A 115,343-nucleotide genomic window follows, 5' to 3' on the forward strand; every position below is an offset into this window, starting at 1 on the left:
AAGCTTGACTGGAACATCTCCGACAAGCATCGCGCCTCGTTCCGTTATGGCGAGAGCGAGCAGAGCACTGCCAACCTCAACGGTTTCGGCAATCAGGCGCTGTCGCTGAATTCGTATCACTACGTGCGCGACTTCAGCCTCAAGACCTATACGGCCCAGTTGTTCAGCGATTGGACCGACACCTTCTCGACCGAAGCCAAGGTGTCTTACCGCGACTACTCGGCCGTGCGTACTGCTGCATCGCAGCTGCCGGCCGTTGCTGTGCGCATCGGTAACAACACCGTCAACCTGGGTACCGAGCAGAGCACCCAGGCCAACGAACTGCGAACCGAAACCTGGAATGCCTTCTTTGCCGGCACGTTGTTCTTGAACGACCACACCGTCAAGTTCGGCTTCGACTACGAAGACAACGATCTGTTCAACCTGTTCGGCCAGCGCGTCTTCGGTTCCTACACGTTCAACTCGATTGCCGACTACGCCGCCAATCGCCCGCTGAACTATCGTTATTCGCGGTCCAACAGCGGCAACATCGACGACATCGCCGCAGACTGGGGCATGCGCAATGTCGGCGTCTTCCTGCAGGACACCTGGGCCGTCAACAACAACCTGACGCTGACGTTCGGTGTGCGTTACGACGAACCGATGGTCAAGAACAGCCCGGCCTACAACGCAACCGCCTCGACGCTGTTCGGTTTCCGCAACGACCAGACCATCGACGGCAACGGCCTGTTTGAGCCGCGCTTCGGTTTCAACTACACCTTCGACAGCGACCGCCCGACCCAGCTGCGTGGCGGCGTGGGTCTGTTCCAGGGTGCCGCGGCAACCGTGTGGTTGTCCAACCCGTACTCCAACACCGGCCTGGCGTACACCGATTACAACTTCTCCAGCCAGACACTGGTGAACACCAATGGCATTCGTTTCACGCCTGACATCAATAACCAGCCGATCGGTAATGGTTCGTTGAATGGCGCTACGCAGTCCGTCGATTTCGTCGACAGCAAGCTGGGTCAGCCGTCGGTATGGAAGGCCAACCTGGCATTCGATACCGAGCTGCCCTGGTACGGCATCGTGGCATCTGCCGAGGCGGTGGTGACCAAGGTCAACGAGGCGATCTACTACCAGCAGCTCAATCTGGGCAATACCAGCCGCGTGGGTCAGGATGGTCGTAACCTGTACTGGAATACTGCAGGCTTGAATCCGGCCTGCTGGTTGGACGACGGCCGTAACCCGACCGGTGCCGGCGCTCCGGCGGCTTGTGTGCGCGGCACCGCCTCGGTGGTCGATGCGCGCGGCTCGCGTGATGGGCGCTTCAACGATGCGATCATCGCGCGCCCAACCGATAAGGGCGGCAGCGAGAGCTTCACCGTCGGCCTGAACAAACCCTTCAATGGCGGCGACTGGTCGTGGGGCTTGTACTACACCTACACCGACGCCGACGAAGTCAGCGGCCTGACCAGTTCGACCTCGGGTTCGCAGCTGGGCAACAATGCGGTCTTCCAGGCCAACGAAAATGTTGCCTCGACCGCTGCGTACGAAGTGAAGAACAGCATCCTCGGCACGTTGAACTGGAAGCATGCGTTCTTCGGCGACTACGAGACCAAGTTGGGCCTGATCTACCAAGGTCGCAATGGTCGCCCGTATAGCTATGCGTTCGACAACGACGCCAATGGCGACGGCCGCCTGAACGACCTGTTGTATATCCCGGCCGGCCGCGGCGATGTGCTGTTCGGTACCGCTCGAGAAGAACAGGCGTTCTGGAACTACATCGAAGGCAACGAGTATCTGGCTGCCCGCCGTGGTCAGGTGGCCGAGCGCAACGGCGCGCGCAACTCCTGGATCAACCAGTTCGACCTGCACATCGAGCAGGAGATCCCCGGCTTCTTCAAGGACAACAAGGCCTCTCTCTGGCTTGACGTCATGAACGTCGGCAACCTGCTGAACAAGAAGTGGGGCCGTGTCGAAGAGTACGGCTTCCCGGGCATGCGTGGTGTCGTGGAATACGGTGGTGTCGATGCGGCCAGCGGCAAGTACGTGTACCGCTTCAATACGCCGGACCAGTCCACGGTCTACGACGATCGCGGCATCTCCCGCTGGGCGCTGCAGCTGGGCTTCCGCTACCAGTTCTAAAGCTGGCTAGCGTGTCGAAGCTTGCAAAAACGGCCGGGTTCTCCCGGCCGTTTTCTTTTGTGCGGGTGAGTACGCTAAAGTTCTGAGATACGACAGGAGCAAGCTATGGAACTCAGCAGTACGGCAGCACGGGCGCTGCCGGTGGTGGATGCGCGGATCTATCCGCGTGGTGGCCTGGACGTGTTATCCAAGGCGGAAGTGGCGCGTCTGCGCGACGCCTCCAGCGGCGGCATGCACGAGCTGTTGCGCCGGTGTGCGCTGGCCGTGCTCACCAGTGGTAGCGCGTCGGACGACCCGCGCGCCGCGCGCGACCTGTATCCGGATTTCGATATCCAGGTGAACCAGCAGGACCGTGGCATCCGTATCGATCTGAGCAACGCACCGGCGATGGCCTTTGTCGATGGCGAGATCATCCGCGGCGTGGCCGAGCTGCTGTTCGCCGTGGTGCGCGACCTGGCCTACATGGCGATCGAGCTGGAAGCCCAGCGCGGGGATCTGGACACTAGCGAAGGCATCACCAACGCGGTCTTCGGCCAGCTGCGCAACGCGCGCATCCTGCAGCCGTCGGACCCGAACCTGGTCGTGTGCTGGGGCGGCCATTCCATTTCGCGCGACGAGTACCTCTACACCAAGCAGGTGGGCTACGAGCTGGGCTTGCGTGGCCTGGACATCTGCACCGGCTGCGGGCCGGGCGCGATGAAGGGCCCGATGAAGGGTGCCACCATCGCGCACGCCAAGCAGCGCAAGCATCACACGCGCTACATCGGCGTGACCGAGCCGGGCATCATCGCCGCCGAGTCGCCGAATCCGATCGTCAACCACCTGGTGATCATGCCGGACATCGAAAAGCGCCTTGAAGCCTTCGTCCGCATCGGACACGGCATCCTGGTGTTTCCGGGGGGCGTCGGCACGGCCGAGGAAATCCTCTACCTGCTCGGCATCCTGCTGCGCGAAGAGAACGCCGACCTGCCGTTCCCGCTGATCCTGACCGGCCCGACCATTGCCGCGCCGTATTTCGAGCAGATCGACCGCTTCATCCGGCTCACCCTGGGCGAAGCTGTCGCTTCCCGCTACGAGATCATCGTCGGCGACCCGGTCGCCGTGGCGCGTCGCATGGCCGAAGGCATCCACCAGGTGCGCGCGCACCGCAAGGAACAGAAGGATTCGTACTACTTCAACTGGTCGGTACACATCCCGCTCGAGTACCAGCAGCCGTTCGAACCCAGCCACGAGGCCATGGCCGCCCTGGATCTGCACCACGGCCGCCCAGCGCCCGCGCTGGCCGCCGACCTGCGCCGCGCCTTCTCCGGTATCGTCGCCGGCAACGTGAAGGAAGACGGCATGCGCCGCATCGAGGAATTCGGCCCCTTCGAGATCAATGGCGACCCGGACATCATGCAGGCCCTGGACGAACTGCTGCGCGGCTTCGTCGAGCAGCGCCGGATGAAGATTTCGGGAGACTACCGGCCGTGCTATCGGGTGGTGACCTAGACCGCCTAAAACTCAAGGTCGGCTAATGATTGGCAACTCAAGCGTACTGATGAAGACCTCATCTGTACGCTGCGTTGTCAGGCGTGCGTAGCCGCTATCTGGAGTTTCCAGTCTGGCTTTCACTGCGCGCAGACCAAGTTGATGGCCGCGATTTGAGTTTTCTTGATTGGGCGGGAGTGGGTTAGTGATTTCAATTCGCGCCCATTTCTGGTCCAGAATAAGTTTGATGGATACATAGCCGCCATCGATTCGAGGTTCAATGCCATGGCGAACTGCATTTTCTAGTAAAGGCTGAATAGATAAGGGTGGGATATGGATGTCTGGTAGTGATGAGGGGACTTGCCAGTCAATGGTTAGTCGTCGTCCCAAGCGCATTCCCTCAATTTCCAAGTAACGTCGTGTCAATGCGAGTTCTTCGTACAGGCTGATTTGATCCGATGTGCCTAGTGCTGCACGAAACAAGTCAGCTAGGTCTAGTAGCAGGCGCTCCGCTTTTTCGGGATGCCCGTGGATAAGAGCAGCTCCTGTGTTAAGTGTATTGAAAAGAAAATGCGGTCGTATTCGTGCACGCAGTGCATCCAATTGTGCCTGCTGGGCTTGTACCGCCAACTGCCTTGCCCTCCAGTGATTGTGGAATGCCAGCAAGCTTAGAATGCCGACCGTGAGCGCAATTCCTGTAGTACGGAGGAAAGTCAATATCCATTCGCGTGGAGTAGCACTCCACGCTTCATGTAATGTTGCCCACGTCGCAATGCACACCGCCCAGGTACATCCCAGCATAAGTCCCAGGGACAAGGTGGCGATGTGCAGTGGCTTCAGCGCCGCCAATCGATGACGTAATCCATACAGACATGTGAGTGTCAGTAGCGCTACCCATTGCACCGCCAGAGAAGCAAGGCCAAAGTAGACCCAGCGATTTTCGTCCAAGGTAGGGGCGAGAGCCAGCACTGCCGCGACTCCCTCGCCAGCCAGCAGGGTCCAGATGATGACAGGCGCCTGCCATAAGATGTCCAGAGGCTGTACTTGGGAAGAAGGAATGGGCATACGCTTGAAGTCTTTCTACGGTGCAATAGTGCGAACATGATGCACCGGTTCATCAAGCGAAAGTTGCTCCATTCATTCCCCAATCTGGGCCGCTCATCGGCCACTCGTTGCGTATGCTGACGACGACCACTAGCGTTACGCTGGGGAATGAAGCGAGGAAATACCATGCCGGCGTTGCGACGCAACCTGCGGGATGACGTGCAGTTAGGTCAGCATCTAGGGTTCAGTCTGGTTGAATTGATGGTGACCGTGGCTGTGCTTGCGATCGTGGCGGCAATTGCTATCCCAAGTTTTACAGGGCTGATAAATAGTAATCGGCTTACCGCATCTGCAAACGAGGTGTTGGCGTCGCTGCAGATGGCGCGGTCTGAGGCTGTGCGACGTAATCAGACGGTGCTTGTGTGCCCAAGCAGCAATGCGTCCAGTTGTACCAGCGGCTCTTGGAACCAATGGATCATTATGGTCAAAGCTACCAACGAGGTGCTGCGAGTCGGCACAGCGAAGATGCCGCTACTAATTCAGGCGAGTCCTGCAATTGTTAGTAACGGCAATGCAGTCGAATTTAGAGCTGATGGTTTGGCGCGTGATGCAACAGGTGCGTTGCTCGCTGCGGCTGTCAGTTCTTGCCTAACGACCAGCACTCCGCCTCAAAATGTCCGTGTTGTTGTAATCGTCAGCGGAAGCCGCGCTGCTGTGCGTAATGGTGCGAGCGATATCACCTGCGCATCTCCGGTCAATGCACCTACTACGCTGTGAGGCGGGCATGAAAAAATTTATTAAACGCAATTCGATGGCAGGCGTTGGTCTAGTTGAGGTCATGATTTCAGTGCTGGTGCTAGGGGTTGGTATGCTGGGTATTGCCGCAATGCAAGCTACAGCTCTCCGCAACAGTCAGAGTTCGCTGGAACGCAGCCAAGCCGTAATACAGGCTTACACCATTTTTGATGCGATGCGCGCAAATCTTGCAGTTGCCACGTCAGGGGGTTACAACCAAACCTCTTGCACCGCTCCCACTGGTTCCAGTCTGGTCTCCAACGATATCAGTAACTGGTTGCAAGGATTAAAAAGCTCCATAAATTCTACCGCTTGCGGCACTATTAGCTGCAGCGATACGGCATGCGAAGCGATAGTCAGGTGGGACGACAGTCGGGCAAAAAACGGTAGTTCTGTCCAGCAATTTTCAATTAAGACACGCCTATGAATAGCTTGAGGAAATATAGGCGTGCCAGCAGGTCGGGTATGCGTGGCGTAACGCTTATTGAGCTGATGATTGCTCTTATCTTAGGGCTGCTGGTAGTGGGTGCAGCTATTGGTATCTTCCTTTCCAATCGTCGTACTTATAGCGCCACTGAGGGCTTGGGGCGCGTTCAGGAAAATGTGCGGACAGCTTTCGAATTGATGGCACGCGATGTCCGTGAAGCTTCCGGGAATCCATGTGTAAATACAGTGCCAATCGCCAACGTGGTAAACAATAAGGCTGCGAATTGGTACACGAACATCGACACGTGGAGTTCCGGCATAACGGGTGTCGAGGGGGCTTTTTCTTCTGGTTCTCCAGCAAACGGCACAGCAACCGGTACCCGCATCGCAGGGACCGACGCACTACAAATTCTGGGTTCTGGCTATGAAGTCGCAACCATTGCGTTGGACAATACTGCTTCGGCCACGCTTACTCTTAATACCACGGCTGCCGCTGCGGGCATCTCGACAGGCGACGTCGTAGTGGCTTGCAATGCGCGACAGTCGGCCATCTTTCAGGTCAGCGCAGCGAGTGGGTCTAATGTTGTCCATGCGGTCAGTGGAGTTTCCCCAGGGAATTGTTCAACCGGTTTGGCGATGCCGATCTGTGGCGGCTCGCAGTTCGCGTTTGTTGCAGCTGGCTCCGTCCTCGCCAACCTGCATGCTTCCCGATGGTTCATTGGTACGAATGCGCGTGGAACCAGGTCTTTATATCAGTCGCAAATGGTTTATTCCGGGAGTGCTTTGTCGCAGCGTAACGACGAAGTGTTGGAAGGCGTCAATAACATGCAGTTGCAGTATCTTGTCAGAGGGCAGTCAACGTATGTAGACGCCAGTTCCGTAACCGACTGGTCATCCGTTACCGCTGTTAGCATTCGCCTGGAAATGCTGGATTCAACTCGTTCCGGCCCTGGCGGCGAGGCCATTACCCGCACCCTTAGTCATGTGATCGCACTTCGGAATCGCAATGCATGAACACTCTCCATTATCGATCTCAGGCCGGTGTGTCACTCATTGTCGTGCTTTTGCTTTTGTTAATCATGACTTTGCTGGGTTTGGCAGTCCTGCGCAGTACGCTGCTTGAAGAGCGAATGGCGTCGAATCTCGTCGATCGCGGCAGAAGTTTTCAAGCAGCAGAAGGTGCCATGCGAGAGGCAGAGGGACGTATCAAAGCTGCAACAACGATCAGTGTTCCAAATAGTGGATGCGTAGATGGGGTCTGCGCTACCCCATTGGCTACCGATACGGATCGTTGGCTCGCCACCAGCCGTTCCGGTTGGCGTACTGCAACCTTGACGGTAGATTTAACGACTGCGCCTCAATACATCATTGAATACATGGGCGATGCTCCTACATGGCCTGCATGTGATCGTATTTCACCGATACCGGCATTGTGCTTGTCACCCAGGTATCGCATTACCGCTGTCAGTGAGGGGGCCGGGCGTTCCCAGGTACTCCTGCAGACAAACTATATCAAGCAGTAGGGGCCCGACATGACCATCTCTAAAAGTCCATTCCGCCGGAGGTTGGATGGCTTGCGTAAGGCGCTCATGGTGCCTGTGTTATCTATGCTGGCTACCCTGCTGTCGCTTCCTGCCAATGCCGGTATCACATTGCCCACCGATCCGCTGACAACGGCCAGCCGTGTTCCGCCGAACATCATGTTCATTTTAGATGACTCAGGCTCGATGGCATTTGAGGATTTAGCAAACCCTCAGATTTCTCAGATTTGTCGCCGTGATACAAATGGTGGTAACTGTACAGTATCAAACAATCAGGTTGTGCTCGACATTACTGATAATGCTTATATCGGTAATACGATCTATTATAACCCCGCTGTTAACTATCAGCCTTGGATTACATCTGCCGGCGCATTGATGATGGGTGGTACCTCGTACGGTGCGGCGTATGGAGATTTTAATAGAGCTTCGGGTACAACTATAGATCTTGCAAATGGTGCTAGCTGTTCAAATTTTGATAGAAATGGTAACGCCGATGGTACAGGAGCTAATCAAAGGGTTTGTGGCGGAGTCCAGACGTTTTATGTGCCTAAGGATTTAAATAATGCTGCGACAAATTACCTTTCAAATGCAAATAACTATTTTCGATATCAGATCAGTGATGCAAACACGGTAACGCGGAGTGAATTTGGTCCTGTCGTTACTGCTGCTCCTTCCTCCGTAACTGGATATCCCGTCTCAAATTCCGTTAACAGAAACGAAACTGATTCTTATACTATTGTTGTACCTGCGAACAGGGTCTTTACTGCTACACTCACTACAACTGGGACCCGCTTAGCAACTTTGAGGGTAAGTAACGCGTTGAGTTCTGCTGCTGAATGCACCCAGACCGCAAGTGCAGGATCAACCGTTTCTTGTCAGGTGGTAGTTGCTACTGATAGTACATATCTTGTTGAGGTTTCACGGGGCGGTAATATCGGTTCAGCAACATATACACTCGCGGCCACAGTCGCGCGAACTAATCGCTGTTCTTCCGGGAGTGATAGTAGCGATTGGATAAATTGTACTGCTGCTACTCCAACGGGAAGAAATGCTTCCCAGGAAGCCATTAATTACGCCACCTGGTTTTCCTATCATCGTACCCGCATCAAAGCAGCCAAGGCTGGCGCTGGTCAAGCGTTCAGTGATCTTGGAGCCAATGTGCGGGTTGGTTTCAGGACCATTTGGTCGCGGAATAATCTCGATATTCCAGTCAATGACGGTAATCAGGGCCTTTTCATGGATAAGGCCGCTTCAGGCGGGGCTGCAGCAATCTCTGCGCGAACGAATTGGTATAACCGCTTGTATAATGCTAGCGGCTACAATGGAACTCCTTTGTTAAATGCTTTAGACGGAGTTGGGCAGTACTTTCAAGGTTCTAGTTCAACCGGACCTTATGGCCCGGAAGCAGGCGTAGATCAGTACGCTTGCCGCCAAAATTTCGCAATTATGACCACCGACGGTTACTGGAATGGCGCCACTGCTGTCAATCCGGGCAACCAAGATGGAACTAACGGAACTACATACAGCGGCCCTGGAGGCGTGCCGGCTCCCTATGGCTACACAGCAAGTACGCCGTATTCGGATTCTTATTCGAATACGTTGGCCGACGTCGCAATGTCGTACTGGAAGAGCGATTTACGATCGGATCTGGATAATATTGTGCCCACCAGCAATGCCGATCCGGCATTTTGGCAGCATATGGTCACTTTCGGGATTGCAATTGGTGCGCGGGGTGTTCTTGATCCTGCAACCGACTTGGCTCGTTTGGTGGCTGGTACTATCGGCTGGCCTGACCCACAGCCAACCTATACCGGTGGTAATGATATCCTGGCGCGCATTGATGACTTGTGGCATGCGGCAGTTAATGGGCGCGGAACCTTTCTAACTGCTGCGGATCCGAACGCATTCAAGCTTGGGCTGACCGCCGCTCTCTCGACAATCACTCAGCGTACAGGCTCTTTTTCCAATGTTTCAGCAACGTCAACCAGTTTGGACGGGGGGACGCTTGTTTTCACTGCCAGCTATCTTTCGGGCGTCTGGACAGGCGAGCTTAATGCCTATCCGGTTGTGAACTCTGCGGTTTCTGGTACCCCTACGTGGAGTGCTTCCCAAGGTATTCCCACCAATAATCGCAAGATCTTCACTTGGAATGGTGTCGCGGGTTCCACATTCCCGACAGCAGGGCAGACTGCGTCTCTTGCGCGTGCATCCGCGCCAGCTGTGACAGGTGATGATAATGCTTTGTACATAGCGGGGAACCGCAGTAAAGAATTGGTGAATGGCGGAACTCTGCGCAATCGGACCTCCCTCCTGGGTGATATCGTTAGTTCTTCGCCTGCATACTCGTCCGACACTGGAACGGTTTATGTGGGCGCCAATGACGGGATGTTGCATGCTTTTAATGCGACTAACGGTGTTGAACAATTTGCATACATTCCTTCTTCAATTAATTTCGCCGATCTAGGTAGTTTAAGTGCGCCTACGTACAGTCATCGCTACTTCGTCGATGGGCCAGTCATTCTTTCGACAAGAGCTCAGACACCTGATAGAACTATCCTAGTAGGAAGTCTAGGTAAAGGCGGGAAGGGTGTCTACGCGTTGGATGTGACGACGCCAAGTAATTTTTCTGCAAGTAACGTAAAGTGGGAGCGTTACGGTGCAAGTGGTGATGCGGAAGCTGCAAATATCGGATTTATTCAATCTCGTCCTTTCGTCGCCAGGCTCAATGACGGTACTACTGCGCTAGTAGTTGCGAATGGTATCAATAGCACTAACGATCAGGCTGTACTGCTGGTTTACAATCTGGAAACCGGTACGCTTCTCAAGCAGATTAATACTAATGTGGGATCTTCTAGTGCGCCGAATGGCCTATCCGGCGCAACGGGATGGGATGCGGATGCCAATGGGACGGTTGATTATGTGTATGCCGGTGATGTAAGGGGAAATGTTTGGAAGTTCGATCTTTCCGGGGTAGCATCCGGCGGTTGGCGTGTTGCAAACACCGGCAGTCCAATTTTTACTGCTTCTTATCCAGTTGGCACTGGCAGTACCTTGCAGCCAATCACTGCGGATATGACAGTGGCATTGAACCCAAGCACTTACGAGACATGGCTTTTCTTTGGTACCGGCCGTTTCATGACGACCGGTGATCTCACAGACAAGAGTGGACAATCTTTGTATGGGATCGTTGACACAGCAACTTCTGCCAGCAATACAACGCTTGCTCGAACAGCTTTGACTACCCGCTCAATCACGGTGACCGGCACTCAAAATGGATTTCCAGTACGAGCATTTCAGCCCAATTCGATCTTACCAGCTGGCTCTAGAGGTTGGTATATCGATTTACTGAAACCGGCGGCTGTCACTGGAGGTGCTGTTACCTTGGAGGGTGAGCGGATTGTGAGTGAAGCGCAATTGTTCAATAGAACGCTTTTGGTTAGCAGCATTATCCCGACAGCTAGTGCATGCCAGGCGGACGGTACAGGCTACATCAATGCACTGGATGCCTTTACTGGCACGAGCGGTACAGAGTCTTTCTTTGATCTCGACGGTGATGGTAGTTTTAGTGACGAGACTGTAGGTGGATTGCCAGTGGGTTCGGTCAATTTAGGGGTGGGCATGCCGACACTTGGGAATGTTCTGCGGGGGAAAATTGTCGTTGGTGGTTCCAAGGGAAGTTTGGGTAGCGTCAATATTGCGGATAATCGCAATACAGGGCGTGTATCCTGGCGCGAAATTATTAGGGACTAAATCATGAGCAATATGAATCGCAACTCATCTGGGGGTTACTTTCAGAAGAATTCTGGTTTCAGCTTGCTGGAGTTAATGATTGCAGTCGCGATCGTTGGCATTCTCGCTGCTATAGCAATCAATAGTTATCGATCATCAGTTATCAAATCTCGTCGTTCAGCCGCCGCCGCATGTCTTCAAGAGGGTGCTCAAACCATGGAGCGTTATTACACGATCAATACGACTTATGTTGGTGGAAGTATGGGGGCATGTAGTGCTGACATTGCAAATTTCTATACATTTTCCTCAGGCACGCCCACAGCTACAAGCTTTTCGTTGAGCGCTACGCCAACCTCTGGGCAGAACGACTCGACATGCGGCACGTTAACGATCAATCAGCTCGGTGTGCGTGCTGCTTCGGGTTCGGGTGGCGCCACCCAATGTTGGTAAAGTCTTTTGAGAATCACGTAAATTGATAAAGCTAAAAGGGCGGCCTGGAATTCCAGGCCGCCCTTTATCGTATTCCAGATGCTTGGCTACCATGACTTTTACTCTTTGACCATATGTCTGATAACCGAACCGTATTGCCGTCAAAATTCTAGCAAAAAAAAAGACCTCTATAGGAGGTCTTTTTTTGTTTTTGGCGCCCGAAGTTGGACTCGAACCAACGACCCCCTGATTAACAGTCAAGTGCTCTAACCGGCTGAGCTATTCGGGCGGGGAGGTGAATTATAGGGAGCGGTGGAGCGTTATGCAACCCCTTGTCTGATAAATTTTTCAGACGGGGCAAGCTTGCTGCGCTGCCGGCAGCAGCGACCTTGGGCGCCCAGCTGTGCTGACGATGACTTGGCCCCTGAGGATGCCGCGACTGCAGATATGAAAGGTCAGGTTGCTGCCAAGTGATCTGCCAAGCGGCCCATAGCGTACTTGTCCACGGCCATCGGTTGTGTAGATCTGGAGTTCCGAAGAAATCTTTGGGGAGCTTGTCGAGATGACATCGCTCCTAACGTCAGGGTGTCGATTGCCATCTGAGTCGGAATAGATCAGCCATCCGCCAGTCCAGTTGCTGTCGCCAAGGCAGACCAGCGTCGAAGATTTTGGGCAAACAGCGACGGGTCCTCCGCGCGTGACGGACGCTGAGCGGGCCATTGCCAGAGTGGCGCTAAGTTCGAACATGATCGCTCGCACGTGATGCGTTTGGCGAAGCTCAGCAAAGGATGGCCATGCAATGGAGGTAAGCACAGCCAGCAATGCGATGATTGCCAAGACTTCTATCAAGCTGATTCCTGAGTGAGGCTGTCTCCTCTCCATTCCGTTCGATGCTCCTTCCGTGGACATTGAGCATCCTGCAAGCGAGCAGGCTCAACTATCAGTCCGCTGCTCGGGTCGGAGTAGGGAAAGCACGAACACGACCATCATCCTGCGTCGCTATACTCAGTAGTCGATGTGAGGGCACCGCTCCATGACCGACCGTTTTCAGCTCGTATCCCCGTACTCCCCAGCCGGCGATCAGCCTGCCGCCATCGACAAGCTGGTCGCCAGCTTCGAGGCCGGCTTGGCCAAGCAGACCCTGTTGGGCGTGACCGGCTCCGGCAAGACCTACACCATTGCCAACGTGATCCAGCAGGTGCAGAAGCCCACCCTGGTGATGGCGCCGAACAAGACGCTGGCGGCGCAGCTGTACGGCGAGTTCAAGTCGTTCTTTCCGCACAACGCGGTGGAGTACTTCGTCAGCTACTACGACTACTACCAGCCCGAGGCCTATGTGCCGTCGTCGGACACCTTCATCGAGAAGGACAGTTCGATCAACGAGCACATCGAGCAGATGCGTCTGTCGGCGACCAAGACCCTGCTGTCGCGTCGCGATTCGCTGGTGGTGGCCACGGTGTCGGCGATCTATGGCCTGGGCGCGCCGGAAGACTATCTGTCGCTGCGCCTGATCCTGTCGGTGGGCGAGCACATCGACCAACGCCAGTTGATCCGCCATCTCACCGACCTGCAGTACACCCGCAATGAATTCGAACTGACCCGCGGCGCGTTCCGCGTGCGTGGCGAAGTGCTGGATGTGTTCCCGGCCGAATCCGACACCGAAGCGCTGCGGATCGAGTTGTTCGATGGCGACATCGAGCGGCTGACCCTGTTCGATCCGCTGACCGGCGAAACGCTGCGCAAGCTGCAGCGCTACACCGTGTACCCCAAGACGCACTACGCGACCACGCGCGAGCGCACGCTGAGTGCGGTGGATACGATCAAGGAGGAATTGAAGGAGCGCTTGGAGCAGCTGTACTCGCAGAACAAGCTGGTCGAAGCGCAGCGCCTGGCGCAGCGCACCCAGTTCGATCTGGAGATGATGGCCGAAGTCGGCTTCTGCAACGGCATCGAAAACTATTCGCGGCATCTCACCGGCAAGGCCCCCGGCGAGCCACCGCCGACCTTGTTCGACTACTTGCCGCCGGACGCGCTACTGGTCATCGACGAGTCGCATGTGACCATTCCGCAGATCGGCGCGATGTACAAGGGCGACCGCTCGCGCAAGGAAACGCTGGTGGAGTTCGGTTTCCGCTTGCCCTCGGCACTGGACAACCGGCCGCTGCGTTTCGAGGAATGGGAGGCGCGCTCGCCGCGCAGCATCTATGTGTCGGCCACGCCGGGGCCCTACGAGCTGCGCGAGTCCGCCGGCGAGATCACCGAGCTGGTGGTGCGCCCGACCGGGCTGATCGATCCGGTGGTCGAAATTCGCCCGGTCGGAACGCAGGTGGACGACCTGATGTCCGAAATCCACGAGCGCATCAAGCTCGGCGACCGTGTGCTGGTGACGACGCTGACCAAGCGCATGTCCGAGAACCTCACCGAGTACCTCGGCGAGCATGGCATCCGCGTACGCTATCTGCATTCGGATATCGACACCGTGGAGCGCGTGGAGATCATCCGCGACCTGCGCCTGGGCAAGTTCGACGTGCTGGTCGGCATCAATCTGTTGCGCGAAGGTCTGGATATGCCGGAAGTGTCGCTAGTGGCGATCCTGGACGCGGACAAGGAAGGCTTCCTGCGTTCGACCGGTTCGTTGATTCAGACCATTGGCCGCGCCGCGCGCAACCTGCGCGGCAAGGCCATTCTGTACGCCGACAAGATGACGCGCTCGATGCAGGCCGCGATCGACGAAACCGACCGTCGCCGCGAGAAGCAGGTCGAGTACAACCTGGAACATGGCATCACGCCCAAGTCGGTGGCGCGTCCGATCTCCGACATCATGGAAGGTGCGCGCGAGGATGCCGCCGAGAAGAAGGCAGGCAAAGGACGCTCGAAGTCGCGTCAGGTGGCGGAGGAAATGCCCGATTACCGCGCGATGGGGCCTGCCCAGATCGCCGGCAAGCTCAAGAGCCTGGAGCAGCAGATGTACCAGCACGCCAAGGACCTGGAGTTCGAGGCGGCCGCGCAGATTCGCGACCAGATCCAGAAACTGAAAGCTGCCAGTCTGGCGTAGGGCAGGGCGACAGCGTCGCAGTTCGGATGCAGGGAGGGCTTGTGGCGATCCAAACCCTGCGCTAGAATGCGCGCCCTGCACAGCGCAATGCTGATGCAGGAAACGGGCGGTTAGCTCAGCGGTAGAGCACTACCTTGACATGGTAGGGGTCACAGGTTCGAACCCTGTACCGCCCACCACTCCAAGTCCAGACGGCATGGCGACTTGAGTGGCTTCAACATCGGCAGCGACTGCTGCCGCGGATCCGAGGTTGGCTCATGCATTTGCGCTCGCAGCGTCCGTGCGTCCTTTGCCAAGTCTTGACGATCGCTTTCGCTTGCATCCTTTGCGTCGCCCAAGCGCATTGAATCGAACATCGTGCAGCGGCTAGGCGTCACGGGCTGCTGCACGCTGGTCCGGCAGGCCCGGCGCTTTTGCGTCCCATGCGTCGAGATTCCTGGGGCAGGCTCGGGTCGCTGTTCAACGTTGTTTCGTCGCGGCGCTGGGCACCGCACCCGTAGCTGGGCACCTCATCCACAAGGCGAGTTGTCACCGCCAGGCATGTGTGTGGCTTTGAAAGCACTTCAAGTGCCAACCGAATTCCGCCAGCACTGACGCATCCCTATCCTCGCCTTGCGTCGAATGCAGGCGCTGTTGAGCCGGCTTCGCCGAAACCGCTTTCTCCATCACACGTCTTGCTTTAGCATCGCCTCCGCGCTGACGAAAAGGAAGGCTGGCGATGGACGAGTATCAGCACACCGTGCTGACCAGGGGCGGGTACCGTGTCGTGGCAATCACCCGGGAGGATACTTACGCGCCTGACGCTGTGGTTGCCTATGCCGTCGTGACGGATGCCGGAACCCGGCTCACGCCGGACCTGTCGCTGGATCAAGCCAGAGTCTGGATCGACTCGCTCGTCGAGAGCGAGAGCGGCGGACGCAGGGCGGATCTGGTCGATCACAAGCCCGTCGTCCGTCGCTAATTGCCGTTGAGAAGTAAGCCAAGGAGTAGGGGCGCGTGTCCAAAGCCAAACTGATTGCAGTCGCCACCCTGGTGACATTGCTTGTTGGATATTTCCTGTCCGGGTATCTGACGCTTCTGTTGTTGCGGCTCGATACCGGGCTGTACGCCTGGGATACCTACTACCGCTACGTCAAGGCGCTGGGCTTGCCGGAAGTGGCGCCTTACGCAACCAAGATCAAGATGTCCGGCATTCTCGGCTTTGGTCTGCCCGGGATCATCTGGGCCATCACGGTCGTGCTCCTGGTCAAGCCGAAGGCACGGGCGCTGCATGGCGATGCGCGCTTTGCCGGAGCGGCAGACCTTTCCAAGCACGGTCTTTTCAAGCCTAGTGGTAACGGCATCGTCGTCGGCAAGTTCAACGGCAAGCTTGTACGGCTGAGCGGGCAACAGTTCGTGATCCTCGCTGCGCCAACGCGTTCCGGCAAGGGCGTCGGCGTGGTCATTCCCAACCTGCTGGAGTACCAGGAATCGGTCGTGGTCCTGGACATCAAGCAGGAGAACTTCGACCTCACCAGTGGCTGGCGCGCCAGTCAGGGGCATGAGGTGTTCCTCTTCAATCCTTTTGCCGAAGACCGTCGTACGCATCGGTGGAATCCGCTGACCTACGTGTCCAGCGACCCTGCCTTTCGTGTGTCGGATCTGATGAGCATCGCCGCGATGCTGTATCCGGACGGGTCGGATGACCAGAAATTCTGGGTCAGTCAGGCGCGTAATGCCTTTATGGCGTTCGCCCTGTATCTGTTCGAAAACCAGGACGATGAGTTGTCACTCGGCTTTCCGGGCGGGGCAGGGGCTCCCACGCTTGGCGGCATCTACCGCCTGTCGTCGGGAGATGGCACAGACCTCAAGAAGTACCTCAAGTCGCTGTCCGAGCGCAGGTTCCTCAGCAGCAATGCACGCTCGGCATTTGCCAACATGCTGTCACAGGCCGATGAGACATTCGCGTCCATCATGGGCACCCTGAAAGAGCCGCTCAACGCATGGATCAACCCGGTCCTGGATGCGGCAACCAGCGCGGACGACTTCCTGCTCACCGACCTGCGCAAGAAGAAGATGACGATCTACATTGGCATCCAGCCCAACAAGCTGGCCGAAAGCCGGCTCATCATCAACTTGCTCTTCAGTCAGATCATCAACCTCAACACGCGCGAGCTGCCGAAGTCCAATCCAGAGCTGAAATACCAATGCCTGCTGTTGATGGACGAGTTCACCTCGATCGGCAAGGTCGACATCATCGCCACGGCGGTTGCCTACATGGCGGGCTACAACCTTCGTTTGCTGCCCATCATCCAGAGCATGGCGCAGCTGGACGCGACCTACGGCAAGGATCTGTCGCGCACCATCATCACCAACCATGCGCTGCAGATCCTGTATGCACCGCGTGAGCAGCAGGATGCGAACGACTACTCCGAGATGTTGGGCTACACCACCATCAAGAAGAAGAACGTCACCCGCGGCAGGGAGACTACCCGTAGCGTTTCGGAGGAGCGGCGTGCCCTGATGCTTCCGCAGGAACTCAAGGCAATGGGCAACCAGAAAGAGGTCTTCCTGTACGAGGGCATCCCGCACCCGGTGAAGTGCGACAAGATCCGCTACTACGAAGATCGATATTTCACCGCACGCCTGTTGCCCAGGACGGATGTGAAAACGCTTTCCGTAAAATTGTGATTTTTGTCACGAAACGGATGGGGCGACGTGCCGGCGATTCTTGACTCATGCGTACGTTGAGGGCAAAGTTACCCAGAATTTGCGCAATGTTGATTTTTTGTTAAAGGGGGGCGGCGCCAGACGGGGCCGCACAGGAGTAAGGCTATGGACGGTTCTGCAGCGTATTCATTTTTTTCGTCGGCGCGCATGTGCAGTGCCGGCTGGCCTGTTTCGGCTGGCTCGGATGGATATGCGCGCCCGCAAGTTGCATCAAAGACAAATCCCCTCCGCCACCTGACGGTGAGCGGGGCCGTCGTGCTGTTCGCCGTAAGCACGAAATCTCATGAGTTGGAGAAGTCAGAGTGAATCCGATGTGTGTGCCCAAGCTGTCGCTGGTCTTGGTGGTCGCTGCGTTGGTCAGCGCGTGCGCGACCAAGCCTGCTCCCGATTTTGGTGGACGTTGGAAGCACGTCAATCACTTTGACGAAGCGCCCACTGAGATCCCGCTTTACACCTCCTATACGTATCAGGCCACGCCGATGGACGGCACGCTGAAGACGATGCTGGAACGGTGGGCTGCGGATTCCAACATGCAGCTGTCGTACAACCTGCCTTCGGATTACACCCTGATCGCTCCGGTTTCCAACATCAGTACCACCAGTGTGCAGCAAGCCGCAACCGAGCTGAGCGCGGTATACGCGGCGCAAGGGGTGTCGGTCTCGGTCTCCGCCAACAAGCTGTTGGTACAGCCGGTGCCGGTGTCGTCTGGAGCCAAACTCTAAGAGCTGACTGCTGATCCGATGCTCTCCAGCATTCGGTCGGCGAGTCGGCTCAAGCCTCCCATGCGTCCGTGCTCTTCGCGGCGATAGTTTCAGGCCTGACAAGGCCCTACGGTGACGGATTTCGACATGTTGCGTAAGAAAGTGAGTGAAAAGGACGGTTCCGCCCAGGTTGGTGCGGCCGTCCATAAAGCGGTGAACTACGAGGTCAGCATCGCCGATCTCGCACGCCGCAGCGAAAAGCGCGCATGGGTGGTGGCGACCGTCTCCATGCTCATTACCGTCATGACGGCCGGCGGTTATTACTACATGTTGCCGCTGAAGGAGAAGGTGCCTTACCTGGTAATGGCTGACGCGTATTCTGGCACCAGCACCATTGCCAAGCTCGAAGCGAATTACGGCGGACGCACCATCAGCACCAGCGAGGCATTGGCGCGTAGCAATATCGCGCGTTTCATCCTGGCCCGTGAGTCATTCGATGCGTCTACCATCGGTGATCGCGACTGGAATACGGTTGCTGCGATGGCGGCAACGAATGTGCTTGCCGAGTATCGCGCGCTGCATGCCGGTAATAATCCAACGAGGCCTTTCAATACCTATGGAAGGCTGCGTGCAATCCGCATCAATATTCTCAGCATCACCCTTATCGGTGGCAAAGGTAAGCCGTATACGGGTGCGACGGTGCGTTTTCAGCGGAATGTTTACGATAAGACATCTACTGTAACTACGCTTCTGGACAACAAGATTGCGACTATGGGGTTCGCTTACCAGGATAACCTGCAGATGAGTGATAGCCTTAGAGTGGAAAATCCCCTTGGTTTCCGGGTGACCGATTATCGTGTCGATAACGATTACTCGGCCTTGCCTGCCGCGCCGTCCGCGATCAGCACGCAGGCGCAAGCTGCACCACAGGCCGCAGCTTATCAGCAGCCGATGACTCCTGGCATGGTTGATCCGAATGCCGCTGGCGCTGCAACGCCAGCCAGTGTCCCGGCGCAGCAGGGCATGCAGGCGGCTCCTGGTAGCGTTCCAGTGCAACAGCAGCCCGGATATCCTGGCCAGGCACAGCCTCAGCCGTCCGGCCAAACTCAAGCCCAGCCCACGATCCAACCCCAAGGGATGCCGAACAATGTCAATGGAGCAAGCGGTCGATGAAACCCTATAACCCTTACAGGGCGGCATTGGCTGCAGTGTTGCCACTTGCATTGTGCGCATTCTCGGCTGCAGCTCAGGTCGTACAAGAATACGAATACGCACCCGACCGTATCTATCAGGTGCGTACCGGACTGGGCATCACCACCCAGATCGAACTCAGTCCCAATGAAAAGATTCTTGACTACAGCACCGGTTTCACCGGAGGCTGGGAGCTGACACGTCGTGAAAACGTCTTTTATCTGAAGCCCAAGAACGTCGACGTCGATACGAATATGATGATTCGTACGGCTACGCATTCTTATATCCTCGAGCTCAAGGTTGTTGCGACCGATTGGCAACGCCTGGAGCAGGCCAAACAAGCCGGCGTACAATACAAAGTGGTATTCAGTTACCCCAAGGATACGAGCTTCAACAATGTCGAGGATGCAGCTGCCGTTAAAGATGGTCCTCTGTTGAATGCGAAGATTCTCAAGGATCGTCGCTACTATTACGACTATGACTTTGCTACGCGAAGCAAAAAGTCCTGGTTGATTCCGAGCCGAGTCTATGATGACGGTAAGTTCACTTATATCAATATGGATTTAACACGATTTCCCACGGGTAATTTCCCGGCGGTATTTGCTCGTGAGAAAGAGCATAGCGAGGACTTTCTCGTGAATACGACTGTTGAGGGTAATACCTTGATCGTTCATGGAACCTACCCCTTTCTGGTAGTTCGTCATGGCGATAATGTCGTCGGTCTGCGAAGGAACAAGCAAAAGTGAACTCAAACATTCCAAACAGCCCTGATGAGCGCTCCCGGGACAACCGATCGGATGAGCCCGTAACGAACGAGTACGACGAGCGCAGTAATCCGTACTTCGCACGCCAGCAGGCGGCTGCGGAGCCGGATCTGGATTCGACTGAGCCTGTGTTGCGGTCCAGCGACATCAAACGGTTGAACCGGAAGGCGCTGGTTTTTCTCGCACTGGTTGCCGGCTTGTTACTTTTGGCTATTTTCTGGTTGGCAAAGCAGGGCTCTGACGATTCTGCACCGGTGAAGCCGCGTGCCGAGACGGTTGTCGCGCCTGCACTTCCGCAAAATATGACCTCACCCGTCGAGACGGCTCCGGTGCCTCTTGCGCAACAACCGAGTTTGCCGCCGCTGCCGCCGATGTCTATCGACGAAAACGACAGCATGCCCGCCGAAGCTCCAGAGCGTCCGCGCGCTCCGACCTTGCTGGAACGACGCATTCTGGCCGAGCAGTCCGCTGCAGCTGGCGGCGATGCTTCGGGCACTCCCGGGATGTCGGGTCAGACTGGCGCACAGCCTGGAGCTCAAGAGGATGAGCAGGTGACGCTGGCCAAGCCGATCAGCAATCCTGACGGTTTGCTCGTGCGCGGTACCTATATCCGTTGCATTCTGGAAACGCGGATCATTTCCGACTTTGGCGGCTATACGTCATGTATCGTTACCGAACCAGTTTATTCGATCAATGGGCACAATCTGCTGTTGCCGAAGGGTTCGAAGATGCTGGGTCAGTATGGTGCAGGCGAACCCACGACCCGGCGCCTGCAGGTCGTCTGGGATCGCGTGACTACTCCAACTGGGCTCGATGTCACTCTGGTCGGCCCGGGTATCGACACGCTCGGCAGTGCTGGTCATCCTGGCCAGTATGACGCTCACTGGGGCAACAAGATCGCTTCGGCGTTGTTCATCAGCCTTTTAAGCGATGCTTTCAAGTACGCGGCCGCGGAGTACGGTCCGGAGACGACCACCATCGGTGTGGGTTCCGGTGTCATCACGCAGCAGCCGTTCGAGAGCAACACCGCCCAAAGTGTGCAGCAACTTGCGCAACAGGCGGTAGAGAAATCCGGGCGTCGCCCTGCAACGCTGACGATCAATCAAGGAACGGTCCTGAACGTCTACGTTGCGAAGGATGTCGATTTCTCGGCGGTGCTGCCCAAGTGAGCGCGACGACCGCCATGACGATCGACGATTCTCCGACGGCGCGGATATCGAATGATTTCCTGGATTATCAGTACTCCGTACTGGGGATCCTGGACTATTTGAATTCGCCCGAAGTCACGGAAATCTGCATCAATCGTCCTGGTGAGCTATACCTGGAGACGATCAATGGCTGGCAACGCATGGATGTGCCGTCGCTGACCTTTGATCGGGCCCGGCAGTTCTGTACGGCGGTCGTCAACGAAAGCAACACCGGTCAGCGCATCACTGACGCCGATCCGGTGGTCTCTCTGACCTTTCCGACGGGCCAGCGTGCGCAGTTCGTCATTCCGCCTGCCTGCGATGCCGGCAAGGTCTCGATCACGATTCGCCTGCCCTCCAAACACACCAAGACCCTCGAGCAGTACACAAGCGATGGGTTTTTTGACCAGGTACTCGAGCAGGCTGCCGATGTCAGCGATCACGACCGTGAACTGCTCGAGTTGCGTCGCAACAAGGAGTACTCCGAGTTCTTCAAGAAAGCGGTGCTTTACAAGAAGAATGTGGTGGTCGCCGGTGCAACCGGTAGTGGCAAGACCACCTTCATGAAGGCGCTGGTCAATCACATTCCGAACGAGGAACGCCTGGTCACCATTGAAGACGCCCGCGAGCTATTCATCAGTCAGCCCAATTCGGTGCACCTTTTGTATTCTAAAGGTGGCCAAAGTGTGAGTAATGTGACTGCCAAGAGTTGTATGGAGGCCTGCCTGCGCATGAAGCCGGATCGAATCATCCTGGCCGAGTTGCGTGGCGATGAGTCGTTTTATTTCATCCGTAACTGTGCATCCGGCCATCCTGGTTCGATCACCAGTTGCCATGCCGGCAGCGTCGAGCAGACCTGGGACCAGCTGGCGCTCATGGTGAAAGCGTCCAACGAAGGCTCCGGGCTGGAATTCGAGGTGATCAAACGGCTGCTGCGTATGACCATCGATATCGTGGTGCACATCAAGGCGCACGCCGGGCGCCGCTTTATTACCGGAATCGATTTCGATCCGGCAAGAACTCTGCGTGGCGGCTGACGGCCGCCAATGATTGACTTCGATCCAGTTTCAAGGAGACCGCTATGCTGCCTGGCATGGAATTGATGGGTTGTACTGGACTTGCCGTCCCAGGCGAGGTCATGCAGCACGTCGTTCGCGTGGAGTCTTCGCGCAATCCGTACGCCATCGGCGTAGTCGGTGGCCGGCTGGCACGCGAACCGCGTGGGCTCGAAGAAGCGGTAGCCACGGCCAAGATGCTGGAACAGAAGGGCTACAATTTCTCCCTGGGGCTTGGTCAGGTCAATCGCTACAACCTGCAGAAGTACGGGCTGACCAGTTATGAGATGGCCTTTGCCAAGTGTCCCAACCTGGTCGCTGCATCCAGGATCCTGGCCGAGTGCCACTCGCGATCCGGTGCCAACTGGGGCAAGTCGTTCAGTTGCTACTACTCGGGCAACTTCGAAACCGGCTTCAAGCATGGTTATGTCCAGAAGATCTATGCCTCCATTCGTCAGTCGGTGGCATCTTCGGGGGCCGAGCCGATCACCGTGATTCCGAACCGCCCGATCAAGGTACGTGTCGAAAAACCCTTGCGTCAGGCAGCCGCCGAGCTGGCTGATGCGATCGTTGCACGTCGGATCCAGGATCTCGCAAATCCCGGGCGCACAGAAGCTTCACAGCAGGGCCCTATGATTGCATCGCCCACGCCGACACAACTGCCATCGCCCCACGTATCCCAGGCCAGTACAGCCGACGACGGACTATATGTGGTCAAGGCAACCGGACAGGGGCGGGGTGTTGCCCTACCTGCCGGCGTGCAACAAGCCCCAACCGTAATGAACCAAGCGCCAGCCAGCATGGCACCGGCGCAACCGATGCCTGCGACACAGCAAAAAGATGCCGCATTCGTTTTTTAACCAGGAAGGAAAACCTGCCAAGGATTGGCTATTAGCCCCCCCTGTTCCCCAAGGAGATTGATATGAAGTTTGAAATTAACAAGAAGACGGCCGCTGACGCCAAGATGATCGGCCAACAGGCATTGAAGGCTTTCGTGTTTACCTCGTTGCTGCTGCTTGCGTCCGGTGTCGGTGCAACGCCTAGTGCCGGCGGCCTAGCCGAAACTGACACGAAGGTATGCGGCTTTCTTAACAACGTCAATTCGCTGCTGAACATGGGTTCGGTCGCCGTGGTCACGATTGCGGTGATTATTGCCGGTTACCAGATTGCCTTTGCTCACAAGCGTATCGCTGAGGTCTCGCCGATCCTGATTGGTGGCGTCCTGATCGGTGCAGCTGGCCAAATCGCCAATATGGTGATTGGTAGCGAAGGTACTGAAGATTGCAAAAGCGTCTCCATGACATTGCTGCAGCTTGCTCAGTCCTATGCATAAAGACGTTCTCTTCCGTGGGTGCACTCGTCCAGCGATGTTTTTGGGAGTGCCTTACATCCCATTCTTCATCGGTGCGGGTGGCGGCCTGCTGTTGGGGATGTACACCAATCTTTGGTATCTGTTGACGATTCCCGTCATCATCTTCGCCATGCAACAGATGGCCAAGCGGGACGAGATGATCTTCAGGTTGTTGGGATTGCGCTGGTTGTTCCGTATGCGCGCCCGGAATGTTCAGCGTTATTCGGGGATGTGGGTGTTCAGTCCTAACGAGTACCGCAAGACTCCCCCGGGAAAACGCCAGTAAGCAAGTAAGTCGTTCGACCAACCCCATGCGCGCAAACCGCATGGGGTTGGCGTTTGGCACGATCGTTTTGGTGTGATGCTTCCTTCTTAAATTGGTAAGACCATGTTCAGCCCAGATAGTCCGATCAGTGAATTCGTCTCCATTTCGACCCATGTCGCGCCTTCTGTTCTGAAGACGACCGGTGGGGACTATCTATTGATCTGGCATCTGGCGGGTCTGCCGTTCGTTGGGCGCGATGAGTTCGAACTTGAGCAACGGCACAATACCTTCAACCGGTTGGTACAGACTTTGCGTGCTCCAGACTTTGCCAATGTGGCGTTCTGGGTTCACGACGTTCGTCGCCGACGCAAGATCGGTAATTCCAGCCGTTTCAATCAGTCGTTCAACCAGACGCTCTCCGATGAGTATTACGCGGCGCTGTCGTCGCAGAAGATCATGCAGAACGAGTTGTACTTCAGCATGATCTACCGTCCGGTGGTTACCGGGCGTCGTTTGATGGAAAAGTCCGGCGATCCGAACAAGATTCGGGGCGAGGAAGAACAGGCAATCGCCAAGGTGATCGAACTGGCCACTAATGTCGAGGCAGTTCTCAAAGACTACTCACCTTATCGACTGGGTATGTACGAAGCCAAGAACGGTGTCGTGTTTTCTGAGGCCTTAGAGTTTCTTGGTTACTTATTGAATCGCATCGACGAGCCGGTCCCTGTGCTGCAGGCGCCGGTTCCAGCGTATCTGCCTGTCAGCAAGCACATGTTCGCCAACAAGACCGGCGACTTCGTCATCCGCACGCCGGATGGCATCAATCATTTCGGCGCGATCCTCAATGTCAAGGAATACGCCGACGGGACTTATCCGGGCATCCTCAATGGGTTGAAGTATCTCGACTTCGAGTATGTTGTTACCCACTCCTTTAGCCCGGTGGGTCGTCATGACGCCTTGAAGGTGCTGGACCGTACCAAGGGCATGATGATTTCCTCTGGTGACAAATCCTCCAGCCAGATCCGCGATCTGGACCTGGCGATGGACGACGTGGCCTCGGGCAACTTCGTGCTGGGCGAATATCACTTCACCATTGCGGTGTACGCCGACAGCCAGGAAAAACTCGCCCGGCAAATCGCGACCACGCGTGCAGAGCTCTCTAATGCCGGCTTCGTGTCGTCCAAGGAAGACCTAGCGATCGCTTCGTCGTTCTACGCGCAGCTGCCGGGCAACTGGCGCTTCCGTACGCGCATTGCCAATCTGAGTTCTCTCAACTTCCTGGGCCTGTCGCCGCTGCACAACTTCGCCCAGGGCAAGCAACACAGCAATCCGTGGGGTGATTGCGTCACCACGCTGCAGACCACCAATGGTCAACCGTATTACTTCAACTTCCATGCTACGCATCCGGCCGAGAATTCTTTGGGCGAGAAGGCGATCGGCAACACCATGGTGATCGGCAAGTCCGGTACCGGTAAGACGGCGCTGATCAACTTCCTGTTGAGCCAGGTGCAGAAGTTCGACCCGGTTCCGACGATCTTCTTTTTCGACAAGGATCGCGGCGCGGAGATTTTCGTGCGCGCCTGCGGAGGCAACTATCTGGCGCTGGAAAATGGCGCGCCGACGGGCTTCAATCCGTTCCAGTGCGAACGCAACGAGGCCAACACGCAATTCCTGGCCGAGCTGATCAAGGTACTGGGCGGCAAGCCCGAATACAGCTCGCGTGAGGAAGAAGACATCTATCGCGCAGTGGAAGGCATGCTGGACACGCCGATGCATCTGCGCAGCATGAGCAATTTCCGCAAGAGCCTGCCCAACATGGGCGACGATGGGCTGTATGCACGCCTGCGCCGCTGGACCGCCGGCAATTCATTGGGCTGGGTATTCGACAATCCGGTGGACACCGTCGACCTGACGCGCGCATCGATCATTGGTTTCGACTACACCGATGTGATCGATAACGCCGAAGTGCGCGTGCCGGTGATCAACTATTTGCTGCATCGCTTGGAAGCGCTGATCGACGGGCGTCCATTGATCTATGTCATGGACGAGTTCTGGAAGATTCTGGACGGCAAGGGCGGGCTGAAGGAATTCGCCAAGAACAAGCAGAAGACGATCCGTAAGCAGAACGGTCTGGGCATCTTCGCCACGCAGAGCCCGGAAGACGCACTGGCGAGCGACATCGCAGCCGCGTTGATCGAACAGACGGCGACCATGGTCCTGCTGCCCAATCCCAGCGCCAGCCGCGACGACTATATGGAAGGGCTCAAGCTCACTGACGCCGAGTATCAGGTGGTGGTGTCGCTGGACGAACGCTCGCGCTGCTTCCTGGTCAAGCAAGGCCATGCCTCGGCGGTGTGCCAGCTCAACCTGCGTGGGATGGATGATGCCCTTTCAGTGATTTCATCCTCAACCGACAACATCGAAATCATGCATCAAATTTTGTCGCGGAAAGCCGACAAGCTGGGTGTAAGCGTAGACCAGCTGACGCCAGAGCAGTGGCTGGAAGACTTTTATGCGAACCGAAAGGGCTCAGGTAAACGCAAGCGTGTCAAAGACGACGACCTTGAGGATCACGCATAAGCTCGAGCCGGTATGCGCAATGTGTCTAAAACCCGTCGCAGATTAACGGACGGGTGATGCATCGGTTGCTGGCAGCCTCGAAACAGGTCGCTTTTGGTGTCAATCAGCCGCCAGTTTCAGTTGCAGAACAGAAATTTTTACATGCAACGCTTCGATGCGCTTGGGTCTGACGTCTTTTGCATGTCATGCCAGCATGGTGACTAGTGAGATGCTGCGAATCGTAATGTAGCTTTTTGAGCGATCGAGGCCTTGCTGCCTAGCGACATGAATACGTATGCACAAATGCGCCGTACGCTGCGGGCGCCGCTACCCTAACTGCCTTGGCTGGGCGCATGTTCTGGCGCCTGCAATGGCCCGGGAGGGGCGTACATGTCGCAGACATCATGGTGGCGCGGGGCCGTCATCTATCAGATTTATCCGCGCAGTTTTCTGGATTCCAATGGCGATGGGGTGGGCGATTTGCCCGGCATCATCGCCAAACTCGACTACATCGCCGGGTTGGGCGTGGATGCGATCTGGATTTCGCCGTTCTTCAAGTCGCCGATGGCCGATTTCGGCTACGACATCGCGGACTATCGTGCGGTGGATCCGCTGTTCGGGATGCTGGACGATTTCGATCGGCTGCTCGACAAGGCGCATGGCCTCGGCTTGAAGGTGATGATCGACCAGGTGTTGAGCCACACCTCGATCGCGCATGCGTGGTTCCAGGAGAGCCGGCAGGACAGGACCAACGCAAAGGCGGATTGGTACGTGTGGGCCGATCCGCGTGAGGACGGGACGCCGCCGAACAATTGGTTGTCGCTGTTCGGTGGGGTGGCGTGGCAGTGGGAGCCGCGGCGGGAACAGTATTACCTGCACAACTTCCTGGTGGATCAGCCAGACCTCAATTTCCACAACACCGAGGTGCAACAGGCGACGCTGGACAACGTACGCTTCTGGCTGGATCGCGGGGTGGATGGGTTCCGCCTGGATGCGATCAACTTCTGCTTCCACGATGCGCAGTTGCGTGACAATCCGGCCAAGCCGGCCGACAAGCGGGTGGGGCGCGGCTTCAGTGCCGACAATCCGTACGCGTATCAGTACCACTACTTCAACAACACGCAGCCAGAAAATCTGGCCTTCCTGGAGCGCCTACGCGGGCTGCTGGACCTCTATCCGCATGCCGTGAGTCTTGGCGAGATCTCGTCGGAAGACTCGTTGGCGACCACTGCCGAGTACACCGCTCATGGCCGCCTGCATATGGGCTACAGCTTCGAGCTGCTGGTGCAAGACTACAGCGCGGCCTATATCCGCGAGACGGTGAGCCGGCTCGAAGCCACGATGCTGGAGGGCTGGCCGTGCTGGGCAATTTCCAACCACGATGTGGTGCGCGCGGTGACGCGTTGGGGCGGGGTAGATGCGTCGCCGGCATTCGCGCGGATGGTGGTGGCGATGCTGTGTTCGCTGCGCGGGTCGATTTGCCTGTACCAGGGTGAGGAGCTGGGCCTGGGTGAGGCGGAGGTGGCGTACGAGGACCTGCGCGATCCGTACGGCATCACCTTCTGGCCAACCTTCAAGGGGCGCGATGGCTGCCGCACGCCGATGCCGTGGACGGACGCGCCGTCGGCAGGCTTCAGCAGCGGCAAACCGTGGCTGCCGCTGGTTGAGGAGCATCGTGCGAATGCGGTGAGTGTGCAGCAGGACGATCCGTTGTCCGTGCTCAGCGCGGTGCGCCAGTTCCTGGCGTGGCGCAAGGGCGAGCCTGCGTTGCGCGAGGGTGCGATCACGTTCTACGACACCGCCGAGCCTGTGTTGATGTTCCGGCGCGAGCATGCCGGCCGGGTGATGTTGCTGGCATTCAATCTGTCGGCGCACAGGGCCGAACTTGGGCTTCCGGCTGGCGCGTGGAGGCAAGTCGATGTGCCGGGCGTGGAGCGCGGAGCCATCGAACATGGCCACCTGCGCCTGGCCGGGCATGCGGTGGTGTGCGCGATCGAAGGTGGCTGATGTGGCATCGTGACCGGTAGCTGTGGTTGCGTGATCGCCTTCTACGTAGCGAGGCATTCCTGAAGGGGTGCCTCGCTTTTCTTTACCTCGGAGTTCTTTGGTTCGCTGGCTACCTGCAGTGCGACGCGGGCTGCGCGAGCCTTTCATAGATCCCCTTGCTGCTGCTGTTCGGACGCGGCACGCGGTGATGCCTTGCATACGTCCGGGATGTCCGACTGGTAGGTACAGATCGATGGTGATCGACTGCGAGGATGGATGTGTTGCGGGCAGCCTTGGTGCTATCGCGATGCCCCAGGCCGATGCCGTGCGAATAGCGCTGCTTTTATCCGGTAATGCCGTGATCGGCGGTTGATCTTGGGCATTTTTTAGAAGTGGATACAGAGTGGATACAGATTCGGGTAAAGAAACCTGGAAAAAGAAACCCGCCGACATCACGTCGGCGGGTTTCTTTTGATTGATGGCGCCAGGCCGGTCAAAAAGGTGATCGTTGTTTATTGCTCAGCAGCGCCGCCTCCTGAGTGACGGCCCATGGAGCAACGCTGGGCACTGCGTGGGTGCACGCTGCGCTTGCGCCGCCCAACCCCTCTCCCAGTGGGAGAGGGGCTTTGGTGCAGAGGGCTGGCGCCGTGGGCGGTCAGCTCACTGGCACGCAGGGAACGCTGCAGCCACAGGCAACGAGTCTGCTACAGGCAGTGAGTCAGCTACAGATAATGATGCAGCCTCAAGTAACGCTGTAGCTAGGGGGCCACGCTAGCCACAAGTGACGCTGCAGCCACAGGTGACGCTGTAGCTACAGGTAGCAATGCAGCCACAGGTGACGTTACGGCTACAGGCACGATGTAGCCACAACTAACGATGTAGCCAATCAGCGCATCGCTTGTCGCTCACATCCCGTCAAAACTTGTAGTTGACCCCCAGCACGAAGGTGCGGCCCCATTCTATGTATTCCAGTGGACGGTCCTTGGTTTCGGCATAGGTGCGGTAGGGCGAATTGCTGAGGTTGCTGGCCTGCAGCAGCAGGGTCAGGCCGGCGAGGTCGCTGCTGTCGCTGAAGCTGTAGCTGATCTGCGCGTCGGTGATGTTTTCGCCGACGACGTAGCGCAGCGTGCGGTTGCCGTTGAAGTTGCCGATCTCGCCGATGAAGTCCGAGCGCCGACGCTGGCTGACGCGTGCCTCGAAACCCTTGTGCTCGTAGTAGGCGGTGAGGTTGTAGACGCGTTCGGACAGGCCCGGCAGGCTGATCTCGCCATCGCCGACACTGGAGGCGCTTTCCGGGTCGCGAATCTTGACGTCGCTGTCGTTGAAGGTGGCGCTGGCCTGGATGCCGAAACCTTCCAGTGGCGCAAACAGCAGATCCAGCGGTAGCGAAGCAGTGAGTTCGACGCCGCGCAGCGTGCCGCCCTTGCCGTTGAACGGGGCGCTGAAGGTACCGGTGGTCAGCACCGGCGCCGAGCCCGGCGGCGGCACGTAACCGGCGACCAATGCGGAAAAATCGTAGTTGTCGCGGCTCTGGGTGTAGATGTAGCTCTTCAGGTCCTTGTAGAAGAACGCTGCGGCCACGTAGGCGCGCTCGGCAAAATATTTTTCGTAGGAAAGATCGATGGCGTTCGCACGCCAGGGATCGAGCATCGGGTTACCGCCGCTGGCACCGGGGCGGCCGGTGGAGGTGTCGACACCGAATTCCAGCGAGGCGCGCAGCTGATCCACGCGCGGACGTGCAACCTGCTTTGCCAGTGCAAAACGCAAGGTCTGCTCGTACTGGAACTGGAAGGCCAGATTCAGGCTGGGCAACCAGTCGCGGTAGGTCTTGCCGTCGTCGATCGGGCGCACTTCGCTGCCCACCGGCTGCGACGCGTCCCAATAGCTCGCGCGCGAGGACTGATCGGCGCTCTGCAATTGCACGCCGAGATTGCCGCGCACGCCCACATCGCCCCATTCGGTATCGAGATTGGCACGCACCCAGGCGGTGGTGATCTTCTCTTCGACCGTCCAGGCCTTGGATACCAGGAACGAGGCGTCGTCGCTGGGGTTGAACAGCATGTAGCGCGAGACTACCGCCGGCACGTTCCAGGCGGGCAGGGAGCCGATGCCGGCAAAGCCCAGATTGACAGGCGCGTACTGCAGGTCCGGCGCGATGGTGGATTCGCCCTGCGCGTCGAGGGTGATGTTGCCTTCGGGCTGGGTCTTCTGCTTTTCGCGGTTGGCGTAGTTGACGCCCACATCCAGATCCGAGAACCAGCTCAACGCGTCGGGCATCGGGAAGCTGGCCTGCAGGCGTGCGCCCTTGAGCACATCCTCCACGCGCGGCACCTTGCCGTAGCCGGAACCATAGATGGTGTTGGTCAGGAACAGCGCGTCGGGACTGGAATAATTCATGCCCGGCGCCAGCTGCGAGAAACCGTTGCCGACGACAGACACACCCACGGTGTCCAGCTGCGGCATGGGCGCACGTTGGAGATTGTTCTCCAGGTTCAATTCGTCGCGGGTGGCCCTGGAGTAGTTCAGGTCGGCGACGAGCTTGACGGCGCCGGCGGAGATCTCGTTGTTCCAGCCAAACGCGTCGATGGTGTCTTCGCGCTTGTTGTACATGCCGCGGACCAGTGGGTAGACGCCGCTGGCGGTGCCGCCGACGAAGCTGTTGCTGTCGTTGACGTGCACGTTGCTGATGTTCAAGCCCGGCGTATAGCCACCGTTGTAGTTGCTCAGGTTGAGCTCGAACTGGTTGGCGGTGTCGATCTGCTCGGCTTCGGTATGGAAGGCGTCGAGCGTGCTGGTCCAGGCGTTGGACGGGCGGTACTGCAACGTGGCCATGACGCCGTCGCGCTTCTGGTTGCCGGTGCGGCGCAATGCCTTGATGCCGTCGGAAAAGTACACGCCATCGGCCACGCCGGGGCGCGGGCGCTGTGCATTGACCGGTTGCCAGGGCTCGTACAGGCCCACCTGGTTTTCCTGGATCGGCATGTCGGTGTGGGCGTAGCCGACGGTCAGGCCGATGGTACGGTCGGCGAACTGGTCGATGTAACTGATATTGAAGCGGTTGCCGTACGGATCGACGTTGGCGGCTTTGCCCAGCGAGTTGCGCTGATAACGGCCACCGATGGCGATCACGCGCTCGTTGTAGCTGAGCGGGCGTGCGGTCTGCATGTCGACGGTGCCGGACAAGCCCTGGCCGACCAGGCCGGCATCGGGCGTCTTGTAGACGGTGACGCCGCTGACCAGTTCGGACGGGTATTGGTCGAATTCCACGCTGCGGTTGTCACCGGTGCTGACCACTTCGCGGCCGTTGAGCAGGGTGGTGGAAAAATCCGGCGACAGCCCGCGCACACTGATCACCTGCGCGCGACCGGCGACACGCTGTGCAGCCAGGCCAGGCAGGCGCGCCAGCGATTCGGCGATGCTCACGTCCGGCAGGCGGCCGATGTCTTCGGCGGAAATGGCTTCCACGATCGAGGTGGAATCCCGCTTGACCGAGATGGCGCCCTCGATCGCGCGGCGCAGGCCGGTGACCTGGACCTTGTCCAGCTCGGTCACCGCGCCGGCGGTGTTTTCGGAAGCAGTTTGTTCGGTGTCGGTTGCTTGCGCCGGCGCCGCCGATTGTGCGGCCGCCAACGTCGGTGCCATGGCAACGGCCAGGGCGATACTCAGCGCGGAGCGCTTGTGCTTCAACATTTTCCCCTCCCAGGTACATGTTGTTCTTTGATTTTTCGATCCGGCAGACGCCTGGATGCATTGCATCGCGCGCCACTACCGGCATCACGACTGCAACGTATGGTAGACACCGCACCTGCACGCAAACGGGCACTGCATACGTATTCAACCCGGCTGATTGCGCTGAAATCGATTCCACGCAAGCTCCGCTGCAACGCGGTACGAGGTGCGCCCGGCGTGAGGCAACGTCATTGCGCGATCCGCAGCGGCTGCGGTGCCGCTGCGTGAGGCAATCATCGGTCGCGTTGAAGGCCGCCTCGGCAAGCCGTTGTGACCAAGTCAGCGCTTCCCATCCATCGGCACGAAGCGAATCGCCTGCCCACCGCCTGGCGCAAGACGCAGTTCCAGCGTGTCAACGCTGCTGACCTGGCGTTGTTCGCGCACAAAGGCAAACGGGTTGCTGACATAGTCGGCGCCGTCGCCGTCGCGATAGATCTGCGCGGTGTAACGCACGCCGGGCTCAAGAAATCCGAGCGGCACCTGCAGCAGCCGGCCATGCTCGTCGGTAATGCTGCCCAGGAACCAGTCACGGCTATGCCGGTCCTTGCGGGCGATGGTGACGTAGTCGCCGACTTCGCCATTCAAGGCACGGGTCTGGTCCCAATCCACCGCCACGTCCTCGATGAAGCGGAAGGCGTCACGGTGCTGCAGATAATGCTCGGGAAGATCGGCGGCCATCTGGATCGGGCTGTAAAGCGTCACGTACAGCGCCAGCTGGCGCGCGAGCGTGCTGGGAATCGCCTGGCCGTCGCGGCCTTTCAGGCTGACGATGCCCGGCGTGTAATCCATCGGCCCAGCGAGCAGGCGGGTAAACACCAGGTTGACCTCGTGCTCGGGCGGGTTCGGTGGCTGGCCCCAGGCGTTGTACTCCATGCCACGCGCGCCTTCGCGCGAGATCCAGTTGGGATAGGTACGGCGCAGGCCGGTGTCCTTGATCGGCTCGTGCGCGTTGACGGCGATATGCCGCTCGGCGGCCTCGCGTACCACGCGCAGATGATGGCGCGCCATCCATTGGCCGTCGTGCCATTCGCGCAGCGGCGCACCGCCTGCCGGGTTGCGGCGCTCCACCTGGCCGTCGTCGCAGACATAGCCGGTCTTGACCGAGTCCACGCCGAACCGGGCGTACAGGTCCATCGCTTCGGCGATCTGGTCTTCGTAATGATCCACTGCGCACCCCGTTTCATGATGGCCGATCAGATGCACGCCCTTGCCGGCGGCGTAGTTGCTCAGTGCGGGCAGGTCGAAATCCGGCGTCGGCCGGGTAAAGTCGAAGCTGCCGCCGTTGCCGAACCATTCGCCGTTCCAGCCCGGATTCCAGCCTTCCACCAGCACGCCACGAAAGCCGTGCGCCGCGGCAAAATCGATGTAGCGCCTGGTGTTGGCGGTGGTGGCGCCGTGGGTCGGCCCGGTCGCCCAGGTCTGCTGGTTGAGATGCATGGCCCACCACACCCCGACATACTTGGACGGCTTGACCCAGCTCACGTCGCCCAGGGCGTTGGGCGCGTTGAGGTTGAGGATCAGGTTGGATTCCACCAGGCCGGTGGCCTGGTCGGCGATCTGCAGCGTGCGCCACGGCGTGTCGAAGGGCAGCGTGCGCCGCACCTTCCAGCCTTCGGCAGCGGGTGACAATTGCGCGCGCAGGCGCCGACCTTCGGTACGGCGCAGCCACATGCCGGCGTAATCGACCAGCGCCGCTTCATGCAGCGCGATGTGCAGCCCGCTCTCGGTACGCAAGGTGAGTGGCGTATGCGCCAGCGCGACCTGGTTCAACGGCGTGCGCTGATACAGGTATTCGTAGTGGATCGGCTCGCCTGCAGGAATCCACCACGCTTCGGACGGCTGCGCGATGGCGAATTCGGTGATTTCCTCGTCGATGATGGCTTCGCGTAATCCCGCTTGTTCGGGAAAGTGATAGCGCAGGCCGATGCCATCGTCGTACACGCGGAAGATCACGTCGATCCTGCGCTGCGCGCCACCGGGTTCGCCCAGACTGACGCGTAGTTCGTTGTAGTGGTTGCGCACCAGGCGCGTCTCGCCCCAGGGTTGTTCCCAGGTGTCGTCATGATGCTGGCGCGCCTGCGAGAGGACGACCAGGCCGCGGTCCAGCCGGCCGTCGCGTAACTGGAAGCCCAGGCGCGAGCGCTCCAGCACCGGCTGGCCCAGGCGTTGCACGTGGTAGTAGGGTGTGCCGCCATCCACTTCCAGCTTGACCTGCAGGATTTTGCCAGGCGAATCCGCGCTGATGGCGATGCGCTCGGCCTGTGCGATGCCGGCAAGGCTGCCGAGCAGCAGCAGGGCAAGCAGGCGCGCACTGCTTGCGGCGCTCGATGTCGAGCGCACGCGATGTGAAGACAGCGGCATATCCCCTCCCAAGGCGGCCATTGCGTCAGTGGCGACTATGCAATGACGCGGCGTGGATGGGCCATGCTGCACTGCGGCCAATGCCATGAATACGTATGCAGTGGTGCCGAACCCCGGAGTGCGCGTCTACCATGGCGCCACGGCACCTGGGAGGGTCCGCGCCCGTGGCACGCCAGTGCCGCGCATTACAACGCGTGCAACGAGGGAGGGAGGCCGACGGTGCAAGCCGTCTCGCCGCGTCGATGCTGAAGATGATCTGCATGGCTGCAACGCTCGGCGTTGCGGCAAGCTCGCCGCTATTGGCCGACGAGCTGGAATTCCAGGGCCGCCGCGCGCAGGCGCAGGCGCTCGAAGACGGTGGGTTCGTGCTGCGCTGGCCGCAGGGCGAGCGTCGTATCGGGCCGCAACCGATGCGTACGCACACTGCCAGTCCATTGTTCGATGCCTTGTTTGCCCTGGCCCAGCAGGAAATGGCCGACGACCGCGTCGATGCGATCCGCGATCCAGCCTTCAATGACGGCAAGCCGGTGGCATGCGCGTGTTTCGAAACCGGTGAGCGCTGGCCTTACGTATGGACGCGCGATGTCAGCTTCGCCGCCGATCTGGCGTTGGCGCGGCTGGAGCCGGAGCGTACGCGCAATGCGCTGCGCTTCAAGCTGTCGGCGGCGCGCGATGGGCAGACGCCGGGATTGTTCGTTGCGCAGGACACCGGCTCCGGTGGCAGCTGGCCGATCAGCAGCGACCGTGTGGTGTGGTTCCTCGCCGCGCGTGGCCTGCTGGACGATCAGTCATTCGCTGAAGAGGTCTGGCGTACATTACAGGACACCATCGCGCAAGACCGTGCCGCGGTGTTCGATGCGCAGATCGGGCTCTACCGTGGCGAAACCTCGTTCCTGGATTGGCGCGAGCAGACCTATCCGCGGTGGACGCGCGAGGACGTGCGTTTCATCGCCGAGTCCTTTGCCTTGTCCACCAACGTGCTGCACTACCAGGCCCTGCGTCTGGCCGAGCAACTGGCGCGCCAGCATGGCGATGCGCGCGCGGACCAGTACGCCCAGTGGGCAGATGCCTTGCGCCAGGCCATCGCTGCGCGCTTCTGGGATGCGCGCAGCAAGCAGTACGTGAGCTACCTTGGCAATGCAGCGCACCCGGTGCGCTACGCCAAGGTCGATCTGCTCGGCGTGTCGCTCGGCGTGCTGGCCGATGTATTTCCGAAAGACCGCGCGCGTATCGCACTGCGCAGGTATCCGATGGTTGCCGGCGGCAGCCCAGTGGTGTGGCCGCAGGAAGCCGAGCAGCCGATCTACCACAACCGTGCCGTCTGGCCCTTCGTCAGCGCGTATGCGTTGCGCGCCGCACGCCAGCTGGACGATGCGCCGCGTATTGCGCTGGAGCTGCAGTCGTTGATGCGCGGCAGCGCGTTGGCCGGCTCCAACATGGAAAACTACGAGATGCAGAGCCTGGCCGTGCATGTGGAGGAGGGCGCACGCAGCGGTCCGGTGGTGAACTCGCCGCGGCAGTTGTGGTCGGTTGCCGGTTATCTCTCCGCCGTGCTGGAAGGCGTGTTCGGCGTGGGCGCCGATGGCAGCGTCGCTCCGAAACTGCCGCGGGTGTTGCTGCCGTTGTTGTTTGGCGAACGCCAGCAGATCGTGCTTGAACAGGGTGCCCGCCGGTATGTGCTGCAGCGGCCGACGGCGGATGCAGGTGGGTTGCTGGTGGCGGGGGAGGTCGAGCAACTAGGCCAGACTACTCTGGTGCATCTGGTCGGCCGCAAGGCCGACACCACGGTTCCACCGCAGCCAGACCAGGTGTTCGCACCCGGCACGCCCGAAGCGCCTGTTGTGCAACGGCAGGGCGACGGCTACCGCATCGCGATTCCGGAAGGGGCGACGTTGTACATGGATGGGCAGGCACTGAACGCCACGCGGCACTGGGACCTGCGCGACGACGGCAGGCTGCATGTGCTCAGCCTGACCCGTCGCGCCGATGGCCTGGAGTCGCTGCACAGTCCATCGGTGACGCTCGGCCCGTTGCAGGAAGTCGCGGGTAGGCAGGTCTGGGCCTGGACTCCCACACATGCTGGCCGGCATCGCGTATCGCTGCGTTATCGCAACGCCAACGGCCCGATCAATACCGGCGTCACTGCGGCGGTCAAGCGGCTGGTGCTGGAATGCCCGGGGCAGGCGCCGCAATCGCAGGTCGTGGTGATGCCGCATAGCGTGGGCGAGCAGTTGTCCACGCAGGTCAGCTTCACTGCGGTGGCCGGGCAGCCATGCCGGTTCCGGCTGGAAGATGGCTTCAACATGAGTGCGCTGGCGCATTTTGCGCAGTACAATGGCGGCCGCGGCGGTCGCGATGGCGTGGTCAATACCGCGCAGGTGAGCGCGCTGCTGGTCGGACCTGCGGCGAGCACGGAGGCTGCGCAATGACCGCCAAGCCACGCCTGCGTTTCTGGCAGATCTGGAACATGTGCTTCGGCTTTCTCGGCATCCAGTTCGGCTTTGCGCTGCAGAACGCCAACGCCAGCCGCATCTTCCAGACCCTGGGTGCACAGGTCGACGACGTGCCCGGTTTGTGGATCGCCGCACCGCTGACCGGCCTGATCGTGCAGCCCATCATCGGCTACCTGTCGGACCGCACCTGGACCCGATGGGGCCGCCGGCGCCCGTATTTCATGGTCGGCGCGGTGTTCACCACACTGGCCTTGCTGGTGATGCCCAATGCGCCGATGCTATGGGTTGCCGCCGGCACGTTGTGGGTGCTGGATGCCTCGATCAACATCTCGATGGAGCCATTCCGCGCCCTGGTCGGCGACCAGCTGCCGCCCGCGCAGCGGCCCGCCGGCTATGCAATGCAAAGCTTCTTCATCGGCATCGGTGCAATCGTGGCGAGCTTCCTGCCATGGCTGCTCACCCACTGGGGCGTGGCCAATACCGCGCCGCCGGGACAGTTGCCCGACAGCGTGCGCTACGCTTTTTACCTCGGTGCAGCGGTGCTGTTTCTGTCGATCAGCTGGACGGTGTTGCGCACGCGCGAATACAGCCCGCAGCAGCTGGCAAGCTTCGATGATGCACATCCGCCTGTCGCCACTGCGGCAATCGCTGGCAGCTTGCCGTTGCCGCGTGCAGGTGTGCTCTGGTGCGGCATCGGTGTGCTGCTTGCTGCTGTGATCGCCTGGCAGCACGGCGACCGCATGCTCTACGTGCTGGCCGGGCTGTGCGTGGCGTACGGGGCGTTGCTTGCATTGGCGCGCGTGCTGCCGTCCACCAGCATGTTGGTGGCGATCGTGCAGGACGTGCGCAGCATGCCGCTGACGATGCGGCGCCTGGCCTGGGTGCAGTTCTTCTCCTGGTTTGCGCTGTTTGCGATGTGGATCTACACCACCGCCGCGGTCACCCAGGTGCACTTCGGTGCGAACGACACCGCATCGGCCGCCTATAACGACGGCGCGAACTGGGTGGGCGTGCTGTTTGGGGCCTACAACGGGTTTGCGGCGTTGGCGGCCTTGGTCATTCCAGTGTTGGTGCGTGCGATCGGCCTGCGCTGGAGCCATCTGTGCAATCTGTGGCTCGGCGCTGCCGGGCTGCTGTCGATGCTGGTGATCCGCGACCCGCAGTGGCTGTTGTTGTCGATGCTGGGCGTGGGCTTTGCCTGGGCCTCGATCCTGTCGCTGCCCTACGCCCTGCTGTCCGACAGCGTGCCCGCCGCCAAGATGGGCGTGTACATGGGCATCTTCAATTTCTTCATCGTGATTCCGCAGCTGGTCGCGGCCAGCGCGCTGGGCTTCGTGTTGCGCGTCTGGCTCGACGGTCAGCCGATCTATGCGCTGGCCATCGGCGGCGCCAGCTTGCTCATTGCCGGCGTGTGCGCGGTGCGGGTTCCAGTGGCCTCGGGAGGGCAGTGATGCGTCATGTGATGATGGCTGGAGTGATGATGTGTGCAGGCGCGGCGAATGCGGCGGCTGCACCTGGCGATTACTACGGCACGCTGGAGCCGTTTGCCGCCGACGCGGTGTATTTCGTGGTCACCGACCGTTTCGTCAATGGCGATCCCGGCAACGATCAACGTGAGCAGGGCGGTGCGCATCGCACCTTCGATGTGCCGACGCCGTGTGCCGATGGCGTCGGCGACAACATCGGTTATCTGGGTGGCGATTTCAAGGGCATCGTCGACCATGCCGACTACATCCGCGACTTGGGGTTTGGCGCGGTCTGGATCACGCCGATTGTCGACAATCCGGATCAGGCCTTCACCGGCGGCAAGCCGATCAGCTGCGGCAGTACGCTCAGCGACCACGGCAAGACCGGCTATCACGGCTACTGGGGCGTGAACTTCTACAAGCTCGATGAGCATCTGCCCAGCCCGGGCCTGGACTTTGCCGGCTTCACCCGCGCCATGCATGCCCGCCAGTTGAAAGTGGTACTGGATATCGTGGGCAATCATGGCTCCCCGGCCTATACCATGCCGGTGGCGCAGCCTGGCTTCGGCAAGCTGTACGACGCCGCTGGCCGCCTGGTCGCCGACCACCAGAATCTGCCGCCTGCGCAGCTGGATCCGCAGCACACTCCGCTGCATGCGTTCTACAACACCGGCGGCGGCCTGGCCGAGCTGTCCGATCTCAACGAAAGCAATCCTGCAGTACTCGATTACCTGGCCGGCGCGTATCTGCAGTGGATGGAGCAGGGCGCCGACGCGTTTCGTATCGACACCATCGGCTGGATGCCTGACCGCTTCTGGCATGCGTTCGTGGCACGCATCCGCGAAAAACGTCCCGGGTTCTTCATGTTCGGCGAGGCCTTCGATTACGACGCCAACAAGATTGCCGGGCATACCTGGGCGCGCAATGCCGGCGTCAGCGTGCTGGATTTCCCGTTGAAGCAGCAGCTTTCCGCTGTCTTCGGCCATGAGCAGGCCGGGTTCGAAAAGCTCGCCACGCCGTTGTTTCTGCGCCAGGGGCCGTATGCCAATCCGTACGAGCTGATGAGCTTCTACGACAACCACGACATGGCGCGCCTGGATGCCAGCGACACCGGTTTTATCGACGTGCACAACTGGCTGTTTACCGCGCGCGGCATCCCGGTGATCTACTACGGCTCGGAAACCGGCTTCATGCGCGGGCGTGCCGAACATGCAGGCAACCGCAACTATTTTGGCCAGGAGCGCATCCGCACCGCGCCGCAAAGCCCGATCTTCGGCCCGCTGCAGCAGATCGCGCGGCTGCGTCGCGATATGCCGGCATTGCAGCGCGGCGTACAGGTGGATGTGCTGCTACGCGGGGATCAGGCGGCGTTCTTGCGGGTCTATCAGCATGCGGGCGCCAACCAGACGGCGTTGGTGCTGCTCAATAAGGGCGACGCAGCGGCGACCATCGCAGTGACGCGTTTTCTGCAGCCCGGCACCTGGCGCGATGCGGTGAGCGGCGAGCAGGTGCGGGTGCAACGTCGGCTGCTGGCCGCGGTGCCCGCGCACGGCGTGCGCGTGCTGCTCTCGGATGCGCCGGTCACCGATCCGGCCTTGCGCAAGCAGCTTGATCTGCAGATGGCCGAGCAAGCCGCGCGCGACGCCCGCAACAGGTAGGAGCGCACCCGGGCGCGACAGGGCTTGCCGGGAATGCTCCGTCGCGCCCGGGTGCGCTCCTACGAAGCATTCGATGGCCGCGACCAGACTCGCAGCCCGCCACGCATGCATGGGCGTATCTTCTTTTGCATACGCCGATCACCGAGCAAGCTGCGCGCGACCTGCGCAATCGGTAGGAGCGCGCTTGCGCGCGATGGGGCGTTACCGGTAGTGCTCCATCGCGCGCCAGCGCGCTCCTACACAGGGTTCGGTTGGCCGCGATCCATCCTGCAGCCAGCCATGCATGCTCTACCGATTCCCGATTCCCGATTCCCGATTCCCGATTCCCAATTCCCAATTCCCAATTCCCAATTCCCAGCGCTCAGCGTCCGGCAACCCCGCTGGCCGCCTGAGCACACACCACATCGCCGGGCTCCGTTGCCGGCGACGGCGTCCAGCCCAACGGCGGTTGCAGGCCGTTGCTACGCGAGGAGTCGCGCACGGCCAGCTTCACCGGGATCGTGCGGCTTTGCGCCGCTTCGCCGCGGATCAGTGCCACCAGGCTTTCCACCAGCAGCGTGCCGGCCTGCTTGGTGTCCTGCTGCACCGTCGACAACGCCGGCGCCACCGACGCCGCCAGGGCGATATCGTCGAAGCCGCTCACCGCGACATCCTGCGGCACCCGCAAGCCGCGCTCTCGCAAGGCGCGCATGGCGCCGATCGCAATCAGGTCGCTGGCCGCGCACACCGCATCGAAGGCCAGGCCACTGTCGAGCAGCGCCAGGCACGCGGCATGGCCGGACGACTCGGTAGTGATCGCGTCGAACTGCAGCGCGCGATCGGCCACCAACGCCTGTTGCTTGAGCGCGGCCACGTAGCCGCGGTAGCGCTCTTCGAACTCGGGGTAATGATTGGACGCGTGGCCGAGAAAGGCGATGCGGCGGCAGCCCTGCGCGAGCAGATGCGCGGTGATGTCCAGCCCGCCCTGATAGTTGTCGCTGCCGATCGAAATGCCCGGCTGCCCCGGCAGCGCCGCGCCCCAGCGGACGAAATGGGTGCCTTGCTCGACCAGCAGCTGCAGCCGCTGGCGCGACTGCTGGTAGTCGCCGTAGCCCAGCAGGATGATGCCGTCGGCCTTGTTGCTGTCTTCGTAATCGGCCTGCCAGTCCTTGGACAGCTGCTGGAACGACACCAGCAGGTCGTAGCCCTGCAGCGCGCAGGCGCGGGTGATCGAGCCCAGCATCGAATGGAAGAACGGGTTGATCAGCGAATCGTCGGCGGTGGGGTCTTCGAAGAACAGCAGCGCCAGCGTGCCCGCATTGCGCAGCCGTAGCGACGAGGCGTTCTTGTCGACCTTGTAGTTCAACTCGTTGGCGATGCGCAGGATGCGCTTGCGGGTTTCTTCGTTGACCATCGGGCTGCCGCGCAGTGCGCGCGACACGGTCGGCTGCGACACGCCGGCCAGGTAGGCGATATCCAGCGAGGTGGCTTTACCCTTGATGGTCATGGTCGGTACTGGCAGCACAGGTGGCCGGCATCATGCCACGCGCCCGCCGGCCCGGTGCCGGCATGCGCAACGGCGGGCTGATTGGTTTACCATTCTCCTCAAGACCCCTTGCGAGAAGGTGGCCCGCGCCCCGCGCCGGCCCAGCGTGCGACATGAGCACTACCACCGCCCACCGCTGATCCCGGCCGCGCCAGTTGGCAAGGCGCCTGCACGGCGTTGTTTCTGCACCACCTCTCGCCACCCCTTTATCCGAGCCTGTCCCGCAACGGGCAGATCTCCCTTGCAGCCATCGCGCTGCAGCCAGCCCAGACCTCATTCTTGCCCATGATCAACATCACGCTCCCCGACGGCAGCCGCCGCGAATTCGAATCCCCCGTCTCGGTGATGCAGGTCGCCCAGTCGATCGGCGCCGGCCTGGCCAAGGCGACCATCGCCGGCCAGGTCGACGGCCAGCTGGTCGATGCCAGCGACGTCATCGACCACGATGCCAGCCTGCGCATCATCACCGCCAAGGACCCCGAAGGCGTGGAGATCATCCGCCACTCCTGCGCGCATCTGGTCGGGCATGCGGTCAAGCAGCTGTACCCGGAGGTCAAGATGGTGATCGGCCCGGTCATCGCCGAAGGCTTCTACTACGACATCTACAGCGAGCGCCCGTTCACGCCCGAAGACATGGCCGCGATCGAGCAGCGCATGCAGGAGCTGATCGCGCAGGACTACGAGGTGATCAAGAAGGTCACCCCGCGCGCCGAGGTGATCGAGGTGTTCACCCAGCGCGGCGAGGAGTACAAGCTGCGCCTGATCGAGGACATGTCCGCCGACATCACCGCGATGGGCCTGTACTACCACCAGGAATACGTGGACATGTGCCGCGGCCCGCACGTACCCAACACGCGCTTCCTCAAGGCCTTCAAGCTGACCCGCATTTCCGGCGCCTACTGGCGTGGCGATGCCAAGAACGAGCAGCTGCAGCGCATCTACGGCACCGCCTGGGCCGACAAGAAGCAGCTGGACGCCTACATCCTGCGCATGGAGGAAGCCGACAAGCGCGACCATCGCCGCATCGGCAAGCAGCAGGACCTGTTCCATCTGCAGGAAGAGGCGCCCGGCCTGGTGTTCTGGCATCCCAAGGGCTGGTCGCTGTGGCAGGTGGTCGAGCAGTACATGCGCAAGGTCTACCGCGACAGTGGCTACGGCGAGGTGCGCTGCCCGCAGATCCTGGACGTGTCGCTGTGGCAGAAGTCCGGCCACTGGGACAACTACCAGGATGCGATGTTCTTCACCGAGTCGGAGAAGCGCACCTACGCGGTCAAGCCGATGAACTGCCCCGGCCACGTGCAGGTGTTCAACCAGGGCCTGCACAGCTACCGCGACCTGCCGATCCGCTACGGCGAGTTCGGCGCCTGTCACCGCAACGAGCCGTCCGGCGCGCTGCACGGCATCCTGCGCGTGCGCGGTTTCACCCAGGACGACGGGCACGTGTTCTGCCTGGAATCGCAGATCGAAGCCGAAGTCACCGCCTTCCATCAGCAGGCGCTGGCGGTCTACACCGCGTTCGGCTTCGAGGACATCGAGATCAAGATCGCGCTGCGCCCGGAAAAGCGCCTGGGCGACGACGAGACCTGGGACAAGGCCGAAGCCGCGCTGCGCAGCGCGCTGGGCGTGTGCGGGGTGGAGTGGCAGGAGCTGCCGGGCGAGGGCGCCTTCTACGGTCCCAAGATCGAGTACCACCTCAAGGACGCCATCGGCCGCACCTGGCAGTTAGGCACCATGCAGGTCGATTTCATGATGCCGGGCCGCCTCGGCGCCGAGTACGTGGACGAGCACAGCCAGAAGAAGCATCCGGTCATGCTGCACCGGGCGATCGTCGGTTCGATGGAGCGTTTCATCGGCATTCTGATCGAACACCACGCCGGCGCCTTCCCCTCCTGGCTCGCTCCGGTCCAGGTCGTTGTCGCAAATATCACCGATGCACAGGCAGACTATGTCGACTCGGTTCGGAAAACCCTTGCAAATCAAGGCTTCCGTGTGAACGCCGATTTGCGTAACGAGAAGATCGGTTATAAGATTCGCGAGCATACGCTGCAACGCGTGCCTTATCTCCTCGTCGTCGGTGACCGCGAGAAGGAAAACGGTGCCGTCGCCGTGCGGACTCGTTCGGGAGAGGATCTCGGGACCATGACGGTCTCGGCCTTCATCGAGCGTCTGCAGGCAGAGCAGGCAGCGTGAGCCAACCCCGGCCGGTCTGGATGATCCGGATGCGCCGGTTCGATTCCCCTGGGAGATTGCAATATCAGTACCCCTGACAACAAACAGAACCGCAAGAACCAAGAAATCCGTGTGCCGCGCGTTCGCGTGATCGGCAGCGACGGTGAGATGGTCGGCGTGTTGTCGCGCGACGAAGCGCTCGCCAAGGCCGAGGAAGAAGGCCTGGATCTGGTTGAAATCCAGCCGCAGGCCGATCCGCCGGTCTGCAAGATCATGGATTTCGGCAAGTTCAAGTTCGAGCAGCAGAAGAAGGCCAACGAGGCCAAGAAGAAGACCAAGCAGGTCGAGATCAAGGAACTCAAGTTCCGTCCGGTCACGGACGAGGGCGACTACCAGATCAAGCTGCGCAACATGCGCCGCTTCCTGGAAGAGGGCGACAAGGTCAAGGTCAACATCCGCTTCCGTGGCCGTGAAATGAGCCACCAGGAGCTGGGGCGCGAGATGGCGTCGCGGATCGAGGCCGACCTGGGCGACGATATCGTCATCGAGTCGCGCCCGCGCCTGGAAGGGCGCCAGATGGTCATGATGATCGCGCCGAAGAAGAAGATCTGATCCCGCGCTGAGACGGGCCCGGTAGGGCCCGCCTGGCCGGAGACGGCATCCATTTGCAAGAATTCCCGGCAACGGGTAGACTGCGCGGCCCGGTTTTGCCGGGGCGCCGCGCAAGCGGTACAGGACCTGTCCGGATCGTGTTCGATCAAGGACTTACAAGCAGGCAAGGGCATGGATGGAAAGCGTGGTCGCAAGACTGCCGCCCGGGTCAGTGACAAAACACCATCAAGGACATTGCAATGCCCAAGATCAAGACCAACCGGGCGGCGGCCAAGCGTTTCCGCAAGACCGCCTCCGGCAAGTACAAGTGCGGCCACGCAAACCGTAGCCATATCCTCACGAAGAAAGCGACCAAGCGGAAGCGCAACCTGCGGCAGACGAATCACGTCCGTGCCGAGGACGCAGGCCGTCTTGACCGTATGCTTCCCTACCTCTGAGGACTGAACCATGGCACGAGTAAAGCGTGGTGTGCAGGCGCGCCGCCGCCACAAGAAAATTCTGACCCTGGCGAAGGGCTACTACAATGCCCGTCGCAAGGTTTTCCGCGTCGCCAAGCAGGCGGTCATCAAGGCGCAGCAGTACGCCTACATCGGCCGTAAGCAGAAGAAGCGCGTGTTCCGTTCGTTGTGGATCACCCGCATCAACGCGGCTGCCCGCATCAATGGCCTGAGCTACAGCCGTTTCATGAACGGCCTGCTGAAGGCTGGTATCACCCTGGACCGTAAGGTGCTGGCCGATATCGCCGTTCACGACGCCGCCGGCTTTGCCGCGCTGGCTGAGAAGGCCAAGGGCGCGCTGGCGGCGTAAATGCAGGTCCCTCTGCAAGAGCCCGCACATCCATGTGCGGACTTTTGAAAGGGTAGTTTCTTGTCGGGGTTTGCGCATTCGTGTGCAGGCCTCCGGCGAGGGCAAGCAGATATGCAGGGGGAAGGGCGCGAGTCCTTCCCCTTTTGCGTTTTAGATGGCCGGCATCGTTGAGTGGATGCCGGGCAGGACGCGATTTGAGTGGCAATGCATTCCGGTGCATCCGGAAACACCGTTCGGCTGAGCAGTTGAGGCGCGAGTGCAATGAGTGAGATTCAATCCCTGACCGAGCGTGCGCTGGCCGATGTCGCCGCCGCGCAGACGCCGGACCAACTGGAAGCCTTGCGCGTCGCATTGCTGGGCAAGAGCGGCAGCATCACCGCCCAGCTCAAGCAGCTCGGCACGCTGCCAGCCGATCATCGCAAAGCCGCTGGCGAAGCGATCAACCTGGCGCGCGATGCGCTGACCGCTGCACTGTCCGAGCGCAAGCACGCGCTGGAAAACGCCGCACTGGACGCGCGTCTGGCCGGAGAGCGGATCGACGTGACCTTGCCAGGGCGTCGCAGTGAACGGGGCGGACTGCACCCGGTCACGCGCACGCTCGAGCGCATCGTCGAGATCTTTGCGCGCCTGGGCTATGAGTTGTCCGATGGTCCGGAGATCGAGGACGACTGGCACAACTTCGAAGCCCTGAACTTTCCGCCGCACCATCCGGCGCGCGCGATGCACGACACGTTCTATTTCGGCGATGGCCGCCTGTTGCGCACCCACACCTCCGGTGTGCAGGTGCGCTACATGGATGCACACACACCGCCGCTGCGCATGATCGCGGCCGGCAAGGTGTACCGCTCCGACTCGGACCAGACCCACTCGCCGATGTTCCATCAGGTCGAAGGCCTGCTGGTGGACGAGCATTCCACCTTCGCCGATCTCAAGGGCACCTTGTCCGAGTTCGTGCGGGCGTTCTTCGAGCGCGACTTCGAAATGCGCTTCCGCCCCAGCTATTTCCCGTTCGTGGAACCGGGCGCGGAAGTGGATATCGCCTGGCAGCAGCCGGACGGCAGCACACGCTGGCTGGAAGTGCTCGGCTGCGGCATGGTGCACCCAAACGTGCTGCGCAGCGTCGGCATCGACCCGGAGCGCTACACCGGCTTCGCGTTCGGCCTGGGCGTGGAGCGCTTTGCGATGCTGCGCTACGGCGTCAACGACCTGCGCGCGTTCTTCGAGAACGATGTGCGTTTTCTCCGGCAGTTTGCTTGACGGCGGGGATTCGGGATTCGGGATTGGGGATTTGCAACAGCGCCCCGGTCCGCCCCGGACTCCGTCGACGCGTTTTTGCTAATCCCCAATCCCGAATCCCCAATCCCGGCTCCTCATGAAATTCTCTGAAAATTGGCTGCGCAGCCACGTTCCCATCCAGGCGAGCCGCGACGAGCTTGCCGCGACGCTGACGGCGATCGGTCTGGAGGTCGAAGAGGTCACGTCGTTGGGCCAGGCACTGGGGCAGGTGGTGGTGGCGCGTATCGTCGAGGCGGTACGTCATCCGGAAGCCGACCGTCTGCAGGTCTGTAGTGTCGATGCAGGGCAGGGCGAGCTGCTGCAGATCGTGTGTGGCGCGCCCAACGCGCGTGCCGGTCTGGTGGCGCCTTTGGCGCTGGTCGGTGCAAAGATCGGCGAACTGACCATCACCGCGGCCAAGCTGCGCGGGGTCGCGTCCAACGGCATGCTGTGCTCGGCCAAGGAACTGGGGCTGGACAGCGACGCGTCCGGCCTGTTCGAGCTGCCGGACGATGCGCCGGTGGGCCAAGCCCTGGCCGAGTATCTGGGGCTGCCCGATGCCAGCATCGAGATCAAGCTCACGCCCAATCGTGCCGATTGCTTCAGCGTGCGCGGTATCGCCTTCGACGTGGCGGCGGCATGCGCCAGCGAAGTGGTGGCCTTCGATGCCGGTGTCGTGGCGCCGGTGTCCACGCGCACGCTGGCGGTGGAGTTGCTTGCCGGTAGCGAGGCGCCGCGCTACTGCGGACGCGTGATCGAAGGCATCGACCCGGCCGCGAAAACGCCGGTGTGGCTGGCCGAGCGGCTGCGCCGCAGCGGCGTGCGTCCGGTCTCGCTGCTGGTGGATGTCACCCAATACGTGATGCTGGAGCTTGGCCAGCCGATGCATGCGTTCGATCTGGATACGCTGCAGGGCCCGATCGGTGTGCGCCGATCGCGCGGCGGCGAGCAGCTGGCGTTGCTGGATGGGCGGCAGGTCACGCTGGACGACAGTTTCCTGACCATCACCGATGCCGATCGCCCGGTGGCGCTGGCCGGCCTGATGGGTGGGCTGGACACGCGCGTCACCGAGACCACGCGCAACGTGTTCCTGGAGTCGGCGTATTTCGACCCGGCCGCGATCATGGGCCGTGGCCGCAAGCTCGGGCTGCATACCGATGCCGGTCATCGCTTCGAGCGTGGTGTGGATCCGGCGCTGCCGCCCCAGGCGATCGAAGTGGCGACGCGGCTGGTGCTGGAGCTGGCCGGTGGCACGCCGGGCCCGGTGGTGTATGCGCAACTGCCGCAGCATCTGCCGCAGCCGGCGCGGATCCTGCTGCGGCGTGCGCGGATCGCGCGCGTCCTCGGTATCCGGATCGACGATGCCGAGGTCGTGCGCATTCTGGGCGCGCTCGGCATGCAGCTGGAGGCGGTTGCCGAAGGCTGGCAGGTGATGGCGCCGAGCCGTCGCTTCGATATCGCCATCGAGGAGGATCTGATCGAAGAGCTGGCGCGTATCCACGGTTACGACCGCGTGCCGACCACGCTGCCGGGCGGGGCAAGCCGGATTGCGATGCCGAGCGAGACCCAGCTCGACGAGCTCAGCGTGCGCCGCCAGCTGGTGGCGCGCGAGCTGCAGGAAACCATCAATTACGCCTTCGTCGATGCCACCTTGCTGGAGCGCTGGCAGCTGACCGACGGCCTGGTGCCGCTGGCCAATCCGCTCAGTGCCGAGCTTGCGATCATGCGTCCGCGCCTGCTGCCGGGCCTGGTGGCGACGCTGGGCCGCAATGCCGCCCGCCAGGCCGGCCGCGTGCGCCTGTTCGAGCTGGGCAAGGTGTTCGCTGCTGCCTCCGAGGTTGGCGCTGCCCCGCAGGAGTCGCAGCATGTCGCCGCAGCCGTGTGTGGCGATGCCCTGGCGCTGCAGTGGGGCGAGCCGGCGCGCAAGGTGGACTTCCACGATCTGAAGGGCGACCTGATGGCGCTGGCGGCGGCCAGCGGCGCGGTGCTGGACTTCCAGCCCTCCGCCCAGCCCTTCGGGCATCCGGGGCGCTCGGCCGACATCCATCGCGACGGCGTTTGCATCGGCTGGATCGGGCAGGTGCATCCGCGCCTGGCCAAGGCCTTGGACATCGACGTGGATGTGATCGCGTTCGAGCTGCAACTGACCGCGTTGGTCCAACGCGCGCTGCCGCGTGCCGGTGAGCTGTCGCGGTTCCCTTCGGTCCGTCGCGACCTGGCCTTCCTGGTGCCGGAAGAGGTGAGCTGGGCGGCCCTGTCGGCCAGCGTGCGCACCACGGTCGGGCCGTTGTTGCGCGAGGTGCAGCTGTTCGACCGCTATGTCGGGCAGGGGGTCGAGCCAGGTTTCAAGAGTCTGGCTATGGGCTTGATTTTGCAGGATAACTCGCGCACTCTCACCGACCGGGACGTCGACGCAGTCGTTGCCGATGTGGTGGCCGTGATCGAGCGCGAGCACCGCGCCCGGATCCGGAGTTGAGGCGGTAACCAGGGGATTGGCATGGCATTGACGAAAGCGGAGATGGCCGAACGTCTGTTCGACGAGGTCGGTCTGAACAAGCGCGAGGCAAAGGAATTTGTCGACGCGTTCTTCGATGTGCTGCGCGATGCGCTGGAGCAGGGCCGTCAGGTGAAGCTGTCCGGTTTCGGCAACTTCGATCTGCGGCGCAAGAATCAACGGCCCGGTCGCAATCCCAAGACCGGTGAGGAAATTCCGATCTCGGCGCGCACGGTGGTGACTTTCCGTCCGGGCCAGAAGCTCAAGGAGCGGGTGGAGGCTTATGCTGGATCCGGGCAGTAATCGCGAACTACCGCCAATTCCGGCCAAGCGCTACTTCACCATCGGCGAAGTCAGCGAACTGTGCGACGTCAAGCCGCATGTGCTGCGCTATTGGGAAACCGAATTTCCGAGCCTGGAACCGGTCAAGCGGCGCGGCAACCGGCGCTACTACCAGCGCCACGATGTGCTGATGGTGCGCCAGATCCGCGGCCTGCTGTACGAGCAGGGCTACACCATCGGTGGCGCACGTCTGCGTCTGGAAGGCGATGGCGCCAAAAGCGAGTCGGCACTGAGCAACCAGATCATCAAGCAGGTGCGCATGGAACTGGAAGAGGTTCTGCAACTGCTGCGCCGCTAGGAAAACGTTTCACAAAGCCGCTATAATCGCAGGCCGCCCTCGTGGCGGAAGCAACATCTTCGGGGTATAGCGCAGCCTGGTAGCGCACTAGTCTGGGGGACTAGTGGTCGTCGGTTCGAATCCGGCTACCCCGACCAAACACAGAGCCCATGTCTTTACGGACATGGGCTTTTTTGTTGCGCCGCAACATGCGGTCGGCGGCGTGTCATGCGGGTGACACGATATGCATATCGGCATATTGCAGAGCAGCATGAAAGCACTGGTCGCGTCCGTTTCATCGCGGTCCCGTTCGCATGGACCTGGGTCACGGAATGTGGCTAAGTGTCCGAAAATGCTCTGAATCAGTCGCGCTGGATTAGTACGTGGATCACGTTTTGTTAACGGTGTAACGACGAACTTGAATCAATAGGCCAACGCCGTCAAAAAAATGGCGAGCAGCGTCTTGCGATGCCTTGGTTCTATGCCATAGTGCGCTGCAACACGTCACACCTGTCGTGATCCCGAGCGTCTTGGGATGAATTTCTCTGTCGTACGTTCTTGCTGGCGTGTTAGCCGGTCGAATGCTGCGCGAGGTCCTGTCCCACCCAACCGAGGCAGCCAGCCACACGCATGAAAAAACTGATCGGACGATTCTGCCAAGGCCTCAGCCTGGCGTTGATCTGCTCGATGGCACTGGGCGCATGCAGCACCGGTCCGAAGATGGCGGACTCCCTGCCGCTTCCGGATCCGCTCGCAATGTCGGCAGTGCAACCGGAGTATCGACTCGCCCCAGGCGACCTGTTGTTGTTCAAGGTGTTCCAGGTCGATGACCTGGAGCGGCAGGTCCGCATCGATCAGAACGGCCACATCTCGCTGCCGCTGATCGGCGACGTCAAGGCGGCCGGCCTGGGCGTCGGCGAGCTGGAAAAGCTGGTGGCAGACCGCTACGCCGCTGGATACCTGCAGCAGCCGCAGGTATCGGTGTTCGTACAGGAGTCCAATGGTCGCCGGGTGACGGTGACCGGTGCGGTCGACGAGCCGGGGATCTATCCGGTGATCGGCGCCAACCTGACCCTGCAGCAGGCCATTGCGCAGGCCAAGGGTGTCAGCACGGTGGCCAGCCGCGGCAACGTCATCGTGTTCCGCACCGTCAACGGGCAAAAGATGATCGCCAGATTCGATCTGACCCAGATCGAGAAGGGGGCCAACCCGGACCCTGAGATCTACGGCGGCGACATCGTTGTGGTGTATCGCTCGGACGCACGCGTCTGGCTGCGCACCATGCTGGAACTGACCCCCCTTGTGATGGTGTGGCGCGCTTACCGATGAGTATGAATTCAGACAATCGTTCCTCCCCGTCTCATCGTCATGGGCATCTTGAGCTGGCCGACGTTGGCTTGCTCGACTACTGGCGCGCGCTGGTGTCGCAGCGCTGGTTGATCATCCTGATCACCGTCGCGGCCGTGGCGCTGGCCTTTGGCGTCACCCTGCTGATGCCGGAAAAATACCGCGCCACCAGCACGCTGCAGATCGAGCGTGATTCGCTTAACGTGGTGAACGTCGACAACCTGATGCCGGTGGAGTCGCCGCAGGATCGCGATTTCTACCAGACCCAGTACCAGCTGCTGCAGAGCCGTTCGCTGGCCCGTGCGGTGATCCGCGAGGCCAGGCTCGACCAGGAGCCGGCGTTCAAGCAGCAGGTCGACGAGGCGCTGGAAAAGGCCGCTGCCAAGAATCCGGAAGCCGGCAAGTCGGTCGACTCGCGCCAGGCCATCATCGAGCGCAGCCTGACCGATACGCTGCTGGCCGGGCTGGTGGTCGAGCCGATCCTCAATTCGCGCCTGGTCTACGTCAACTACGATTCGCCGGACCCGGTATTGGCGGCCAAGATCGCCAACACCTACACCAAGGTCTTCATCGTCAGCACGCAGGAACGCCGCATCAAGGCGTCTTCGTTCGCGACCAAGTTCCTGGCCGAGCGTCTGGAGCAGTTGCGCGACAAGGTGGAGGACTCGGAGAAGAATCTGGTCACCTATTCCACCGACGAGCAGATCGTGTCGGTGGGTGATGACAAGCCATCGCTTCCCGCCCAGAACCTGAGCGACCTCAATGCGATGCTGGCATCGGCGCAGGATACCCGCATCAAGGCCGAGGCAGCCTGGCGTCAGGTCAGCAGCGGCGATGCGATGTCGCTGCCGCAGGTGCTGAGCAACCCGCTGATCCAGAGCCTGCGCGGCGAGCAGATCCGCCTGAACACCGAGTATCAGCAGAAGCTGTCGACCTTCAAGCCGGACTATCCGGAAATGCAGCGCCTGAAGGCGCAGATCGAAGAGTCGCGCCGCCAGATCAATGGCGAGGTCATCAATATCCGCCAGTCGCTCAAGGCGACCTACGACGCGTCGGTGCACCAGGAGCAATTGCTCAACCAGCGCATCGCCGGATTGCGGAACGATGAGCTGGACCTGCAGAGCCGCAGCATCCGCTACAACATGCTCAAGCGCGACGTCGATACCAACCGCCAGCTCTACGATGCGCTCCTGCAGCGCTACAAGGAGATCGGTGTGGCGAGCAACGTCGGCGCCAACAACGTGACCATCATCGACACCGCAGACGTGCCTACGTCTAAGACTTCGCCGAAACTCAAATTGAACCTCGCCTTGGGCTTCATCTTTGGCGTATTTCTGGGCGTGGCTGTGGCTCTGGTGCGCTACTTCCTGCGAGGCACGCCAGCGCAGGCGCGGTTGGACTGACATCGTGGTGTTGCACAACGATGGGTTAATTGAAGTGACAACTGATTCAGCGTGGAAAAGGTTGGATCCCGTATGTTTCGGGCTCCTTCGTTTGAAAGTTTGTCTCTGTTGAAACAAAGGGCTGTCGTGCGATCTGGGGTCGGTAGGTATTACCGCGGTGATCGCTCGACGGAGATGATTGAAAGCTCGCGTGCGATTCGTATGTTCCCCCGCATGCACCGTATCGAGTTTGGAGGACATCCCCATGCTTTTGGCAGACTTGAGTAGCGCGACTTACACGACATCCTCGCCGCGATTGTTGTCCAAGTATTCGGCTGCAGCCGACCTGGTCCTGCGTGTCTTCGACCTCACCATGGTCGTGGCTTCCGGGCTGATCGCCTATCGCATCGTCTTCGGTTCCTGGGTGCCTGCGGCACCGTACCGGGTCGCCATCGCCACCACGCTGCTGTATTCGGTGATCTGCTTTGCGCTGTTCCCGCTGTATCGCAGCTGGCGCGGTCGCGGGCTGTTGAGCGAGCTGATGGTGCTGGGCGGCGCGTTCGGCGGTGTGTTCGCGCTGTTTGCGGTGCACGCACTGATCGTGCAGGTCGGCGAGCAGGTGTCGCGCGGCTGGATCGGCCTGTGGTTCGTCGGTGGCCTGGCCTCGCTGGTGGCGGCCCGCACGGTGCTGCGCGGCTTCCTCAATCACCTGCGCACCCAGGGTGTGGACGTGCAGCGGGTGGTGGTGGTGGGTCTGCGCCATCCGGTGATGAAGATCAATCACTACCTCAGCCGCAATCCCTGGGTCGGCATGAACCTGGTCGGCTATTTCCGCACGCCGTACGACATCGCGGTGACCGAGCAACGTCAGTCGCTGCCGTGCCTGGGCGATCCGGATGCGCTGATCGAGTATCTGCAGGACAACCAGGTCGAGCAGGTGTGGATCTCGCTGCCACTGGGCGAGCGTGACCACATCAAGCAGCTGCTGCAGCGCCTGGATCGCTATCCGATCAACGTGAAGCTGGTGCCGGATCTGTTCGACTTCGGCCTGTTGAACCAGTCCGGCGAGCAGATCGGCAATGTGCCGGTGATCAACCTGCGCCAGGGTGGTGTGGACCGCGACAACTACTTCGTGGTCGCCAAGGCACTGCAGGACAAGATCCTGGCCGTGATCGCGCTGATGGGCCTGTGGCCGCTGATGGCAGCGATTGCGGTCGGTGTGAAGATGAGTTCGCCGGGTCCGGTGTTCTTCCGCCAGCGTCGTCATGGTCTGGGCGGTCGCGAGTTCTACATGTTCAAGTTCCGCTCGATGCGTGTGCATGACGATCATGGCACCACCATCCAGCAGGCGACCAAGAACGACAGCCGCATCACCCGTTTCGGTGCGTTCCTGCGCCGGAGCAGCCTGGACGAGTTGCCGCAGATCTTCAACGTGCTCGGTGGCAGCATGTCGATCGTGGGTCCGCGTCCGCACGCGGCGCAACACAACACCCATTACGAAAAGCTGATCAATCACTACATGCAGCGCCATTACGTCAAGCCGGGCATCACCGGTTGGGCGCAGGTCAATGGATTCCGTGGCGAAACCCCGGAGCTGCGCACGATGAAAAAGCGCATCCAGTACGATCTGGACTACATCCGTCGCTGGTCGCTGTGGCTGGATATCCGCATCATCGTGCTGACCGCAGTACGTGTGCTCGGACAGAAGACCGCGTACTGATGATGGCGGGGAGTGTGCGACCTGGCGCGCCGAGCGCCGTGGGCGGCTGCATTGCAGCCGCCCCTCTCAAGCAGGCGTCTGCATGCTGATCCGAATGAGCGACGAGGCCCGCGTTCGCTGGCACAACCTGCTGATTGAACTGACGCTGCTGGTCGGCGTCGGTTACAACCTGGTGCTGGCGCTGATCAATGCGAACGTGTTCACCGTGCGTCCGGTGATCACCTACGCGGTCGAGTTCATGGTCTATGCCGCGTGTTTCCTGCTCGGCCTGGGCTCGATGAGCCGCAAGCGCATCGCCTTGATCATCAGCGGCCTTGGGCTGATCGTCACCTTGATGTTCCTGCGCTTCCTGGTGAACTGGCAGGTCGATCCGAAGTTCTTCCGCGACGCGCTGGTGGTGTTTGCCTTCGTGGTGCTTGGTTCGGCCTATACCGGGTCGGTACCCAAGCTGTTCGTGCGCATGACCATCATCGTGTCGTTGGTTGCGGCGTTCGAGTTGGCGACGCCCAGTGTCTACGGCGATCTGGTCAACCCGAAGAGCTTCTTCGTCAACGCGCGCGGCATGAGCGCGGAGGGGTTCTGGAACGAAGACAGCAACCTGTTCGTCAGCGCCACGCGACCGGGCGAGCGCAACTTCCTGCCCGGTTCCAATCTTCCGCGCGCCTCCTCGATGTTCATCGAGCCGGTGACCATGGGCAATTACATCTGCTTCTTTACCGCGATCGTGCTGGTGTTCTGGCGCTGGATGCGGCCGGCGATGCTGCTCCTGTCGGTCGGCCTGATCGGCTTCATGATCGTGGCCTCCGATGGGCGGCTTGCGGCGGGCACCTGCGTGCTGATGGTGCTGCTGTCGCCGCTGTTGAAACGCCTGGATCAACGCCTGGCCTTCCTGATTTTCCTGGTCGTGATCATGACCGCATGGTTGCTGGTGTGGATCACCGGGATCACTGCCTATCAGGACAACACGATGGGCCGGGTCTTCTTCACCGTCAATTCGATGAATAACCTGTCCTTCAACTCATGGATGGGCCTGGATTTTGCGCAGGCGTACCGCTACTTCGACAGCGGCATCGCCTACTTCATCGCATCCCAGTCGATCGTCGGCGTGCTTGCGTTCCTGCTGTCGTATTCGTTCCTGTTGTTGATGCCGAGCAAGGAAGGGCAGCTGTTCAAGAACCTGGCAATCTTTGCGTTCGCGCTGAGCTTGCTGGTGTCCAATGGTTACTTCTCGATCAAGACCTCGGCATTGTGGTGGTTCGTGTGCGGCTGCCTGTGGCACATGCGGCCGACCTGGTCTGCTGCAAGCATTGCGCAGCAGACCAGCCAGGATCTGTCCGACGATGAGGCACGATTGCCACTGCCCGCGGGAGGCGCACGATGAGTGTGGCGGCAACGCACGCACCGCAGCCGGTTGCACCGGTGGCCGGCGTGCACGTTGCCAACGGCGGGCGCAGCCGCGACCCGCGCATTGATGCCACCAAGGCCCTGGCGATTCTGCTGGTGGTGTTCTGCCACGCCAAGGGCGTGCCGCATGCGATGACGCTGTTTGCCTACAGCTTTCATGTGCCGCTGTTCTTCATAGTGTCCGGCTGGCTGGCGTCCGGCTATGCGTCGCGGACCACCGGGTTGGCGCTGACGATCCGCAAGCAGGCGCGCGGCCTGCTGCTGCCGTATGTGACGTTCTATCTGCTCGGTTACGCCTACTGGTTACTGACGCGCAATATCGGCGAGAAGGCGGCGCGGTGGGGCAGCCATCCGTGGTGGGAGCCGATCGTGGCGATGTTCACCGGTATTGGCCCCGATCTGTACGTGCAGCCTCCGCTGTGGTTCCTGCCGGTGATGCTGGTGACGGTGCTCAGCTATTTCGTGCTGCGCCGCTGGATGCCGCCGGTGCTGATCGCGGTGGCGTCGCTGCCCCTGGCCTGGTGCTGGATGGGCTGGTTTCCGGGCCAGCAGCTGCGACTTTTCTTCGGCCTGGACGTACTACCGGTGTCGCTGTGCTTCTACGCGCTGGGTGCCTTGCTGGTCCACATCTCCGCACGTCTGCCGACCTCCTTGCCGGTGAGCGCGCTGGTGACGCTGCTGCTGGCCTTGCCGGTGGCCTGGCTGGCCGATCGCAATGGCCGGATCGACGTCAACATGCTGGAATTCGGCCGCAGCCACGCCGGGTTCATGCTCGGTGCGGTGCTCGGCTCATTGATGGTGATCTGCGCGGCGCGGCTGGTGCAGGGCTGGGCCTGGATACAGTGGATCGGCCGCAATACCTTGCTGATCCTGTGCACCCACATGCTGGTGTTCTTCGTGCTTTCCGGTGTTGCAGCGTTGGCCGGCGGATTCGGTGCCTCGCGCCCCGGGCTGGGCTGGGCAGTGTTCGTGACGGTGTTTGCGTTGCTTGCGAGCGTGCCGCTGCGTTGGGTGCTGATGCGTTTTGCGCCGTGGACCCTGGGTGCCCGCCCGGTGGCGGCATGACTGGCGCTGCGGCATGACCACCGCACCGTATTCCAGCCCGGCCGGGCACGGCGACCTGGCGGTCAAGGCTGCGCCAGCGCCTGCATTGACCCGCGATTGGCAGATCGATGCAGCAAAGGCACTGGCCATCGTGCTGGTGGTGTTGGGACATGCCAACGGCATGCCGGCCGCCTACAAACTGTTTGCCTACAGTTTTCATGTCCCGCTGTTTTTCGTGCTGTCCGGCTGGGTCGGCGAGCGCTTCGGCCACCGCGCGATGACGGTGGCGACGATAGGGAAATTGGCGCGCACGTTGCTGGTTCCCTACCTTGCGTTTTTCCTGGTGGCCTACGCCTGCTGGTTGCTGATGGGAGTGACCAGCCGCGCGCCGCATCCCTCGCATGTCCTGCCGTGGTGGGATCCCTTTGTCGGTCTGTTCTGGGCCAACGGCACGCGCCTGTACGTGCTGCCGGCGTTGTGGTTCCTGCCGGCCTTGTTCGTCACCACGCTGGCCTACATCGCCTTGCGCACGCGCCTGACGACGGCCGCCCTGGCTGCGACCAGTCTGCTGCTCGCATTGGCATGGGCGGGCTGGTTTCCGTCATTGCATCTGCGGCTCCCGTTCGCGCTGGATGTAGTGCCCGTTGCGCTGTTCTTCATCGCCGTGGGCGGATGGCTGTCGCGCCATGCCGATGCACTGCGCGCGCTCGGGGCCGCGGTCTGGGCAGTGGCCCTGCCGGTGCTGGCGGCAGCGTGGTGGTGGCTGGCCGGATGGAACGGGCAGGTGGACGTGAACAATCTGCAGTTCGGGCATTCCGCTGCGGTGTTCCTGCTGGTCAGCCTGCTGGGTACTGCAATGACCTTGTGTGTGGCCTACTTCGTTCGGCAGTGGCGGTGGCTGCAATGGATCGGCGGCAATACCCTGCTGATCCTGTGCACGCACACATTGGTGTTTCTGGTGCTCACCGGCGTGGTGGCACGAACGGGCGTGATCGCACCTGGCACGATCGGCACCCCAGCCTGGGCAATGGGCCTGAGTGCGTTCGCTATCGTTGCCAGCGTGCCGATGCGCGCGGTGCTGGTGCGCATTGCGCCGTGGATGTTGGGATTGAAACGTAAATGACGAGCTTCCAGAATGATTGGCCGAACATGCAGATGTCTCTGCGTCGCTGGCACAGGAGATTGGCGTAATGAAAGTGGTGCATGTCGTCCGCCAATTCCACCCTTCGATCGGAGGCATGGAAGAAGTCGTTCTCAATGTGGCCCGTCAGCATCAGGCCACCAGCGCCGATACGGTGGAGATCGTGACCCTGGATCGGGTGTTTACCGATCCGGGTGCGCAGCTTGCGGCGCAGGAGACGCATCAGGGCTTGCCGATCAGGCGCATCGGGTATCGCGGCTCCTCGCGTTATCCGTTGGCGCCGTCGGTGCTGGGCGCGATCCGCTCGGCCGACCTGGTCCACCTGCATGGCATCGATTTTTTCTACGACTATCTGGCACTGACCAAGCCGCTGCATGGCAAGCCGATGGTGGTGTCCACGCACGGCGGTTTTTTCCATACCGCATATGCCTCGCGGATGAAGCAGCTATGGTTTCAGACGCTCACCCGCACCTCGGCACTGGCATATGCGCGGGTGATCGCCACCAGCGAGAATGACGGCGAGCTCTTCGCCAAGGTGGTGTCGCCGGCACGTCTGCGGGTGATCGAAAACGGCGTGGACGTGGAGAAATACGCAGGGCAGGGCGCAGCAACGCCGGGGCGGACCATGATGTATTTCGGCCGCTGGTCGGTGAACAAGGGCCTGATCGAAACCCTGGAGCTGCTGCAGGCGGCGCTGCAGCGCGATCCGCAGTGGCGGTTGATCATCGCCGGGCGCGAATACGATCTGAACGAGGCCGACCTGCGCAAGGCGATCGCCGAGCGGGGCCTGCAGGACAAGGTGCAGCTCAGCATGTCGCCCTCGCAGGAGCAGCTGCGCAGCCTGATGCAGCAGGCGCAGTTCTTCGTCTGCCTGTCGCGCCACGAAGGCTTCGGCATCGCCGCGGTCGAGGCGATGAGTGCAGGCCTGATTCCCATCCTCAGCGACATCCCGCCGTTCGTGCGCCTTGCCAGCGAATCGGGGCAGGGCGTGATCGTCAACCGCGACAGGATCGATGCGGCCGCAGACCAGGTGCAGGCGCTTGCGCTGCAGGCGGACGTGGATTTCGACGCGCGTCGCGCAGCGTCCATGGCCTACGTGGGCCGCTACGACTGGAAGCATGTGGTCGGGCGCTACGTCGATGAATACCACACCGCGTTGGGCACCCGTCGTCCGCAGGAGGCAGTGCGATGAGCGCGCCTGCATCGGCAGCGACTGCGCGGGCGGCCGCGCAGCCACAGGTCACCGTGCTGTTCTCTACCGAAAAGCCCAATGCCAGCACCAACCCGTATCTGACCCAGCTGTACGCGTCGCTGCCCGATGCAGTGCAGCCGCGCTTCTTTTCGATGCGCGATGCGCTGTTGTCGCGCTACGACGTGCTGCATCTGCATTGGCCCGAATACCTGCTGCGCCATCCCAGTTCTGTCGGCACCCTGGCCAAGCAGATGTGTGCGGCGCTGTTGTTGCTCAAGCTGCAGCTGACCGGCACGCCGGTAGTGCGCACCCTGCACAACCTGGCGCCGCACGAGGATCGGGGCTGGCGCGAGCGCGGCCTGTTGCGCTGGATCGATCGGCTGACGCGTCGCTGGATCCGCATCAACGCAACCACGCCGCCGCGACCGCCGTTCACCGACACCATCCTGCACGGCCATTATCGCGAGTGGTTTGCACAGATGCCGCAGGGCACGCCGGTGCCGGGGCGGCTGCTGCACTTCGGCCTGATTCGCCCGTACAAGGGGGTAGAGACGCTGCTGGAGGTGATGCGTCAGGTCGATGATCCGCGCCTGAAGCTGCGTATCGTCGGCAACCCGGCCACGCCGCAGATGCGCAGCCTGGTGGAGGAGGCCTGCGCGCAGGATCCGCGCATCAGCGCCTTGCTGGCCTATGTCGAAGAGCCGGTGCTGGCACGCGAGGTCAGCGAGGCCGAGCTGGTGGTGCTGCCGTACCGGCAGATGCACAACTCCGGCACCTTGTTGCTGGCGCTGTCGCTGGCACGCCCGGTGCTGGCGCCGTGGAGCGAATCCAATGCGGCGATCGCCGAAGAAGTCGGTCCGGGCTGGGTATTTCTTTACGAGGGCGAATTTGATGCGGCATTGCTGACCGGCATGCTGGACAAGGTACGCGCCGCGCCGCGCGGTGCGGCGCCGGATCTATCGCAACGCGACTGGCCACGGATCGGGCAGCTGCACTACCGCACCTACCTGGAAGCGCTCGGCAAGGATGGAGACGCCGCGCTGTGACCGCAGAGATCCCGACGATGAATCCCCCCACGCCGCCGCCACAGCGCAGCCTCGGTTCGCGCGCTGCCGGTGGCGCAGCGGTGACCATGATCGGCCAGTCGGCCAAGATGGTCGTGCAGTTCGGCGGCATCATCCTGCTGGCGCGTCTGCTGACGCCTTACGACTACGGCCTGATGGCGATGGTCACCGCCATTGTCGGTGCGGCCGAGATCCTGCGCGATTTCGGCCTGTCTGCCGCTGCCGTGCAGGCCAAGCATGTCAGCCGCGAGCAACGCGACAACCTGTTCTGGATCAACAGCGGCATTGGCTTGTCGCTGTCGGTGGTGGTGTACGCCTCCGCCCATGTGATTGCCAACTTCTACAAAGAACCGGCGCTGGTGACGATTTCCCAGGCGCTGGCGGTGACCTTCCTGATCAACGGCATGACCACGCAGTACCGCGCGCATTTGAGCCGCGGATTGCGGTTTGGCCAGGTTGCGCTCAGCGATGTGGGGTCGCAGGTGCTGGGCCTGGGTGCGGCCGTCGCTGCTGCCTTGCTGGGTTGGGGATACTGGGCGCTGGTGGTGCAGCAGGTGGTGCAGGCGGCGGTCAATCTGGTCATCGCCGCCAGCTGCGCGCGCTGGTTGCCGGGCGGCTATCAGCGCTCGGCGCCGATGCGTGACTTCATGAGCTTCGGCTGGAACCTGATGGCCGCACAGCTGCTGGGCTATGCCAGCCGCAACGTCGGCCAGGTCATCATCGGTTGGCGTACCGGCCCGGACGCACTGGGCCTGTACAACCGCGCATTCCAGTTGCTGATGATGCCGCTGAACCAGATCAACGCGCCTGCCACCAGCGTGGCGTTGCCGGTGCTGTCGCAGCTGCAGGACGACCGCGAACGCTTCAGCGCCTTCCTGCTGCGCGGGCAGACGGTGATGGTGCATCTGATCGTGGCGCTGTTCGCCTTCGCCTGTGCGCTGGCCATGCCGCTGATCGTGCTGGTGCTCGGCGAGCAGTGGCGCGAGGCCGTGCCCCTGTTTCAGGTGCTGACGCTGGGCGGTATCTTCCAGACGGCGTCCTATGCAACCTACTGGGTGTTCCTTGCCAGGGGCCTGATGCGCGCGCAGTTGCTGTTCTCGCTGGTGAGCCGCATCGTGCTGATCGGCTGCATCTTCGTCGGCTCGCGCTGGGGCGCGATGGGCGTGGCAATCGGCTATTCGTTCGGTCTGCTGGTGACCTGGCCGTTGTCGCTGGTCTGGGTCGGCAAGATCTCCGACGCGCCGGTGGGCGCGCTGTTCACCAATGCGGTGCGCGCGATGACTGCGTATGGCGTGGCGGGGGGATGCGCGTATTACGCCTCCATCACCGTCGGTGGCCCGCTATGGCAGCAACTGGCCGTCGGTGCGGCCACGATGGCGGCGGTCTGCCTGCTGGCGTTGGCGATCTGGCCGGCGTTCCGTCGCGACGTGATTGCCATCCTCAATATCCGCAAGTTGCTGAAGCAGGCCAAGGCACGCCAATGAGATCGACGTTGCCTTCGCCTGCGTTCGTGCATGCTTTCCCCCACTCATTCATAGGACACGGCCCATGAGCGATACACCCGCCGCCGCTTCCGGCATTCGCCGGCCTTGCTATCTGGTCTTGTCCGCCCACGATTACCGCACGCCACGGCGCGCCAATATCCATTTCATCACCGATCAGCTCGCGCTACGCGGCACCACGCGGTTTTTCTCGCTGCGCTATAGCCGGCTGTCGCGCATGAAGGGCGATATGCGGCTGCCGCTGGATGACACCGCAAATACCGTGGTCTCGCACAAGGGCGTGGAATGCTATCTGTGGCGCACGACGGTGCATCCGTTCAATACGCGCCGCGCCTGGCTGCGCGCGGTCGAAGATGCGATGTTCCGGTGGTATGCCGCGCACCCGCCGCGCCAGTTGCTGGACTGGATGCGCGAGGCGGATGTGATCGTGTTCGAAAGCGGTATCGCGGTGGCCTTCATCGAGCTGGCCAAGCGCGTCAATCCGGCAGCCAAGCTGGTCTATCGCGCCTCCGATGGCCTGAGCACGATCAACGTCGCGTCCTATATCGAACGCGAGTTCGACCGGGTTGCACCGACGCTGGATGTGATCGCACTGGTGTCGCCGGCAATGGCGGAGGAAGTGGCAAGCCGCGACAACGTGTACCACGTCGGTCACGGGGTGGACCACAACCTGGATCAGCTGGGCGACCCGTCGCCGTATGGCGAAGGCATCCATGCAGTCGCGGTGGGCTCGATGTTGTTCGATCCGGAGTTCTTCGTGGTGGCCAGCAAGGCGTTCCCGCAGGTCACGTTCCATGTGATCGGCTCGGGCATGGGCCGGCACCCCGGCTACGGCGACAACGTGGTGGTCTATGGCGAGATGAAGCACGCCGAGACCATCGGCTACATCAAGCACGCCCGTTTCGGGATCGCACCTTACGCGTCCGAGCAGGTGCCGGTGTATCTGGCCGATAGTTCGATGAAGCTGTTGCAATACGATTTCTTCGGCCTGCCTGCGGTGTGTCCGAATGCCGTCGTAGGGCCGTATCAATCGCGTTTCGGCTACACTCCCGGCAATGCTGAGTCGGTCATTGCGGCCATCAGTCTCGCGCTGGAAGCACCGCGCGTGCGTTACCGCCAATGCCTGAATTGGTCCGACACCACCGACCGCGTACTCAATCCCGGTGCGTACCCGGAAACCCGTTTGTACCCGCAGCCAGATGGCGCAGCTGTGCGTGCTTCTTCCGAGGCCGCGCTCTCGCACTGATGCGGCGCACCCAACTTTAGAAGGAGACTGCTCGTTATGGCCAATGCTTTGCTGCAGAAATGGATCGAACATGCGGAACGCCGTGCCTTGTTCTGGTGGCAGCCGAAGAATGCCGGCGTCAACATGGGCGATCATCTGTCCAAGGTGATTGTGTCCTGTGTGCTCTCCCTGCAGGACAAGACGCTGATCGAGAAGCGCGATCTCAGCAAGAAACTGATCGCCATCGGTTCGGTGCTGCATTTTGCCAAGGACGGCGACACCGTCTGGGGCAGCGGCATCAACGGCAAGATTCCCGCCGAGCGCAATACCTTCAGCACGCTGGATGTGCGCGCAGTGCGTGGGCCGAAGACGCGGCAGTTCCTGCTCGACCGCGGGATCGCGGTGCCGGAGGTGTATGGCGATCCCGGTCTGCTGACGCCGATGTTCTTCCCCGCCGATGCGCTGGGAACGGCGAACAAGCGCCCCTTCGCCATCGTTCCGCATTTCAACGAGCCGGTCGAGAAGTACAGCGCGTACGCCGATCATCTGGTGTTTCCCAACGTCAAGCCCGCGACGTTCATGAGTGCGCTGCTGGGTGCCGAGCTGGTGATCAGCAGTTCGCTGCACGGGTTGATTCTTGCCGAGGCCTACGGGATTCCGGCGGTGTACCTGGACTGGGGCAACGGCGAGGATCGTTTCAAGTACGACGACTACTACAACGGCACCGGACGCATGCAGTGGCACTCGGGCAACAGCGTGGAAGAATGCCTGCAGCTCGGTGGCAACGGCGACTTCGACCTGGAAAAACTGCAGGCCGGGCTGCTGGCCGCGTTTCCTTACGACCTTTGGTGATTCGATGATGCAGGGCCGGCACGTGGATACGGAGACGACAGCAACCGCCAGCGCCGCCACGCAAGGCGTGGTGATTCCGCTTGGCGGGTTTCCGGTGCTCTCCACTACGCAGGAAGCGTTTGCACTGGAGTTGTTTCACGCATTGGCCGCCCGGCAACCACGCCGGGTGTTTTTTGCCAACACCAATTTCATCGTGCAGTGCCAGGCACTGCGGCTGCGCATGCGCGAGCCCAGCGTGCGCATCGTCAATGACGGCATCGGCATGGATCTGGCGGCCCGCCTGATCCATGGCCGCCGCTTTGCCGGCAACCTCAATGGCACCGACCTGATTCCGTATCTGTGCCGCGAAGCGGCGCAGCCGCTCAAGTTCTTCCTGCTCGGCGGTCGCCCGGGCGTGGGCAAGACCGCTGCCGCAACCTTGACCGGCACCCTGGGCCAGCAGGTGGTGGGCATGTGCGACGGCTACGGCGAATTTGCCGCCGCCGGCGAGGGCCTGGCCGAGCGCATCAATCGTTCGGGCGCCGATGTGCTGCTGGTGGCCTTCGGCAACCCGCTGCAGGAGCGCTGGATCCTGGATCATGGCCAGGCCTTGAACGTGCCGCTGGTCTTCGGTGTCGGTGCGTTGCTGGATTTCCTGTCCGGCACCGCCAAACGTGCGCCGGATTGGGTGCGGCGCCTGCATATGGAGTGGATGTACCGGCTGCTCAATGAGCCGCGTCGTCTGCTCAAGCGCTACAGCTGGGACCTGCTGGTGTTCTTCCGCACCTGCCTGCGTGCGGGCAAGCATCTGCCCTGATGCACGCGCGGCGTTGGCTGGCTTAGCATGTACGCATGCATCCGACCGCCGCCACCCTGATCCGTTCGCTCGAACTCGCCCCGCATCCGGAGGGCGGGCATTTCCGTCGGGTGTATGCGTCCGCGCGCCAGGTGACCGATGGCGGCCAGCCGCGCCCGGCGCTGACTGCCATCCGCTTCCTGCTTGCTGCCGGCGAATCCAGCGCCTGGCATCGCGTGGATGCGGAAGAAAGCTGGCATTGGCAGCAGGGCGATGCGCTGGAGCTGTCGATCTACGACGAGGCCAGTGGACAGCTGCAACGCCTGATCCTGGATGCCGCCGGGCGCGGCGAGCCGATGCACGTGGTGCCGGCGGGGTGCTGGCAGGCGGCGCGGTCGCTTGGCGAGTTCACCCTGGTGGGCTGCACGGTCTCGCCGGGGTTCGTCTGGGAGGGCTTCGCACTGCTCGACGGCGCCTCGCCGCTGGCTGCGCACCTGGCCAGCCTGGAGCCACGCTGAGCCAGCGACGACGGCGGTGTCGAACGTTTCCCTAACGCGGCCAGGTCCGGCTTGGCGTAGTGTCCGCGTCTCACACAGGGGGCGAGACGTGATGCGAGGCCAGCGGGCGGTATGCGGCGTGGGAGCGATGCTGGTGTCGTTGCTGGCGGCGGCCAGCGATGGCGCGAAGCCGCAGTTGGCCGCGCCCTCACCACCGGCCGTGGTCGAGCTGGAAGCGATGGTGGTGCGCGGCGTGCAGCCCGGCCCGGGCTTGTGGAAGGTCAGCAAGGGCGATCATGTGCTGTGGATCCTGGGCACCGTGTCGCCGCTGCCGAAGCGGCTGCAGTGGCAGTCCACCGAGGTGGAAACGATCATCGCCCAGTCGCAGCAGGTGCTGATGGCACCGACCGTCCAGATCGATGCGGATATGGGATTCTTCGGCAAACTGACCCTGCTGCCCTCGGCGATGAAGGCGATGAAGAACGAAGACGGCCGCGAGCTGCGTGAGCTGCTGCCGGCCGAGCTGTATGCACGCTGGTCGGTTGCCAAGGCGCGTTATCTCGGCAGCGATCGCGGGGTGGAGCGCAAGCGCCCGATGCTTGCCGCCGGGGAGTTGTATCAGGCAGCGATCAAGCGTTCCGGCCTGGCGCGCTCGCCGGTGATCTGGTCGGTGGTGGAGCGTGCCGCCAAGCGCGCCGGGATCAAGCCGACCCCCACTGCGCTGGATTACAAGATCGCCGACCCACGCCAGGCCATCAAGGAGTTCCGCGCCGGCGGCATGGACGACACCGCGTGCTTTCGCAGCATCCTGGTCACCGTCGAGCGCGACCTGCCCACGATGGTCGAGCGCGCCAACGCCTGGTCGGTGGGCGATATCGAGGCACTGCGCCAGTTGCCACGCGAAGATCCGCAAGCGGCCTGCATGAGTGCCATGGCCAGTTCCGGCGCCGCCAGGAAGCGCGGGATCGACGATCTGGAACGGCGCATGCGCGAGCACTGGCTGGGCATCGCCACCACCGCGCTGCAACGCAATCGCAGCACCTTCGCGGTGCTGCCGATCAGCCGGCTGACCGCGGCCGATGGCTATCTGGCGCGCTTGCAGGCGCTGGGGTACGCGGTGGAAGCGCCCTGACACGTCGGCACGACTGCCCGGCGATTGTGGTCTGGAACGATATGTCGATCGACTGACCGATCGCCGTCCTCGCAAGCAGGCGATGCGCATTGCGCGCTCCGGCGATCGATCGGCTCGGTCCACGCCAGCCACGGTATGCTGCGCGCCTTGTCCAACGAGACCTCCGTGTTGAACGCATTGCCGCTGCGCATCCTGGGCACCGGGCGCCATGTCCCCGCGACGGAGGTGACCTCGCAACAGCTGGATCAACGCTGGCAGCTGCCGGCGGGCACCACCTTCGCACGCTCGGGGGTGGCCACGCGCCATTACGTGGGCGAGGGCGAGACGGCCTCGTCGATGGGTGCGGCGGCAGCGGCCCAGGCGCTGGCAAGCGCGGGCATCGACGCCGATCAGATCGATTGCCTGATCTCGGCCTGCAGCGTCATGGAGCAGCCGATTCCCTGCCAGGCGGTGTTGATCCAGCGCGCGCTCGGGCTGGGTGATTCGGGCATTCCTGCCTTCGACGTCAACGCGACCTGCCTGAGCTTTCTGGTGGCGCTGGACATGGCCGCCAATGCATTGGCGCTCGGGCGCTACCGGCGCGTGTTGATCGTCTCCAGCGAGGTGGCATCGGGTGGGCTGGATGCGTCGACGCCGGCCACGGCCGGCTTGTTCGGCGATGGGGCGGCTGCGGTGGTCGTGACGCGCAGCGCCGCCGATGATGGCTCGGCACTGCTGTCCAGCCGCCTGGCCAGCTACGGTGACGGCGCAGAGCTGTGCCGCATTCGCGGCGGCGGCACGCGCTATCCGCGTGGTGAAGAGCAGGCGCCCGATGCCTTGCGCAGCTTCAGCATGGATGGGCGTGGCGCCTACCGGTTCGCTGCACGCCAGCTGCCTGCATTCTGGGAACAACTGCTGCGCGAGGCCTGCACCACCACGGCAGCGTTGCGCTGCCTGGTGCCGCACCAGGCCTCCGGCGGCGGCCTGGAGCACGTGGTACAGGCGCTGGGGCTGCGCCCCGACCAGGTGGTTCGCATCCTGCAGGACACCGGCAACCAGGTCGCCGCATCGCTGCCGCATGCCTTGCATCACGCCCGGGTCGAGCAACGCCTGCAGCGCGGCGATCTGTTCGCGCTGCTCGGCACCGGTGCCGGGCTGGCGATCGGCGGCATGGTGTTGCGGTACTAGGGCATGTGCGCATGCTCCGACCAGGTCGCGCGCTGATGCCGCCGCGCGTGTCGCTCGAGTTGCTGCGTATCGGCCATTGCCGCCATTGCGAGCGCATGGTGCGTGCGGACGGCCACTGGCATGCGGTGGAATTCCCCGCGTTGAGCGTGCTGATCCGGCATCCGCAGCGCGGCGCGCTGTTGTACGACACCGGGTATGCCGCGCATTTCTTCCGCGCAACCGATCCCTGGCCCGAGCGTCTGTATCGCTGGACCACGCCGGTGCGCCTGCCCGCGCACGAAACGCTGGGCGCTCAACTGGCACGCCGCGGCGTGCAGCTGGAGGAGATCGCCTGGTGCCTGATCTCGCACTTCCATGCCGACCATGTCGGCGGCCTGCGCGATCTGCCGAACGCCCGTTTCATCTGCCTGCGTGCCGACTATCAGCAGCTGCGTGCCTGCTCACGCGTCGGCGGCCTGCGGCGTGCCTTGTTGCCGCAGCTGCTCCCCGAAGATTTCGATCGGCGCCTGCGGTTTGCCGAGCAGGCACCGGTGCGCGCGCTGACCGGCGCCTGGCAGGGCCTGGGCGCGGCCTACGACCTGTTCGACGACGGCAGCGTGCTCGCGGTGCCCTTGCCCGGGCACGTGCCCGGGCAGATGGGCCTGTGGTTGCGCGACCAGCACGACCGCGAGGTGTTGCTGTGCGCCGATGCGGTGTGGTCGTCGGCAACCTGGGCGACGCTGCAGTGGCCTGCCTGGCCCACGCGTTTGTTGATGCACGATTGGCACGCGTTCCGGCGCACCGTGCAGCAATTGCATGCGCTGTCGCTTGCCCATCCCGAGTTGGCCATCCTGCCTTCGCATTGCCAACCCAGTCTTGACCGTTATCAACCGGAGTGGCGATGAGCCTGCGTATTCTCGTGACCGGCGCATCCGGCTTTGTCGGTGGTTCCTTCCTGCGACGTTTTCAGGGGCAGCCGGGTGTGGAGATCCACGGCATCGGTCGTCGTGCCAGCGATCTGCCCAACTACCATCGCATCGACCTGAGCCAGCCGTTCGCGCTGCAGTGGCAGCCGGATGTGGTGATCCACGCCGCGGCCTTGGCCTCGCCGTGGGGCACGCGTGCGCAGTTCCAGCGGCACAACGTCCAGGCCACCGCCAACGTCATCGACTTCTGCAAGCGTCACGGCTGCCCGCGTCTGCTGTATGTGTCGTCCAGTTCGGTGTTCTATCGCGAGGCGCATCAATACGACCTGAGCGAGGACAGCCCGATCGGGCCGGCGTTCGTCAACACCTACGCGCAGACCAAGTACCTTGGCGAAATGCTGCTGGAGCACTATCCGGGCGACACCTGCGTGCTGCGCCCGCGTGCGGTGTTCGGGCCGGGGGACACGGTGCTGTTCCCGCGCGTGATCGCCGCTGCGCGCAAGGGGGCGCTGCCACGCTTCGTCGGCCAGACGCAGCCGGTGATCGGCGACCTGATCTACATCGATACGCTGTGCGATTACCTCTATCGCGCGGCGACGGCGCCGCAGTTGCAGCCGGCCTACAACCTCACCAACGCCCAGCCGGTGGATCTGCAGCAGCTGTTGCTGGACCTGCTCACGCGCCTGCAGCTGCCGCTGCCGCGACGCGAGGTGCGCATCGCCACCGCGCTGCGCATGGCCAGCGTGGTGGAGGCGGCATATCGCGTGCTGCGCCTGCGCGGCGAACCGCCGATCACCCGCTTTGGCGTGGGCGCGTTCGCCTATTCCAAGACCTTCGATCCACGACGCACGCTCGCCGACCTCGGTCCTCCCAGCGTCAGTCTGGAACAGGGCATCGAGGCATTCGTGCGTTGGCAGGCGGCGCAGTGGGCGTAGTCGTTCCGATAGTGGCAGCCACCTATCTGGCGGTGCTGATGGTCAAGACGGCTGCGGTGCTGTGGGTGATGCGTGGGGCACGCGCGCTGCCATCGGGGGGCGCCATCGCACCCCAGGCCGAGGTGGCAATCCTGCAGCCGGTGCTGGGCGGCGACGCGCACTTGCAGCAGGTGCTTGCCGCCAACCTGCAAGCGCTGCCGGATGCGCAGTTCGTCTGGTTGCTGGATGCAGACGATGGCCCGGGAAATGCCGTTGCCGAGACCTTGGTGGCGCTGCATCCGCATGTACGCATCGCGCGCATGCAGGTGCCGGCCGCGCCAGCCGGGATCAATCCCAAGGCGTGGAAGCTCGACCACGCGCTGGCGCATGTGCAGGCGCCGATCAGCCTGATCCTCGACGACGATGCACAACTGGGCGCCGGCGCGCTCGCACGTTTGCTGCAGGATCTGGCCGACGCCGATGTGGTCACCGCACTGCCGTACTACCAGGACGGCAGCACGCTGGCAGGCCGGCTGTTGTCGCAGTTCGTCAACAACAATGCGGCGCTGACCTATCTGGGCTGGCTGCCGTTCGCCGCGCCGTTGACCATCAACGGCATGTGCTATGCCGCGCGGACCGAGCAACTGCGCGCCTGGGGCGGGTTTGCCGCGTTGCTCGAGCAGCTCACCGACGATCTGGCCGTCGCCACGTTGGTACGCGAGCGCGGCGGGCGGCTGCACCAATCCGTCGCGCCGGTGGCGATGCGCACTGCGATCCCGGATCTGGCCAGCTACGCACGCCAGATGCATCGATGGATGTTGTTCGCGTCGATCCTGCTGCGTCGGCAGACAGTGGGCGTGGGTCTGACCATCGGCCTGCTGCAGGGGCTGCCGCCGTTGTTGCTGCTGGCCTTGCTGGGGTGTGCCTGCGTGCAGGCGACCTGGCCGGCAGTGGCCGGCGTGCTGTGCACCGTGCTGCTGCGTGCGCTGCTGCTGTGCCTGGTGCAATGGCAGGTAACCGGTGCGGTGCGCCACCGTCCGTTGCTGTCGGTCGTCGCGGAGTGCCTGCAGCCGCTGCATCTGGCGCATGCTGCGCTGGTGCGCACGATCCGCTGGCGCACCCGGCGTTACCACGTGTTGCCGGATGGACGTTTCCGTGCGGACTGACGGCGCCAGCCTGCAGGTCGCCTTCCTCACCGGGCAAAGCGATCCGGAGCGCTGTGCGTTGAGCGGGGAACAACAGCAGTTTCTGCACCAGCTGCAAGGCGCGGGCCGGCGGCTGATCGACTGCAATTATCCGTATCACTCCGCTGGCCCACCGCACCGGCGCACACCGCTGTGGCGCGCCAGCGTGTGCAACGCGCGTCAGTATCTGGCCGCACGCGGCGCACGCGTCGCGGACGCCGATCGCATGCGCGTGGTGGCGCTGCTGGAGCAGGCGCCGAGGACGGTGCTGTTGGCCGGCAGTTGTGGCCTGCAGCTGCTGACCGCGTTGCAGCTGCCGCAGGCGCTGCGCGCGCGTCTTGCCGTGTTTGCCTATGGGCCAGTGTGCACTGCGCCTGCAACGTTCGGACAGCTGCGCATCGTCCAGGGCAGCGGCGACTGGATCTCGCGCCTGCTGTTCGGCGCTGCGCCAGATCTGAGGCCGGCATGCGGGCATCTGCACTATCTGCGCGATGCAGCGGTGCTGGCCGAGTGCCAGGCCTTTATCGCGCAGATCGAGCAGGCAGTGCAGGGGAGGGACCATGCGCATTGATCTGATCGCACCCCCGTATAGCGGCCATCTGCATCCGATCCTGGCGATCGCCCTGCAGCTGGCGCCGCATCACGAGGTCCACGTCATCAGCACGCCGGCGGCACTGGCGCGCATCCATGCCTGCGGGCTGAGCGGCGTCAGCGTGCTGGACGCGCAAGCCGACCGGCAACTGCGCGAGATCGCCAATCCGCCGTATGCGGTGGGCCACAATCCCCTGCGGCTGCGCCGCCAGTTGCACCAGGCGCTTGGCCTGATGGCGCGGCTGGGCGATGCGGTACGGCAGCGCTGGCGCGACCGCAGGCCGGACCTGGTGATCGCCGATTTCACCTTGCCCAGCGCGGGATTGGCGGCACAGGCGATGGGCATCGCCTGGTGGACCAGCATGCCGTCGCCATGCGTGATCGAAACCGGCGACGGGGCGCCGGCGTATTTCGGTGGTCTGCTCCCCGCATCCACGGCACGGCAGCGGATCTGGCATGCCATGGCGCGGCGGCTGACGCGTGGATTCAAACGGAGCCTGCACCTGTGTTACCGCGGTCAGATGCGTGCAGCCGGATTGCCGGCGATCTATCGCAACGACCGCAGCGAGGCGGTGTATTCGCCGCACTGCATCCTGGCCCTGGGGCTGCCGTCGTTCGAGCTGGCCCGGCGCTGGCCTGCGGCAGTGCGCTTCGTCGGGCCGCAGCTGTGCACGCCGCCATCGGCGGTTGCGCCGCCGCAGTTCGTCCCCGGTCGTCGGCACGTGCTGGTGACGCTGGGCACGCACCTGCAGTGGGTCAAGCAGCGGATGGATCAGGTGCTGCGTGCGGTGGCCGTGCAGTTCCCGCAGGTGATCTTCCACTTCAGCGATGGCGATACCGCCGCGCCGCCAGCGCAGACGCAGGGCAACTACCAGCGCCTGCCGTACGTGGACTACGCACGGCAGCTGCATCGCTACGCCCTGGTCGTCCACCATGGCGGTGCCGGCATCCTGTATGCCTGCCTGGCCGCAGGGCTGCCGTCGATCGTCTATCCGCTGGATTACGACCAGTTCGACCACGCCGCGCGCCTGCACAGCGCAGCTGCGTCGCGGTGGCTGCGCAAGCTGGATGACCTGCCTGCGTTGTTGCGCCAGGCGCTTGCTGCCACCGGGGTGCCGGCGGGTGTGGGTAGATTGCAGGCAGAACTACGCGACATCGAGGCGCAGGCGCGCATCGTGCGGCTGGTGGATGCATTTGCACGCACCGGCGCGGTGCCGCAGATCTGAGGCCTCATCGGGCAGATCGCTTACGCCCGGCGGCAATCCATCAGCGTCAACACGTGGCGCACGGCATTGCCGGGACCGGCAGGCGATTTTCCAACCGCCTGCCGCAACTACCGCTGCGTGCAACCAGCGCAGGCCTCAGCCTGCAGCCGCATTCCGCGAGGGCGCCTTGCCCGCCATCAACTGCGGCCAACGCTTGAGCACGGCGGCGCGGATACCGGCCTGGTCGATGCCGGCTTCGGCCAGCAGGTCTTCGCGGCTGGCGTGGTGCTGGAAGCTGTCCGGCAGGCCCAGGTGCAGCATCGGCAGGGTGACCGCTTCGGCGTTGAGCAGTTCTGCCACGCCCGAGCCGGCGCCGCCGGCAACGACATTGTCTTCGATGGTGACGAAGCCTTCGTGGCTGCTGGCCAGCTCCAGCAGCATGGCCTTGTCGAGCGGTTTGACGAAGCGCATGTTGACCACGGTCAGGCCAAGCTCGCGGCCGACCGCTTCGGCCGCATCCACGCTTGCGCCAAAGCCCAGCAGGGCGATGCGTGTGCCACTGTGACGCAGCTGCGCCTTGCCGATCGGCAGGGTGGTCAGCGAGGCGTCCAGGGCCACGCCCGGGCCGGTGCCGCGCGGGTAGCGCACGGCCGCCGGGCCTTCGTAATGCACGCCGGTGGTCAGCATCTGACGGCATTCGGCCTCGTCGGCCGGCGCCATCACCACCATGTGCGGGACGCAGCGCAGGAAGCTCAGATCCAGGTTGCCGGCGTGGGTGGCGCCATCCGGGCCGACCACGCCGCTGCGGTCGATCGCAAACAGCACGTCGAGCTTCTGTACTGCCACGTCGTGCACCAGCTGGTCGTAGCCGCGCTGCAGGAAGGTGGAGTAGATCGCCACCACCGGTTTGGCGCCTTGCGTGGCCATGCCGGCGGCCAGCGTCACCGCATGCTGCTCGGCGATCGCCACGTCGAAATAGCGCTGCGGATACTCCTTGCTGAAACGCACCAGGCCCGAGCCTTCGCGCATCGCCGGGGTGATCACCAGCAGCCTGGGTTCGGCCGCCGCCATGTCGCAGACCCAGTCGCTGAAGACATCGGTATAGGTCGGCTTCTTGGCGCCGGTCTTGGCGACCAGGCCCTTGCTCGGGTCGAACGGGCCGACGGCGTGGTAGCCGATCTGGTCGCCTTCGGCCAGTTCGTAGCCCTTGCCCTTGGTGGTGATGACGTGCAGCAGCTGCGGGCCCTTGAGGGTCTTGAGCGTCTTCAGTGCGCCGACCAGGCCGGGCAGGTCATGGCCGTCGATCGGGCCGGTGTAGTGAAAGCCCATTTCCTCGAACAGCGTGGACGGCACGAACATGCCTTTCCAGTGTTCTTCCCAGCGCCGCACGAAGCGCGCGGTGGGGTTGTTCTTCTTGTCGCCGAGGATCTTCTTGCCGCCCTCGCGGATCGCATTGAGGGTGCGGCTGCCGCTGGCACGCCCCAGCATCTTGGTCAGCCCGCCGACCGCTTCGGAGATCGACATGCGGTTGTCGTTGAGGATCACCAGCAGGTTCGGCTCCGGGTCCATGCCGCCGGCGTGGTTGAGTGCCTCGTAGACCATGCCGGCGGTCATCGCGCCGTCGCCGATCACCGCCACCACCTTGCGCTCGTCGCCACTGCGCTGCGCGGCGATCGCCATGCCCAGCGCAGCCGAGATCGAGGTCGAGGAATGCCCGACGCCGAAGGTGTCGTAGATGCTCTCTTCGCGCTTGGGGAACGGCGCTACGCCGTCCTTCTGCTTGACCGTGTGGATCTGGTCGCGGCGGCCGGTGAGGATCTTGTGCGGATAGGTCTGGTGGCCCACGTCCCACACCAGCTGATCGACCGGGGTCTGATACAGGTAGTGCAGGGCGACGGTGAGTTCGATCACGCCCAGGCCGGCCGCAAAATGCCCCCCGCTCTTGCCCACCGATTCGATGAGGTAGGCGCGCAGCTCCTCGGCGATCGCGGTGAGATCGGCCTCGTCGAAAGTGCGCAGATCGTCGGGGGTCTGGATGCGGGACAGGCGCGGATAGCGGGTGGAGTCGATCATCATCGTGTCAATGTTCTGAAACCGTATTGTCCTCCCCATGCGAAGGCCCGGCAAGCAAACCGGTTCAGCTGTCAGCGGGAAGTGACGGTTGGGCACGGTCGGCAGTTCAGGCGCGTGCGTTGCATCCTTGGCGCAGGTGCGGCAATCCGCCGCACCCGGGTCGAAGGACCTATGACACTGGCCAGCGAGGCTGCGTGGCCGTGCGATGGGCAGGCTGGCCGGGTCGCCGTGAATGCTCGAGGAAGCATCGGGGTTGCGCATTGCGTGGAGGCGCTGTGTGCTGCATCGAGTCGACGCGCCCGCCGGTGCACGCGCTGCCACACATCGGTCGGACGATCCCACCGCCGCCCCGGCGATCCAGCCGGAGCGTCGTGTCGAGCCAGCGGGTAGCGACCTACAGCGACAGTTTCGAGCGCTTGGGCAACTGCGCGCGCAGGAACGCCATCTGGTCGGACAGGATGTTGCGGTTGGACAGGATCAGGTGCTCGATCCAGCTGGGGCGATAAGGCACGGCCAGCAGCGGCATATGCGCCTGCTGTGGCGTCCGGTTGGCCTTGCGCGAGTTGCACTGGAAGCAGGCGGTGACCACGTTCTCCCAGCTGTCGCGGCCACCCTTGGAGACCGGCATGACGTGATCGCGGGTCAGCTGCGGGCGACTGAAGTGCTGGCCGCAATACATGCACAACTGCGAGTCGCGCGCGAACAGGGCGGTGTTGCTGAGGGTCGGCGTCGGGTCCAGCGCGCGCGAACGGGCATGCCCGCGTGCGGCGATGATGGGATGCAATGCCAGCGTGCTGCGCTCGCCGGTGAGCCGCGACATGCCGCCGTGGATCTCCATGCAGGGCTCGCCCAGGGTCCAGGACACCGCACCGCGTGCGTACAGGCAGGCGGCGTCCTGCCAGTTGATCCAGTCCAGTACGCGACCATGCGCGTCGAGCGAAAGCAGGCGCAAGGTGGGAAGTTGCTGGATTGCAGCGACAGCGCTGCCCGCGACCGGGGCTGAGGAGCCTCCGGGGACGATCACATCACCTGCGTGCGTGTCTGTCTCCATCGGGAAAACAGCTTATACCGGATCGTTGACAGTTTGTGTATCGCAGCGACGGCCGTGGCGCGCTTATTGCAATCAAGGGATCAGCGCGTGCCCGCCCGGCCGCGATGCCGCCGTGCTGTGTGCCCAATCCTTGTGCGTTGAACGCCTGGCTTAGCCGTAGGAGCGCACCTGGGCGCGAGGTTTCGCTGATCGGTAATGCCCGTCGCGGCCAAGTCCGCTCCTACGACAGCGGTGAATCCTGCGATGTTGCCGTAGGAGCGCACCCGGGCGCGACGTTCGCCTATCGGTAATGCCCGTCGCGGCCAGGTCCGCTCCTACGACAGCGGTGAATCCTGTGAGGTAGCCGTAGGAGCGCACCCGGGCGCGACGTTCGCCGATCGGTAATGCCCGTCGCGGCCAGGTCCGCTCCTACGACAGCGGTGAATCCTGTGAGGTTGCCGTAGGAGCGCACCTGGGCGCGATGTTCGCCGATCGGTATGCCCGTCGCGGCCAGGTCCGCTCCTACGATAGCGGTGGAATCCTGTGAGGTTGCCGTAGGAGCGCACCCGGCGCGACGTCTCGCCGATCGGTACCGCCTCGTCGCGGCCAGGTCCGCTGCTACGACGGCGGCAGCCCGCCGCGAGGAGGGCGCTTGCTCAGGCTTCGCCGAACAGCTCCGCTTCCAGCGTCATCAACGGGGCGGCGCCGCTGCGGATGGTGGCGGCGTGGGTCAGCGTGCGCGGCAACACGCGTGCGAAGTAGAAGCGTGCGGTTTCGCGCTTGGCACGTTTGAAGTCCTCGCTGCGCGCGGATGCATCGGCTGCGGCCACGCTGCGCGCCCACCAGTACGCCAGCACCACGTAGCCGGAATAAAACAGGTAGTCGTAGCTGGCGGCACCGAGTTCGTCCGGATTGCGCGCGGCGCGATCGAGCACGTCGCGGGTCAGCATCGCCCACTCGCTGCACTTGTCGCGCAGCGGCTTGATGAACTCGGCCAGCGCTGCGTTGCCTTCCTGTGCATTGGCAAAGCTTTCCACATCGGCCAGGAACAGCTTCAATCCGGCCGCCTGGCTGGCAGCGGTCTTGCGGCCGATCAGATCCAGCGCCTGGATGCCGGTGGTGCCTTCGTAGATGGTGGTGATGCGTGCGTCGCGGGCCAGCTGCTCCATGCCGTATTCGCGGATGTAGCCATGGCCGCCGAAGCACTGCAGCGCGTGGTAGGTGTTCTCGATCGACCACTCGGTCTGGCAGGCCTTGGAGATCGGGGTGAGGAAGCTCACCAGGGTCTCGGCATCGGCGCGTTCCTGCTCGCTGGCGCCGCGGTGCGCCACGTCGACCAGGCTGGCGGCATGCAGCGCCAGCAGGCGGCTGCCTTCGGTCAGCGACTTGATGGTGAGCAGCATGCGGCGCACGTCCGGGTGCACGATGATCGGGTCGGCCGGTTTGTCGGGAAACCGGGCGCCGCTGAGCGCGCGCGACTGCAGACGCTCGCGGGTATAGCGCAGCGCGTTCTGGTAGGCCCGCTCGGACAGGCCGATGCCCTGCAGGCCGACGCTCAGGCGCGCAGTGTTCATCATCGTAAACATCGCCTGCAGGCCCTTGTGCGGCTGGCCGACCAGGTAGCCCTGCGCGCCTTCGAAGTTCATCACGCAGGTCACCGAGCCCTTGATGCCCATCTTGTGCTCGATCGAACCGCAGTGCAGCGCGTTGCGTTCGCCCACGTTGCCGTCGCGGTCCACCTTGAACTTGGGGGTGACGAACAGCGAGATGCCCTTGGCGCCGGCCGGTGCGTCCGGCAATTTGGCCAGCACCAGATGCACGATGTTGTCGGTGAGATCGTGCTCGCCGGCGGTGATGAAGATCTTGGTGCCGGTGATGGCGTAGCTGCCGTCGGCGTTGGGCTCGGCGCGGGTCTTGAGCAGGCCCAGGTCGGTGCCGCAATGCGGCTCGGTCAGGCACATGGTGCCGGTCCAGCGGCCGTCGATCAGCGGCTTGAGGAACACGTCCTGCTGCCAGGTTTCGCCGTGCTGGCGCAGCGCTTCCATCGCGCCATGCGAGAGCAGCGGGAAGTTGCCCCAGGCCAGGTTGGCGGCGTTGATCATTTCGCTCAACGGCACGCCCAGCGTGTGCGGCATGCCCTGGCCGCCGAATTGCGTCTCGGCGGTCAGCCCGTTCCAGCCGGCGCCAACGAACTGGTCGTAGGCGGCGCGGAAGCCGGGCGGGGTGGTCACCGCGTGGGTGCCCTTGTCGAAGGCGCAGCCGATTTCGTCGCCGATGCTGTTGAGCGGCGCCAGCACCTGCGCGGTGAAGCGGCCGGCCTCTTCGAGCACGGCGTCGATGATGTCGGTGCTGGCGTCGGCATAGCCGAGCCGGGCAAACAGGGCCTGCGCGCCGAGCACATCGTGCAGGGCGAAGCGGAAATCGGTCAGCGGGGCGGTGTAGCTGCTCATGCGGGATCCTTCAAACGAGTGCGGGAAGGCGTGCGCGTCAGCGCAGCACGCCGTTGAGGCCGGGCGCCGGGCTGAGCGTGTTGCGCGACTCGACGCTGAAATCGCGCTGCTTCTTGTCCTGCGGCGTCGCCCATACCGTGCCCTTGAGCGCGTAAGGCAGCGAGCGGCCACCGGCCAGCACGTCGGCGACGGTGATGCGGCCCAGCGAGGTTGGCTGCACGTTGACGGTCACCACGTCGGCGGTTTCCGGGCCGATCGAGATGCCGACGGTCTGGTCGAGCTTGCCGGCGACCTGATCGCCGGCGGAAATCTCCAGCGCCACGCGCTCGAACTGCATCGGGATGCTGCTGTAGTTCTGCAGCCGCAGATCGACCGACCAGGAACCATCGGCACGCACGGTCAATTGCTGGATGCTGGCAGCCGGCTCGGACACGCGGCGCACCGCACCGCCGCATGCGCTCAGCAGCAGGCCGCAGGCCAGCGAGACGATCAGGAGACGGGAGGCGCGACGCATGTACTGAAGTCCTTGGCGGGATGAGGCGGCGCCAAGAATACTACGCAGTACGGTTGCTGCCTTGCTGCCTTGCTGCCGGCGCGCGTGCAATGCGGCGTGTGATGCGCGGCGCGCGGTGGGCCGGCCACCGGAGTCAGGGCAGCGGCGCAGCCACGATCAGCGGCGACAGGTCGTAGCCCATCTGCGCGGCCCGGGCCTTGAGCTGTTCGAACTGCGCGCGCGGCATCTGCGGCGAGCGCGACAGGATCCAGAGATAGTTGCGATCCGGCTCGCCGACCATGGCCCATTGATAGTCCGGGTCGAGGGCGATCACCCAGTAGTCGGCCCACACCAGCGGCAACCAGCTCAACCATTCCGGGGCAAAGCGCACCTGCAGCTGCCCGGGCTGGCCAGCGACCGGGCGCGCCACCCCGTCGGCCTGGGCCAGCTCGCCATCGGCGGTGCGGCAGCCGTTGCGCACGCCGATCAGGCCATCGTCGCGCAAGGTGTAGCTGGCGGTGATGTCGCTGCGGCACTTGTTCTGGAACGACACCGGAAGATGCGCGATCTCGTGCCACTGGCCCGCGTAGCGGGAGATGTCCAGTTGCGGCACCGCGCGTACCGGCAGTTGGGCGGCGGCCGCCAGCGGCAGCAGCAAGGCGAACGACAACAGCAGGCGGGGCAGGCGCATGACAATCTCCTCCGGACCTGCGCAGGCTAGGCCACGCCGCCCGCCACGCGGCGTGAACCGGTGCAGGAAAGCACAGGTGTCGCGCCGGCCCGCAACAAAGTTCATCGCAAGGCTTGCCCAAACTGCGCCTGCTCGCTATGATGCGCGTCCTCGCAACGCAGGCAGCATGTTGCGATAGTGGCCGAGTAGCTCAGTTGGTAGAGCAGGGGATTGAAAATCCCCGTGTCGGCGGTTCGATTCCGTCCTCGGCCACCATTTCTAAGCGTTGCAGCGCGGGCATTTTGCCCCTTCCAGCCGCTGCTGATCCAACAGCCTTCCAATTGATTTGATCCGATTTTGCACCAGTTGCCAAAGTCGGTAAACGTGCTGCGTCGATCGCCAGGTGTTCCGGCGACAGGTGAGCGTAGCGCAAGACCGATTGGTAAGAACGCCATCCGCCTAACTCCATGAGCGATCGCAGCGAGGTGCCGGCCATCACGTGCCAGCTGGCCCATGTGTGCCGCAGATCGTGCCAACGTAATGGCGCAATGCGTGCACGGCGTTGGGCCGCCTTAAAGCCATGGTTGTTGCCGCGGTCGTACGGCTCACCTTCAACGTTCGGAAACACCCAGCGCGGGTGCTTGCCTTTCTGCGTTGCCAGCACGGCCATGGCCTGATCGTTGAGCGGCGAGCCAATCGCGCGCTTCGCCTTGACCTGGGTGCCGGCGACCCATGCCACCTTGCGGCGTAGATCGATCCGGCTCCATTCCAGGCGCAACACATTCTGCTCGCGCCAGCCGGTTGCCAGCGCAAACAGGTAGGGCGGCCGCAAATGCTCGGCCAGTTCGTCGTGCAGCCGTTCGGCCTCCCTGACGGTGAGCCAGCGGTAGTCCTCTTTTGCCTTTCCGTTCTCTTGCAGGTGCATCGCAGGGACATGGTCGAGCCATCCCCAGCTGTGCGCCGCGCGCAGGATCGAGCGCACCAGCGCAAGCATCTTCTCGGCGGTGCAGCGGGATGTCGTGCGTTCGTCCTTGCGGCCAACGCGCTTCACGCGCGGCTCGGCCATGCGGAGGACCAGTAGTTCCGCAAGCAGATCCGAGTCGATCTCCCCCAGATTCTTGTCACGCAGATGGGAATCGAGCCAGCGCAGGTTATGCAGGTCCTTGCCGAGGCTTCGCTTGGCCTGCTTATCGGCCAGCCAGCGTGGCACGGCTTCAACCCACCGGCGTTGTGGCTTCTCGCCTAGGCGGCTCGTGCGGTACGTTTCTGCGTGGAGCTTTGACGCCCATTCGGTTGCAAGCGCCCGGTCGGCAGTCCCAGTGCTTCGAAATACGCGCTGTCCGCTTGGGTCGGTGTAGCGGACGTGCCAGGTGCCTTTTTTGCCACGCTGGGTGAGGGTGTAGGGACTTCTTGCCATGGTTCACCGGATAGGTAGGCGTCGAGCGCTGCCTTGTGGAATCGCCATCTCCCGCCAAGTTTTCGGCCGGGTGGATGTTTGCGTGTTTTCATCATGCTGCGAAGCGTGACCGGATGTAGCTGCAGGTAATCGGCCGCTTGCGGCAGCGTCATGACTTCAGAAGATTCGGGCAGCATTCGCCCTCCTTAGCTGCTTGCGCGAGCGCCTCCCTGCCATGGCATTGCTGAACATTTCGCATATACAAATCTGATAAATCCGTTCAGATTTTGCTTGAATCTGTACGCAGGTAGTGGCAGCGTGACAAGCCCGCAAAACGGAGTGCCAGCGATGGTCATTGGCGTTGGGCCGTACTTGCTGTCGATCACCACCACGTGCCATGCGCATCGGGGAGGTCATGACTGGGATGTATTGTGGGAGGTGCGTGACTTGCGCGAGAGAAACAGAATTCTCGGCAAAGGCGGGGATTGCTGTTTTGCCTCCTCCGGGGACGCTGCGGCGATCGGCCGGATGATGGGTTTGGGGCAGATTGATGCGCTCTTCGCTGCAGCCTGAGGCAACATCTTGTCCGCCCGCTCTCTGGCAAGTCGGCCGAGATCGCACGACATAACGGGGGCGCAGTTCTGACCCGTTTAGTTGCAGCGTTTGCTTTCCGATTGCCTGCAAACCTGCGCTCCAGCAGGAAGCGCAGATAAGGGGAGACCTATGGCATTGCACATCGAAGAAGGCCGTTTCCGAATCGAAGTGAGCAGCGCGCCCAGTTTGCACGGCTGGCGCAGCATGGCGGTGGCTTACGAGGTGGGCGGATCCAACGCGTTCGGCCCGCTTCAGTCGGAGCTGTTCCCGTCGCGGGAAGATGCCGAATCCGCCGCGCTTGCGCTCATCCGGGAAAAGATCGCCGCGCGTGGTGCTGCCCCGCAGTAAGCACGCCGCATCGAGTTTCTCGAAGTTATTACTTCCGTGCTCGCTGGCTAGCCGCCGCAGGCCTATGTGCATGGCTGCATTGCGCACGCGCCGGACCCGCAGTGGGCGCCCACCGATTTCCACATAGTCTTCAGCTCCCCAGGCACACCATTTGTGCCCATGCGAGACATCCATGTTCAACGAAAGTGTCCCCACGGCTATTGCGGGGAGTTTCGGGTCGAGACCACGGAAACCGAGCAGACCCAACAGCAACGACCGCATCGCTGGTTGTCGACGGCTTATGTCTACCATTGTCTGCGCGCCGCTCCGGTTGTCACGCTTGAGGGGGCGGGCGAAGGATCTGGGCGTGAAGAAGCGCGAGCGCATGCACTTCGTATTGCGTGCGCGTTCTGTGATCACTTGAATGCAGATGACTGGAAGAAAGCGGCCTCGACTTACGATGCAAACGGGATCAATCGTACTAATTGATGTGATGCCGGTTACGGCCTCGCCTTTTAAGTGAACTGCTTCATGTAGGGTTAGCGCCTGCAGCCGGGAGCGTGGGTCATACTGGCACCTATGGCTCATCGCTTGCCCACCGCTGCGTCCGCTCATGGCTTTCGTGGCGACTACCACGTTGAGACTCTCGAAATGCAGGCACCCGGCGATTCGGTTTGGACGTCGACTGCATATGTCTATCACGTGCACCGCAGTGGCCCGCTGCTGGAGATCGAAAATGCGGGCCGAGCGGAGGATCGCGGAACTGCACGCCAGCAAGCGGTCGCGGCCGGGTTGGCAGCAATTGCAGAGCTCGATCCAACTGCTTACTAAGCTGCCGACCGTGAGCGGCGTATCGCATAGTGCGCGGTGATAAGTTCGGTGCCAACTGAGCAAGCGGGCATCGCGATGACCCCGGGCCTCAGAACAAGTCGCGAGACGCTTCTCGCGTATCAGTATGGGCTGGCTGCTACGGTCTAGCTGACGCACGGTGACGGCGTCTGGAGTGTCCGTGTTGTTGAGTTTCATCGGGCTGATCTGCCCACTTCGTTTTTCCTCTGATCGTTCGTTGCCGCATATCTGGAAGCGGCTCGAATAGTGAAACGCGCAAAGACGCACGAGCAGACTGCATACCTGCTGGGCCGACCGGTTTCTGATGCCGGCTGTACTCTGCGTGCCGTAGCCGTGTAACGGCCCGATGGCTTCTGTGCTCGATTGTCTTGACGAGATCTTCAAACCTGCCAGATGACTATTCATGGCATGCGAAATAGATCCCTTGTCGATCCCTATGGCCACTTCGGAGAATTCCGGATTGAGACCATGGAAACCCAGGCCGCAGGGGAGCTGCGCTGGTACTCCGATGCTTTCGTTTACCACCGCGATCACGCGGCGCCGGTTGCAACGCTTGAGCGTGCGGGCGAAGGCAATGACCGGCACGAGGCGCGCGCCCAGGCGCTTCGCTTCGGGCGGGCCTACGCCAAGTCCCTGAACCCACGGGACTGGGGCGCGGGGTAATTCTTTGGCAATCAGAAGCTGCGAGCCCTCTGGAGCCGTGCGGACGTAGCGGACCAGCCGGCATTGACTGAGCAAGTACGTGTAGGGCAGCAAATAGCCGCCTTCACAAAGGCGCCGTTGTTGACCGTCGAAGACGCAGGGCGCGCAGAGTACAGCGGCGATGCGCATCAGCAACCCATTGCCGTGGGCGTGGGGGCGATTGCGGAGTTGGATTCCCCCAGTTACCAATTCAGCCGAGTCAGCCACTAGCGCCATCCTAAACACGGGCGTCTAACTCGCTGGTAGGCGTTGCTTTGGTGATCCGCGCATCGTTGACCTCGCGCCGCGAAAGGCTCCTGCGCACAGGAGTAGCGCCCAGCCTTTCGACTTTGCCGCCACGTTTGGCGAATGCCTTGAGGTGCGCCGCCAGGTCGGCCCGCTCGCGGTCTTTGTGGCGGACGGTGGAGAGAGCGAAGGCGCTCATGACGCACCTGCCTTGCCACGCGCAGCGGGTTCGTCGCGCAGCAGCTGCTCGGCGTAGGCGACGCCGCGCTTGTTGAGGGTGATGGTGTTGGGGAACTGTGGGTCGTCGAGCTGCACTAAGCCGGCGTTGTCGAGCCAATTGATGCAGCGACGGGTGAATGCCTGGATCTGCACGGGGCCGCTGGTCTGCACCTGAGCGGGCATGGCGGCGAAGCCGCCGCGGGTGCGGCGCAGGGTGCGGCCCTGCGCGGTGTATGCCGCCTTGAGCGCGGCCTGTGCTTTGGGTTGTAGGTGCATGGTGACCTCGATCAGGCGGCGTGTGCCGCATTGGCCAGGTGCGCGAACAGCTGTTCGCGTGCACGGCTCAGGTGGGACAGCGGGATGCGGTGCTGGCCGGTGGGCTCGGTCCAGCGGCCTTCGGTGAGCGCGCGGCTGGTGCTTGGCGCGGTGGCCTTGCCGCAGCGGCAGCACTCGATGTGGAACGTGGTCGGCGCCGGCCCGCCGATGCGGTAGCGATGCGGTGCGCCGTGGGTGGTGACCAGCTGCGGGCGGTGGCCCGGCTGGCACGCGGCAATGCTAGGCGGCAAGGGCGTGGCTTCCTGGCGCATATCAGTCCCTCGCTCGCGCCAGCCGAACGTGGGGGAGGGGGGGCCGCTGGTCGTCGGCATACGTGCGGTGGGTGCCGGCGCTACGGTGCGCGGCGTGGAGCTCTGCCAGCCGCAACGGGATGCAGACGGCCGCCAGGATCGCCACCACCGCCCAACCTGCGGCCAGGGTGCGTTGGTAGGTGCGGCTCATGCGCGTGGCTCCTGTACCTGCACGCCGTGCTGCCGGAGCCAGCGCGTGGCCTGCTGCAGCACGCGCGGTGCAAGCGCATACGCGTCGCGGCCGATGCACAGATGGCGCGTAGTAGTGCGGGCGCGCAGGCGCGGCGCCACCGCGCACCTATCCAGCGATGGGGTGACCTTGCCGTCGTACAGGCCGGCCCAGATCCAATCCGTGCAGATCATGAGCGCGAGCGTTTGGCCTGCATGGCCGGTGGGAAAGAGCGCTTCAACTGGGCGCGTGCTCATGGCGACACCCGCACAGGCACGCCGTGTGCAGCCAGCCATTCGCACATTGCCTGCAGGGCGTCGTCGCCGGCCGTGTAGGCGGTCTGGCCGAGTTGCAGCGCGCCTTCCATGCGGCCCACATCACCAACCCGGCACACCGTCACCACGACCTGGCTGCTGCGGTCACTGCCATACAGCGCAGCGCTAACCGCCTCTCCCTTGATGCAAAGGCGCAGTAAGGTGCCTTGGCCGCGACCCAGTCGAAAGTTGGCCGAAGGAAAGTCGCTCATGCGCCGCGCACCTCAGCGAGTGCGGAACGAAATCGTTCCACCTGCTCCCTGCGCTTGGCGATCCTTTTTTGCAGGCATGAGGCATAGCTCGCAGAGGCGTAATCGCCTAGCGCATTAAGGGTGTGCGCATCCTCGCGAATGGCGTCCTCGGCCCAGATGATTGCGGCCGCCAAATCCTCGGGAGTCAACGAAGCGGCGACGGCGCTCATGCCCGTAGCTCTCGGACAAAGTCGCGGCTGGCTGCTTCGGCCCGCAGGCCGGTTAGCTCAATGCGATTGCTGCGCTTTGGGTAGCGCTTAGGACCCTTGGACATGCTGCGGCGCTTAAGCGCTTTGGCACGGGCATGATCGTTTGCCGCGCACAGGCAGACGCAGCGCTGGGTTGCAGCTGCTGCTAGCAGGTGAATGGCTTCGGCCGGGCATTCGTCACCACGCGTGTAGGCGACGGATCGATGTGCTGCTGCGCGCATCAGGGTCTCCATGTCCCACGGCGACATGCCGGGCTCTCGGGACAGGAGTTACGTTACCGAAACGGTTATGACTTAGTCAATACCAAAACGGTAATGTCCGGGCAGGGAGGCCCGATTCGAGCCGCGTTCGGGCCGCTTCAGCGGTACCGCATCCGAAGCAGCCCGGCGTCGTCAAAGCTGACATCCTCGCGCAGGCAGTCAATTCCGCGTTCGATATCACGTAAGAGATCCCGCAGATCTTGGTCAGGTAGCTGCTCCATCGCGTCCAATCCGAAACACGCTTGATCAATGAGAACCTGCATCGCCGGACCCCACGCGCGTCGATGATGCCGGATCATTCTCAGATGCGACTCTCTTGTCGCCGTAGTCATGCCGGGCGGCGTGGTTGCTGCCCCCACAAGGCGCAATTGGGGTTTTCTTCCCGGCACTGGCCTTGGTCCCTGTATCTGGGCCGGAAGCCCCATCGCCACAGCCATCTGCTGGGCCAATTCCTTCAAACGATCGTCACTGATCCCCACTCATGCCTCCTCACCCGGCTTTTCGAAGCTCCGCAGCGAAGCGGCGTAATGCCCCAACGAGATCCTGACCTTCGAGAATGCCACTTGCCCCTTCCTCTCTCGCAACCAGCATGGCGATGTAGAGGCGGGTCGAATACGTCTCGGGCGAGGGGGGCTGGGGCGACATCGCGTCCAGTTCCCTCACCAACTTCACTGCGGCCTCGACTATGGCCCTTTCGAGTCTTGGATCCTGAGACGCACTCGACGGGGGGCGGTCGAGTTCGCCGGAAGACAGCCCCATAGCAGCTTCCAAATCCCGTGCCAGATTGCGGCCGATTCCCTTGGGCTTGGCCTCAGATATCCATTGGCTCACCTGGGCCTGCTGCCATCGGGCACGACCGTAGCGCCGCGCCCACTCAGCTGGACCACCCGCCTCGATGACAAGGCGGCGCATGTTTTCAGTGCGAGCAGTGTTTGCATCCATCCCGCCTATGGTCAGCGGGCTTACCATTCCGGTAAATAACCGAAACGGTATTGACTGGTCATAACCGAAACGGTAACGTTCGGCCCATGAATCTGACCGAATACGCAAAGTGGCGAGGTGGCAGCGGCACGGCCGCATGTCCGGTTTTTGCTCAGGTGGCTAGCGCGGCCGGATGCAGCGTTTTGACGCTCTACATGATCGCGCGGGGTCACAAGACCGCCAGCGGCGCGCTGGCCAATCGAATCGACTTGGCGACGTCTGGTCACGTATCGCGTTGTGGTCTTCGCCCCGATGTCTTCGGTCCGGCGCCATCCCCAAGCACGAATGCGGCGTAGGGCATTTGCCTCATCACGAACCCTCGTACCGGCGGTGTTGGGTATCGCCTTTAATTCCTGGATATCAAGCGTGATTAACCCCGAGCATCTCGAAAGCCTCAAGGCCAAGGTCGTCGCTGGGCTCTCCAATAGGAAAGAACAGATCCAGTTGGCGCACGCACTCGGTCCGTCGGGCGCGGCATTCGTCAAAGAGGCGATGCGTCGGTGTCGGGGCAAGCTGACTCGATCGCATCCACCAGCAGAGGCAGGGCGGTGTTGTCCGACATGTGGGCAGGTGGTGCGTCGGCCAGTTCCAACAAGCGCCGACGGATCTGGCGTTGATTCGGAGCGTTGCTGATGAGCATAGGCAGCACGACTTCCAGCACCAGTTCGATGGCATCCAGCCGTTGGTCGCTGACTTCCTTCTCGGACAATTTGTTCGGCATGCCTGTGGCCTCTGTAGGTGAGATTGGGTCTGACGTTGGATCGTACATCGCCGCAGGTTGCTCGCAGGACGGCAGATACATCACGCCGCTTAGCGAGCGCCTGGACGCGGGCGAGATTGCGTCGCTGGTGGGGCTTCCTCTCCACAACAACGGCGACACCGCCGACCTGTCGCTGACCGCCGACGAATGGGCAGCGCTCATAGAGCGCCGGCGTCGCGTGGGTTGGCCTCTCAATTTTCTGGAGGTTGCTGATGGTGTCTGATCGCTGGAATCCACGGCTCTGGATTCGTGACTGGCTCAGCAGGCCCAATGCTTTTGAGCATACGCGTCGGAGCCAATTGGAACGTGCCATCGTCAGAACGGCGTCTACTGATATTGCTCGCATGAAGCGCGATTCGATTGAGGTGCCGTCAGTGGTGGTTGACGCAGTGACAGGCTCAGTTACTGGGGTGGAGCTTCGAACGTACTCGCTTGGAGAACCTGCGAAATCTGCTTTGCCACCCGAAGCTGCTCCTCCAGCGTCATGTCGTGCAGGGGCGTATGCAGGCCTGTTGCCTCGATCGCTTCGATGGCTTGGTCGAGGTGCGCAATGACTTCTTCCGTTGGTCTTCCGCGGTGCCGCGCCATGGTCAATACAGCCAAGTGCAGGCCGTTTGTCCTGCCGAGCGTGAGGCGGAATTCGCCGCGCAGCTGCTCGAGTTCCTTTTCCAGTAGGTCGATCTTCTTGTCGCGTTCGTCCATGTCGCCCTCCTTGCGGGCCTTTGTTGGTGCCGTGGGGGTTCCAGCATATCGCGAGGAGGGTGGCACCTATGCGTAAGCCCAGCGACGAACTGGTGCTTGATACTGTTCGCCGGCGTTGGGAGCAGGGCGCCTCGGCGCCAGCTGTTTCAGCCATGCCGGGGATGCTTCGCAACGCTGTCGCGATTGTCTTGACCGTTGCCGGCTTGGTCGCGTTCTGCTCCGGTCTGCTCGGCAACGAAGAAGACAGCGACGACATCGCCGATGCCCGTGCGCAAGTCGTAGCGCCGCAAGGCGGTGAACCGCAGGAGTGGGGTGATGCTGTGCATGACGCACATGGTGCGTCGGCCGACCAGGCGGCCACCACGATGAACTGCCCGATGTTTCAGGGTGGTGCGCGATGACGTGCCAACGCTCAGACATCTATTGGCGCGACGCGCTGTACAACGCGGTGTCGCAGATGCCAGGCAATGTGCGCGCGGCTGCTGCTTACCTGACAGAGCGCCGCGGCAAAACCATTGCGGCGGAATCGCTGCGCAAGAAGCTGCGCGGCCTGGAGGGTGAGTCGCTCTCGATGGAGATGGCGGAGATGCTCACTGAGTGGATGCAGGAGCTGAGCGCCGGGCAGGCCCAGGCGACGTGCTGGATTCAATCGCTGGGTGCGCAATTCGATTTGGCGATGGACTTCGTACCGCCGGCGCCCGACAACGGCTGGCCGGACGAGGTGGCGGCGATGCAAGCCAAGCTACTGCACGTGGCCAAGCACGCGGGGCGCCTGTCTGGTGTGGCATTGGAAGCGCTGGACGATGCGCATCTTTCGCTGCAGGAGGCCGACCTGATGGTGGACGAGCTGCAGGCCATCCGCACCATGTGCCACCGCCTGGAGCGCAACGTGCGCCGGGCGGCTGCCAAAGGCCGGAAGCGTGGTTGAGATGACCATCGACCACGCGCCACGCACCCGCATGCTGAGCGCCACCGCGCAGCGCTACGTGGCTGAGGCGTTGCAGCTGCTGTATAGCGATGTGCCTGGTATCGCCGGTGACGAAGCACTTGCCCAACGTGAGCGTTACCGCGTGCAAGACGAGGAGCGAAACAATCCGCAGGCCGTGTTGCCGCTGGATGTGCAGCGATGAGCGTGAGCCGCTGCATCACCAAGGCGCTGGATATCGCCAAGGCACCGCGCCAGCAGTGGAAAGCCGCAATCGATGTGCTGCCAGAGCACTGCGAGCACGTGGCCATCTGCACTGGCGGTATCGGCTGTCGTGCACGCATTGCCGATTACCTGCGGGTGCAGTACCGGGCGCAGGCCCGGCGCGAGCAGTTGAAAGGGGGAGGGGGCCGATGACGCACAACAAGATCGACGTCGAGCAGCTCAAGGCTGCGGTGGACCTGGTGGCTGTGGTGGAGCGCTATGTGCAGCTACGCCGCACCGGCAAGGAATACGCGGGCCTCTGCCCGTTTCACAACGAGTCGTCGCCTTCGTTCACCGTGATCCCGGCCAAGGGGTTCGTGCACTGCTTCGGCTGTGGCGCGCATTTTGACGTGATCGGCTTCCTGATGGCGATCACTGGCTGTGATTTCCACGAGGCATGCGTGCAGCTGGGCGCGCAAGACTTCCGCCAGGCCCGCGATGGCGTGCGCGTGGATATCGAAGCGCCGCTCGATGTGACCTGGGTGCCGCTGATGCCGGTGCCGGATGATGCGCCTGACCTGCTCGCCGGCAACGGCTGGACGGTGCCGATCTGGAATCCGAAGCGGGGCCGGTTGCGACGCATGCGTGTGGTGCGGGCCGATGCTTACCGCGATGGCGAGGGCCGGCTGTTGGGCTATGTTCTGCGCGCCGAGTTCACCGACCGGCAGACGCGCAAGGTGAAGAAGTGGACGCCGCAGGTGACGTGGTGCGTGGGACCGGACGGCAAGCGGCAGTGGTGCATCCAACACTTCCCGGCGCCGCGCCCGATCTGCGGCCTGGATGCGCTGGCGGCCAAACCGCAGGCCGACGTGTTGCTGGTTGAAGGCGAAAAATGCCGCGCGGCTGGCGCTGGCGCGTGGGAGCGGTATGCCGTCGCCTCGTGGCCGGGCGGCAGCAATGCCGTACCCAAGACGGACTGGCGGCCGTTGGCCGGACGCAACGTGGTGCTGTGGCCGGACGCGGATGCAGCCGGGCGCAAGGCGATGCTGGGGTGGCGGAACGATGCCGGCCATTACATCCCAGGCTTGGCGCAGCTGGCTATGCGCGCAGGTGCGCAGAGCGTGCGGTTGATCGACACCGATGGCATGCCGGATGGCTGGGACATTGCCGACGCGTTGGAGCGCGATGGCTGGACGCCACGGCAGCTGTCAGCTTGGGCAGCCGGGCGAGTGATCGAAGTCACCGTGGTGCCAGGCCATGCGCAGTGACACCTGTACACCGCACTCTAAAGTGCGCTCGCTATGTCCTTGATTTTTCTTAGCACTCCTCATTTTGGAGCATGTAACAGTGCGTGAGCCTGTGCACTCTCGATGAACCATCCTTGCGCGCTACGCATTCAAAAGGGGCCATGTTTGTGGCCCCGCACTTAAGAATGCCTAGTAATCCAGGTAACGCACTCATTGATGCCCGTTATTGACGGTGACTCCTTGGCCGCCCTCGGCCGTGAGCTCGTTCGCGACGCTGATTAGCCTCATCTGCTTCTTCGAGCAAACTTGCTGCCATGTAGGGAGTTCCCAGCGGGTACCACGTGGCGTGTACTTCAGCTAGCCTCGTACGATTGACAACCGCTAGCATCCAGGGCTGTGTCAGATGAGGGCAGTCCCGCCGCATTCCAAACAGGTCGGGGATGTGTTGCGACAGCGTGGCTCTGAGGCCTTCGGCATACCCGCGCGTCAGAAGACACCCACATACCTTGATCAAGAGATTTAGCTCTTCCATCTTGGCCTGGCCGTGGAAGTCGAAGAGTGACCTGCCATCCAGCGCGATGTCGATCAACTTCACGACAGAACGGTAGGACGCAGGGTGAAGGCAGGCAAGATTGAGGAACTGCTGCCCGGCAACCTCCCAGGGGGGAAGTGCGGAGAGTGATCCGGAGAACCCTCGCCGGGCGGGTCGAAAGGTCGCCGGCGCCTCGATACCGACTCCAGTTAAGAACAGCGTCATTTCACGGTCGGTGAGAGTACTCGCGGGCAGCTTGAGTGCTAGATCTGCCGCTACATTTGCGACCGCCGGTCGAATCTGAGCAGGGACGGTAAGGAAACCAGGGCGGTCCTGCCGCAACGTGTCGAGCTGCCTAAGAGCTTCCTGATTACAGCGGGGACCATGGATGGTGGTTCGCCAAGAACGCTTGTGAAGAGCGACCTGAGGCTTGCCACACCTCCACTCCAAAGCCTTCGGCAACTGAACAAGGCCCGCCAGTGCTGCCGCCGCGTCGGCCGGCAGTTCCGGCATGACGAGAATGGTGCGTCCTCTTTCGCTGGTGGCCCAGTCCAGGTAGATAGCGAGGAAGTCAGCGGCCCCTGAGGGCGGACCAGCCGATTGCTTGAGAGCTGCCTCGGTCGACAGCAAGGAGTGTCCACATTCACACGCTAGATTCTCGTCGAAGCACCAATCGGCGAGCGCGGTCGGCTTCCTGCCACAGCGCATGCACGTGTTCTGTAGTGCAACGCCGTGCCAAGGACAACGTTGGATCCAGGGTAATTGATGTAGTAGCGTGTGGTAGCCTGAATGCATGCACTGCGGGCAATAGCGGAGTACCCAACCAGTTTTGAGGATGTTCGAGGGCGCCTGAAAGGGGAACCATGCCGTCAGATTCCACGTCGGCGGCACTGTGGGTAGGTGCAGGGCGCGAGCCAGAGCCGCTTGGCGAACGTCAGAGAAGGTCATCAGCTCCGATAGGTCATCCGCCCGGCGGCTGCGGATTCCAAAAAGCCGAAAGAGGTCGATCGGGTCAAGGGCATTGAGCCGCACGAGCCGCGCAAGTAACCCGAAGGCAGATGTTGCAGGTAGGACTCTAAGGTCCATACCCACAAACGGAGTCGTCAGCGAAGAAGCAAACGGCGTCAAGGAGTCGCGCGATACTGTCCCTCGTAGCGTGATAGGGCGGCTCGGCTGAGCAGCAGGAATGATCATGCCGGCATGCCCCGATAGCCCGGCTCGATTTCCAGGTAGCCCGCGCGTAGCAGCCCTCCACGAATATTTGTTTCCGTGAGTTCACTGAACTCCGGATTCTCGTAGGCTACTCGGACCAGGATAAAGTACACGAATCGTTCGAATGACTGCATCGGCCATTCCACGACGTCAGGCAGGCCGTGTTCGGCACGCAGGGAATTGATCACTAAGCGGATGAGATCGACCTGAGTACCCAACCGCCAGCCCAGCGCGTATGCCTTGGGTGCAAAATATTGCGTATAAGAGATGCCAGATCCTTCGGGCCAAACTAGCTCCTCGTCATACTCACGAAAGGCAAGGGCCACGTCCGAGGCAAGTTGATGTTCTCGATCGGCCTTAGGGATCTCCCACAGCAGACCCGTGTAGTGGTGGGAGGTGGTGAAGAAGCGTCCATAAATGTGGCGGGGCGGACGCCTGTCAATCGCCGAACGGTCGAAGCGCCCCGAGTCGGTTTGATTGATAAAGAAAAAGAAGATTCGCCCGGTCTTCTCACACTCATTCACGATCGACATGACGTGCTCGTACTCGTCGGCAGTGAAGCGGTTTGCCTCGTTGAAAGCCACGCCGATCACTTGCGCGCCCTGACGGTGGCCTTCCTCCTGGAACATGCGAACTGCACGCATGAGCGTGCCGTTACTTGTCGCGCTTGCCGCGACCGTCTGCCCTTGCTGCAGCAGTAAGGAACTGGCAAAGTAGCCTTCGCCTGGCTTGGCCGGCTTTGTATAGCTGAACTCGATCATATACATTGGGAACGGCCGCCAAGCATCGGTCTGGATAAGTTGGCGAACACCATAGGTCTTGCCGATGCGACCGAAGCCATCGATCCAGATCGCATCAGAGCCAATCTCGATACTGTTTCTGGCATCACCGGCCAATCGTTCGCCAGGGCGCGTGATAATCAGTGGGCGCTTGAAGCGCAGCATGGGATGGCGAGCATCAGTCGTCATGGCTCGCCTCCTGGGATGCGGTTGAGCGACTAGTCGTACTTTCGTCGGACTCGCGCGGGTCTTGATGGACAGGATCGCTAGACAGCTGGATTGCGCTTGTTTTGCCAACACGAGCAAAGCTTTGAATCTGATAGGACGTCGTGCCGTCTAAGCAATGGGGTCTGTTGGTTTTCATGATTGAACTCCAAGGCGGCGATCCGCCGCCATAAATGAAGAGGCAACGGTTCAGCGCCGGCGGAGGTTCACCGGCCCGCCACGTGGCGGAAGTCCCGCCAGCGTTTGCGCCGCGCCGCTGGAGGTGCCGAGCGGCCGGTCAACTGGTGCACGGGGCGAAGCGCCACTGGCAACTTCGTCCGCCGCCCACTTGAGATGTCGTGCGCATTCGCGGACGTCGGCGTGATAGGCCTCGATTAAGTCGTCGATACCCTCCCAGCGCCCCGAATGGGACCTTTTCAGCTTTTCGGCACGCTTGCGTTCGGCGAGCGTGTGGGGCGTGCGTGCATAGGGAGGTAGCGTCTGCAGCGTGATGTAAGGCAGGCCACGCTCATCGAGCAATGTTAGGAATCGGGCGTCATCGTCTTCGATGTAGCCGTGGAACTTTTCGCTGATCAAGTCCGTACGGGGATTGAGCGTGTCACTACGATAGGTGCCATATCCGTAGTTGACGTGCGGTAGAACATCGCCGCTCTTACTCCCGCGAATGGTCACTTGGACACGGATTCGCCGCATATCGCGCGCGTCGTCGGCCGTGCGCGAGGAGCGCAGTGGCATGCCACCAAGCTCGATGTAGCGTTCGGCGACCTCGCGCGGGCTGCGATTATGCAGTTCCGCATGTGCGGACACGTTATAGGTACTAATGGCGACATCGAGAAAGTCCTCCAGCAAGTCGGCGAAGATCGGATAGTTCGACGCCATGCGTGTAGAAACCTTCTGCTCAACCCGATTTTTCGTCTCTGGCTCGAATCCTCCGGCGAGGAAGCGGAGCACTTTCTGTTCGATGAGCTTGAAGAACGCTTCAATCTCGGCGCGGGTTTGCGGAATTCCAGCGACACCGAATCTATAGATGCCGAGTTGGTGGTGCAGCATCGTGCGGCGGGCATGCTTGGCCAAATGACCAGAGAAGTTGTCAAGCGACAGCTTGAGCGCACGAGGCAACAGGCCCGGCATTGCCGCAGGCATCCACGCATTAGGCAGATAGCGCATACGACGATCACTGAGGTCACGCGGATGCCACGGCGTGAGCCCAGCGGACAATGTTCGCAGCAGGTCAAACTGATCGTAGGAAGCGTCAATGACCACCTGCCAAGAAACACAGGCGCGCGACCCCACATCGAACTCAACAAGCAGCAGGAGCCCAGAGATTTTTGCAAGCACCGAAGTGCCATCGGGCAGTGGTATTGCGACACACTGGTCCTTGAGGTCAATGTAGTGCCCATCGAACTGCATCTCATCGAACGGCCGGATGTCTGCCAGTTCCTTCCATTTCGTCAAGGCCATGGGCGCCGAAAAAGCCATCGCTTGGTCGGCGTTGTGCTCGCGCGAGCGCCTTATGAACGTCGACAGCGCTCTACGACCACCATCGCGCGTGTTGAGCGGGTAGCAATCATCCAACCCCTTTTCTTTCAGCATCCGCTTGATGTGTGCGTAGAGTCGATCGAATGCAGGACTAGTTCGCGTTCGTGTGGGCACTTCTCCCTTGAACTTAGCGACTAAAGCGCCGAGCTCTGGAATTGCCAGGACCAGCTGCGTCATCGCATGTGCCCGGCCCTGTGGCGGGAGGCCGGTGTGGCGGGGCTGTGGATCTACAAGTCGCGCCCCTGGAATGCATACCGCGAAGCCATTGATCCCGCCGTTGATGGCGGGCTTGGCACAAAGGTCCAGCATTCGACGCAGTGTCTTGGGGTATATGGAATACGCCGTAGCGACTTGCGAGATCGGCGCTCCCTCCAACAGAGCCACCAATGCGCCGACGCGATTATCGATAGCTTGCTTTTCCTCCTCAGTCCGGTCCGTCATCGCTTTTGTGTCCGGCCGCGGCAAGGCTAGAAGCGCGTCGGCCTCGGTGATGGTGAAGCGCGGCTTCATGTGCGATTCCTCCGCGCAACAACCGAACGCCGGGTGAGTTCTTGCTCGCGATCAAAGTCAAGGGCTCCGAGGCAGATCAGCTCGCAAGTCACCGCTTGGACATCTGCCGAATCGAACGGTGCGAGCGCTGCCTCAAGCTGGTCGATCCGCGCACGCGACTGTTGCTCGACGTTGGCGAGGATTCGTGCGCGCAATGCCAGACGATTGCCCAGTGACTGCGCTACCTGAGCAAAGGCCAGTAGTCGGTTGTGCTGTGCAATCGTCGCGCCGGCAACACGTACATCATGCTCGGTCACGAAGCGGAGCTGCAGGCCGGCATCACGTGCCATAGCCTGCCAACGCTCAGTTTCCCGCGGCCGCGGAATTCCACCTACGGTTTGTACGCAGTCGGCATCAGGCACAAGCAGCAGGAACTGCTCGAAACCCGAGGCATGCCGCACCCAAAAGTGCAGCTCGGTGTTCTTGTCGCCCAAGGGTAGGGTGCGGGGACGCTCCGTGTAGCACGCGATATGCGGATCGCACTCGAGCGCCAGTGCCACCGCTATGGCCGGCAGTCCGTCGACCTCCACCGGTCGCGCCTCCTTGATGGAAAGGAAACCGTAGACGTCGCGCTTTTCGAATTCGCGTCTGCCGTAGATTCGCGGTTCGAAGGGGCGGGGCCCGGGTTGGTGTAGCGATCCGGACGGGTCAATCGCTCGGGGCAAGGCAGCCGGGCTGCCCGGGGACATTTGTGAGATGAATGACATGGGTGCTCCAGGGAAGTGGTACGTCGCGTCCTCGATTGATGGGTAGGCGCACAGCCGTAACCGCCGCAGTGCGATTTACTGCGGTTGGGGTAGGGCGTGTGCACCACAATCGATGGCGTGCGTCGACGGCCGTCGGTCCAGGGTCCGCCGCTAGTTCCACAGAAATGGCGGCGCCGCTGTGCTTAGTGGCGGAGGACGGGAAGGCGATGGGGTCGACCGGCACGTGCTAAGTGCGGGCGTGGACCTTAGATGTGCATGAGGTTCTCCAGGCAAATGCCGCCCGTGCCTTTACGTCCAAGAGGGCGAAAGCATTGACAGAGCCTGCGAACCGTGGTCCCCTGGACGCACTTAGCCGCTAACTAAGTTTGCATCCCGAGCCCCTGTTCGCAGGGGCTTTTTGCATTGTGGTCGTCAAATCTAGGCGATCAGCACCTCTCTTCTTGTGGATGGCCACTCTGTCGTGGCCCTGATGCAAGGCGCGCCCTCCATGAGCGCTAGCCGGCGGCCCCCAAGGAGCCAAGCCAAGCCGCGATGTCGCGCGTGCGCGCGAACACGCCTCGTCGACCGGGCAGCGAGAAGGTGGTGACGGGCAGTCGCCCCTCCTTTTGAGCACGCTGAAACGATCGGGCGCTCTTGAAACCCAAGCAGCGTTGGAGGTCACCGCCACTCACCAATTCACCGTGCTCTGCGAGTAGATCCGCGAGGGGTTGGCTGGGTGCGTCTTTGGAACCTACGTGCATGAGAGAGACTTTCATGGCTAGATTTGGCGACGAGTGGCGTATTCCCCCAGACTGTTGCACAGTTTGCGGAGTGCCGGTGGCATGCCATTTCCCATGGGAACTGACACTCCAAAGAACCACCCGAAGCGGCCTGGTCCGGCCCCGATGGACATCGCGCTGCTAACGCGACATCGCCTGTGGGCCTGGATCGTCCTGGTGTGCACGCCGGAGGTTGACTCCTGGCATGCTCTTGATGAGCACTGGCTGGAGAAGATTGATGGTGGAACGTCCACCCAACGTCCGCTCCGGAAAGTGTTTCAGCGTTACTTCCACATCGGAAACGACCCGGGAAAGCTGCGGGGCATCAATGGCCTGAAGCTCGTGGAGGCCGTACACGCTGACTACCACCAAAGTGCAGCGGCGGCGCTTTACAACTCCCCGTTCTGGCAACTCACAGGGCCCGAAGTTCTGCCAGGAGACCAGATTCGGGCGATCCACGCTGACCTATTGAGAAGGCTGGGATTGGTTCGGCTGACCCCTACACAGCGGGTGGTGGCTATAAGCAGCGGTTTCAAGAATGTAGCAAGTGACAATCGAGACCTACGCACCATCGCGGAAAACGCCTACAACATTGGCGAGTTTGCTTCTGTGGATGCCATTGCCTTGCTGGCATGTTCCTTCCGGCTCGCGTTGGACGCCTTATCGCTCAAAGAGGCCGACGTCTACCTGGACGCGCTTCGCTGGTCAGTTCGCCGCATCCTGACCCGATGGGATGCGCATCACCTGGTTGGCCAGGCGCTGGCGACGCTGATTGAAGTCCGTCTGCTGCGTCGGCCCAGTGGCCCAGTGTCGCCTGAGGTGCTGGGCTTCAGAACGCGGCGGGATCGGTGCCACACCGAGCTGCCTGTTGTGTCGGTGTATACCTCGCACCACATGCTGCAAAGATGTGAGGCTTCCTACACATCGCCCATTGTGCTAAGGGACGGCGACATGGAGCTATTTTTCGATGACTTCCAAGAGAACTATCAAGTGCTTCGCGACCAGATCCTAGAACGACTTTCTGAAGGCGACGCGGATCAGGAGTGGATGGAGACTGCGAGAGCAATTCGTCAGCAGCGGCAGGATCTGATTGACGATATTTTCCTGGGTAACCTCAACACTTCTGATGAGGACGCTGTTGAGATGCTGCGCTATATCTCAAGATTCCGGGCTCTCCGCGGGCTCGCAGGCATCTTGGATGAGTTCTTCAACCCCAACCCCTAGCCCTATATTGGCACGCAGTACGTGCCTTAGAAGGTTGACCTACTCCCTGTAATTTAGATCAGCCAGCACTAAAATTTCTGCGACAATCAGGCCCAAGGAGGCCCGTCGCCATGAAGAGCATCGCTTCTACGTTGAGCAAGCAAAGAGCCGTAGGTGCTAGATCAGCTCGAGGGCTGGGGGCGACATCCAGTACCGATCGCCCAGTCGCGTGGCGACGGTGGAGAACACCGACGTAAGCGCACAGTCCGGAAGAGAGTAGGACGGAGAAAAGCAAAGCTTTCCTTCCAAGCTGCCCTGAGTGAGCCTGAGCCGCCGCGGCAATTCGCTGCTTAGCGTGGACTTCAACATCTCGACGTTGCCAGGGTATTGCAAGGATATCGACGCCATGCTGCGCACCGCTGCCCAGCATGCATAACGCCAGTGGCCCAGGCTGTATAGCGAGTCGTAAAGCATGAGTAGCCGGGCCAGCTCCACAAGAAAAAAGTCGGGAAACTGATGTATGCGCAATTGATGCCGAAGATAGGCTGTCACGTCCTGCGGAACCAGCTCCTGCCAGACCCTTAACCACATCTCTGCATAAGGGGGCTCTTGAGCCTCACTTTGCAGGTAGTCCTTGAGCCGCACCTCCAGTTCTTCGAAGAGGACGTGTGGCCAAGTGTAGGACCAGGCAATCTTGTCACCGTCGATCGTATGGCTATCCGGGCCGGCCTCCGGCTCGACTCGGACAACCCCCAGCGCATCCAATACCGAAAGAACACTGTGAGTGCCCTCCACCGTGGGCGCCACGCGTGTTCGCGCGTGGCGAGCTTGTACCAAAGCCAGAAGATAGAGGGCGCCACGACCGCCTAGATGACGGACGTCGCTAATAGTTGGGGCGTCAGGACGCACTAGATCCCGAGACTGCGTTTTTGAGTTGTTCATCGGTTCGACGAAGGACCAGGAGCAGTCGATCCAGGACCGCGGACTGCGTGCTGACCGTTGCCATGGCATCTAAGAATATCTTAGTATCCAAGCGCCGGTCACTTCCGCCATCCTTAGCCCTCCTTGAGGGGGCAAAAGTGAACAGGCGGACGGCAGAACATCCGGTTTTTGCGCTGCGGCTAGCACAGGCGCGCGAACGAGCCGGGCTATCTCAGAAGCAGCTCGGCATCCTTGCCGGCTTGGATCCCGCCGTGGCCTCTCCACGTATCAACCAGTACGAACGCGGCAAGCACGAACCCCAGATCAAGACAGCCAAACAGTTGGCTGAGGTACTTGGCATACCCGCGGCGTTTCTCTACACCGAAGACGAGCTGTTGGCCCAACTGCTTCTGCAGTGGAATGACCTATCCGTTCGCCAGAAGAAGGATCTGCTCAAAAGCCTTGAGAAAACTCCTGCGAAGCGGGAGCCGCGCAAGGGCCGATGACGCATTGGCCCGCGCTAGAGATCAAGCAGTCGAGCCGCTGGGTTGCTTGACGCGTCCCCGGCCTGAAAGTAGCCGATCGCCTGCGCGACGGAGCGATGCTCAGTCAGCGCCATTAAGGCGGGCAGGGCGATGCCCTGGCGGCCGCCCTCGGTGATAAAGCCCGAGCGCAGGCTGTGGCCGGCAAAGTCCCCGTTCAACCCCGCCTGCAATGCCCGCCGCTGCACAATCGCTGCAACCGCCTTCGGCGCCAGGGCAGGACCGACGCATTCACCCACAGGCGACGGAAGAGGGGACCCATCTGTGATGTCGGCCGCGCTCAGCCATTCAGCCAGGGCGAGTCCTGCGCGGCCCAGCACCGGTTTGTCGGGTGTGGCAGTTGCGCTCGGACCAGCCTGCTGGGTTTTGCTGTGCTCCAGCCGATAGATGAAAGCGTCTTCGCCGATGCGGCGCAGGTCCTGCCAGTCAGCTGCCGCGATCTCACTGCGTCGGCGCCCGCCACTGGCAAAACCAAACAGCAGCAGTGCCTTATCTCGAAGTCCCTCCAATGAGTCGTCACAGGCGGAAAGCAGCTTTCTGCTTGAGACCGGCGCCGATATGTCGGACCGCTGCCGAGGAGTGATCCCAGTATGAACATGACACGCTTGACCCGCACGAATGTCCGCGTACGGCCGAGAGCGGACACTGCGCAGGGCGGGGCAGAGGATTAGGGAGCGTTATCGGGGGTAGGGCAGAGGTCCGCCTCTGGCCAATAGCGGACATCCAGTGAGGGTGGTGCCTGTCTACAGCGCTCTGGGCGATTCACCAGGCACCGCAATGGCGCACCGTTACGCCTCAGCGATTGCCTGTTATGTGCGCCAGCCCCCCCTCATCGCCACTCTGTTTGATCGGCTACTGCCACCTGAGGCAGGCTCGGCGCACGTTCGCTCTGGCCGGGATGGATCACCTCACGGCCATCGCCCGGCTGTGAGGTGACCCAAGTTTCTGGACCAGAACAAGAAGCTTGAGCCAGATGTAAAGAAGATCCAGAACCGTTCCCGAAGTGACCCAGTGGAAAATTGAAGGAAACTTGGTTCTCCTGGTAGTCCTAGGCAGTGTCGGGTGGTCATGCCCCAGCGGTGGGCTATAACCGTTGAATTCCCAAACGAAGCCCTCCCTTGCCCCTGATCACGCTGAAATCCCTCAATGCCGAGATCAAACAGCTCGAAGCCCAGAAGGAACTGGTGGAGAAGCGCGACGGCGAGGTGCCGAAAGCCCTAGTGGTCCTCCAGAAGTATGCGTAGATCCTCAGCCCCGCCCAGCGGCAGCAGGTGGCCAAGCTCATCGGGGAAACGATCGACGCCAAGCCGTTGCGCGCACCCAAGGACGCCGCGCGGTCCCGCAAGTGCCGCAAGCTCGGCAAGGTGGCTCCGAAGTACCTCCTTCCCAGCGGGGAAACCTGGGCAGGCCGCGGCTTGGCCCCCAAGGCCTTTAAGGCATGGGCCAAGTCCGCCGAGGGCAAGGCATGGGCTAAGGTCTATCCCGGTGAAGTTCCCGTCAGCCGATGGCAGAGTGAAGAAGGCACTCGCCATGGTGGTCAAGAAGGCAAGCGAGCCGGTGAGTAAAGCCGCCCGGAAGGCCGTCAAGAAGCCTGCGAAGAAAGCAACCAAGAAGGCCTGATCGTGCGCGGAACGTTCCCCAAGAAGAAGAGCCGGCTCTCTCCCCAAGGCAAGGCCATCGCGGCCGCCCAAGTGTTGCTGGACAGTGTTGAAGGCCGGTTGGACGAGAAGGCCGCCGGCAAGCGCTTGCGCGAGGAAGTGGGCCTCCAGTGGTCCTACCTCACTTGCATCCAATACCTTTCAGGGCAAGAGGCCTTGGCCGCCATTGAATCCCTCCCCAAGGGTTGGGAGGAAAGCGGGCGCACTCAGGTACACCTTCTGGGGGCTGCAGTCTTGGCCGCACATACGGTGGCCAACCTGCGTTCGGACGGCACCTCGCTTTGCTCCAGCTACTTGGCTCAGGAACTCAAAGGAAAAGCCGTGGAGCAGTGGCTGGCTGAGAAATCCGACACGTTCCTGGAAGAAGTCTGACAGCCGGTCGACATGGCCCCTGATGGTGGCCCAAAGAGCTTTCGCTACCATGGGTGCGCCGTCCAAGCCATCTCACCCGGCGTTGGGGGCGGGGACGAGAATCCCCACCCAAGCGCCGACGAACGAGGCCCCCGCAAGGGGGCTTTGTTGCACCGGCAAGCCGGCCAGTTGGTTTTGGCGGTGCTGCTAGGTCCACGTCGCGTTGGCGTCTTCGGATCTATGCGCAGCACGACAGCGCGGCCCGGCAAGGCCGGGAGACGCCCAGTTGGGCTATCGTTGTCAACGGAGAGAAGGATCATCGACGCCGAACAGCAGAGATCATGACGACTGAAACCACAAGAGAAGGCAGCACTACGAAGGAACGACTGCGGCTCGGACGAGCATTGAGATCCGGCCATCTAGTTTTCGATAGCATGAACAAAGTGCTGCACGTGGTCCAGGACGGAAAGTCAGTTCACTGTTTCCCCTACGCTTCGCTTTCACCCTCTCACTGGGGCTATGTGTACGAACGACATGTCGGTTTGCAGTTCGAGGCTCAAGGCTATGCGGTGACGTACCGAGGACTTCAATTCGGCTTCGTGGACGGCGGCGTGGATCTGGTTCTTGAACGCGATGACGAGACCATTTACGTCCAGTGCAAATATACATTCGGAAAGCGCATCAGCGCCAATGAAGTTCGTTGGATTCTGCACAAGGCCGATGCTTACCTTGCGAGACAATACCAAGGTCGCCGACTACATTTCCATCTGGTGGTTCCTGATTCAAATCGGTGCTTCTCGTCGGTCAAGCTACGGCTCAATGGTACTGTCAAGAAGCATTCGACTGCACGCTACTTCGAAGAGCACAACAATCTCCAGAATCGAGTCAGGCTCAAGGTCGTGGAGGTGCCCATGCGCCGCCCCAGCAGCGAAATATAAAATTGATCCCCCCGGCTAAGAGCAGCTAACAAAACTACTGCGCGGCCGCCAGGCGGGCGCGGCCGGTGCTCAGAATCCTCATGTACCACTCGTACACTGTCGTTCCTGCGCGCCGTCCGCGCCCACCTGACGGCTGCTCGCTACGTTTTGTTAGCCGCTCTAAAACGATTTGTTACTATTGCCAGGAATGGACAGGCAGGGGGGGCGGATTTTCGGCCATAGTCGGGGGAAAAGAGAGTAAAGACATAACGCATCGGAAGATGCGCTATGTGGCCCTAGCTTATCGTCGTCCCCGACCTCCAAGAACAGCACAAGGACTTTGCATGGTCGATGCGCCCACCGATAAGTTTTCAGCCGGCGAGCAGGGTCTGGGATATATCTACCAGGCACGTCTCGCGCTGCTACAAGTGCTTCAATTGCCGGAAGATACTTCCATCTTCCTCGAAAAGGACGATGACCTCGATTTCATAGACGGCGACGGTGGCAAGTCCTTGGCCTCGTTGAAGCACAAAGCGATCGGCGATAGGCTCACCGACCTATCAACCGATTTCTGGAAGTCCGTCAACATCTGGCTGGTGCGGTACAAGAGAGATGGCCGCGCTGCGTCGAACCTGCGGTTCTTCCTGTTCACCACTGGCACGGTGTCCACCGGCTCGTTCCTTGCCCATCTTCTCCCCGATCAGCCTGTCGCCTCCCGTGATGCGGCAACGCTTACCGAATTGGCCGATGCCGCGCTTGCCGAATCGACATCAAAACTCATCGCACCGATCGCCAAGGCGTTCAATGAACTGAGAGATCCCGAAAAGCAGGATTTTCTCGAACGCATCCTGATCCTCGATGGCAGCCCACGCATCGGCGACATCCCGGCGCTCATAAGGGACAAGCACATGCGAAGCATCCGGCGCGAGCACCGAGAGTTCGTCTTCGAGCGGCTGGAGGGTTGGTGGACCGATGCGATGATCAAGCAGTTGACTGGCGCCAAGTCGGAAGGGATCTTCGGCTACGAAGTCTCGGACAAGCTCTCGAACTTCGCCGAGGAATACAAGGCGGACAACTTACCTATCACCTTCCGTGGAAAGGCGCCCGCAGACGAGATCGACACTGATGCCGACCCACGCCTGTTCGTGGCCCAACTGCGCGAGATCGGCATTTCCTCAAATCGGATCAGGAGCGCGATTCTGGATTATTACCGGGCGTTCGAACAACGATCGGCCTGGGCGCGCGAGAACCTGCTTGTGTTGGGAGAGGTCGAGGAGTACGAAGATCGCCTCACCGATGAGTGGGGTCGCTACAAGGATGTCGCTTTCGAGAAGCTGAAGGACGACAGCGCGGAAGAAGCACTGCGCGAAGCCGGCGCGGCGCTCTACAACTGGGCGGAATTTGAGACTGGGAAGATCGAATCCCTACGCATTCGCGCACGGGTGACGGAGCCCTATGTCCTTCGCGGCAGCTTCCACATCCTGGCAGATGCCACGCCCGAACCCAAGGTCTACTGGCATCCCAGATTCCTCGACCGCCTTGGCCAGGTGCTGGGGGTGGCATCGTGAAGCGATGGGATCAGCGCCCCTTCGAGATTCGGAACCTGTTCAACCCTGCATTCTGTGGCTTGGTCCTGTTCCGCGCCCTGCATGGCTACGAAGAAGAAGATGCCCGCGGCATGCCCTTCTCACTGTCGCTGCTTGTACTACCCCTGTGCCTGCACAAGGATTCACGCGAAGTGATCGCCAGCAGTCCACGCAGCTACCTGCTCAAGACCGCGGAGAAGAACCAGCAAATCATGGTGGGCTTCGCGGACCGGGTCACGCAGATGTTGCCGTATGCCTTCGAGGGGTTCGGTTTGCTAATGGAAAGAGGCTGCATCGCCGTCACGGACGACGGTCGCATCCAGACCGTGCCCAGGAAGGTCCGCAAGAGCGTAGATGGCACCGCCGAAACCGTCGCCTGCCAGAAAGTGGCGCGGATCGTCGGAAAGGAATTTGCACGCATAGCCGACCGGGCGACCGTTTATACGACTTTCGGGATTCGTCCATGAAGATCAGATCCATCCACATCTACAGCCATGACGGCCAGCGCCGAGACCTCCGGTTTAAGGTAGACGGACTCAATGTCATCACCGGTCGCTCCTCCACCGGCAAGTCTGCGCTCTCCGATATTATCGAATACTGCATGGGACGCTCCTCGTTCAACGTCCCGGAAGGCATCATCCGGGACAAAGTGTCTTGGTTTGCGGTGATCTACCAGTTCGAGAAAGAACAAGTGCTTATTGCCAAGCCGACCCCGCCCGGCAGTGGCGCCAGTTGCAGCACGGCAATGTTGCGAAGGGGTACCCAATTGCAGGTGCCCGAGTTCAAGGATCTGGCGGTCAACACTGACGATGACAGCATTGTCGAACTGCTGTCGCGCTTGCTTGGAATTCCCGAGAACCGCACCGAAGTCGCGCTTGAGCACAGCCGAGATAGTTACGACGCGAACGTCAAGCACACGTTCTACTACCTGTTCCAGAAGCAGGGACTGGTCGCCAACAAGGATCAACTTTTCTATCGCCAGAACGAGCAGTTCCAACCGCAGGCGATCCGCGACACGTTGCCAATCTTGCTTGGCGTCTCCTCCCACGATCGCTACGAGCTGGAATCCAAGCTACGCGTAGCGCAGCGCGATCTGAGGGTCAGCAACAAGAAGCTAGAGCAAGCGCGCGACGCCGTCGACACATCGCATGAACAAGCCATCGGCCTCTACTCGGAAGCAAAGACAGTGGGGGTCATTGGCAACACCGATGAGAACCCGAATGCGGACGGGATCATTGACGCACTGAGGTCGGCGCTGTCGTGGAAGCCTGAGAGGGTGCCAGACGACGACGGCAGCCGGGTTTCGTTTCTGGAGGATGAGTTAGTCCAGTTGCGTCAGGATCGCCGTGATACTCAGAACCGGATCGACGCGGCACGACAGTTCGCCAAGCGGGCGGGTGGCTACGAAAACGAGGCCGCCGAACAGATAGACCGGCTGGCCTCAATCAAGGCACTGCCGAAGAACCCCGACAGTGGCGAATGGCAATGGCCGTTCAGCGAGCAAAACTTGGCGCTGGAATCCCCGGTCGCCATCGTCCTGCTCAACGAATTGGAATCGCTCGACAAAGAGTTGCGCATCGCCACCGGCCAGCGCCCCAAGCTCGAAGCCTACCTCGCCGAACTGACCGGCAAAGCGGATGGGATCGCGGGCGATATCAAGCAGAAGGAAGCGGAGCTATCCGCGGCGATTTCGGCCAACGAAGTCATCGCCCAGATGGGCACCCGCAACAACGCAGCCGCGCGCGTGGTCGGCCGTATCAGCCTGTTCCTGGAAACGCTCCTCCCGAATGAGGATCTTGCCAAACTGGAAGCAGAGAATCGCCGTCTCATCAACAAAGTTAAGCAGCTTGAGGAGCAGATCGGTGCCGACGACAGCAGCGAACGCCTGACCTCGATCCTCAACAACATCTCCGCACAGGTGTCGCGATACATCCAGAAGTTCAACGCCGAGTTCGGTCCTTACCCTGCGCGGCTCAACCTGCCGCAGTTGACAATAATCTTCGATCGACCCGAGCGTCCTGTGCCGATGGGAAGGACCGGCGGCGGCGAGAACCATCTGGCCTACCATCTGTCAGCACTGCTCGCCCTGCACCTGTTCGCGGCGCAGAACAACCGTCCTATTCCGCGCTTCCTGTTGATCGACCAACCAACCCAGGTCTACTTCCCCTCCGAGCAGGTCTACAGGGATGCCGACGGTTCCGTGCAGAAGACGGAATCCGACGCCGACCTTGATGCGGTGCGCCGGCTGTTCGAGTTGTTGCTGAAGTTCACACAGGACGATGTTCCAGGCTTCCAACTGATCGTCACTGAGCATGCGAACCTGCGCGATCAGTGGTTCCAAGACGCGCTGGTCGAGAAACCGTGGACCAAGCCGCCCGCGCTGGTTCCGGAGGAATGGCCGCCAGGAGCGGCGAACTGATCCATCGAGCCGATATGCAACGGCCGGTATGGGGGGCTGGCGGGGTGGTGTAACGTGGGCCTCCACTCTGTTCGTTGGGTGGATCCAGAAGAAAGCGGTCCTTCACTAAGGTCCGCTCCTGGCCGAAAGCGGACCTTGGCACACAGGGCTAAGCAGGGAGGTGCTATCCGATTTCTAGGATTAGGGAGGTTTATCGAGGGTAGCGGCTGTTTGCTTTCGGTCAATAACGCTGCCCGATCGGCCAATGAAGAGCTCCGCAGGCGGCTTTCTTCTACGAGCGCTCGCAAACCTTCTGCACCGACGGTGAAGTACTACCGAAGACCGGTGCCAACGCTCGACCTTCGTCCGGGACGCTTCAAACCCAAATGAGCCGCGCTGGGGATTTTCGCAAGATGCCGCACAATGAGCTGACTTCTAAGGAGCCGCGTCCATGCTCAGTACTGTCCGGCAACACTATGTACCGCGCACCTACTTGAAGGCTTGGGCGGACGCTCGTGGCCAAGTTCGCGTCGAAGATCGAGTGTCGGAGAGGGATTTCTCATCATCGCCTGAAAACGTGTGTGTCGAGCGCTTCTATTACGAAGCCGACGCCACGCGCCCAGATAACGCGATCGAGAAGATGTTCCAGCCTTACGAGAGTAATTATGATCCGCATGCGGCGACCTTGAACGCGATTGCGGCTAGTGGGTCCAACATTGCGCAAGTCACGGCCGATTTGGCTACTGCAGGTGCGGATGCAAGCCTCGACACTGCCATTAAGGGCCTCGCGGCAGTAGCCTATTTCCGGACGCCGGCTGCACTCGAGGCTTTGCAGAATGAACTTAAGCATGATCAGTCGGATGCGGCTCAAGCAGCGGCGCTTGCGTCGCAGACACCGCATGACATGGCCAAATTAGCTTTTGATTCAACCTTGCTCAAGCGCTTTCAAGGCCTAGTTCCAACCTATTTTTTCTCAAAAACCCGTCTCTATCACCTGCGATCGAGCCTGCTTTCCATTGCAGTCAGCGCAGTTGTCATCGGGCAACTTCGGCTGGGCCATCGGCAACGATCCAGGAACGCACGCTCTTATGCCGATAGGGCCAAATCTGCTAGTCATGCTCTCCATGGAATCTGCTGTCCACCGGCTCAAGGCCATTCAGTTGACACCTGATCTTTACGAGCTGACCTTGCAGCTAGTTCGAGCCAACGCACGGCGTTTCCTGATTCTCTAGTGCAAATCGCGCGCAGACTCAAAAGAATCCGCACCCCGCTCAGGGGGAGGTGACTCTGGGGCGGAGCAGGGTAGAGATTAGGGAGATTTATCAGGGGTAGGCGGCGGTATCTGCCCTGAAGCTAGAGTGGATGGCATTACGGAGCGGCATATCTAGCGAAACCACTTCGGGAAGTTGGTACCGAAGCTCGTCAAGAGGCAATGCGGTCACCAAGTCGCGTTCGGACAGCCTCTCGCAGCCGAACCTCGCAAAGATCATCCAGAATGGATCCAGAGAGAGGTTCGGTCGCCGCCAGTAGTTGACGCCCAGGATGGCCGGGCTCCAGCAAATCAAGGATCCGGTCAGCAGTCACGCGGTCACGCCCGGCCATTGCGTTGGCCCCGACGAGCAGCAGAGCGCGTCGCTTATTCGAGTTGGCGATCCGTTCAAAGATTTTCAGAGCATCGTTCGCCGTAGCATGAGCCCCAACGAGGTGCGCCGCCGATGCCGCAACGATAGCTGGCGAATGCAGTAGAAAATCAGGAGTTAGGTATCCGACGACACTCAAGCTTAAGGAATCAGCGTCGGCCAGGGCATCAATGGCATCAAGCCGAATCCAGCGCGCTTCCGGAATGTTGATGAGACTCCAGATTTGCTGTTGGATTTCAGAGCTGCCGCAATTCGCGGCGACGATAAGGGCGTACTTGCTAAGCGCTCTGTCTGTCGTAGTATTCGCAAGATCGATAAGCGAATCGCCAATTGCATCGGATAGGGGGGTGTAATCGGCAAGGGCAACAACGGCGGCTCTCGCGATATCAAAGCTCGGGGGATCGTCGTAATATGCTGCGGCGCTCGACCAAGTGTCATGTATTAAAGTGAGCAGTGTGTTTAGGTGATCCGGGTGCGGCCGTTTCGCGAGTAGATCGGCTAATGCGCCGCGTACTCGGCTACCGGGGTCGGATGCCATTTCGAGGATTTCCGGTGGCAAAGGATTGGTGGATGCCTGTGATAGATGAAGCAGCGCCGCACGGCGCGCGTCGGCGCGCTGATGTCGTAGCGCTGCTTGAACGAGAGTGATATTGCCAATTGCAATCGCAGCCTCGGTCGCACTCACGGCATGCTTCTGGCAGCTGGCAATTTTCAGCCATTGAGCGATCGCATCCGATGCGTCGCCTTTGCTTGCAAGGATGACGGGTACAACCAGATCAAGCGCCTCCGCATCGAGCTGTGGTACGCAGCCTGTCAGGAGTATGAGCGCTAGACCATTGACCGCGCGGGCCTTCCGCTTCTTGGTGGGAAAGGCATCGAATACTTCCTTGAGTTGATCTGGAAGTGCGCCAACGACGGGGCTTAGCTTGGCGTGACTGCTTTCCCCCAGCCGCCGACGAGATTTCTGCATGGAAGTGAGCAGCTTGATTTGCCGATCAAGTTGCGTGCAATTCATTTGGAACGCCGTAATCAGCGCATTCGGCGCGACTTCCAGCGCTGTAAGCACAAGCTCGTTACGCAAATCGACCGAAGAGGGAACAGATGCGACATGCGCAATGAGCCCAGGCTCCAGTTCTGCAACCCAGTGCTTCCGCACCGCAGCCCAAACAGTTAGCTCGTTATCCATATCCTTGCTTGCTGCGACAATAGCCAAAAGCTCATCTCTATCCACTAGGTGGGAAGACATCACGAGCGCTTTCGACCAAGCGGGAACCAAATCAGCGACGCGCCGATGGTTGGCAAGGACCAACCAGCGACCCTCTGCGCGAAGCTGCTGGACATAGGCGTCGATGAAGACGCCGGATGTGTAACCGTCGCCTTCATGGCTAGATTGGGTGGCCTCTTCGACGGCATGATTCCGTTCGCCATCCTCGATCGCACGCCACGCCTCCCGGCCGCTCTGAAGATACTCGCGGTGGATGCTCGCGAGGTCGTCCAGCGCGGCCTGCAAAACGATCTCAAATCCATCTAGGTCGCGCACGGCGCCGGCCGCGACGGCGTCGGCGTTGAGCTCGAAGCCGTTGCCGACCATCTGGCGCGCGGCGTCGTGATAGGCGGAGGTCAAGTTGGGTGCGAAGCGATCGAGCCGTTTTGCGAATCCCGCTCCGTAATTCCCTCGGTCGAAGCCAAGCTGCTCACGAATAAATCGCTCTGCGACTTTGGCCGCGAACGGGCTCGCTGCGACGGCGTCGTACCAGGCATCGTCAAAGATCGTCGGTTGCCAGTCACGAACGAAGAAAGAAGCTCCCCGCTGCGTGCCTTTCAACAGCCACCTCGCGACGCGGCTCGGTATGGACTCATCGCTGCCCACCTCCGACGCCAACTCCAGCAAGGGCGCGAACTTGGAAGCCGGATCCATAAGGCTTTCGTCCAGCCAAGCATCGATCGCTTCCTTGCTGCCGGAGTCAATGTCGAAGGTCTGATCAACGTCCTCTCGGCGAGCAAACGAGCGCGTCACTTCAAAAATTCGGGCGGCGGTTTCCAAGCCCCAATCGCGATGCGCTGACGGCAACTGAGCGAGCGCTGCGATCAGAGCCTTGATCGCAGCCTCGCTCTGTCCCCAGTTCTCCTTGGCGAAGGCTTCAAAACCTTGTCGGACGCTAGGATGAGCAAAGGCGATGGTGCGGGCCGGCTGACGCAAATGGCGGGCCGCGATCATGCGGTCTGTAAGTCGATCCAAGCCGTCGCCGAGTGCACGATCCAGCCCGCGTAGCGCGCGTTGAAGAGGGTGGAGTCGGCTGCGGTCGAACTGACCTCTTGCCGCCAGCAGCGCCCAAACAATAGCTGAAGTGCCGCATGTGTCGATCGACGATAGCGCTCTGAGGACAACGCCTTCCACCGCATCGCGCTGCGCCAACTCGAGCAACCGGCGAAAGAAGATGTGGTTTTCCTCGCCGACATCGTGGCCGGTTTGCATGTGCGCAAAGTACAACTCGATCTCAAGCGGCGTGCTAAGCCTCTTGAGCACCTCACTGCGAAACGCATACGCTTTGGTCTGCAGGGCGGCCGTTAGCTGGTCCATGCGGTTGTCATGAATTTCGCGGAGTTGACCGTCCCGGTACTGGCCCGCATCCAACTCGACCGACCATGCGTTGAGGCTGTCGCCGACTTTGGCGCTCTGCATCATGTCGCTGCGGGAGGTGACGATGAACTGATGATCCGGCGTAGCCTTGGCAAGGAGGCGTGGCAATTGCTCGGTCCAAGCCTCGCTGCCCCCGCGTAGGCTGAATTGGCCCCATGGATCATCAACGTAGAAGAGTGTCGGTCCGTTATTGACGACCTTGCGCACGCTCGTCGGCGCATCGTCCGCCCCAATGGTGACGACCTCCAGCACAGCATTACGCCGTCGCGCGATATCGCACAGCTTGAGCGCTGCCTGCGTCTTGCCTGTGCCCGAAGGTCCCCGAATGACGACTGCGTTCTTGTCGTTCATGACCTTGAGCATCTCGTCAAAGTTCGCCGGGGGCACGAAATGCTCGAGGCTGGCGGAGCTGGCCAGGAATCCGCCGTGCGCCCGCACCATTGCCAGAAGGTCATCGCTCGTCCACAGACCGGGCGTGCTGCCTCGGGTCCGCCGCCTGGCTTCGAGACGGAGTTTTTGGAGGAGATTTAGTTGCTCGACCTTGGGAACGTGCAACAGGTCCGACATTAGCGCTCGGATATCGGATGCGAGATGTTTCTCGGTAAGCTTCCCCCAGATCGCGACACGGCCTTCGGGCGACGTTTTCAATGTCGTGTGCAGGCTCGGCGGAAAGCTTGCCTTGTCCGAGACCTCTTCGAAGCCTTCGACCAGCAGTCCACGTGCGACGCCTTTTGCGTCGGCATTAGTGACGAGCAGATAACGAGTATTCGGTTCGTCGAGATGATGAAGGGCGTTTCGGCGCCCACCTTTTTTTTCAGAGCCGTGCTTGAGCAGGGCTTCGAAATCCTCGATCGACCACGGCTCGCCGTTGTCCATTTTGACTTGGACGACAAGCTTGTACCCGCCTGCGACGGTTGCACTTGGTTGCAGGCGTCCCGGCTTGTGGGGCTCAAGATCCGCTTCCAAATCTTCTTCGTTCGCGGGCTCGAGCACAAGGCGCGTAGCCGACTTAGAAATGAGGAGAAGTTGCAGGGCCGCGAGGATTGAGACGTCGAGCTGATAGTCGAAACCCGCTTGAGCAGCTGCGGCGCCTCGTAGGGGACGCTTCGCATCCGCGCTATCTGTCAAGGGCGGGCCCGACTGGCTGGAGCTCAGCCGCTGCGCGTCTTCATGACTATTTGTCGACATCGTCGAACACCGAGCGCTTCGTGGGGACCGGAGTGAGAGCCGAAGCTTCCTCCTTTTTTTGCGTCACGATGTGCGTCCAATCCGCTTCGTCTTCTGAGCCTTCCTCCCGTTCGCGCTTGCGCTCCTCCAGTCCCTTGATTGACCGCTTCACCTGATCACGCGCGTCGTCGATCAGCGCTGTGGCGTCCGCGTCAACGCCGATCGTCTCAATGCGATCGAGTACACCAAGAAGCTTTTTGAAATGGTTGTCAGGCTCCTCGTCCAAGTCAGCGTCGGCGACGATCTCGTCGATCCGCTCTTCGATCGAGGGCAGCACGGTTGTTCGCAGTGCCAATCCCATGCCGACCAGTCTCAGCGGCGGTATGAGCGCCAGCATCTCTGGTTCGTCGAAGATGGATGAATCCAGGTTTGTGAGCACGGCCGATTCCAATGTGTCGGCGGCCTCCGAGCGCAGATCTTCCGATAACACACCGAGGTGATGGGCTCGGGCGTACGCGGCGATCTGGGGATTGTTGCCGGCGAGGTCGGTTTGCCAGCAGGACCGTCTAAGTAAATTTGGAAGCTGCTGCACCAATTTTGTGAACACGGGTCCGCTCGCCCGATAGGACAAGAAGTGGAATAGCATCCAGTTCCGGTGCCGTTCATCGGGGGTGTGGCCAAGCCGGGCGACCAGTGCGTCGTCGAGCGTCGTCGGAATGACAAGCGCGTCTCTAATGAGAGGCGAGCCCTCACACGTGAAACTGTTGAGAATGGTGTCGATCGTCGCGCCCCGTATGAGCGCTGCCATCATATGCGGCTTCTGGCGCAGGATCTCCGTCAGCGCGTCGGATATCGTCGGATGGGCGAAGGTCCACTTTGATCCGGAGAGCTTCAAGAACGAGCCTTTCAATTCAGCGAAACAATCCTGGATCTTGGTGAGGCTGTACGACGTCAGCTCCGCGACCGCCTGGGCAGCCCACACATCGTGGTCGCTAGGATCGAAGCCGGCTTGATGGACGTAAACCAAGATGAGCGCGGCTTGAAGCTGATCATCCAGGGCATTGACCGTATCGATCAAATGCTCTGTCGGCTCTTCCATGAAGCGAACTAGGGAGCTTTCACGAGGCGCGAGCCCCTTGGTGAAGTTCGGGTCACCAAGACGTTCGGCAATCCCAGGAAGAAAGTCGCGAACGGCGGCGACCGCGGTTAGGTGTGGCTTGATGCTTGATCGCCAACTCTGGCTCTGCTCACCGAAGTTCACATGGTTATAGAGGATCTGGGCTTTTTCTTCGAATGTCAGTTCGCCGAGATCGACAACGGCGCTGCCATCAGCGAATTGGGCCAGGTTGCGCTGTCCCAGCCGCCGCCGTGCCGCTTCATAGATATGCTTGCGGGAGGTCAGGAGGAAGCGGTTGCCGTGCTTGATTGCGGCTCGAAGCTTCGAGAAGGCCGACGCCCAGTCCTGCGCATAGTCGTCGCGTAGCACATTCGAGCCGAACGCGTCGTCGATCCAGAAGAAGCGGCCCGGATCGTTCGGATTCCATCCAGCCTCGAAATCGCGGGGACTGGTCAGAGCGAGAACGGTGTTATCCGGGTTTTCCGAAGCGATCGTCGAGACGATCGCGCCGATCGCTGATTTGCCGCTTGAGGGATTGCCCAACAGGAGCACTACGCCGTGGTTGGAAATGGCGTTGACGGCGTCGCGATGGGCCTTTGTGGGCACATAGGTGCGGAGCTTTGGAATCCAACTGTCAAGCAGCGCCCGGCTTTGCTCGCTTAGCCGCTCGTCCACGATCGAGGTGAGATCCCCCAAGCCGTAAACCTGCGGGACGAGGGCACGCAGCCGCGCGCTAGCTCTGATGACTCGGACGATATACTGGCGACCAAGAATGTGAGGCTTACGCACGCCGAGCGCTCGGAGCCTGGCGCGAATCGCAGCCGCCACAGGTGCATCTATGCTCATGTTCGTCATGAAGGCATAGGTGTCCGCCTGACCGGCTTTGACGAGTTCATCGACATTTTCAAGCTCGGGGGTGATATCGCTGAGCTTCAAGGCCCTCATGGCATCGGACGTATGCTTGCACTGGACCGTGCCTATGGGCGGTGCGTTCGTTCCCGAGGCGATGAGGAAGACCGCGTCCTGGCCGCCGTCATGCGCTTCACGGAAGATCTCTACGGGTCGGCCGAGTACGACTTCGCACACCTGCGAACAAAGATCCTGAAACGCGCGCCAGCCAATGGTGTGGAGCGCCAGATCGCTCCAGGGGCCGTGCGCTCGACGTTTGCGCGTTGCCGGAAGCTCGATTTGCCCGCTATCGGCCGTCATGCGGTGGCGACACCACGCAAAACTCCGACCGGCATCGGATTGATTTCCTGGTCGATGACAACGCTTGTGGCGCCGAGCAGTCCAAGGTCGATGTCGAGACGCCGGCCTCCCTCCGTAGAAGTGCTCACCAAGCGCCGGCACAGCAGATCGGCCAGCGCGGGGTCTTCGACGGCGCAGATTATCTGGCGCCCATCCAAGCGCAGAGCAGCGAGCACTTCGACCAGGTGAAGGGCCCTGAAATCGTCGATGTGCTGAACGGGGTCGTCGAGCAGAAGGGACCTGAGCGGTGTCCATGCCCGCGCAAGATGGACCGAGAGAAGGAAAGCGAGACCGGCAGCGCGACGTTGACCACTGCTGAAGACGAATTGCGGATTCAGCCCATCGCCCACCTTGAGGCTTAGGAAGCGTCGGACGTCACCACGGATGCTGTAGTCGATTGTCCGCCAGTCGGCGTGCGGTCGCAGGCGCTGATAGAGCTCGTTGAGCAGAGGGCTGATCTCAGCAAGGCGCTCATCTATGATTTCCGCGCTGACACGTCTCACAGAGCGTTCGATCTCGCGGGCTGCTGTGACGGCATTTTGCGACTGGCCAACCGAATGCGCCAGCTTATCGATTTCAGCGCGCAGCGCCGAGATGTTGCTCTCGATCGACGACATTCGCGACAGAGCTTGCGAGGCCTCCAGCACGAGTAGCGCGCGCTCGAGGTCGATCAACCGGTCGCGTTCTGAAGAAATGGCCTGCTCCAGCCCGTCAGGATCCTTGATGAAGCGGTGATCGAGCCCCCACTGATCGCAGAAATCCACATGCGCCGCTTCCGAGTCGCGCAGGCGCCGCACCTCGTCCGCATCCGCTTGGATCGCGACCGTAGCTGTCTGCAACGTGAGGCTGGGTCGCAGCGCGTTCTGTTTTGCGGAGGCGAGAGCATCGCGAGCGGCCTGAACGCCCGACGCCATTGATGTGATCCGTCGCCGCGCCGCAGCCAGGCCGGCGGCGAACTCGTCCGATGTTCGATGGGCTGCGCAAAGCGGGCAATGATCGTCGTGCAGCCCGAGGCGCTCGCCGTGTTCGATGAGGAAGCTCAGCGACGCCGCCATCACGTCCATCTCTTCTTCCCGCGAGAGACGTTGTTCGGCTTCAGAAAGGACTTGCCGTGCAGCCTCGTGCTCGCGCTGCGCTGCTTCATGCGCTGCCAATGCGGCCTTGCGTCTCGCCGCGGACTCGGGAGCGTTGTAGAGGGCCTGCGCCGCCGCGACCTCTCGACCGAGTTGAAGCGCTTCGCCCATCCGGCCCAATTTGGCTCGTCCGTTTGCGAGCGCGGTTCGACCTGCAGCCAGACGTGCCGTCAGCTCGATGGGCGCCTCCGGCGCCGCGGCAGCGATCACCTGGAGCGCGCCGGACACGTCCCCTGATCTGCTGAGCGCGGCTTGTGTCTCGGACTGCTGCGTCAGTCTGTCGGCCAGTCGCGAGCGGGCAGCCTCATAGGTGGCCTCGTCTTTAGTGTGCGCGGCTTCGGCGGCAGTCACGACTTCCTTGGCTCTACTACCGGCTTCCGACCCTTCCAATGGACCGAGCGCCGAGCGCACAAGATCAAATCGCTCCGTTTCGGTGAGATCCAGGCTGAGCGCGGCGATCCATTCGTCGCGGATGATCGACGTCCGGGTGAGCTGCCGAAGTGCGTCGTCTGGCGCAGGTCCGCGGCAAAGCGCGGACTGGATTTCCTCCGGTGAACGATCGGAGCCGCGTTCTCGCGTTCGCGTGATGGTGAACGGGTAGCCGCTGTCGTCAATGAAGGAGGCTGTCACGTAGTGGGCTTTTGGAACACCTTCGCCGCGCCACCAAAGGTAATCGCTGAGGCTCTCCTTCGCGGCCTTTTCGACGACGTACTTGTCGATGGATCCAGTGATCGCGAACTCGACCGCATCGCACAGCGTGCTTTTGCCCACGCCGTTGCGACCGGTGATGACAGTGAAGCCCCGTCCGAAACTGATCCGGACGAGATCCCTGAAGCCACGAAAGCCGCATACTTCTACGAAATCGAGCCTCATGACGTCGCCCCCAAGATGCGAGCGATCTCTGCTGGCGTGGTTTCGCTTAGGAAAGCGGTCACGGCATCCGGAGGGATGTCCTTCAGCCTGGTCCGCAGCCTCGTTTCGAAGTTGGAGGCGCCGAGTAGCGGCTTGGAGCGTATCGACAGCAGCGGTAGCAGCGCCTTCTCAACGTC

The 115,343-nt window shown here is 61.7% G+C and carries 102 protein-coding genes, 4 tRNA genes, 1 other RNA gene and 1 pseudogene (2 of these 108 cut by a window edge); 75 read left to right on the forward strand and 33 right to left on the reverse strand.

Going from position 1 to position 115,343, the window contains the following annotated elements; genetic code table 11:
- Both EO174_RS09270 and ppnN read left to right on the forward strand, forming a co-directional pair.
- Window positions 1-2,127, forward strand: the 3' portion of a protein-coding gene (locus EO174_RS09270; protein ID WP_126943988.1) for a TonB-dependent receptor. Its footprint begins 1,119 nt before the window's first position; 2,127 of the gene's 3,246 nt are visible here — the last part of the coding sequence; the start codon falls outside the window, past its left edge; it ends in the stop codon at window positions 2,125-2,127.
- Between the two features lie 105 nt (window positions 2,128-2,232).
- On the forward strand, window positions 2,233-3,618 hold the full coding sequence (gene ppnN, locus EO174_RS09275; protein WP_104647998.1) for a nucleotide 5'-monophosphate nucleosidase PpnN: 1,386 nt from the start codon (window positions 2,233-2,235) through the stop codon (window positions 3,616-3,618).
- Between the two features lie 12 nt (window positions 3,619-3,630).
- Here the strand turns inward: ppnN and EO174_RS09280 are convergent, their stop codons facing one another.
- Window positions 3,631-4,662, reverse strand: a complete 1,032-nt coding sequence (locus EO174_RS09280) for a histidine kinase (RefSeq protein WP_115677523.1) — start codon at window positions 4,660-4,662, stop codon at window positions 3,631-3,633.
- A 240-nt stretch (window positions 4,663-4,902) separates the two neighbouring features.
- On the opposite strand from EO174_RS09280, the gene EO174_RS09285 reads away from it, so the two are divergent.
- From EO174_RS09285 to EO174_RS09310, 6 genes are read left to right on the forward strand one after another with little or no spacing between them, the layout of a single operon-like run.
- Window positions 4,903-5,418, forward strand: coding sequence for a GspH/FimT family pseudopilin (locus EO174_RS09285; RefSeq protein ID WP_235858477.1), 516 nt, complete (start codon window positions 4,903-4,905; stop codon window positions 5,416-5,418).
- 7 nt (window positions 5,419-5,425) lie between these two features.
- Complete coding sequence (pilV, locus tag EO174_RS09290; RefSeq protein WP_115677521.1) at window positions 5,426-5,863, forward strand: type IV pilus modification protein PilV; 438 nt, start codon at window positions 5,426-5,428, stop codon at window positions 5,861-5,863.
- 38 nt (window positions 5,864-5,901) lie between these two features.
- A complete protein-coding gene (locus EO174_RS09295) occupies window positions 5,902-6,876 on the forward strand; it encodes a PilW family protein (RefSeq protein WP_126943991.1) in 975 nt (324 codons plus the stop codon).
- Window positions 6,873-7,385 (forward strand): PilX N-terminal domain-containing pilus assembly protein, encoded by a 513-nt coding sequence (locus tag EO174_RS09300; RefSeq protein ID WP_115677519.1) that lies wholly within the window; start codon window positions 6,873-6,875, stop codon window positions 7,383-7,385. Before EO174_RS09295 ends, EO174_RS09300 begins: the two co-directional genes overlap by 4 nt.
- Window positions 7,386-7,394: 9 nt before the next feature.
- Window positions 7,395-11,153 (forward strand): PilC/PilY family type IV pilus protein, encoded by a 3,759-nt coding sequence (locus EO174_RS09305; RefSeq protein ID WP_241239990.1) that lies wholly within the window; start codon window positions 7,395-7,397, stop codon window positions 11,151-11,153.
- A gap of 3 nt (window positions 11,154-11,156) precedes the next feature.
- The gene (locus tag EO174_RS09310) at window positions 11,157-11,582 is read left to right on the forward strand and encodes a type IV pilin protein (RefSeq protein ID WP_235858468.1); all 426 of its coding nucleotides are present in this window, start codon (window positions 11,157-11,159) and stop codon (window positions 11,580-11,582) included.
- Between the two features lie 191 nt (window positions 11,583-11,773).
- Here EO174_RS09310 and EO174_RS09315 read toward each other — a convergent pair.
- Window positions 11,774-11,850: transfer RNA gene (locus EO174_RS09315), tRNA-Asn, on the reverse strand.
- A gap of 59 nt (window positions 11,851-11,909) precedes the next feature.
- A complete protein-coding gene (locus tag EO174_RS09320) occupies window positions 11,910-12,470 on the reverse strand; it encodes a GspH/FimT family pseudopilin (protein ID WP_343132543.1) in 561 nt (186 codons plus the stop codon).
- Window positions 12,471-12,594: 124 nt separating this feature from the next.
- On the opposite strand from EO174_RS09320, the gene uvrB reads away from it, so the two are divergent.
- The 14 genes from uvrB to EO174_RS09390 all read left to right on the forward strand — a co-directional run bounded on the left by uvrB (window position 12,595) and on the right by EO174_RS09390 (window position 28,405).
- Window positions 12,595-14,616: an excinuclease ABC subunit UvrB gene (gene uvrB / locus EO174_RS09325; protein WP_102253869.1), complete on the forward strand. Its 2,022-nt coding sequence runs from the start codon at window positions 12,595-12,597 to the stop codon at window positions 14,614-14,616.
- A gap of 104 nt (window positions 14,617-14,720) precedes the next feature.
- A tRNA-Val gene (locus EO174_RS09330) sits at window positions 14,721-14,795 on the forward strand.
- 539 nt (window positions 14,796-15,334) lie between these two features.
- A complete protein-coding gene (locus tag EO174_RS09335; RefSeq protein WP_126943994.1) occupies window positions 15,335-15,577 on the forward strand; it encodes a hypothetical protein in 243 nt (80 codons plus the stop codon).
- 35 nt (window positions 15,578-15,612) lie between these two features.
- A complete protein-coding gene (locus EO174_RS09340; protein ID WP_126943997.1) occupies window positions 15,613-17,286 on the forward strand; it encodes a type IV secretory system conjugative DNA transfer family protein in 1,674 nt (557 codons plus the stop codon).
- A gap of 350 nt (window positions 17,287-17,636) precedes the next feature.
- Window positions 17,637-18,047 (forward strand): TcpQ domain-containing protein, encoded by a 411-nt coding sequence (locus tag EO174_RS09345; protein ID WP_115677515.1) that lies wholly within the window; start codon window positions 17,637-17,639, stop codon window positions 18,045-18,047.
- A gap of 126 nt (window positions 18,048-18,173) precedes the next feature.
- On the forward strand, window positions 18,174-19,199 hold the full coding sequence (locus EO174_RS09350) for a type IV secretion system protein (protein WP_164740151.1): 1,026 nt from the start codon (window positions 18,174-18,176) through the stop codon (window positions 19,197-19,199).
- Window positions 19,196-19,963 (forward strand): TrbG/VirB9 family P-type conjugative transfer protein, encoded by a 768-nt coding sequence (locus EO174_RS09355; protein WP_126944003.1) that lies wholly within the window; start codon window positions 19,196-19,198, stop codon window positions 19,961-19,963. Before EO174_RS09350 ends, EO174_RS09355 begins: the two co-directional genes overlap by 4 nt.
- A complete protein-coding gene (locus EO174_RS09360; RefSeq protein ID WP_126944005.1) occupies window positions 19,960-21,150 on the forward strand; it encodes a TrbI/VirB10 family protein in 1,191 nt (396 codons plus the stop codon). The genes EO174_RS09355 and EO174_RS09360 overlap by 4 nt, the downstream gene beginning before the upstream one ends.
- A 14-nt stretch (window positions 21,151-21,164) precedes the next feature.
- On the forward strand, window positions 21,165-22,205 hold the full coding sequence (gene virB11 / locus EO174_RS09365; RefSeq protein ID WP_164740152.1) for a P-type DNA transfer ATPase VirB11: 1,041 nt from the start codon (window positions 21,165-21,167) through the stop codon (window positions 22,203-22,205).
- Window positions 22,206-22,261: 56 nt separating this feature from the next.
- A complete protein-coding gene (locus EO174_RS09370) occupies window positions 22,262-23,083 on the forward strand; it encodes a lytic transglycosylase domain-containing protein (protein ID WP_164740159.1) in 822 nt (273 codons plus the stop codon).
- Window positions 23,084-23,145: 62 nt separating this feature from the next.
- Window positions 23,146-23,556 (forward strand): TrbC/VirB2 family protein, encoded by a 411-nt coding sequence (locus tag EO174_RS09375; RefSeq protein ID WP_115677509.1) that lies wholly within the window; start codon window positions 23,146-23,148, stop codon window positions 23,554-23,556.
- Window positions 23,549-23,860, forward strand: a complete 312-nt coding sequence (locus EO174_RS09380; RefSeq protein WP_115677508.1) for a VirB3 family type IV secretion system protein — start codon at window positions 23,549-23,551, stop codon at window positions 23,858-23,860. The genes EO174_RS09375 and EO174_RS09380 overlap by 8 nt, the downstream gene beginning before the upstream one ends.
- A 102-nt stretch (window positions 23,861-23,962) precedes the next feature.
- A complete protein-coding gene (locus tag EO174_RS09385) occupies window positions 23,963-26,419 on the forward strand; it encodes a VirB4 family type IV secretion/conjugal transfer ATPase (protein WP_126944008.1) in 2,457 nt (818 codons plus the stop codon).
- 369 nt (window positions 26,420-26,788) lie between these two features.
- Window positions 26,789-28,405 carry an alpha-glucosidase gene (locus EO174_RS09390; protein ID WP_126944011.1) on the forward strand — a complete coding sequence of 539 codons (1,617 nt, stop codon included), beginning with the start codon at window positions 26,789-26,791 and terminating at the stop codon, window positions 28,403-28,405.
- Between the two features lie 894 nt (window positions 28,406-29,299).
- On the opposite strand, the gene EO174_RS09395 is transcribed toward EO174_RS09390, so the two are convergent.
- Window positions 29,300-32,074 (reverse strand): TonB-dependent receptor, encoded by a 2,775-nt coding sequence (locus tag EO174_RS09395; protein WP_164740153.1) that lies wholly within the window; start codon window positions 32,072-32,074, stop codon window positions 29,300-29,302.
- Between the two features lie 318 nt (window positions 32,075-32,392).
- The gene (locus tag EO174_RS09405) at window positions 32,393-34,474 is read right to left on the reverse strand and encodes a glycoside hydrolase family 97 protein (RefSeq protein WP_126944020.1); all 2,082 of its coding nucleotides are present in this window, start codon (window positions 34,472-34,474) and stop codon (window positions 32,393-32,395) included.
- A gap of 242 nt (window positions 34,475-34,716) precedes the next feature.
- Between EO174_RS09405 and EO174_RS09410 the strand changes: the two genes are divergently transcribed.
- From EO174_RS09410 to EO174_RS09420, 3 genes are read left to right on the forward strand one after another with little or no spacing between them, the layout of a single operon-like run.
- The gene (locus EO174_RS09410; RefSeq protein WP_126944023.1) at window positions 34,717-36,903 is read left to right on the forward strand and encodes an amylo-alpha-1,6-glucosidase; all 2,187 of its coding nucleotides are present in this window, start codon (window positions 34,717-34,719) and stop codon (window positions 36,901-36,903) included.
- Window positions 36,900-38,378: an MFS transporter gene (locus tag EO174_RS09415; RefSeq protein WP_126944026.1), complete on the forward strand. Its 1,479-nt coding sequence runs from the start codon at window positions 36,900-36,902 to the stop codon at window positions 38,376-38,378. The genes EO174_RS09410 and EO174_RS09415 overlap by 4 nt, the downstream gene beginning before the upstream one ends.
- 11 nt (window positions 38,379-38,389) lie before the next feature.
- On the forward strand, window positions 38,390-40,051 hold the full coding sequence (locus tag EO174_RS09420) for an alpha-amylase family glycosyl hydrolase (RefSeq protein WP_164740160.1): 1,662 nt from the start codon (window positions 38,390-38,392) through the stop codon (window positions 40,049-40,051).
- 361 nt (window positions 40,052-40,412) lie between these two features.
- Here EO174_RS09420 and EO174_RS09430 read toward each other — a convergent pair whose 3' ends face one another.
- Window positions 40,413-41,537 carry a LacI family DNA-binding transcriptional regulator gene (locus tag EO174_RS09430; protein WP_126944029.1) on the reverse strand — a complete coding sequence of 375 codons (1,125 nt, stop codon included), beginning with the start codon at window positions 41,535-41,537 and terminating at the stop codon, window positions 40,413-40,415.
- A 324-nt stretch (window positions 41,538-41,861) separates the two neighbouring features.
- Between EO174_RS09430 and thrS the strand changes: the two genes are divergently transcribed.
- The 29 genes from thrS (at window position 41,862) to EO174_RS09575 (ending at window position 71,816) form a co-directional block, all read left to right on the forward strand.
- Window positions 41,862-43,766 (forward strand): threonine--tRNA ligase, encoded by a 1,905-nt coding sequence (gene thrS / locus EO174_RS09435; RefSeq protein WP_126944032.1) that lies wholly within the window; start codon window positions 41,862-41,864, stop codon window positions 43,764-43,766.
- Window positions 43,767-43,829: 63 nt separating this feature from the next.
- The gene (infC, locus tag EO174_RS09440) at window positions 43,830-44,357 is read left to right on the forward strand and encodes a translation initiation factor IF-3 (RefSeq protein WP_304941635.1); all 528 of its coding nucleotides are present in this window, start codon (window positions 43,830-43,832) and stop codon (window positions 44,355-44,357) included.
- A 239-nt stretch (window positions 44,358-44,596) separates the two neighbouring features.
- A complete protein-coding gene (gene rpmI, locus EO174_RS09445; RefSeq protein ID WP_002811096.1) occupies window positions 44,597-44,794 on the forward strand; it encodes a 50S ribosomal protein L35 in 198 nt (65 codons plus the stop codon).
- A 10-nt stretch (window positions 44,795-44,804) separates the two neighbouring features.
- Window positions 44,805-45,164 carry a 50S ribosomal protein L20 gene (gene rplT, locus EO174_RS09450; protein ID WP_016903313.1) on the forward strand — a complete coding sequence of 120 codons (360 nt, stop codon included), beginning with the start codon at window positions 44,805-44,807 and terminating at the stop codon, window positions 45,162-45,164.
- 261 nt (window positions 45,165-45,425) lie between these two features.
- Window positions 45,426-46,421 (forward strand): phenylalanine--tRNA ligase subunit alpha, encoded by a 996-nt coding sequence (locus tag EO174_RS09455; protein WP_126944035.1) that lies wholly within the window; start codon window positions 45,426-45,428, stop codon window positions 46,419-46,421.
- 115 nt (window positions 46,422-46,536) lie between these two features.
- Entirely contained in the window at window positions 46,537-48,915 is a 2,379-nt protein-coding gene (gene pheT, locus EO174_RS09460; RefSeq protein ID WP_126944038.1) for a phenylalanine--tRNA ligase subunit beta, read from the forward strand.
- A gap of 21 nt (window positions 48,916-48,936) precedes the next feature.
- A complete protein-coding gene (locus EO174_RS09465; RefSeq protein WP_002811076.1) occupies window positions 48,937-49,236 on the forward strand; it encodes an integration host factor subunit alpha in 300 nt (99 codons plus the stop codon).
- Window positions 49,217-49,573: a MerR family transcriptional regulator gene (locus EO174_RS09470; protein WP_005995911.1), complete on the forward strand. Its 357-nt coding sequence runs from the start codon at window positions 49,217-49,219 to the stop codon at window positions 49,571-49,573. The genes EO174_RS09465 and EO174_RS09470 overlap by 20 nt, the downstream gene beginning before the upstream one ends.
- 60 nt (window positions 49,574-49,633) lie before the next feature.
- Window positions 49,634-49,710, forward strand: a tRNA-Pro gene (locus tag EO174_RS09475).
- Window positions 49,711-50,182: 472 nt separating this feature from the next.
- Window positions 50,183-50,881, forward strand: a complete 699-nt coding sequence (locus EO174_RS09480; protein WP_164739129.1) for a polysaccharide biosynthesis/export family protein — start codon at window positions 50,183-50,185, stop codon at window positions 50,879-50,881.
- Window positions 50,863-52,302, forward strand: a complete 1,440-nt coding sequence (locus EO174_RS09485) for a GumC family protein (RefSeq protein ID WP_104582010.1) — start codon at window positions 50,863-50,865, stop codon at window positions 52,300-52,302. The genes EO174_RS09480 and EO174_RS09485 overlap by 19 nt, the downstream gene beginning before the upstream one ends.
- A gap of 244 nt (window positions 52,303-52,546) precedes the next feature.
- The gene (locus EO174_RS09490) at window positions 52,547-54,001 is read left to right on the forward strand and encodes an undecaprenyl-phosphate glucose phosphotransferase (RefSeq protein WP_104582011.1); all 1,455 of its coding nucleotides are present in this window, start codon (window positions 52,547-52,549) and stop codon (window positions 53,999-54,001) included.
- Window positions 54,002-54,095: 94 nt separating this feature from the next.
- Window positions 54,096-55,382, forward strand: a complete 1,287-nt coding sequence (locus tag EO174_RS09495) for a polysaccharide biosynthesis protein GumE (protein ID WP_164740161.1) — start codon at window positions 54,096-54,098, stop codon at window positions 55,380-55,382.
- The gene (locus tag EO174_RS09500; RefSeq protein ID WP_126944044.1) at window positions 55,379-56,470 is read left to right on the forward strand and encodes an acyltransferase family protein; all 1,092 of its coding nucleotides are present in this window, start codon (window positions 55,379-55,381) and stop codon (window positions 56,468-56,470) included. The genes EO174_RS09495 and EO174_RS09500 overlap by 4 nt, the downstream gene beginning before the upstream one ends.
- A 13-nt stretch (window positions 56,471-56,483) precedes the next feature.
- Window positions 56,484-57,572 carry an acyltransferase family protein gene (locus EO174_RS09505; RefSeq protein ID WP_126944047.1) on the forward strand — a complete coding sequence of 363 codons (1,089 nt, stop codon included), beginning with the start codon at window positions 56,484-56,486 and terminating at the stop codon, window positions 57,570-57,572.
- Between the two features lie 67 nt (window positions 57,573-57,639).
- Window positions 57,640-58,782, forward strand: coding sequence for a glycosyltransferase family 4 protein (locus tag EO174_RS09510; RefSeq protein ID WP_115677731.1), 1,143 nt, complete (start codon window positions 57,640-57,642; stop codon window positions 58,780-58,782).
- A complete protein-coding gene (locus EO174_RS09515) occupies window positions 58,779-59,828 on the forward strand; it encodes a glycosyltransferase (protein ID WP_104582015.1) in 1,050 nt (349 codons plus the stop codon). Before EO174_RS09510 ends, EO174_RS09515 begins: the two co-directional genes overlap by 4 nt.
- A 17-nt stretch (window positions 59,829-59,845) precedes the next feature.
- Complete coding sequence (locus tag EO174_RS09520; RefSeq protein WP_164740154.1) at window positions 59,846-61,330, forward strand: lipopolysaccharide biosynthesis protein; 1,485 nt, start codon at window positions 59,846-59,848, stop codon at window positions 61,328-61,330.
- A gap of 64 nt (window positions 61,331-61,394) precedes the next feature.
- The gene (locus tag EO174_RS09525) at window positions 61,395-62,594 is read left to right on the forward strand and encodes a glycosyltransferase (protein ID WP_104582016.1); all 1,200 of its coding nucleotides are present in this window, start codon (window positions 61,395-61,397) and stop codon (window positions 62,592-62,594) included.
- A gap of 36 nt (window positions 62,595-62,630) precedes the next feature.
- Window positions 62,631-63,425, forward strand: coding sequence for a polysaccharide pyruvyl transferase family protein (locus EO174_RS09530; RefSeq protein ID WP_104582017.1), 795 nt, complete (start codon window positions 62,631-62,633; stop codon window positions 63,423-63,425).
- A gap of 4 nt (window positions 63,426-63,429) precedes the next feature.
- Window positions 63,430-64,221, forward strand: coding sequence for a WecB/TagA/CpsF family glycosyltransferase (locus EO174_RS09535; protein WP_119131349.1), 792 nt, complete (start codon window positions 63,430-63,432; stop codon window positions 64,219-64,221).
- A gap of 35 nt (window positions 64,222-64,256) precedes the next feature.
- Window positions 64,257-64,718, forward strand: coding sequence for a cupin domain-containing protein (locus tag EO174_RS09540; protein ID WP_104647970.1), 462 nt, complete (start codon window positions 64,257-64,259; stop codon window positions 64,716-64,718).
- A gap of 91 nt (window positions 64,719-64,809) precedes the next feature.
- On the forward strand, window positions 64,810-65,829 hold the full coding sequence (locus EO174_RS09545; RefSeq protein ID WP_164740155.1) for a TraB/GumN family protein: 1,020 nt from the start codon (window positions 64,810-64,812) through the stop codon (window positions 65,827-65,829).
- A gap of 135 nt (window positions 65,830-65,964) precedes the next feature.
- Window positions 65,965-66,996, forward strand: coding sequence for a 3-oxoacyl-[acyl-carrier-protein] synthase III C-terminal domain-containing protein (locus tag EO174_RS09550; protein ID WP_164740156.1), 1,032 nt, complete (start codon window positions 65,965-65,967; stop codon window positions 66,994-66,996).
- 35 nt (window positions 66,997-67,031) lie between these two features.
- Window positions 67,032-67,880, forward strand: a complete 849-nt coding sequence (locus EO174_RS09555) for an MBL fold metallo-hydrolase (RefSeq protein WP_104647969.1) — start codon at window positions 67,032-67,034, stop codon at window positions 67,878-67,880.
- Window positions 67,877-68,836: an NAD(P)-dependent oxidoreductase gene (locus EO174_RS09560; RefSeq protein ID WP_104582021.1), complete on the forward strand. Its 960-nt coding sequence runs from the start codon at window positions 67,877-67,879 to the stop codon at window positions 68,834-68,836. The genes EO174_RS09555 and EO174_RS09560 overlap by 4 nt, the downstream gene beginning before the upstream one ends.
- Window positions 68,827-69,981, forward strand: coding sequence for a glycosyltransferase (locus tag EO174_RS09565; protein ID WP_126944056.1), 1,155 nt, complete (start codon window positions 68,827-68,829; stop codon window positions 69,979-69,981). Before EO174_RS09560 ends, EO174_RS09565 begins: the two co-directional genes overlap by 10 nt.
- Window positions 69,959-70,570 carry a hypothetical protein gene (locus EO174_RS09570; protein ID WP_126944059.1) on the forward strand — a complete coding sequence of 204 codons (612 nt, stop codon included), beginning with the start codon at window positions 69,959-69,961 and terminating at the stop codon, window positions 70,568-70,570. The genes EO174_RS09565 and EO174_RS09570 overlap by 23 nt, the downstream gene beginning before the upstream one ends.
- Window positions 70,560-71,816 (forward strand): glycosyltransferase, encoded by a 1,257-nt coding sequence (locus tag EO174_RS09575; RefSeq protein ID WP_126944063.1) that lies wholly within the window; start codon window positions 70,560-70,562, stop codon window positions 71,814-71,816. Before EO174_RS09570 ends, EO174_RS09575 begins: the two co-directional genes overlap by 11 nt.
- 135 nt (window positions 71,817-71,951) lie before the next feature.
- Here EO174_RS09575 and dxs read toward each other — a convergent pair whose 3' ends face one another.
- From dxs to EO174_RS09600, 5 genes are all read right to left on the reverse strand, one after another.
- Window positions 71,952-73,868 (reverse strand): 1-deoxy-D-xylulose-5-phosphate synthase, encoded by a 1,917-nt coding sequence (gene dxs / locus EO174_RS09580; RefSeq protein ID WP_126944066.1) that lies wholly within the window; start codon window positions 73,866-73,868, stop codon window positions 71,952-71,954.
- A gap of 394 nt (window positions 73,869-74,262) precedes the next feature.
- Window positions 74,263-74,919 carry an HNH endonuclease gene (locus tag EO174_RS09585; protein WP_053045183.1) on the reverse strand — a complete coding sequence of 219 codons (657 nt, stop codon included), beginning with the start codon at window positions 74,917-74,919 and terminating at the stop codon, window positions 74,263-74,265.
- A gap of 635 nt (window positions 74,920-75,554) precedes the next feature.
- Window positions 75,555-77,348: an acyl-CoA dehydrogenase C-terminal domain-containing protein gene (locus tag EO174_RS09590; protein ID WP_126944069.1), complete on the reverse strand. Its 1,794-nt coding sequence runs from the start codon at window positions 77,346-77,348 to the stop codon at window positions 75,555-75,557.
- Between the two features lie 37 nt (window positions 77,349-77,385).
- Complete coding sequence (locus EO174_RS09595) at window positions 77,386-77,862, reverse strand: LEA type 2 family protein (RefSeq protein ID WP_104647964.1); 477 nt, start codon at window positions 77,860-77,862, stop codon at window positions 77,386-77,388.
- Between the two features lie 133 nt (window positions 77,863-77,995).
- Window positions 77,996-78,532, reverse strand: coding sequence for a lipocalin family protein (locus EO174_RS09600; protein WP_126944072.1), 537 nt, complete (start codon window positions 78,530-78,532; stop codon window positions 77,996-77,998).
- Between the two features lie 179 nt (window positions 78,533-78,711).
- Between EO174_RS09600 and EO174_RS09605 the strand changes: the two genes are divergently transcribed.
- From EO174_RS09605 to EO174_RS09635, 4 genes are all read left to right on the forward strand, one after another.
- Window positions 78,712-78,787, forward strand: a tRNA-Phe gene (locus tag EO174_RS09605).
- A gap of 1,411 nt (window positions 78,788-80,198) precedes the next feature.
- Window positions 80,199-80,480: a hypothetical protein gene (locus EO174_RS09620; protein WP_126944074.1), complete on the forward strand. Its 282-nt coding sequence runs from the start codon at window positions 80,199-80,201 to the stop codon at window positions 80,478-80,480.
- A gap of 150 nt (window positions 80,481-80,630) precedes the next feature.
- Window positions 80,631-80,849 (forward strand): hypothetical protein, encoded by a 219-nt coding sequence (locus EO174_RS09625; RefSeq protein WP_104582028.1) that lies wholly within the window; start codon window positions 80,631-80,633, stop codon window positions 80,847-80,849.
- Window positions 80,850-82,085: 1,236 nt separating this feature from the next.
- On the forward strand, window positions 82,086-82,340 hold the full coding sequence (locus tag EO174_RS09635; RefSeq protein WP_104582226.1) for a hypothetical protein: 255 nt from the start codon (window positions 82,086-82,088) through the stop codon (window positions 82,338-82,340).
- Between the two features lie 256 nt (window positions 82,341-82,596).
- Here the strand turns inward: EO174_RS09635 and EO174_RS09640 are convergent, their stop codons facing one another.
- The 11 genes from EO174_RS09640 to EO174_RS09695 all read right to left on the reverse strand — a co-directional run bounded on the left by EO174_RS09640 (window position 82,597) and on the right by EO174_RS09695 (window position 86,354).
- Window positions 82,597-82,803, reverse strand: coding sequence for a hypothetical protein (locus EO174_RS09640; RefSeq protein ID WP_104582030.1), 207 nt, complete (start codon window positions 82,801-82,803; stop codon window positions 82,597-82,599).
- The gene (locus EO174_RS09645) at window positions 82,800-83,099 is read right to left on the reverse strand and encodes a hypothetical protein (protein WP_126944077.1); all 300 of its coding nucleotides are present in this window, start codon (window positions 83,097-83,099) and stop codon (window positions 82,800-82,802) included. Before EO174_RS09645 ends, EO174_RS09640 begins: the two co-directional genes overlap by 4 nt.
- A gap of 11 nt (window positions 83,100-83,110) precedes the next feature.
- Window positions 83,111-83,389: a hypothetical protein gene (locus EO174_RS09650; RefSeq protein ID WP_241239992.1), complete on the reverse strand. Its 279-nt coding sequence runs from the start codon at window positions 83,387-83,389 to the stop codon at window positions 83,111-83,113.
- A 22-nt stretch (window positions 83,390-83,411) separates the two neighbouring features.
- Complete coding sequence (locus EO174_RS09655; RefSeq protein ID WP_126944083.1) at window positions 83,412-83,600, reverse strand: hypothetical protein; 189 nt, start codon at window positions 83,598-83,600, stop codon at window positions 83,412-83,414.
- Window positions 83,597-83,812, reverse strand: a complete 216-nt coding sequence (locus EO174_RS09660; RefSeq protein WP_241239993.1) for a hypothetical protein — start codon at window positions 83,810-83,812, stop codon at window positions 83,597-83,599. The genes EO174_RS09655 and EO174_RS09660 overlap by 4 nt, the downstream gene beginning before the upstream one ends.
- A 59-nt stretch (window positions 83,813-83,871) precedes the next feature.
- Window positions 83,872-84,144: a hypothetical protein gene (locus EO174_RS09665; RefSeq protein WP_126944089.1), complete on the reverse strand. Its 273-nt coding sequence runs from the start codon at window positions 84,142-84,144 to the stop codon at window positions 83,872-83,874.
- Window positions 84,141-84,353, reverse strand: a complete 213-nt coding sequence (locus tag EO174_RS09670) for a hypothetical protein (RefSeq protein ID WP_126944092.1) — start codon at window positions 84,351-84,353, stop codon at window positions 84,141-84,143. The genes EO174_RS09665 and EO174_RS09670 overlap by 4 nt, the downstream gene beginning before the upstream one ends.
- Window positions 84,350-84,640, reverse strand: coding sequence for a hypothetical protein (locus EO174_RS23160; protein ID WP_241239994.1), 291 nt, complete (start codon window positions 84,638-84,640; stop codon window positions 84,350-84,352). Before EO174_RS23160 ends, EO174_RS09670 begins: the two co-directional genes overlap by 4 nt.
- Window positions 84,641-84,750: 110 nt before the next feature.
- A complete protein-coding gene (locus EO174_RS23165) occupies window positions 84,751-85,131 on the reverse strand; it encodes a hypothetical protein (RefSeq protein WP_241239995.1) in 381 nt (126 codons plus the stop codon).
- A 10-nt stretch (window positions 85,132-85,141) separates the two neighbouring features.
- On the reverse strand, window positions 85,142-85,564 hold the full coding sequence (locus EO174_RS09685) for a hypothetical protein (protein WP_241239996.1): 423 nt from the start codon (window positions 85,562-85,564) through the stop codon (window positions 85,142-85,144).
- A gap of 550 nt (window positions 85,565-86,114) precedes the next feature.
- Window positions 86,115-86,354, reverse strand: a complete 240-nt coding sequence (locus EO174_RS09695) for a hypothetical protein (RefSeq protein ID WP_126944101.1) — start codon at window positions 86,352-86,354, stop codon at window positions 86,115-86,117.
- Between EO174_RS09695 and EO174_RS09700 the strand changes: the two genes are divergently transcribed.
- Complete coding sequence (locus EO174_RS09700; protein WP_104582041.1) at window positions 86,353-86,616, forward strand: hypothetical protein; 264 nt, start codon at window positions 86,353-86,355, stop codon at window positions 86,614-86,616. The two genes, EO174_RS09695 and EO174_RS09700, sit on opposite strands and share 2 nt — an antisense overlap.
- Window positions 86,617-86,795: 179 nt before the next feature.
- Here EO174_RS09700 and EO174_RS09705 read toward each other — a convergent pair whose 3' ends face one another.
- Window positions 86,796-87,095: a hypothetical protein gene (locus EO174_RS09705; RefSeq protein ID WP_104582042.1), complete on the reverse strand. Its 300-nt coding sequence runs from the start codon at window positions 87,093-87,095 to the stop codon at window positions 86,796-86,798.
- A 68-nt stretch (window positions 87,096-87,163) separates the two neighbouring features.
- Between EO174_RS09705 and EO174_RS09710 the strand changes: the two genes are divergently transcribed.
- The 5 genes from EO174_RS09710 to EO174_RS09730 are packed head-to-tail and all read left to right on the forward strand — an operon-like array spanning window position 87,164 to window position 89,492.
- A complete protein-coding gene (locus EO174_RS09710; protein WP_241239997.1) occupies window positions 87,164-87,496 on the forward strand; it encodes a hypothetical protein in 333 nt (110 codons plus the stop codon).
- On the forward strand, window positions 87,493-88,023 hold the full coding sequence (locus EO174_RS09715) for a hypothetical protein (RefSeq protein ID WP_005990183.1): 531 nt from the start codon (window positions 87,493-87,495) through the stop codon (window positions 88,021-88,023). The genes EO174_RS09710 and EO174_RS09715 overlap by 4 nt, the downstream gene beginning before the upstream one ends.
- Before the next feature lies 1 nt (window position 88,024).
- Window positions 88,025-88,225, forward strand: coding sequence for a hypothetical protein (locus EO174_RS09720; RefSeq protein WP_126944104.1), 201 nt, complete (start codon window positions 88,025-88,027; stop codon window positions 88,223-88,225).
- Complete coding sequence (locus EO174_RS09725) at window positions 88,222-88,437, forward strand: hypothetical protein (protein ID WP_126944107.1); 216 nt, start codon at window positions 88,222-88,224, stop codon at window positions 88,435-88,437. Before EO174_RS09720 ends, EO174_RS09725 begins: the two co-directional genes overlap by 4 nt.
- Entirely contained in the window at window positions 88,434-89,492 is a 1,059-nt protein-coding gene (locus EO174_RS09730; protein WP_126944110.1) for a DNA primase, read from the forward strand. The genes EO174_RS09725 and EO174_RS09730 overlap by 4 nt, the downstream gene beginning before the upstream one ends.
- Before the next feature lie 202 nt (window positions 89,493-89,694).
- On the opposite strand, the gene EO174_RS23170 is transcribed toward EO174_RS09730, so the two are convergent.
- The 4 genes from EO174_RS23170 to EO174_RS09750 form a co-directional block, all read right to left on the reverse strand.
- Entirely contained in the window at window positions 89,695-90,633 is a 939-nt protein-coding gene (locus EO174_RS23170) for a hypothetical protein (RefSeq protein ID WP_065031356.1), read from the reverse strand.
- Between the two features lie 560 nt (window positions 90,634-91,193).
- The gene (locus EO174_RS09740; protein ID WP_065031355.1) at window positions 91,194-92,183 is read right to left on the reverse strand and encodes a hypothetical protein; all 990 of its coding nucleotides are present in this window, start codon (window positions 92,181-92,183) and stop codon (window positions 91,194-91,196) included.
- A 225-nt stretch (window positions 92,184-92,408) separates the two neighbouring features.
- Entirely contained in the window at window positions 92,409-94,268 is a 1,860-nt protein-coding gene (locus tag EO174_RS09745) for a hypothetical protein (RefSeq protein WP_065031354.1), read from the reverse strand.
- A complete protein-coding gene (locus EO174_RS09750) occupies window positions 94,265-95,014 on the reverse strand; it encodes a hypothetical protein (RefSeq protein WP_126944114.1) in 750 nt (249 codons plus the stop codon). The genes EO174_RS09745 and EO174_RS09750 overlap by 4 nt, the downstream gene beginning before the upstream one ends.
- Before the next feature lie 884 nt (window positions 95,015-95,898).
- Here EO174_RS09750 and EO174_RS09755 point away from each other — a divergent pair.
- Window positions 95,899-96,996 (forward strand): hypothetical protein, encoded by a 1,098-nt coding sequence (locus EO174_RS09755; protein WP_065031352.1) that lies wholly within the window; start codon window positions 95,899-95,901, stop codon window positions 96,994-96,996.
- Between the two features lie 156 nt (window positions 96,997-97,152).
- Here the strand turns inward: EO174_RS09755 and EO174_RS09760 are convergent, their stop codons facing one another.
- Window positions 97,153-97,782 (reverse strand): hypothetical protein, encoded by a 630-nt coding sequence (locus EO174_RS09760; RefSeq protein WP_231110580.1) that lies wholly within the window; start codon window positions 97,780-97,782, stop codon window positions 97,153-97,155.
- Between the two features lie 272 nt (window positions 97,783-98,054).
- Between EO174_RS09760 and EO174_RS09765 the strand changes: the two genes are divergently transcribed.
- Window positions 98,055-98,402 carry a helix-turn-helix transcriptional regulator gene (locus tag EO174_RS09765; RefSeq protein WP_065031351.1) on the forward strand — a complete coding sequence of 116 codons (348 nt, stop codon included), beginning with the start codon at window positions 98,055-98,057 and terminating at the stop codon, window positions 98,400-98,402.
- Window positions 98,403-98,416: 14 nt separating this feature from the next.
- On the opposite strand, the pseudogene EO174_RS09770 reads toward EO174_RS09765, so the two are convergent.
- A pseudogene (locus EO174_RS09770) lies at window positions 98,417-98,971 on the reverse strand (site-specific integrase); the annotation flags it as partial.
- A gap of 585 nt (window positions 98,972-99,556) precedes the next feature.
- On the opposite strand from EO174_RS09770, the gene EO174_RS23340 reads away from it, so the two are divergent.
- From EO174_RS23340 to EO174_RS09810, 9 genes are all read left to right on the forward strand, one after another.
- Window positions 99,557-99,682: a hypothetical protein gene (locus EO174_RS23340; protein ID WP_256359909.1), complete on the forward strand. Its 126-nt coding sequence runs from the start codon at window positions 99,557-99,559 to the stop codon at window positions 99,680-99,682.
- Between the two features lie 27 nt (window positions 99,683-99,709).
- Window positions 99,710-100,003, forward strand: coding sequence for an H-NS family nucleoid-associated regulatory protein (locus EO174_RS23175; RefSeq protein ID WP_231110579.1), 294 nt, complete (start codon window positions 99,710-99,712; stop codon window positions 100,001-100,003).
- Between the two features lie 57 nt (window positions 100,004-100,060).
- The gene (locus EO174_RS09780; protein ID WP_065031349.1) at window positions 100,061-100,468 is read left to right on the forward strand and encodes a hypothetical protein; all 408 of its coding nucleotides are present in this window, start codon (window positions 100,061-100,063) and stop codon (window positions 100,466-100,468) included.
- A gap of 320 nt (window positions 100,469-100,788) precedes the next feature.
- Window positions 100,789-101,385, forward strand: a complete 597-nt coding sequence (locus EO174_RS09785) for a restriction endonuclease (protein WP_081280519.1) — start codon at window positions 100,789-100,791, stop codon at window positions 101,383-101,385.
- Between the two features lie 80 nt (window positions 101,386-101,465).
- Window positions 101,466-101,541, forward strand: a non-coding RNA gene (locus EO174_RS09790) — sX9 sRNA.
- A gap of 167 nt (window positions 101,542-101,708) precedes the next feature.
- Window positions 101,709-102,932, forward strand: a complete 1,224-nt coding sequence (locus tag EO174_RS09795; RefSeq protein ID WP_065031347.1) for an ABC-three component system protein — start codon at window positions 101,709-101,711, stop codon at window positions 102,930-102,932.
- Complete coding sequence (locus tag EO174_RS09800) at window positions 102,929-103,417, forward strand: three component ABC system middle component (RefSeq protein WP_065031346.1); 489 nt, start codon at window positions 102,929-102,931, stop codon at window positions 103,415-103,417. The genes EO174_RS09795 and EO174_RS09800 overlap by 4 nt, the downstream gene beginning before the upstream one ends.
- The gene (locus EO174_RS09805) at window positions 103,414-105,369 is read left to right on the forward strand and encodes a DUF3732 domain-containing protein (RefSeq protein WP_065031345.1); all 1,956 of its coding nucleotides are present in this window, start codon (window positions 103,414-103,416) and stop codon (window positions 105,367-105,369) included. Before EO174_RS09800 ends, EO174_RS09805 begins: the two co-directional genes overlap by 4 nt.
- A gap of 430 nt (window positions 105,370-105,799) precedes the next feature.
- Complete coding sequence (locus tag EO174_RS09810) at window positions 105,800-106,519, forward strand: DUF4238 domain-containing protein (protein WP_081280518.1); 720 nt, start codon at window positions 105,800-105,802, stop codon at window positions 106,517-106,519.
- A gap of 251 nt (window positions 106,520-106,770) precedes the next feature.
- On the opposite strand, the gene EO174_RS09815 is transcribed toward EO174_RS09810, so the two are convergent.
- The 4 genes in view from EO174_RS09815 to EO174_RS09830 are tightly spaced (each overlapping or abutting the next) and all read right to left on the reverse strand, a layout consistent with a single transcriptional unit that may run on beyond the window.
- Entirely contained in the window at window positions 106,771-110,817 is a 4,047-nt protein-coding gene (locus EO174_RS09815; protein ID WP_196768837.1) for a hypothetical protein, read from the reverse strand.
- On the reverse strand, window positions 110,804-113,122 hold the full coding sequence (locus EO174_RS09820; RefSeq protein ID WP_065031343.1) for a hypothetical protein: 2,319 nt from the start codon (window positions 113,120-113,122) through the stop codon (window positions 110,804-110,806). The genes EO174_RS09815 and EO174_RS09820 overlap by 14 nt, the downstream gene beginning before the upstream one ends.
- A complete protein-coding gene (locus EO174_RS09825) occupies window positions 113,119-115,167 on the reverse strand; it encodes an AAA family ATPase (RefSeq protein ID WP_065031342.1) in 2,049 nt (682 codons plus the stop codon). Before EO174_RS09825 ends, EO174_RS09820 begins: the two co-directional genes overlap by 4 nt.
- On the reverse strand, window positions 115,164-115,343 hold the 3' end of the coding sequence (locus tag EO174_RS09830; protein WP_065031341.1) for a hypothetical protein. 351 nt of this gene lie beyond the right edge of the window; the window shows 180 of its 531 coding nt (coding positions 352-531); the start codon falls outside the window, past its right edge; the stop codon is at window positions 115,164-115,166. The genes EO174_RS09825 and EO174_RS09830 overlap by 4 nt, the downstream gene beginning before the upstream one ends.

The organism is Xanthomonas sp. BRIP62418 (assembly GCF_003993495.1).
GTDB classification, from domain to species: Bacteria; Pseudomonadota; Gammaproteobacteria; order Xanthomonadales; family Xanthomonadaceae; genus Xanthomonas; species Xanthomonas euroxanthea.

Excerpts from the sequence above, each read along its gene's own strand:
- ppnN (WP_104647998.1), top strand. The coding sequence starts at position 2,233 with ATGGAACTCAGCAGTACGGCAGCACGGGCGCTGCCGGTGGTGGATGCG.
- EO174_RS09280 (WP_115677523.1), bottom strand. The coding sequence starts at position 4,662 with ATGCCCATTCCTTCTTCCCAAGTACAGCCTCTGGACATCTTATGGCAG.
- EO174_RS09285 (WP_235858477.1), top strand. The coding sequence starts at position 4,903 with ATGGTGACCGTGGCTGTGCTTGCGATCGTGGCGGCAATTGCTATCCCA.
- pilV (WP_115677521.1), top strand. The coding sequence starts at position 5,426 with ATGAAAAAATTTATTAAACGCAATTCGATGGCAGGCGTTGGTCTAGTT.
- EO174_RS09295 (WP_126943991.1), top strand. The coding sequence starts at position 5,902 with ATGCGTGGCGTAACGCTTATTGAGCTGATGATTGCTCTTATCTTAGGG.
- EO174_RS09300 (WP_115677519.1), top strand. The coding sequence starts at position 6,873 with ATGAACACTCTCCATTATCGATCTCAGGCCGGTGTGTCACTCATTGTC.
- EO174_RS09305 (WP_241239990.1), top strand. The coding sequence starts at position 7,395 with ATGACCATCTCTAAAAGTCCATTCCGCCGGAGGTTGGATGGCTTGCGT.
- EO174_RS09310 (WP_235858468.1), top strand. The coding sequence starts at position 11,157 with ATGAGCAATATGAATCGCAACTCATCTGGGGGTTACTTTCAGAAGAAT.
- EO174_RS09320 (WP_343132543.1), bottom strand. The coding sequence starts at position 12,470 with ATGTCCACGGAAGGAGCATCGAACGGAATGGAGAGGAGACAGCCTCAC.
- uvrB (WP_102253869.1), top strand. The coding sequence starts at position 12,595 with ATGACCGACCGTTTTCAGCTCGTATCCCCGTACTCCCCAGCCGGCGAT.
- EO174_RS09335 (WP_126943994.1), top strand. The coding sequence starts at position 15,335 with ATGGACGAGTATCAGCACACCGTGCTGACCAGGGGCGGGTACCGTGTC.
- EO174_RS09345 (WP_115677515.1), top strand. The coding sequence starts at position 17,637 with ATGTGTGTGCCCAAGCTGTCGCTGGTCTTGGTGGTCGCTGCGTTGGTC.
- EO174_RS09350 (WP_164740151.1), top strand. The coding sequence starts at position 18,174 with ATGTTGCGTAAGAAAGTGAGTGAAAAGGACGGTTCCGCCCAGGTTGGT.
- EO174_RS09355 (WP_126944003.1), top strand. The coding sequence starts at position 19,196 with ATGAAACCCTATAACCCTTACAGGGCGGCATTGGCTGCAGTGTTGCCA.
- virB11 (WP_164740152.1), top strand. The coding sequence starts at position 21,165 with ATGACGATCGACGATTCTCCGACGGCGCGGATATCGAATGATTTCCTG.
- EO174_RS09370 (WP_164740159.1), top strand. The coding sequence starts at position 22,262 with ATGGAATTGATGGGTTGTACTGGACTTGCCGTCCCAGGCGAGGTCATG.
- EO174_RS09375 (WP_115677509.1), top strand. The coding sequence starts at position 23,146 with ATGAAGTTTGAAATTAACAAGAAGACGGCCGCTGACGCCAAGATGATC.
- EO174_RS09380 (WP_115677508.1), top strand. The coding sequence starts at position 23,549 with ATGCATAAAGACGTTCTCTTCCGTGGGTGCACTCGTCCAGCGATGTTT.
- EO174_RS09385 (WP_126944008.1), top strand. The coding sequence starts at position 23,963 with ATGTTCAGCCCAGATAGTCCGATCAGTGAATTCGTCTCCATTTCGACC.
- EO174_RS09390 (WP_126944011.1), top strand. The coding sequence starts at position 26,789 with ATGTCGCAGACATCATGGTGGCGCGGGGCCGTCATCTATCAGATTTAT.
- EO174_RS09395 (WP_164740153.1), bottom strand. The coding sequence starts at position 32,074 with ATGTTGAAGCACAAGCGCTCCGCGCTGAGTATCGCCCTGGCCGTTGCC.
- EO174_RS09405 (WP_126944020.1), bottom strand. The coding sequence starts at position 34,474 with ATGCCGCTGTCTTCACATCGCGTGCGCTCGACATCGAGCGCCGCAAGC.
- EO174_RS09410 (WP_126944023.1), top strand. The coding sequence starts at position 34,717 with ATGCTGAAGATGATCTGCATGGCTGCAACGCTCGGCGTTGCGGCAAGC.
- EO174_RS09415 (WP_126944026.1), top strand. The coding sequence starts at position 36,900 with ATGACCGCCAAGCCACGCCTGCGTTTCTGGCAGATCTGGAACATGTGC.
- EO174_RS09420 (WP_164740160.1), top strand. The coding sequence starts at position 38,390 with ATGATGGCTGGAGTGATGATGTGTGCAGGCGCGGCGAATGCGGCGGCT.
- EO174_RS09430 (WP_126944029.1), bottom strand. The coding sequence starts at position 41,537 with ATGACCATCAAGGGTAAAGCCACCTCGCTGGATATCGCCTACCTGGCC.
- thrS (WP_126944032.1), top strand. The coding sequence starts at position 41,862 with ATGATCAACATCACGCTCCCCGACGGCAGCCGCCGCGAATTCGAATCC.
- rpmI (WP_002811096.1), top strand. The coding sequence starts at position 44,597 with ATGCCCAAGATCAAGACCAACCGGGCGGCGGCCAAGCGTTTCCGCAAG.
- rplT (WP_016903313.1), top strand. The coding sequence starts at position 44,805 with ATGGCACGAGTAAAGCGTGGTGTGCAGGCGCGCCGCCGCCACAAGAAA.
- EO174_RS09455 (WP_126944035.1), top strand. The coding sequence starts at position 45,426 with ATGAGTGAGATTCAATCCCTGACCGAGCGTGCGCTGGCCGATGTCGCC.
- pheT (WP_126944038.1), top strand. The coding sequence starts at position 46,537 with ATGAAATTCTCTGAAAATTGGCTGCGCAGCCACGTTCCCATCCAGGCG.
- EO174_RS09465 (WP_002811076.1), top strand. The coding sequence starts at position 48,937 with ATGGCATTGACGAAAGCGGAGATGGCCGAACGTCTGTTCGACGAGGTC.
- EO174_RS09470 (WP_005995911.1), top strand. The coding sequence starts at position 49,217 with ATGCTGGATCCGGGCAGTAATCGCGAACTACCGCCAATTCCGGCCAAG.
- EO174_RS09480 (WP_164739129.1), top strand. The coding sequence starts at position 50,183 with ATGAAAAAACTGATCGGACGATTCTGCCAAGGCCTCAGCCTGGCGTTG.
- EO174_RS09490 (WP_104582011.1), top strand. The coding sequence starts at position 52,547 with ATGCTTTTGGCAGACTTGAGTAGCGCGACTTACACGACATCCTCGCCG.
- EO174_RS09495 (WP_164740161.1), top strand. The coding sequence starts at position 54,096 with ATGAGCGACGAGGCCCGCGTTCGCTGGCACAACCTGCTGATTGAACTG.
- EO174_RS09500 (WP_126944044.1), top strand. The coding sequence starts at position 55,379 with ATGAGTGTGGCGGCAACGCACGCACCGCAGCCGGTTGCACCGGTGGCC.
- EO174_RS09505 (WP_126944047.1), top strand. The coding sequence starts at position 56,484 with ATGACCACCGCACCGTATTCCAGCCCGGCCGGGCACGGCGACCTGGCG.
- EO174_RS09510 (WP_115677731.1), top strand. The coding sequence starts at position 57,640 with ATGAAAGTGGTGCATGTCGTCCGCCAATTCCACCCTTCGATCGGAGGC.
- EO174_RS09515 (WP_104582015.1), top strand. The coding sequence starts at position 58,779 with ATGAGCGCGCCTGCATCGGCAGCGACTGCGCGGGCGGCCGCGCAGCCA.
- EO174_RS09520 (WP_164740154.1), top strand. The coding sequence starts at position 59,846 with ATGAATCCCCCCACGCCGCCGCCACAGCGCAGCCTCGGTTCGCGCGCT.
- EO174_RS09525 (WP_104582016.1), top strand. The coding sequence starts at position 61,395 with ATGAGCGATACACCCGCCGCCGCTTCCGGCATTCGCCGGCCTTGCTAT.
- EO174_RS09530 (WP_104582017.1), top strand. The coding sequence starts at position 62,631 with ATGGCCAATGCTTTGCTGCAGAAATGGATCGAACATGCGGAACGCCGT.
- EO174_RS09535 (WP_119131349.1), top strand. The coding sequence starts at position 63,430 with ATGATGCAGGGCCGGCACGTGGATACGGAGACGACAGCAACCGCCAGC.
- EO174_RS09540 (WP_104647970.1), top strand. The coding sequence starts at position 64,257 with ATGCATCCGACCGCCGCCACCCTGATCCGTTCGCTCGAACTCGCCCCG.
- EO174_RS09545 (WP_164740155.1), top strand. The coding sequence starts at position 64,810 with ATGCGAGGCCAGCGGGCGGTATGCGGCGTGGGAGCGATGCTGGTGTCG.
- EO174_RS09550 (WP_164740156.1), top strand. The coding sequence starts at position 65,965 with ATGCTGCGCGCCTTGTCCAACGAGACCTCCGTGTTGAACGCATTGCCG.
- EO174_RS09555 (WP_104647969.1), top strand. The coding sequence starts at position 67,032 with ATGCCGCCGCGCGTGTCGCTCGAGTTGCTGCGTATCGGCCATTGCCGC.
- EO174_RS09560 (WP_104582021.1), top strand. The coding sequence starts at position 67,877 with ATGAGCCTGCGTATTCTCGTGACCGGCGCATCCGGCTTTGTCGGTGGT.
- EO174_RS09570 (WP_126944059.1), top strand. The coding sequence starts at position 69,959 with ATGGACGTTTCCGTGCGGACTGACGGCGCCAGCCTGCAGGTCGCCTTC.
- EO174_RS09575 (WP_126944063.1), top strand. The coding sequence starts at position 70,560 with ATGCGCATTGATCTGATCGCACCCCCGTATAGCGGCCATCTGCATCCG.
- dxs (WP_126944066.1), bottom strand. The coding sequence starts at position 73,868 with ATGATCGACTCCACCCGCTATCCGCGCCTGTCCCGCATCCAGACCCCC.
- EO174_RS09585 (WP_053045183.1), bottom strand. The coding sequence starts at position 74,919 with ATGGAGACAGACACGCACGCAGGTGATGTGATCGTCCCCGGAGGCTCC.
- EO174_RS09590 (WP_126944069.1), bottom strand. The coding sequence starts at position 77,348 with ATGAGCAGCTACACCGCCCCGCTGACCGATTTCCGCTTCGCCCTGCAC.
- EO174_RS09595 (WP_104647964.1), bottom strand. The coding sequence starts at position 77,862 with ATGCGTCGCGCCTCCCGTCTCCTGATCGTCTCGCTGGCCTGCGGCCTG.
- EO174_RS09600 (WP_126944072.1), bottom strand. The coding sequence starts at position 78,532 with ATGCGCCTGCCCCGCCTGCTGTTGTCGTTCGCCTTGCTGCTGCCGCTG.
- EO174_RS09625 (WP_104582028.1), top strand. The coding sequence starts at position 80,631 with ATGGCATTGCACATCGAAGAAGGCCGTTTCCGAATCGAAGTGAGCAGC.
- EO174_RS09635 (WP_104582226.1), top strand. The coding sequence starts at position 82,086 with ATGCGAAATAGATCCCTTGTCGATCCCTATGGCCACTTCGGAGAATTC.
- EO174_RS09640 (WP_104582030.1), bottom strand. The coding sequence starts at position 82,803 with ATGAGCGCCTTCGCTCTCTCCACCGTCCGCCACAAAGACCGCGAGCGG.
- EO174_RS09645 (WP_126944077.1), bottom strand. The coding sequence starts at position 83,099 with ATGCACCTACAACCCAAAGCACAGGCCGCGCTCAAGGCGGCATACACC.
- EO174_RS09655 (WP_126944083.1), bottom strand. The coding sequence starts at position 83,600 with ATGAGCCGCACCTACCAACGCACCCTGGCCGCAGGTTGGGCGGTGGTG.
- EO174_RS09660 (WP_241239993.1), bottom strand. The coding sequence starts at position 83,812 with ATGATCTGCACGGATTGGATCTGGGCCGGCCTGTACGACGGCAAGGTC.
- EO174_RS09665 (WP_126944089.1), bottom strand. The coding sequence starts at position 84,144 with ATGAGCGACTTTCCTTCGGCCAACTTTCGACTGGGTCGCGGCCAAGGC.
- EO174_RS09670 (WP_126944092.1), bottom strand. The coding sequence starts at position 84,353 with ATGAGCGCCGTCGCCGCTTCGTTGACTCCCGAGGATTTGGCGGCCGCA.
- EO174_RS23160 (WP_241239994.1), bottom strand. The coding sequence starts at position 84,640 with ATGTCGCCGTGGGACATGGAGACCCTGATGCGCGCAGCAGCACATCGA.
- EO174_RS09685 (WP_241239996.1), bottom strand. The coding sequence starts at position 85,564 with ATGCGCCGCCTTGTCATCGAGGCGGGTGGTCCAGCTGAGTGGGCGCGG.
- EO174_RS09700 (WP_104582041.1), top strand. The coding sequence starts at position 86,353 with ATGCCTGTGGCCTCTGTAGGTGAGATTGGGTCTGACGTTGGATCGTAC.
- EO174_RS09695 (WP_126944101.1), bottom strand. The coding sequence starts at position 86,354 with ATGCCGAACAAATTGTCCGAGAAGGAAGTCAGCGACCAACGGCTGGAT.
- EO174_RS09705 (WP_104582042.1), bottom strand. The coding sequence starts at position 87,095 with ATGGACGAACGCGACAAGAAGATCGACCTACTGGAAAAGGAACTCGAG.
- EO174_RS09710 (WP_241239997.1), top strand. The coding sequence starts at position 87,164 with ATGCGTAAGCCCAGCGACGAACTGGTGCTTGATACTGTTCGCCGGCGT.
- EO174_RS09715 (WP_005990183.1), top strand. The coding sequence starts at position 87,493 with ATGACGTGCCAACGCTCAGACATCTATTGGCGCGACGCGCTGTACAAC.
- EO174_RS09720 (WP_126944104.1), top strand. The coding sequence starts at position 88,025 with ATGACCATCGACCACGCGCCACGCACCCGCATGCTGAGCGCCACCGCG.
- EO174_RS09725 (WP_126944107.1), top strand. The coding sequence starts at position 88,222 with ATGAGCGTGAGCCGCTGCATCACCAAGGCGCTGGATATCGCCAAGGCA.
- EO174_RS09730 (WP_126944110.1), top strand. The coding sequence starts at position 88,434 with ATGACGCACAACAAGATCGACGTCGAGCAGCTCAAGGCTGCGGTGGAC.
- EO174_RS09740 (WP_065031355.1), bottom strand. The coding sequence starts at position 92,183 with ATGACGACTGATGCTCGCCATCCCATGCTGCGCTTCAAGCGCCCACTG.
- EO174_RS09745 (WP_065031354.1), bottom strand. The coding sequence starts at position 94,268 with ATGAAGCCGCGCTTCACCATCACCGAGGCCGACGCGCTTCTAGCCTTG.
- EO174_RS09750 (WP_126944114.1), bottom strand. The coding sequence starts at position 95,014 with ATGTCATTCATCTCACAAATGTCCCCGGGCAGCCCGGCTGCCTTGCCC.
- EO174_RS09755 (WP_065031352.1), top strand. The coding sequence starts at position 95,899 with ATGGACATCGCGCTGCTAACGCGACATCGCCTGTGGGCCTGGATCGTC.
- EO174_RS09785 (WP_081280519.1), top strand. The coding sequence starts at position 100,789 with ATGACGACTGAAACCACAAGAGAAGGCAGCACTACGAAGGAACGACTG.
- EO174_RS09795 (WP_065031347.1), top strand. The coding sequence starts at position 101,709 with ATGGTCGATGCGCCCACCGATAAGTTTTCAGCCGGCGAGCAGGGTCTG.
- EO174_RS09805 (WP_065031345.1), top strand. The coding sequence starts at position 103,414 with ATGAAGATCAGATCCATCCACATCTACAGCCATGACGGCCAGCGCCGA.
- EO174_RS09810 (WP_081280518.1), top strand. The coding sequence starts at position 105,800 with ATGCTCAGTACTGTCCGGCAACACTATGTACCGCGCACCTACTTGAAG.
- EO174_RS09815 (WP_196768837.1), bottom strand. The coding sequence starts at position 110,817 with ATGTCGACAAATAGTCATGAAGACGCGCAGCGGCTGAGCTCCAGCCAG.
- EO174_RS09820 (WP_065031343.1), bottom strand. The coding sequence starts at position 113,122 with ATGACGGCCGATAGCGGGCAAATCGAGCTTCCGGCAACGCGCAAACGT.
- EO174_RS09825 (WP_065031342.1), bottom strand. The coding sequence starts at position 115,167 with ATGAGGCTCGATTTCGTAGAAGTATGCGGCTTTCGTGGCTTCAGGGAT.